The sequence below is a fragment of the Serratia sp. JKS000199 genome, from assembly GCF_900215455.1.
Taxonomy (GTDB): domain Bacteria; phylum Pseudomonadota; class Gammaproteobacteria; order Enterobacterales; family Enterobacteriaceae; genus Serratia; species Serratia ureilytica.
On sequence record NZ_LT907843.1, the window covers coordinates 5008796 to 5124138 of the forward strand.

101 protein-coding genes, 3 tRNA genes, 1 riboswitch and 1 other annotated feature (2 of these 106 running past the window's edge) are annotated in these 115343 nt (G+C 60.9%); of the genes, 61 read left to right on the forward strand and 43 right to left on the reverse strand.

Annotated features, from left to right (window positions below):
- Positions 1–1188, reverse strand: the 5' portion of a protein-coding gene (locus CPH57_RS23710; protein WP_096242795.1) for an MFS transporter. The gene continues 15 nt to the left of window position 1, outside the view; the window shows 1188 of its 1203 coding nt (coding positions 1–1188); its start codon is at positions 1186–1188; the stop codon falls past the left edge of the window.
- Between the two features lie 108 nt (positions 1189–1296).
- On the opposite strand from CPH57_RS23710, the gene CPH57_RS23715 reads away from it, so the two are divergent.
- Positions 1297–2208: a LysR family transcriptional regulator gene (locus tag CPH57_RS23715; RefSeq protein ID WP_033651358.1), complete on the forward strand. Its 912-nt coding sequence runs from the start codon at positions 1297–1299 to the stop codon at positions 2206–2208.
- A gap of 10 nt (positions 2209–2218) precedes the next feature.
- On the opposite strand, the gene CPH57_RS23720 is transcribed toward CPH57_RS23715, so the two are convergent.
- The gene (locus CPH57_RS23720; protein ID WP_096242796.1) at positions 2219–3415 is read right to left on the reverse strand and encodes an MFS transporter; all 1197 of its coding nucleotides are present in this window, start codon (positions 3413–3415) and stop codon (positions 2219–2221) included.
- 136 nt (positions 3416–3551) lie between these two features.
- On the opposite strand from CPH57_RS23720, the gene CPH57_RS23725 reads away from it, so the two are divergent.
- Entirely contained in the window at positions 3552–4148 is a 597-nt protein-coding gene (locus CPH57_RS23725) for a TetR/AcrR family transcriptional regulator (RefSeq protein WP_096242797.1), read from the forward strand.
- A 45-nt stretch (positions 4149–4193) separates the two neighbouring features.
- Here the strand turns inward: CPH57_RS23725 and CPH57_RS23730 are convergent, their stop codons facing one another.
- Positions 4194–5273 (reverse strand): GGDEF domain-containing protein, encoded by a 1080-nt coding sequence (locus tag CPH57_RS23730; RefSeq protein WP_033641782.1) that lies wholly within the window; start codon positions 5271–5273, stop codon positions 4194–4196.
- A gap of 260 nt (positions 5274–5533) precedes the next feature.
- Here CPH57_RS23730 and CPH57_RS23735 point away from each other — a divergent pair, with 260 nt between their 5' ends.
- A complete protein-coding gene (locus tag CPH57_RS23735; RefSeq protein ID WP_033641783.1) occupies positions 5534–5818 on the forward strand; it encodes a DUF1435 domain-containing protein in 285 nt (94 codons plus the stop codon).
- An 89-nt stretch (positions 5819–5907) separates the two neighbouring features.
- Here the strand turns inward: CPH57_RS23735 and CPH57_RS23740 are convergent.
- The 4 genes from CPH57_RS23740 to CPH57_RS23755 form a co-directional block, all read right to left on the reverse strand.
- Positions 5908–5994: transfer RNA gene (locus CPH57_RS23740), tRNA-Leu, on the reverse strand.
- A 42-nt stretch (positions 5995–6036) separates the two neighbouring features.
- Positions 6037–6123, reverse strand: a tRNA-Leu gene (locus CPH57_RS23745).
- A 36-nt stretch (positions 6124–6159) separates the two neighbouring features.
- Positions 6160–6246, reverse strand: a tRNA-Leu gene (locus tag CPH57_RS23750).
- Positions 6247–6318: 72 nt separating this feature from the next.
- Positions 6319–7263: a LysR family transcriptional regulator gene (locus tag CPH57_RS23755; protein WP_089195449.1), complete on the reverse strand. Its 945-nt coding sequence runs from the start codon at positions 7261–7263 to the stop codon at positions 6319–6321.
- A gap of 118 nt (positions 7264–7381) precedes the next feature.
- On the opposite strand from CPH57_RS23755, the gene CPH57_RS23760 reads away from it, so the two are divergent.
- Positions 7382–8374, forward strand: coding sequence for an aldo/keto reductase (locus tag CPH57_RS23760; RefSeq protein WP_047025178.1), 993 nt, complete (start codon positions 7382–7384; stop codon positions 8372–8374).
- A 51-nt stretch (positions 8375–8425) separates the two neighbouring features.
- Here CPH57_RS23760 and rsmC read toward each other — a convergent pair whose 3' ends face one another.
- Complete coding sequence (gene rsmC, locus CPH57_RS23765; protein ID WP_033641786.1) at positions 8426–9466, reverse strand: 16S rRNA (guanine(1207)-N(2))-methyltransferase RsmC; 1041 nt, start codon at positions 9464–9466, stop codon at positions 8426–8428.
- A gap of 146 nt (positions 9467–9612) precedes the next feature.
- On the opposite strand from rsmC, the gene CPH57_RS23770 reads away from it, so the two are divergent.
- The 13 genes from CPH57_RS23770 (at position 9613) to deoD (ending at position 22113) form a co-directional block, all read left to right on the forward strand.
- On the forward strand, positions 9613–10050 hold the full coding sequence (locus tag CPH57_RS23770) for a DNA polymerase III subunit psi (RefSeq protein WP_033641787.1): 438 nt from the start codon (positions 9613–9615) through the stop codon (positions 10048–10050).
- Positions 9995–10438 carry a ribosomal protein S18-alanine N-acetyltransferase gene (gene rimI, locus CPH57_RS23775; RefSeq protein ID WP_096242798.1) on the forward strand — a complete coding sequence of 148 codons (444 nt, stop codon included), beginning with the start codon at positions 9995–9997 and terminating at the stop codon, positions 10436–10438. The genes CPH57_RS23770 and rimI overlap by 56 nt, the downstream gene beginning before the upstream one ends.
- Positions 10439–10589: 151 nt before the next feature.
- Complete coding sequence (gene prfC, locus CPH57_RS23780; protein ID WP_033641789.1) at positions 10590–12179, forward strand: peptide chain release factor 3; 1590 nt, start codon at positions 10590–10592, stop codon at positions 12177–12179.
- 516 nt (positions 12180–12695) lie between these two features.
- A complete protein-coding gene (gene osmY / locus CPH57_RS23785) occupies positions 12696–13310 on the forward strand; it encodes a molecular chaperone OsmY (RefSeq protein WP_033641790.1) in 615 nt (204 codons plus the stop codon).
- 161 nt (positions 13311–13471) lie between these two features.
- On the forward strand, positions 13472–13633 hold the full coding sequence (locus CPH57_RS23790; RefSeq protein ID WP_004933089.1) for a DUF1328 domain-containing protein: 162 nt from the start codon (positions 13472–13474) through the stop codon (positions 13631–13633).
- Between the two features lie 68 nt (positions 13634–13701).
- Entirely contained in the window at positions 13702–13887 is a 186-nt protein-coding gene (locus CPH57_RS23795; protein WP_004933086.1) for a hypothetical protein, read from the forward strand.
- A 10-nt stretch (positions 13888–13897) separates the two neighbouring features.
- On the forward strand, positions 13898–15016 hold the full coding sequence (locus tag CPH57_RS23800; protein WP_033651706.1) for a patatin family protein: 1119 nt from the start codon (positions 13898–13900) through the stop codon (positions 15014–15016).
- A complete protein-coding gene (locus CPH57_RS23805; RefSeq protein WP_089195452.1) occupies positions 15013–15795 on the forward strand; it encodes a TatD family hydrolase in 783 nt (260 codons plus the stop codon). The genes CPH57_RS23800 and CPH57_RS23805 overlap by 4 nt, the downstream gene beginning before the upstream one ends.
- A gap of 184 nt (positions 15796–15979) precedes the next feature.
- Positions 15980–17257, forward strand: coding sequence for a NupC/NupG family nucleoside CNT transporter (locus tag CPH57_RS23810; protein WP_004933076.1), 1278 nt, complete (start codon positions 15980–15982; stop codon positions 17255–17257).
- A 370-nt stretch (positions 17258–17627) separates the two neighbouring features.
- Positions 17628–18407 carry a deoxyribose-phosphate aldolase gene (gene deoC, locus CPH57_RS23815; RefSeq protein WP_033641793.1) on the forward strand — a complete coding sequence of 260 codons (780 nt, stop codon included), beginning with the start codon at positions 17628–17630 and terminating at the stop codon, positions 18405–18407.
- Between the two features lie 66 nt (positions 18408–18473).
- A complete protein-coding gene (gene deoA, locus CPH57_RS23820) occupies positions 18474–19799 on the forward strand; it encodes a thymidine phosphorylase (RefSeq protein ID WP_033641794.1) in 1326 nt (441 codons plus the stop codon).
- Between the two features lie 193 nt (positions 19800–19992).
- Positions 19993–21216 (forward strand): phosphopentomutase, encoded by a 1224-nt coding sequence (deoB, locus tag CPH57_RS23825; protein WP_033641795.1) that lies wholly within the window; start codon positions 19993–19995, stop codon positions 21214–21216.
- Positions 21217–21381: 165 nt separating this feature from the next.
- Entirely contained in the window at positions 21382–22113 is a 732-nt protein-coding gene (gene deoD / locus CPH57_RS23830) for a purine-nucleoside phosphorylase (protein ID WP_004933059.1), read from the forward strand.
- 169 nt (positions 22114–22282) lie between these two features.
- Here the strand turns inward: deoD and CPH57_RS23835 are convergent, their stop codons facing one another.
- Positions 22283–22966 (reverse strand): YtjB family periplasmic protein, encoded by a 684-nt coding sequence (locus CPH57_RS23835; protein ID WP_033641796.1) that lies wholly within the window; start codon positions 22964–22966, stop codon positions 22283–22285.
- 110 nt (positions 22967–23076) lie between these two features.
- On the opposite strand from CPH57_RS23835, the gene serB reads away from it, so the two are divergent.
- The 4 genes from serB to CPH57_RS23855 all read left to right on the forward strand — a co-directional run bounded on the left by serB (position 23077) and on the right by CPH57_RS23855 (position 28359).
- The gene (serB, locus tag CPH57_RS23840) at positions 23077–24054 is read left to right on the forward strand and encodes a phosphoserine phosphatase (protein WP_042783658.1); all 978 of its coding nucleotides are present in this window, start codon (positions 23077–23079) and stop codon (positions 24052–24054) included.
- 19 nt (positions 24055–24073) lie between these two features.
- Complete coding sequence (gene radA, locus CPH57_RS23845) at positions 24074–25459, forward strand: DNA repair protein RadA (RefSeq protein WP_004933048.1); 1386 nt, start codon at positions 24074–24076, stop codon at positions 25457–25459.
- Between the two features lie 58 nt (positions 25460–25517).
- Positions 25518–26792, forward strand: a complete 1275-nt coding sequence (gene nadR, locus CPH57_RS23850; protein ID WP_033641798.1) for a multifunctional transcriptional regulator/nicotinamide-nucleotide adenylyltransferase/ribosylnicotinamide kinase NadR — start codon at positions 25518–25520, stop codon at positions 26790–26792.
- A gap of 133 nt (positions 26793–26925) precedes the next feature.
- Positions 26926–28359, forward strand: a complete 1434-nt coding sequence (locus CPH57_RS23855; protein WP_033641799.1) for a glycosyltransferase family 39 protein — start codon at positions 26926–26928, stop codon at positions 28357–28359.
- A gap of 31 nt (positions 28360–28390) precedes the next feature.
- On the opposite strand, the gene CPH57_RS23860 is transcribed toward CPH57_RS23855, so the two are convergent.
- Positions 28391–29392 carry a zinc-binding alcohol dehydrogenase family protein gene (locus tag CPH57_RS23860; RefSeq protein ID WP_096242799.1) on the reverse strand — a complete coding sequence of 334 codons (1002 nt, stop codon included), beginning with the start codon at positions 29390–29392 and terminating at the stop codon, positions 28391–28393.
- Between the two features lie 97 nt (positions 29393–29489).
- Between CPH57_RS23860 and CPH57_RS23865 the strand changes: the two genes are divergently transcribed.
- On the forward strand, positions 29490–30401 hold the full coding sequence (locus CPH57_RS23865) for a LysR family transcriptional regulator (protein ID WP_096242800.1): 912 nt from the start codon (positions 29490–29492) through the stop codon (positions 30399–30401).
- Between the two features lie 107 nt (positions 30402–30508).
- Positions 30509–31414 (forward strand): AraC family transcriptional regulator, encoded by a 906-nt coding sequence (locus tag CPH57_RS23870; protein ID WP_033651700.1) that lies wholly within the window; start codon positions 30509–30511, stop codon positions 31412–31414.
- Positions 31415–31444: 30 nt separating this feature from the next.
- On the opposite strand, the gene ettA is transcribed toward CPH57_RS23870, so the two are convergent.
- From ettA to CPH57_RS23890, 4 genes are all read right to left on the reverse strand, one after another.
- Entirely contained in the window at positions 31445–33112 is a 1668-nt protein-coding gene (gene ettA, locus CPH57_RS23875; RefSeq protein WP_025159620.1) for an energy-dependent translational throttle protein EttA, read from the reverse strand.
- A gap of 142 nt (positions 33113–33254) precedes the next feature.
- Positions 33255–33752 carry an OmpA family protein gene (locus tag CPH57_RS23880; RefSeq protein ID WP_033641803.1) on the reverse strand — a complete coding sequence of 166 codons (498 nt, stop codon included), beginning with the start codon at positions 33750–33752 and terminating at the stop codon, positions 33255–33257.
- A gap of 38 nt (positions 33753–33790) precedes the next feature.
- Positions 33791–35038, reverse strand: a complete 1248-nt coding sequence (locus CPH57_RS23885; RefSeq protein WP_033641804.1) for a diguanylate cyclase domain-containing protein — start codon at positions 35036–35038, stop codon at positions 33791–33793.
- A complete protein-coding gene (locus tag CPH57_RS23890) occupies positions 35035–35646 on the reverse strand; it encodes a YfiR family protein (RefSeq protein ID WP_033651698.1) in 612 nt (203 codons plus the stop codon). Before CPH57_RS23890 ends, CPH57_RS23885 begins: the two co-directional genes overlap by 4 nt.
- A 632-nt stretch (positions 35647–36278) precedes the next feature.
- On the opposite strand from CPH57_RS23890, the gene sltY reads away from it, so the two are divergent.
- Both sltY and trpR read left to right on the forward strand, forming a co-directional pair.
- Positions 36279–38207: a murein transglycosylase gene (gene sltY, locus CPH57_RS23895; RefSeq protein ID WP_033641806.1), complete on the forward strand. Its 1929-nt coding sequence runs from the start codon at positions 36279–36281 to the stop codon at positions 38205–38207.
- A 54-nt stretch (positions 38208–38261) separates the two neighbouring features.
- Entirely contained in the window at positions 38262–38591 is a 330-nt protein-coding gene (gene trpR / locus CPH57_RS23900) for a trp operon repressor (protein WP_016929152.1), read from the forward strand.
- An 11-nt stretch (positions 38592–38602) separates the two neighbouring features.
- Here the strand turns inward: trpR and yjjX are convergent, their stop codons facing one another.
- Positions 38603–39121: an inosine/xanthosine triphosphatase gene (gene yjjX, locus CPH57_RS23905; RefSeq protein ID WP_033641807.1), complete on the reverse strand. Its 519-nt coding sequence runs from the start codon at positions 39119–39121 to the stop codon at positions 38603–38605.
- A 101-nt stretch (positions 39122–39222) separates the two neighbouring features.
- Here yjjX and gpmB point away from each other — a divergent pair, with 101 nt between their 5' ends.
- Positions 39223–39870 (forward strand): 2,3-diphosphoglycerate-dependent phosphoglycerate mutase GpmB, encoded by a 648-nt coding sequence (gene gpmB / locus CPH57_RS23910; protein ID WP_025305227.1) that lies wholly within the window; start codon positions 39223–39225, stop codon positions 39868–39870.
- Here the strand turns inward: gpmB and robA are convergent.
- Positions 39867–40736 (reverse strand): MDR efflux pump AcrAB transcriptional activator RobA, encoded by an 870-nt coding sequence (gene robA / locus CPH57_RS23915; protein WP_033641808.1) that lies wholly within the window; start codon positions 40734–40736, stop codon positions 39867–39869. The two genes, gpmB and robA, sit on opposite strands and share 4 nt — an antisense overlap.
- Before the next feature lie 342 nt (positions 40737–41078).
- Between robA and creA the strand changes: the two genes are divergently transcribed.
- Positions 41079–41558 (forward strand): protein CreA, encoded by a 480-nt coding sequence (gene creA / locus CPH57_RS23920; RefSeq protein WP_033641809.1) that lies wholly within the window; start codon positions 41079–41081, stop codon positions 41556–41558.
- 51 nt (positions 41559–41609) lie between these two features.
- Here the strand turns inward: creA and arcA are convergent, their stop codons facing one another.
- A complete protein-coding gene (arcA, locus tag CPH57_RS23925; protein WP_004933003.1) occupies positions 41610–42326 on the reverse strand; it encodes a two-component system response regulator ArcA in 717 nt (238 codons plus the stop codon).
- A 629-nt stretch (positions 42327–42955) separates the two neighbouring features.
- On the opposite strand from arcA, the gene CPH57_RS23930 reads away from it, so the two are divergent.
- The 5 genes from CPH57_RS23930 to thrC all read left to right on the forward strand — a co-directional run bounded on the left by CPH57_RS23930 (position 42956) and on the right by thrC (position 48690).
- Positions 42956–43645 carry a tRNA/rRNA methyltransferase gene (locus tag CPH57_RS23930; protein WP_033641810.1) on the forward strand — a complete coding sequence of 230 codons (690 nt, stop codon included), beginning with the start codon at positions 42956–42958 and terminating at the stop codon, positions 43643–43645.
- A 212-nt stretch (positions 43646–43857) separates the two neighbouring features.
- On the forward strand, positions 43858–43926 hold the full coding sequence (gene thrL / locus CPH57_RS23935; protein WP_099785730.1) for a thr operon leader peptide: 69 nt from the start codon (positions 43858–43860) through the stop codon (positions 43924–43926).
- Positions 43865–43982: a sequence feature (Thr leader region), on the forward strand. (Overlaps the previous gene by 62 nt.)
- Before the next feature lie 24 nt (positions 43983–44006).
- A complete protein-coding gene (gene thrA / locus CPH57_RS23940; RefSeq protein ID WP_033641811.1) occupies positions 44007–46466 on the forward strand; it encodes a bifunctional aspartate kinase/homoserine dehydrogenase I in 2460 nt (819 codons plus the stop codon).
- 1 nt (position 46467) lies between these two features.
- Positions 46468–47397 (forward strand): homoserine kinase, encoded by a 930-nt coding sequence (gene thrB, locus CPH57_RS23945; protein WP_004932993.1) that lies wholly within the window; start codon positions 46468–46470, stop codon positions 47395–47397.
- Positions 47398–47400: 3 nt separating this feature from the next.
- The gene (thrC, locus tag CPH57_RS23950) at positions 47401–48690 is read left to right on the forward strand and encodes a threonine synthase (RefSeq protein WP_096242801.1); all 1290 of its coding nucleotides are present in this window, start codon (positions 47401–47403) and stop codon (positions 48688–48690) included.
- A 47-nt stretch (positions 48691–48737) separates the two neighbouring features.
- Here thrC and yaaA read toward each other — a convergent pair whose 3' ends face one another.
- Entirely contained in the window at positions 48738–49514 is a 777-nt protein-coding gene (gene yaaA / locus CPH57_RS23955) for a peroxide stress protein YaaA (protein WP_033641813.1), read from the reverse strand.
- Positions 49515–49619: 105 nt separating this feature from the next.
- Complete coding sequence (locus tag CPH57_RS23960; protein ID WP_096242802.1) at positions 49620–51056, reverse strand: sodium:alanine symporter family protein; 1437 nt, start codon at positions 51054–51056, stop codon at positions 49620–49622.
- Positions 51057–51440: 384 nt separating this feature from the next.
- Here CPH57_RS23960 and tal point away from each other — a divergent pair, with 384 nt between their 5' ends.
- From tal to CPH57_RS23975, 3 genes are all read left to right on the forward strand, one after another.
- Entirely contained in the window at positions 51441–52394 is a 954-nt protein-coding gene (gene tal / locus CPH57_RS23965; protein ID WP_004932982.1) for a transaldolase, read from the forward strand.
- 151 nt (positions 52395–52545) lie between these two features.
- The gene (gene mog / locus CPH57_RS23970; protein ID WP_004932980.1) at positions 52546–53133 is read left to right on the forward strand and encodes a molybdopterin adenylyltransferase; all 588 of its coding nucleotides are present in this window, start codon (positions 52546–52548) and stop codon (positions 53131–53133) included.
- 124 nt (positions 53134–53257) lie between these two features.
- Positions 53258–54565, forward strand: coding sequence for an MFS transporter (locus tag CPH57_RS23975; RefSeq protein ID WP_033641814.1), 1308 nt, complete (start codon positions 53258–53260; stop codon positions 54563–54565).
- A gap of 43 nt (positions 54566–54608) precedes the next feature.
- Here CPH57_RS23975 and satP read toward each other — a convergent pair whose 3' ends face one another.
- Positions 54609–55208: an acetate uptake transporter gene (gene satP / locus CPH57_RS23980; RefSeq protein ID WP_033644189.1), complete on the reverse strand. Its 600-nt coding sequence runs from the start codon at positions 55206–55208 to the stop codon at positions 54609–54611.
- Positions 55209–55533: 325 nt separating this feature from the next.
- On the opposite strand from satP, the gene dnaK reads away from it, so the two are divergent.
- From dnaK to nhaR, 4 genes are all read left to right on the forward strand, one after another.
- Positions 55534–57447, forward strand: coding sequence for a molecular chaperone DnaK (dnaK, locus tag CPH57_RS23985; protein WP_033641815.1), 1914 nt, complete (start codon positions 55534–55536; stop codon positions 57445–57447).
- A 106-nt stretch (positions 57448–57553) separates the two neighbouring features.
- Positions 57554–58678: a molecular chaperone DnaJ gene (gene dnaJ / locus CPH57_RS23990; protein ID WP_004932969.1), complete on the forward strand. Its 1125-nt coding sequence runs from the start codon at positions 57554–57556 to the stop codon at positions 58676–58678.
- A 235-nt stretch (positions 58679–58913) separates the two neighbouring features.
- The gene (nhaA, locus tag CPH57_RS23995; protein WP_033651695.1) at positions 58914–60080 is read left to right on the forward strand and encodes a Na+/H+ antiporter NhaA; all 1167 of its coding nucleotides are present in this window, start codon (positions 58914–58916) and stop codon (positions 60078–60080) included.
- A gap of 192 nt (positions 60081–60272) precedes the next feature.
- Positions 60273–61172: a transcriptional activator NhaR gene (gene nhaR / locus CPH57_RS24000; protein ID WP_004932962.1), complete on the forward strand. Its 900-nt coding sequence runs from the start codon at positions 60273–60275 to the stop codon at positions 61170–61172.
- Between the two features lie 71 nt (positions 61173–61243).
- On the opposite strand, the gene rpsT is transcribed toward nhaR, so the two are convergent.
- On the reverse strand, positions 61244–61507 hold the full coding sequence (rpsT, locus tag CPH57_RS24005; protein ID WP_004932960.1) for a 30S ribosomal protein S20: 264 nt from the start codon (positions 61505–61507) through the stop codon (positions 61244–61246).
- A 390-nt stretch (positions 61508–61897) separates the two neighbouring features.
- On the opposite strand from rpsT, the gene ribF reads away from it, so the two are divergent.
- The 5 genes from ribF (at position 61898) to ispH (ending at position 67738) form a co-directional block, all read left to right on the forward strand.
- Positions 61898–62836, forward strand: a complete 939-nt coding sequence (gene ribF, locus CPH57_RS24010) for a bifunctional riboflavin kinase/FAD synthetase (RefSeq protein ID WP_033641817.1) — start codon at positions 61898–61900, stop codon at positions 62834–62836.
- 156 nt (positions 62837–62992) lie between these two features.
- Positions 62993–65809 carry an isoleucine--tRNA ligase gene (gene ileS / locus CPH57_RS24015; protein WP_096242803.1) on the forward strand — a complete coding sequence of 939 codons (2817 nt, stop codon included), beginning with the start codon at positions 62993–62995 and terminating at the stop codon, positions 65807–65809.
- Positions 65810–65822: 13 nt separating this feature from the next.
- A complete protein-coding gene (gene lspA, locus CPH57_RS24020) occupies positions 65823–66332 on the forward strand; it encodes a signal peptidase II (protein WP_025301524.1) in 510 nt (169 codons plus the stop codon).
- A 1-nt stretch (position 66333) separates the two neighbouring features.
- A complete protein-coding gene (gene fkpB / locus CPH57_RS24025) occupies positions 66334–66804 on the forward strand; it encodes an FKBP-type peptidyl-prolyl cis-trans isomerase (RefSeq protein WP_016929135.1) in 471 nt (156 codons plus the stop codon).
- Complete coding sequence (ispH, locus tag CPH57_RS24030) at positions 66785–67738, forward strand: 4-hydroxy-3-methylbut-2-enyl diphosphate reductase (RefSeq protein WP_033641819.1); 954 nt, start codon at positions 66785–66787, stop codon at positions 67736–67738. Before fkpB ends, ispH begins: the two co-directional genes overlap by 20 nt.
- Before the next feature lie 272 nt (positions 67739–68010).
- Here ispH and CPH57_RS24035 read toward each other — a convergent pair whose 3' ends face one another.
- Entirely contained in the window at positions 68011–68937 is a 927-nt protein-coding gene (locus tag CPH57_RS24035) for a LysR family transcriptional regulator (RefSeq protein WP_033641820.1), read from the reverse strand.
- A 191-nt stretch (positions 68938–69128) separates the two neighbouring features.
- Between CPH57_RS24035 and pvcA the strand changes: the two genes are divergently transcribed.
- The 8 genes from pvcA (at position 69129) to kefC (ending at position 80860) form a co-directional block, all read left to right on the forward strand.
- Positions 69129–70097 carry an L-tyrosine isonitrile synthase gene (gene pvcA / locus CPH57_RS24040; RefSeq protein WP_033641821.1) on the forward strand — a complete coding sequence of 323 codons (969 nt, stop codon included), beginning with the start codon at positions 69129–69131 and terminating at the stop codon, positions 70095–70097.
- Between the two features lie 95 nt (positions 70098–70192).
- Entirely contained in the window at positions 70193–71056 is an 864-nt protein-coding gene (locus CPH57_RS24045) for a TauD/TfdA family dioxygenase (RefSeq protein WP_096242804.1), read from the forward strand.
- Positions 71057–71081: 25 nt separating this feature from the next.
- Complete coding sequence (locus CPH57_RS24050; RefSeq protein ID WP_047025186.1) at positions 71082–72341, forward strand: glycosyltransferase; 1260 nt, start codon at positions 71082–71084, stop codon at positions 72339–72341.
- A 263-nt stretch (positions 72342–72604) separates the two neighbouring features.
- Positions 72605–73426: a 4-hydroxy-tetrahydrodipicolinate reductase gene (gene dapB, locus CPH57_RS24055; protein ID WP_042783670.1), complete on the forward strand. Its 822-nt coding sequence runs from the start codon at positions 72605–72607 to the stop codon at positions 73424–73426.
- A 470-nt stretch (positions 73427–73896) separates the two neighbouring features.
- On the forward strand, positions 73897–75045 hold the full coding sequence (carA, locus tag CPH57_RS24060; RefSeq protein WP_071883584.1) for a glutamine-hydrolyzing carbamoyl-phosphate synthase small subunit: 1149 nt from the start codon (positions 73897–73899) through the stop codon (positions 75043–75045).
- 16 nt (positions 75046–75061) lie between these two features.
- A complete protein-coding gene (carB, locus tag CPH57_RS24065) occupies positions 75062–78286 on the forward strand; it encodes a carbamoyl-phosphate synthase large subunit (protein WP_025301533.1) in 3225 nt (1074 codons plus the stop codon).
- A gap of 170 nt (positions 78287–78456) precedes the next feature.
- The gene (gene kefF, locus CPH57_RS24070; RefSeq protein WP_033641826.1) at positions 78457–79014 is read left to right on the forward strand and encodes a glutathione-regulated potassium-efflux system oxidoreductase KefF; all 558 of its coding nucleotides are present in this window, start codon (positions 78457–78459) and stop codon (positions 79012–79014) included.
- On the forward strand, positions 79007–80860 hold the full coding sequence (kefC, locus tag CPH57_RS24075) for a glutathione-regulated potassium-efflux system protein KefC (protein WP_096242805.1): 1854 nt from the start codon (positions 79007–79009) through the stop codon (positions 80858–80860). The genes kefF and kefC overlap by 8 nt, the downstream gene beginning before the upstream one ends.
- Positions 80861–80895: 35 nt before the next feature.
- Here the strand turns inward: kefC and CPH57_RS24080 are convergent, their stop codons facing one another.
- Positions 80896–81510 carry a LysE family translocator gene (locus tag CPH57_RS24080; protein ID WP_033641828.1) on the reverse strand — a complete coding sequence of 205 codons (615 nt, stop codon included), beginning with the start codon at positions 81508–81510 and terminating at the stop codon, positions 80896–80898.
- A 128-nt stretch (positions 81511–81638) separates the two neighbouring features.
- Here CPH57_RS24080 and CPH57_RS24085 point away from each other — a divergent pair, with 128 nt between their 5' ends.
- From CPH57_RS24085 to CPH57_RS24100, 4 genes are all read left to right on the forward strand, one after another.
- On the forward strand, positions 81639–82439 hold the full coding sequence (locus CPH57_RS24085; RefSeq protein WP_033641829.1) for a threonine/serine exporter ThrE family protein: 801 nt from the start codon (positions 81639–81641) through the stop codon (positions 82437–82439).
- The gene (locus tag CPH57_RS24090; protein ID WP_033651687.1) at positions 82436–82900 is read left to right on the forward strand and encodes a threonine/serine exporter; all 465 of its coding nucleotides are present in this window, start codon (positions 82436–82438) and stop codon (positions 82898–82900) included. The genes CPH57_RS24085 and CPH57_RS24090 overlap by 4 nt, the downstream gene beginning before the upstream one ends.
- Before the next feature lie 143 nt (positions 82901–83043).
- Complete coding sequence (folA, locus tag CPH57_RS24095) at positions 83044–83526, forward strand: type 3 dihydrofolate reductase (RefSeq protein WP_033637073.1); 483 nt, start codon at positions 83044–83046, stop codon at positions 83524–83526.
- 180 nt (positions 83527–83706) lie between these two features.
- A complete protein-coding gene (locus tag CPH57_RS24100; RefSeq protein WP_096242806.1) occupies positions 83707–85596 on the forward strand; it encodes a PhoX family phosphatase in 1890 nt (629 codons plus the stop codon).
- Between the two features lie 46 nt (positions 85597–85642).
- Here the strand turns inward: CPH57_RS24100 and apaH are convergent, their stop codons facing one another.
- From apaH to lptD, 6 genes are all read right to left on the reverse strand, one after another.
- Positions 85643–86494 (reverse strand): bis(5'-nucleosyl)-tetraphosphatase (symmetrical) ApaH, encoded by an 852-nt coding sequence (gene apaH, locus CPH57_RS24105; protein WP_033641832.1) that lies wholly within the window; start codon positions 86492–86494, stop codon positions 85643–85645.
- A 2-nt stretch (positions 86495–86496) separates the two neighbouring features.
- Positions 86497–86874: a Co2+/Mg2+ efflux protein ApaG gene (gene apaG, locus CPH57_RS24110; protein ID WP_015376624.1), complete on the reverse strand. Its 378-nt coding sequence runs from the start codon at positions 86872–86874 to the stop codon at positions 86497–86499.
- Positions 86875–86886: 12 nt separating this feature from the next.
- Complete coding sequence (gene rsmA / locus CPH57_RS24115) at positions 86887–87705, reverse strand: 16S rRNA (adenine(1518)-N(6)/adenine(1519)-N(6))-dimethyltransferase RsmA (protein ID WP_033641833.1); 819 nt, start codon at positions 87703–87705, stop codon at positions 86887–86889.
- A complete protein-coding gene (gene pdxA, locus CPH57_RS24120) occupies positions 87698–88699 on the reverse strand; it encodes a 4-hydroxythreonine-4-phosphate dehydrogenase PdxA (RefSeq protein ID WP_369825800.1) in 1002 nt (333 codons plus the stop codon). Before pdxA ends, rsmA begins: the two co-directional genes overlap by 8 nt.
- Complete coding sequence (gene surA, locus CPH57_RS24125; RefSeq protein ID WP_033641834.1) at positions 88677–89978, reverse strand: peptidylprolyl isomerase SurA; 1302 nt, start codon at positions 89976–89978, stop codon at positions 88677–88679. The genes pdxA and surA overlap by 23 nt, the downstream gene beginning before the upstream one ends.
- A 65-nt stretch (positions 89979–90043) precedes the next feature.
- Entirely contained in the window at positions 90044–92404 is a 2361-nt protein-coding gene (gene lptD / locus CPH57_RS24130; protein ID WP_021505352.1) for an LPS assembly protein LptD, read from the reverse strand.
- 228 nt (positions 92405–92632) lie between these two features.
- On the opposite strand from lptD, the gene djlA reads away from it, so the two are divergent.
- Positions 92633–93454, forward strand: coding sequence for a co-chaperone DjlA (gene djlA / locus CPH57_RS24135; RefSeq protein WP_025301546.1), 822 nt, complete (start codon positions 92633–92635; stop codon positions 93452–93454).
- 45 nt (positions 93455–93499) lie between these two features.
- Here djlA and rluA read toward each other — a convergent pair whose 3' ends face one another.
- The 3 genes from rluA to CPH57_RS24150 all read right to left on the reverse strand — a co-directional run bounded on the left by rluA (position 93500) and on the right by CPH57_RS24150 (position 99728).
- Positions 93500–94150 carry a bifunctional tRNA pseudouridine(32) synthase/23S rRNA pseudouridine(746) synthase RluA gene (gene rluA / locus CPH57_RS24140; protein WP_033641835.1) on the reverse strand — a complete coding sequence of 217 codons (651 nt, stop codon included), beginning with the start codon at positions 94148–94150 and terminating at the stop codon, positions 93500–93502.
- 57 nt (positions 94151–94207) lie between these two features.
- The gene (rapA, locus tag CPH57_RS24145) at positions 94208–97114 is read right to left on the reverse strand and encodes an RNA polymerase-associated protein RapA (protein ID WP_047025192.1); all 2907 of its coding nucleotides are present in this window, start codon (positions 97112–97114) and stop codon (positions 94208–94210) included.
- A 247-nt stretch (positions 97115–97361) separates the two neighbouring features.
- Positions 97362–99728, reverse strand: a complete 2367-nt coding sequence (locus CPH57_RS24150; protein ID WP_096242807.1) for a DNA polymerase II — start codon at positions 99726–99728, stop codon at positions 97362–97364.
- A 215-nt stretch (positions 99729–99943) separates the two neighbouring features.
- Here CPH57_RS24150 and CPH57_RS24155 point away from each other — a divergent pair, with 215 nt between their 5' ends.
- Positions 99944–100714, forward strand: a complete 771-nt coding sequence (locus tag CPH57_RS24155; protein ID WP_096242808.1) for a DedA family protein — start codon at positions 99944–99946, stop codon at positions 100712–100714.
- Between the two features lie 27 nt (positions 100715–100741).
- Here the strand turns inward: CPH57_RS24155 and ilvN are convergent, their stop codons facing one another.
- The 7 genes from ilvN to sgrR form a co-directional block, all read right to left on the reverse strand.
- Complete coding sequence (gene ilvN, locus CPH57_RS24160) at positions 100742–101035, reverse strand: acetolactate synthase small subunit (RefSeq protein ID WP_033641839.1); 294 nt, start codon at positions 101033–101035, stop codon at positions 100742–100744.
- 3 nt (positions 101036–101038) lie between these two features.
- The gene (ilvB, locus tag CPH57_RS24165) at positions 101039–102733 is read right to left on the reverse strand and encodes an acetolactate synthase large subunit (protein ID WP_042783677.1); all 1695 of its coding nucleotides are present in this window, start codon (positions 102731–102733) and stop codon (positions 101039–101041) included.
- Between the two features lie 111 nt (positions 102734–102844).
- Positions 102845–102958, reverse strand: a complete 114-nt coding sequence (ivbL, locus tag CPH57_RS24505; protein ID WP_154747116.1) for an ilvB operon leader peptide IvbL — start codon at positions 102956–102958, stop codon at positions 102845–102847.
- 88 nt (positions 102959–103046) lie between these two features.
- Positions 103047–103751: a thiamine ABC transporter ATP-binding protein ThiQ gene (gene thiQ / locus CPH57_RS24170; protein ID WP_042783678.1), complete on the reverse strand. Its 705-nt coding sequence runs from the start codon at positions 103749–103751 to the stop codon at positions 103047–103049.
- Complete coding sequence (thiP, locus tag CPH57_RS24175; RefSeq protein WP_096242809.1) at positions 103738–105345, reverse strand: thiamine/thiamine pyrophosphate ABC transporter permease ThiP; 1608 nt, start codon at positions 105343–105345, stop codon at positions 103738–103740. The genes thiQ and thiP overlap by 14 nt, the downstream gene beginning before the upstream one ends.
- Positions 105321–106307 (reverse strand): thiamine ABC transporter substrate binding subunit, encoded by a 987-nt coding sequence (gene thiB / locus CPH57_RS24180; protein ID WP_042783680.1) that lies wholly within the window; start codon positions 106305–106307, stop codon positions 105321–105323. The genes thiP and thiB overlap by 25 nt, the downstream gene beginning before the upstream one ends.
- Positions 106308–106364: 57 nt before the next feature.
- A riboswitch (TPP riboswitch) is annotated at positions 106365–106483 on the reverse strand.
- A 37-nt stretch (positions 106484–106520) separates the two neighbouring features.
- Positions 106521–108182 (reverse strand): HTH-type transcriptional regulator SgrR, encoded by a 1662-nt coding sequence (gene sgrR / locus CPH57_RS24185; protein WP_047025197.1) that lies wholly within the window; start codon positions 108180–108182, stop codon positions 106521–106523.
- 90 nt (positions 108183–108272) lie between these two features.
- Between sgrR and sgrT the strand changes: the two genes are divergently transcribed.
- The 3 genes from sgrT (at position 108273) to CPH57_RS24200 (ending at position 111416) form a co-directional block, all read left to right on the forward strand.
- On the forward strand, positions 108273–108446 hold the full coding sequence (sgrT, locus tag CPH57_RS24190) for a glucose uptake inhibitor SgrT (protein ID WP_071883530.1): 174 nt from the start codon (positions 108273–108275) through the stop codon (positions 108444–108446).
- Positions 108447–108602: 156 nt separating this feature from the next.
- Positions 108603–109799 carry a sugar efflux transporter gene (locus CPH57_RS24195; protein ID WP_033641845.1) on the forward strand — a complete coding sequence of 399 codons (1197 nt, stop codon included), beginning with the start codon at positions 108603–108605 and terminating at the stop codon, positions 109797–109799.
- A 144-nt stretch (positions 109800–109943) separates the two neighbouring features.
- Positions 109944–111416, forward strand: a complete 1473-nt coding sequence (locus CPH57_RS24200) for a DASS family sodium-coupled anion symporter (protein ID WP_047572680.1) — start codon at positions 109944–109946, stop codon at positions 111414–111416.
- 37 nt (positions 111417–111453) lie between these two features.
- On the opposite strand, the gene leuD is transcribed toward CPH57_RS24200, so the two are convergent.
- The 4 genes from leuD to leuA all read right to left on the reverse strand — a co-directional run.
- The gene (gene leuD, locus CPH57_RS24205; RefSeq protein ID WP_096242810.1) at positions 111454–112056 is read right to left on the reverse strand and encodes a 3-isopropylmalate dehydratase small subunit; all 603 of its coding nucleotides are present in this window, start codon (positions 112054–112056) and stop codon (positions 111454–111456) included.
- A gap of 9 nt (positions 112057–112065) precedes the next feature.
- Positions 112066–113466 (reverse strand): 3-isopropylmalate dehydratase large subunit, encoded by a 1401-nt coding sequence (gene leuC, locus CPH57_RS24210; protein ID WP_033651676.1) that lies wholly within the window; start codon positions 113464–113466, stop codon positions 112066–112068.
- A gap of 1 nt (position 113467) precedes the next feature.
- Positions 113468–114559, reverse strand: a complete 1092-nt coding sequence (leuB, locus tag CPH57_RS24215) for a 3-isopropylmalate dehydrogenase (RefSeq protein ID WP_025159635.1) — start codon at positions 114557–114559, stop codon at positions 113468–113470.
- A 2-nt stretch (positions 114560–114561) separates the two neighbouring features.
- Positions 114562–115343, reverse strand: part of the annotated coding region (leuA, locus tag CPH57_RS24225) for a 2-isopropylmalate synthase (protein WP_096242811.1) (this coding region is incomplete at its 5' end). The annotated region continues 715 nt past the right edge of the window; 782 of its 1497 annotated nt are in view.

A 115343-nucleotide genomic window follows, 5' to 3' on the forward strand; every position in this document is an offset into this window, starting at 1 on the left:
ATCGGCCTTCGCCGCCGTTGTCAGCGCCTGCGGGCGGGTTCGCATCAGGATCGCCAACGCCAGCAGCAGCACCATGCCGGACAGCACGCCGTTTATCGTCAAGCCTCCGGCATCCACCACCAGTCCGCCCGCCAGTGAACCGCAGGAAATCGCCAGATTAAACAGCGCGATATACAGCGAAGAGGCGACCTCGACCGCGTCGGGGGCCGCCTTGAGCATCCATGCCATCAGCGCAACGGAAACGCCGCCGTAGGCGATGCCCCACAGCAGGAGGAAGGCACTGCCGTTCAGCGGCGCGTGGCCCAGCAGCGGCAGCAGCAGGACGGCGAGCGCCAGCCCGAGGGCGATCAGCGCCAGGGTGCGGCGCAGTCGTTTGGCGGCGGCCTGGCCGGCGATAAAATTCCCGACGAGGCCGGCGATGCCGTAGGCGAACAGCAGCGGCCCCACCCAGCGGCTCTCGATGCCGGAGACCGTCTGCAGCAGCGGACGGACAAAGGTGTAAGCCATAAAGTGACCGGCGACCAGCAGAAACGTCAGCAGCAGCCCGGTCAGCAGCCGGCGATTCGTGCGTTGCGCGGTGAACGACCGCCAGCCGATCGCCTGCGTGACCGGCAGCGGCGGCAGCACGCACACCAGCAGGAGCAGGGGCAGCGCCGCCAGAACGGCGACCGCCAGAAACGCCATGCGCCAGCCCAGCGCTTCGCCGAGGAATACCCCGAGCGGCACCCCGAACACCGAGGCCGCCGCTACGCCGCCGAAGATGATGGACAGCGCCAATCCGACGGAGGCCGGCGGCACCAGGCGTTCCGCCAGCCCGCCGGCGATGGCCCAGATACCGCCGATGCAAAAACCCAGCAGGATGCGCGCAGCGAACAGCAGCGCCAGGGAGGTGGCGGCGGCGGCCAGCAGGTTAGCGGCGATCAGCAGCAGCAGAAAGCCCGCCAGCAGGTTGCGGCGGTCCGTGCGCCGGGCGCCCAGCACCACCAGCGGGGCGAACAGCGCGGCGAACAGGGCCGGCAGGGAAATCAGCAGCCCGGCGCGGCCGATCGATGCGTTCAGGGTGCTGACGATCGGGGTCAGCAGCCCGACGGGCAGCATTTCTGCGGTGACGACGGTAAAGGTGGACAGGCCGACCGCGAAGGTCGCCAGCCACGCTTTTGCGCCGCCGTCGGCGTGTAAGGCACTCATAATGACTCTCCCAACAGATGAAGAACCTCAGTGTATCCGCGCCAAAATGGCTGATAAACTGGCCTGAATGCGCAACATTGGGGACAAATCGTGGCTAATATACCGTCTATGCCGTTGGATAACCTGACCGACCTGCTGGTATTCATTCGCGTCGCCGACGCCTGCAGCTTCACGCTGGCGGCCGAGAGACTGGGCATCTCCCGATCGGCGGCGGGCAAATGCGTGAACCGATTGGAGGCGCGATTGGCGACCCGGCTGCTGCAACGCACCACGCGCAGCGTCAGCCTGACCGAAGACGGCGCGGTGTTTTACGAATATGCGCAGCGCATCCTGTCGCAGGCCGAAGAGGCGGAAACGGCGCTCAATACGCGGCGGCAAACCCCGCGCGGGCGGCTGCGGCTGGATGTGCCTGTCTCGTTGGGGCGGTTGCATATTTTGCCGATTCTGCGGGAATTTTTGGCGCAGTGGCCGGAGGTGGACGCCGACGTCAGCTTCTCCGACGATTACAGCGATTTGGTGCGCGACGGTATCGACGTGGCGATCCGCGTCGGCGGCAGCGACGACAGTCGGCTGGTGCGGCGGGTGCTCGCGCCGCACCGCCTGATCACCTGCGCGGCGCCGGACTATCTGGCGCGCTACGGCACGCCTGCGACACCGGAGGCGCTGGGCGATCACGAGACGCTGGTCTTCAGCCACCAGGGATTGCCGGCGCCCTGGCGCTATCGGGTTAACGGCCAACTGCACGAACAGCCGGTGCGCGGCCGGATGCGTTTCAACAACGTCGAGGCATTGCGGGATGCAGCCGTCGCCGGGGCCGGTCTGTGTCAGGTAGGGGCGTTTCTGGTCGGTGAACAGATGGCGGCCGGCACGCTGGTGCCGGTGCTGGAACGCTATTGTCGCCCGGGGCCGCCGATCTGCGCCGTCTATCCCAGCCGACGCCATCTCTCCCCCAAAGTGAAACTGTTTCTGGCGGCGATCGAACGGCGCTGGCAGGGCAAGGCGATTTGGGAAACCGTTTAGCGCAGGCGGTTTACGCCGCTTTCAAGGCCAGCGTTCGCCGCATTAGGCGATAGCCGCCGGCCGCCACCAGCAGTACGACCAGGCCGGCCGTGAGCGTGACGCCAAAGCCGGCCGTTATCCCCGCAGCGTCGATCGCCAGGCCCGCCAGGGCTGCGCCGAACGCCACGCCTATCCCCAGACCGGTGACCATCCAGGTCAATCCCTCCGTCAGCCTGGCGGGGGGCACGATGTTTTCAACCAGCCCCATGGCAATGATCATGGTCGGCGCGAAAAACAGTCCGGCGACAAACATCGCCGCCGCCAGCGTCAAGACATTGTGCACCCACAGCAGCGGCAGGGTAGTGAATGCGGTGGCGAACGCCGCGTATAAGAACAGGCGGGGCAAGGGGACGGGGATCTTCATTGCGCCGAAAATCAGCCCGGCGAGGCAGGAGCCAAACGCGTAAACCGACAGCACGATGCTGGCGGCGGCCGGCTGGCCTTGCTGCTCGGCGAAGGCCACGCTGATGACGTCCACGGTGCCGACAATGGTGCCCAGGGCGATCAGCGCCAGCACCAGAATTTGCATTGACGGCATAGCCAGGATGGCGCGCTGCCGCTCGCTGTTGTGGGTGTAAACCGGGGGCTGTGTGCTTTTTTGCAAGGCGAATGCCGTGACGCCCGCCACCAGAAGCAGCGCGGCCACCAGAGGACCGGCTTCTGGGAAAAGTGAAACGCTGAGCCCCACGGCGATCGGCGGGCCGATGATAAAGGCGACTTCGTCCAACACCGACTCGAATGAAAATGCCGTGTGCAGCTGCGGCGTGCCGCGATAAATTTCGCTCCAGCGAGCTCTGACCATCGCGGAGATGCTGGGCATGCCGCCCGCGAGCGCGGCGAAGACGAACAGCGCCCAATCCGGTGCCTGGTAGCGAGTGCAAATCAGCAGCAGCAAGAGGGCGATCGCGCTGGTCCCGGTGGCATACGGCAGCACTCGGCGTTGGCCGAAGCGATCCGCTGCGCGCGCGATCTGCGGCGCGAGCAGCGCCATGGAAAAGGCGAACGTCGCCGCCACCGCGCCCGCTAACCAATAGGAGCCGCGTACCTGCGAGAGCATGGTAATGATGCCGATGCCGGTCATCGAGACCGGCAGGCGCGCGATTAGCCCGGCAGAGGAAAACGCCTTGCTGCCCGGGGCGGTGAACAGTTTGAAATAAGGATTTGCCATAAAATGGGCTCCGGAATGTTGCGGCTCGGTATTCGCTCAATGTCCATCATTGACATACGCCACGTATGTTACGTTAATTGACGTACATGGCGTATGTCAATTATAACGTCATCAATAACGAGGCGGGAGTGAACCCATGGCACGTAAAGCGCGTACCGAAATGATTGAAGAAACCCGACAAAAGCTGGTGGCGGCGGCCCGTCTGCAATTCGGCAACGTGGGGTATGCCGAAACGGTGATGGATGATCTCACCGCCCAGGCCGGCCTGACGCGCGGCGCGCTCTATCACCATTTTGGCGATAAAAAGGGGCTGTTCCTGGCGGTGGTGCAGTCGATAGATGCGGAGATGGATGCGCATCTGGCTGAGATAACCGCGAGTACTGCGGATGACTGGGAGGCTTTTGCGGCGCGTTGCCGCAGTTATCTGATCATGATGACGGAGCCGCAAGCGCAACGCATTCTGTTGCGTGATTCACCTTCGGTGCTGGGAGCTGAATATCTGCGGGCCAGCAAGCTGGCGTGCATCAGCTGGATGACGGGCGCATTGGAGGTATTGATGGCGCAGCGGCGTATCGCTATCGCCGAGCCGGAAGCGCTGGCGCATTTAATCAACGGCGGCCTGATGGATGCCGCGCTGTGGGTCGCCCATCATCCGGAAAAAGACGTGGGGCTGGAACAAGCCTTGGCCAGTTTGAACCTGTTGCTGAACGGGCTGCGTTCCACCGCCGTATAGCCGTATAAGTGTTGATGTCAGCCGCCGCGCCGTTACCACGGCGGCTTAAGAGTGAACGGCAGCGGGCTCGACGTTTTGCGCCAGCTGAATATTGTTGCGGCCGCTGTGCTTCGCCAGATAGAGCGCGGCGTCGGCCGCGCCTATCGCCGATTCGATGTCCAGTTTTTCCAACGCGGAGATGCCGGCGCTGAGCGTCAGCGTGCCGCTGTGCTGCGGACTGGCGCCGTGCGGGATGTTCAGCTCCGCCACCCGCTGGCGCACCCGTTCGGCCAGCTGCGCCGCGTAGCCTTCGTGCACGTTGGTCAGCAGCACCAAAAATTCTTCCCCGCCGTAACGCACCACGATGTCGCGCGAACGCACCGCATCGCGGATGGCGACCGCCACCTGCACCAACGCCCGATCGCCCATGGCGTGGCCGTAGCTGTCGTTATAGACCTTGAAGTGGTCGATATCCAGCAACAGCACGTAATGATGGCCGGTTTGCGGTTCCAGCAGCATCGTGATCTTATTCTCCAGCCCGCGCCGGTTATAAAGGCCGGTCAGAGGATCGATCATGCTCAAATTATTGAATTTATCCCGCTCGTTATACAGGTTGGCCACCAGCGCGTGAGTAAAGATTTCACTGCGTTTCAACATCAGGTGGTGGATGGAGAAAGCGATAATAGGTAATAGCGTGGTGAATAATATCCGCAGGGTATTATGCATGCCGTCTAAAGCCAGGATCACCATTGCGGAAGGCACGGCGTGTAAACAAAAGGCGGTAAAGTTGTCCGTCAGGGAAATAGCGCTGATAAAAAAGATGCTAAACAAACTAATTAATAAAAAATCTTGGTTATTCGGTAGGCAATATTGACTTTTAACGTAAATATGTGCGGCCCAGAGCAGGCCGAGCACGCCGGCGAACAGGTTGAGTTTGCACAAGTATTTGCGTGGCGTTTGCAGGGACAATAGCGCCGCTACCAGACAAAATAGCGGTATACATAATAAAGGTAGGGTAAATGCGGGCGTATCCCTAAAAGGGAACAATAATGTAAATACGGAAGAGGCGGCATTCATTATCAGAAAAAGAAATAATGCCAGGCGCTGCTTGCTGTTCAGTAATTCCTGATAAGAACGGGCGTTCATACGGAGGTCACTCTTTGCAAAGTCGTTCTGTCGAATAATTAAGGTTGAGAAGCATTCCTTTGGCGCGAATATCCACTTGAATTGCATGGTTGAGGATTGTGATTATTATCATGCAAACAGGACTAGGAATTTTCTTATGTCAAATTATCATTTTTTCATGCTGGTGTCATCTGGGTTTGGTCAGCGCAGTGAAAATGATGCGGCGGCCAAAAAAGTGTTATATGATATTGGTTATCATTATCACTTGAAGGGGGGTTGTCATGCTCACCGCCATGATTGCCGCGTGCGGGCTGTGGGGCGTCAGTTGGTGCCTCGGGGATCGCCTGGCCAGCGCCTGGGGCGTTTTGCTGCCTTGTGCGCTGATGCCGCTGCTGGCCTTGATCGACCTGGATATGGTGCAGTTGCGCACCCTGATCGTGATAGCGATGTTGGCCACGCTGGTGATGCTGTTCAACAGCCGGCTGCGCCACTATCTGCTGCTGCCTTCCTGTATGGCGCTGGCGGGCGGCCTGGCGGCTGTCAGTCTGAACTTCAGCTTCGGGTGAAACGCCGGAAACGGCAAAACCACGCTTAAGCGTGTGATTCATCAATGCGTTGGGATTTTTTCGAGGATACTGCCGGGGAGATCATCAATTGGTGCGAAGAGAGGGACTTGAACCCTCACGTCCGTAAGGACACTAACACCTGAAGCTAGCGCGTCTACCAATTCCGCCACCTTCGCACAGTCGATGTTGTTGCTTTGATTTATATTACGTCGCCAGCGTGGTGCGAAGAGAGGGACTTGAACCCTCACGTCCGTAAGAACACTAACACCTGAAGCTAGCGCGTCTACCAATTCCGCCACCTTCGCATCGATGCTGAGTGCAATATAAATCATGTGGTTATTTGGTGCGAAGAGAGGGACTTGAACCCTCACGTCCGTAAGGACACTAACACCTGAAGCTAGCGCGTCTACCAATTCCGCCACCTTCGCGTACCAGAAACATTACCGGAGTAACGTTACCACGGAGGCGAATTCTAGAGATTTTGGCGGACACGTCAACAGTTATTTCCCCGCTTTGCGGGCGTTTGCTGGAAAAACAGCCATATCGCCGCTTTTCTGCTGGTCAAACAGCCAAATCAGCCAATCAATCAACACTCTGACCCGCGGCGCCAGGAAACGGCCGGGCGGATACATGATGTAAATCGGCATCGGCGGAGGCGGCGTTTCCGCCAGCACTTCCACCAGTTCGCCCTGTTCCAGCCAAGGGGCAAGCGAATAGCGCGCCGCCTGTATCAATCCCATGCCGGCACGCGCGCCGGCGATATAGGCGTCGGCGCCGCTGACGCTCAGCCGGGCGGGCAGTTCGCGCAGTTCCAGCTTGCCGCCGCGGCAAAACTCCAGCGGGTAATCGCGGTTGCTGGCCAGCGAAAAATACCCCACCGCGCGGTGCGGCGCCAGGCTATCGATGTCGAGCGGCGTACCTTGGGCCTGCAGGTAAGCGGGGGAAGCGCAGGTGACCTGCGGCAGCTGGGCGATCCGCCGCGCCACCAGGCTGTCGTCTTCGGTTTCCCAGGCGCGCAGCACGCAGTCCACGCCTTCGCGCAGCAGATCGACGTGGGTGTCGTTGGCGCCCAGCGCCAGCGTGATGTCGGGATAGCGCCGGTAGAAGTCGTCCAGCGCCGGAATGACGACTTCGCGCGCCAGCGAATGGGGCATATCGATGCGCACTTTGCCGGACGGCTGCAGCTTATGGTGGCTGAACAGCGTGTCCGCCTCCTCCAGCGCGCCCAGCAACTGCACGCAGCGTTGATAGTAGAGACTGCCTTCGCTGGTCACCTGCACCTGGCGGGTGGTGCGGATCAGCAGGCGTACGCCCAGCCGCTGTTCCAGCCGTTTCAGCGCGTTGCTGACCGTGGCGCGCGGCAGCTGCAGGCGTTCGGCCGCCCGGCTGAAGCTGCCCAGTTCGACGATGCGGGTAAAAATGCGCATGGCTTGAACCTGATCCATGTCCACTCCGTATTGTTGGTGATTTTTGAACAGTGATGTGCAATCTGCATTATTTATCTTTGTCGCGTAAACAACCAGACTTTGCTGCGTTATCCATTCACCGCATGAGGGCAGCACAATGCAACAACGTAAACTCGGTTCCCACGGTCCCGTCGTCTCCGCCCTGGGGTTGGGATGCATGGGCATGAGCGACTTCTACTCCACCGGCGCCGATCGGCAGGAAGCCATCGCCACGCTGCACCGGGCGCTGGAGCTGGGCGTCACGCTGCTCGACACCGCCGACATGTATGGCCCGCACACCAACGAAGAGCTGGTGGGGGAAGCGATCAAAGGCAAGCGGCAACAGGTGTTCCTGGCCACCAAGTTCGGCATTCTGCGCGATCCGGCGGATCCTTCGGCGCGCGGCGTCAGCAGCCGGCCCGAGTATATCCGGCGCTCTGTCGAGGGCAGCCTGCGGCGCTTGGGCGTGGAGGAGATCGATCTTTATTATCAGCACCGGGTCGATCCGCAGGTGCCGATCGAGGACGTCGTGGGCACGATGGCGGATCTGATCCGGGAAGGCAAGATCCGCCACATCGGCCTGAGCGAGGCGTCGGTCGCCACGCTGGAGCGGGCGCACAAGGTGCATCCGATCACCGCGCTGCAGACCGAATATTCGCTGTGGACCCGCGACGCCGAGCAGGGCGTGCTGGCGGCCTGCGAGCGCCTGGGCATCGGCTTTGTGCCCTACAGCCCGTTAGGGCGCGGTTTCCTCACCGGCGCTATCCAGCGGCCGGAGGATCTGGCCGAGGACGACTTCCGCCGCAGCAACCCGCGCTTCCAGGGGGAAAACTTCAGCCGCAATCTGGCGCTGGTGGAGAAGGTGAGCGAGCTGGCGGCGCAGAAGGGCGTTAAACCTTCGCAGCTGGCGCTGGCCTGGGTGTTGGCGCAGGGGGAACACATCGTGCCGATCCCCGGCACCAAACGCCGTCGTTACCTGGAAGAGAACGTCGCGGCGGCGGAGATAACGCTGAGCGCGGCTGAGCTGGCGGCGATTGAAGCGGTGTTCCCGCTGAGCGCGGCGGCCGGCGATCGCTACGGCGCGGAGTCGATGACCTACATCAACGGTTAAAAAAAAGCGCGGCCTGCAGGCCGCGCTCTGTCGTTTTCCGCCAACGGCGAATTATTTCTTCTTCGGCGCGCGCGGCGGACGGCCGACGGTCGCCTGGTACACCTTGAAGCGGCCGTTCTGCGCCAGCACTTCGTGGCTGCCGAAGGTGGCGTCCAGAATGTCCGGGTATGGCAGGAAGGCGTTGGCGACAATGCGCAGTTGGCCACCGATCGGCAGGTGCTTCACCGCGCCGCGGATCAGAGTTTCGGCGGCGGTCAGGCTGGTCTGCAGCCCGTCGTGGAACGGCGGGTTGGAGATGATCATGTCGAAACGGCCGGTGATGTCGGAGTAAACGTTGCTGACGATCACTTCCCCTTCGATGCCGTTGGCGGCCAGCGTCGCGCGGCTGGATTCCACCGCGGCGGCGTTGACGTCGCTGAGGGTCAATTTGACTTTCGGCGACAGCTTGGACATTACCGAGGCCATGACGCCGGCGCCGCAGCCGATGTCCAGCACCTTGCCTTTCATGTGTTTTTCCAGCGTCGACAGCAGCAGCGAGCTGCCGACGTCCAGACCGTCGCGGCTGAACACGCCCGGCAGCGTTTTCACTTCCAGATCGTGCAGCTGATAGCTGTCCCACCAGTCGTTCAGGTCGAACTCGGTCTGCGCGTCCAGGCGGCCGTGATACAGGCCACAGCGGCGCGCGCTGTCGATTTTCACCAGCGTGACGTGGCCTTCCAGCGTTGGCTCGGCGCTGCGCACGCCGCTGCGGTTTTCACCGACCACGAACACGTCCGCGCCCACCGGCAGCAGCGCCAGGATGTTGCACAGCTGGAATTGCGCTTCCTGCTTGCTCTTCGGCCAGTAGTAAACCAGCGTGTCGCAGTCGGCGACGAAAGCGGGATCGACGGTCAAACCGAACTGCACGTTATCGCCCATCGTCCGGTTCAGTAACTGCCAGTGATGGTATTGCTGAGTGTGGACGCGCACGTCCGCGGCCTCGAATTGGGCCGGCAGGCTGTCCTGCAGGTCGCCGGCAAACAGCACGCGGCGTTCGATAAATTCATCACTGTGGCGCAGCATGACTTCACTGGCGGGGGTTAATGCAGACATCAGATATTGGCTCCTGGAAATGAGACCGGGGATTATAGAGCTTTGTGGCGATATGTTCGACGGGTTTGTTGGCGCGGGCTGCGCGGGTTTGTTAGCATAGCGCGGCGCATGGCAGGCATGGCGCACCACAACGGGTAGGAATCGGCATGGCATCAAAACGCGACTGGCTGTTACAACAACTGGGTATTACGCAGTGGACATTGCGCCGCCCGGGCGTGTTGCAGGGCGAAGTGGCGGTCAGTCTGCCGCCCGAGACGCGCCTGCTGGTGGTGGCGCAGACGCAGCCGGCGCCCGACGATCCGCTGTTTTGCGACGTGCTGCGCAGCCTGGGGCTGACGCCGGCGCAAACCTACAGCCTGACGCCGGAACAGGTGGCGATGCTGCCTGAAGAGACCGCATGCAACAGTTGGCGGCTGGGCGTGACGGAACCGCTCGCGGTCGCCGGCGCGCAGCTACACAGCCCGGCGCTGGCCGAGCTTTCCCAAGACGCGGGGGCCAAACGCGCCCTCTGGCAGCAGATTTGTCATCATGAACACGATTTCTACCCTGACGGCGGCCGACCTGGCCACGGCCTTCAACATTGAGCAAGCCAGCCACGCTTTCCCCTGGACGGAAACCACCTTTGCCAGCAATCAGGGCGATCGCTACCTTAACCTGAAGCTGAGCGCCGATGGGGAGATGGCGGGGTTCGCCATCACGCAGATCGTGCTGGACGAAGCCACGCTGTTCAACATCGCCATTCATCCGCAGCACCAGCGCCGGGGCTTTGGCCGCCTGCTGCTCAACGCGTTGATCGAACAGCTGGAGAGCCGCGGCGTGGTTACGCTGTGGCTGGAAGTCCGTGCCTCCAACCAGGCGGCGCTCGCGCTGTATGAAGATCTCGGTTTCAACGAAGTCACCGTGCGCCGCAATTATTACCCGAGCGCCCACGGCCGCGAAGACGCGATCGTGATGGCGCTGCCGCTGGGGTAATCAGCCCGGCCGGAAAAAGCATTGATTGTCACCGGTTGGCAAATCGGCGAAAATGCCCGGCTGTTATCTTTTATTCACCGCTTTGCCCGGCGCCGCGATCGGCGCGTTCTGATGATGTCGCAGGGCGGACTAACCGTAGAACCTGAAAACCATGTCTCCTAGTGAATTTGCCCGCGAAGTCTCCAAAAGAAGAACTTTCGCCATCATCTCGCACCCCGATGCCGGTAAAACCACCATTACCGAAAAAGTGCTGCTGTTCGGACAGGCGATCCAGACCGCCGGTACGGTAAAAGGCCGCGGCTCCAGCCAGCACGCCAAATCCGACTGGATGGAAATGGAAAAGCAGCGTGGGATCTCGATCACCACCTCGGTGATGCAGTTCCCGTATCGCGACAGCCTGGTCAACCTGCTGGATACCCCGGGGCACGAGGACTTCTCCGAAGATACGTATCGCACCCTGACCGCCGTGGACTGCTGTCTGATGGTGATCGACGCCGCCAAGGGCGTTGAGGATCGCACCCGCAAGCTGATGGAAGTCACCCGTCTGCGCGACACGCCGATCCTGACCTTCATGAACAAGCTGGACCGCGACATCCGCGATCCGATGGAAGTGATGGACGAAGTCGAGCGCGAACTGAAAATCGCCTGTTCGCCTATCACCTGGCCGATCGGCTGCGGCAAGCTGTTTAAAGGCGTTTATCACCTGTACAAGGATGAAACCTACCTGTACCAGACCGGTAAAGGCCACACCATTCAGGAAGTGCGCATCGTCAAGGGCCTGAACAACCCGGAGCTGGATGTCGCCGTAGGCGAAGATCTGGCGGCGCAGCTGCGCGATGAGCTGGAGCTGGTGCAGGGCGCTTCCCACGAGTTCGATCAGGCGGCGTTCCTGAGCGGCGAGCTGACCCCGGTGTTCTTCGGTACCGCACTCGGTAACTTCGGCGTGGATCATATGCTGGACGGTCTGGTGGCCTGGGCGCCGGCGCCGATGCCGCGCAAAACCGACACCCGTGAAGTGACGGCGGCGGAAGAGAAATTCACCGGCTTTGTGTTCAAGATCCAGGCCAACATGGATCCGAAGCACCGCGACCGCGTGGCCTTTATGCGCGTGGTGTCCGGCCGTTACGAGAAGGGCATGAAGCTGCGCCAGGTGCGCACCGGCAAAGACGTGGTGATCTCCGACGCGCTGACCTTTATGGCCGGCGACCGTTCGCACGTGGAAGAAGCCTATCCGGGCGACATCATCGGTCTGCACAACCATGGCACCATTCAGATCGGCGATACCTTCACCCAAGGTGAAGACATGAAGTTCACCGGCATCCCGAACTTCGCGCCGGAACTGTTCCGCCGCATTCGCCTGCGCGATCCGCTGAAGCAGAAACAGTTGCTGAAGGGGCTGGTGCAGCTGTCCGAAGAGGGCGCGGTACAGGTGTTCCGTCCGATCGCCAACAACGATCTGATCGTCGGCGCGGTCGGTGTGCTGCAGTTCGACGTGGTGGTGGCGCGTTTGAAGAGCGAGTACAACGTGGAAGCGCTGTACGAATCGGTCAACGTGTCGACCGCGCGCTGGGTCGAGTGCGACGACGTGAAGAAGTTCGAAGAGTTCAAGCGCAAGAACGAGATCAACCTGGCGCTGGACGGCGGGGACAACCTGTCCTACATCGCGCCGACCATGGTGAACCTCAACCTGACGCAGGAACGCTATCCTGACGTGACCTTCCGCAAGACCCGCGAACACTGATACATCGGCAGGGCGCCCGGTGCGCCCTGCCAATTCCCCGTATTCTCACTCCGCTAATTAATAAATCTTCCTCATATTTTATCCTGCGAATCGATGTCGCCCAGGCGAGACGCGATTGGCCTGCGTTTTCCGCCGCATGGTCTATCTTTAACGAGATGTCCGCACATTGCTTGAGAGTAAATCACTGTAATACGCTTATTGTTTGGTGAGTTATTCTGATGTGTTGCCGATAGGAGACAGTCTGTTTCCTTAAATATCAATGAGATGACTGTTTTACCGTTTCGTGTCACTTAGTCTGTCGTCAATAGGCGACAGTTTTTTGATTAAAAATCCGACTCAACGCTTTTTTTGTTTGATTTTTAAGGCGTTTATGGAGTTGGCACGGCGGTTGCAATATTCCTGTCGTGAACGCTTAATCGTATAGCGATGATGAAGTATTTACCGAGAGGCCGCGTGAAGGCGGCTGAAGGGTTCCGGCGCTCTGGCGCTGGGGCCCCCAACAAAAGGAAGAGATCGATGAAAAAGACCAAATTTGCACACTCGCTGATGGCTGTTGTTTTGGGTTCTGCTTTGGTGAGCGGCACTGCGCTGGCCGAAGACAGTCTGCTCAACAAGGCGTCTAACGCCGCGGACAGTGCCGGTGCCAAAATCGATAGCTCCATGAAAAAAGTTGACGGTTACATGGATGACAGCGCGATAACGGCTAAAGTTAAAAGTGCATTGGTGGACGATAAGAGCATCAAAAGCACTGACATTTCGGTGAAAACCGAAAAAGGCACCGTGATCCTGAGCGGGTTTGTCGGCAGCCAGGCGCAGGCAGAGCATGCGGTTGCGGTTGCCGGCAAGGTGGAAGGCGTCAAAACCGTCAGCGACAAGCTGCACGTGAAAGATGAAGCCAACCAGTCGATCAAATCGTATGCCGGCGACACCGCCACCACCAGCGAGCTGAAAGCCAAGCTGCTGGCCGATGACATCGTGCCGTCGCGCAATGTGAAAGTGGAAACCACCGATGGCGTGGTGCAGCTTTCCGGTGAAGTGAAAACGCAGGCGCAGTCTGAGCGTGCCGAAAGCATCGCCAAGGCTATCGACGGCGTGAAAAGCGTGAAAAACGACCTGGTGGTCAAGCAGTAATCCCGCCAGGCGCCCGTAACAAGTAACAACAAGCCGCATCTGTCGGGCCGTCAAGGCGGCCCGACGTGTACCACCAAAAAAAGAAACTGATTTGCCGTCGATGTCCCGTTGTCGGGGCGGTAGACGGCAGCGAATTTTTTCACAATGGTAAGGAGAAGCTTATGTTTCGTTGGGGCATTATCTTTTTAGTCATCGCGCTTATCGCTGCGGCACTGGGGTTCGGTTCGCTGGCGGGCACCGCCGCCTGGGCCGCCAAAGTCGTGTTCGTTGTCGGCATCATCCTGTTCCTGGTCAGTCTGTTCACCGGCCGTCGGCGCCCTTAGCCGGCCGGCATTTTCCTGCAAACTGTAACAAAGCTTAATTCCTTTTCTCACGTCGGGGAGGGCCGGCCATGAACAGCGACATCATCGTCGGGCGCTGGAAACAGCTGAAAGGTCAGGTATGGCAGGCTTGGGCCGAATGGTCCGGCAGCGATGGTGCCTGGTTGGCCGGCAGCAATGATTTCCTCGTCGGCGTGCTGCAAGAGGATTACGGAAGAGAGCGAGACGCGGTATCCTCGGAGAAAACGTCTCACTGAGGATGCCAAGTTGGGATACAGAATACCCATCACGCTCGGCAATATAGAACCGCTGGCGTCTAAACCTTTTCGACCAGGAAAAATGGCGTTGGTCTGCGAAGGCGGCGGCCAGCGCGGCATTTTCACCGCCGGCGTGCTGGACGAGTTTCAGCGCGCGGGCTTTAACCCTTTCGATCTGCTGATCGGCACATCGGCCGGCGCTCAGAATCTGTCTGCCTATATCTGCGGGCAGATGGGCTACGCGCGCCGGGTGATCACCCGTTACACCACTTCGGCACAGTTCTTCAATCCGCTGCGCTTCGTGCGCGGCGGGCATCTGATCGATCTCGATTGGCTGGTTGATACGGCGGCGGCGCAGATGCCGCTGGCGATGGACGTGGCGGAACAGCATTTTACCGACGGGCGCGAATTCCTGCTGTGCGCCTGCCGCAGCGACGATTTCGAGCCGACCTATCTGCCGGCGCAGCGCGAACGCTGGCTGCCGGCCATCAAGGCGTCCAGCGCCATTCCCGGCTTCTACCGTCAGGGCGTGGAGTTGGACGGCGTCAGCTATCAGGACGGCGGCATCAGCGATGCGATCCCGGTGGAAGAGGCCTATCGTCGCGGCGCCGACACCATCGTGGTGATCCGCACCGTGCCTTCGCAAATGTACTACACCCCGCAGTGGATGAAGCGCATGGAGCATTGGCTGAGCGACAGCAGCCTGCAACAGATGGTGCGCATCCTGCAGCATCACGAGCAAAGCTATCACCGCATCCAGCGCTTTATCGAAAAGCCGCCGGGCAAGCTGCGCATCTTCGAGATCTTCCCGCCGAAGCCGCTGGCCAGCAATGCGCTGGGCAGCCGATTGGGGGCGCTCAATCAGGATTATCACCTGGGGCGCCGCTGCGGCCGCTACTTTCTGGCCACCGTCGGCCAGTGGATGGCGCAGCAGGAGCCCGACGGCATGAAGGTGCGAAAAGCGTTGTCGCGCCGCCTGATCCAGCCGGAGAACGTCAGAATGCCTTCGCCGATCGTGACCGACATCGCCATGCCCACCGAGCGGGCGGCGCAGCCGGAGGCCGCGGTGGCGGCGCCGAAAATCATCCTGCCGGGCGATCTGCCGCCGGGTGAAGGGGGGGCGCTGTGAGTTACGCCTTTACCGACACCCACTGCCATTTCGATTTCCCGCCCTTTACCGGGCATGAGGCCGAGAGCCTGGCGCGGGCGGCAAGCGCCGGCGTAAAGCGCATCATCATCCCGACCGTCACCGCCGATCGCTTCGCGCGGGTGTTGCGGCTGGCGCAGGAGCATGCGCCGCTGTTCGCCGCACTGGGGCTGCACCCGCTGTATATCGCGCAGCATCATGAGCCGCAGTTGGAACAGTTGGCGGCGCTGCTGGCCGAACGGCCGCACAAGCTGGTGGCGGTGGGGGAGATCGGGCTCGATCTGTATATGGATAACCCACAGTTCGAGCGGCAGCAAAGCGTGCTGCTGGCCCAACTGAAGCTGGCGAAACAGCATGACCTGCCGGTGATCCTGCATTCGCGCCGCACCCACGACCAGCTGGCCGCCGCGCTGCGGCGCATGCAGCTGCCGCGCCGCGGCGTGGTGCACGGCTTTGCCGGCAGCCTGTCGCAGGCGCAGGCGTTTATCCGCCTCGGCTATTACATCGGCGTGGGCGGCACCATCACCTATGAGCGGGCGCAGAAAACGCGCGCCGTGATGGCGCAGCTGCCGCTTGAGGCGCTGCTGCTGGAGACCGATGCGCCGGACATGCCGCTGGCTGGCTATCAGGGGCAGCCGAACCGCCCCGAGCGCGCCGCCGAGGTGTTTCACGCGCTGTGCGAACTGCGGCCGGAACCGGCCGATGAGATAGCCGCCCACCTGCAACGCAATACCCAAGCGCTGTTCGCCATGCCGAATTGAGGTCTGCATAACGTGACTTGTGTCACGTTATAAGATTTTCATTTGCGTCTCGTTGTATACATTTGTGACATAAATCGGTGCGAGGGTGACCTCGCTCAGTATAATCCCCCCCGAAACACTCCAATAGCAGACCTCTCTTCATGAGCAGGGATGTATTTTATTTTTTGCAACAGGGAAACTTTGCATGCAACTCATCATGAGTCTGGTCGGGATGGCGGTGCTGATCGCCATTGCGGTGCTGCTCTCCAGCAACCGTCGGGCCATCAAACTGCGCACCGTGGTGTGGGCGTTCATCATTCAGGTCGGTATCGGCGCGCTGGTGCTGTACGTGCCGCTGGGCCGCAGCATCCTCGGCAGTATGTCTAACGGCGTGGCAAACGTTATCGCTTACGGCAATCAGGGCATTTCGTTCATCTTCGGCGGGCTGGTGTCCGACAAGATGTTCGAAGTGTTCGGCGGCGGCGGCTTCGTGTTCGCGCTGCGCGTCCTGCCGGTGATCGTGTTCTTCTCCTCGCTGATTGCGGTGCTGTACTACCTCGGCATCATGCAGTTGGTGATCCGCGTGCTGGGCGGCGGCCTGCACAAGTTGCTGGGCACCTCGCGCACCGAATCGCTGTCGGCGACCGCCAACATTTTCGTCGGCCAGACCGAAGCGCCGCTGGTGGTGCGTCCGTATATCGCCACCATGAGCCAGTCAGAACTGTTCGCCGTGATGTGCGGCGGCCTGGCTTCGGTGGCCGGTTCGGTGCTGGCGGGATACGCGCAGATGGGCGTGCCGCTGGAATACCTGATCGCCGCGTCCTTCATGGCCGCGCCGGGCGGGCTGCTGTTCGCCAAGCTGATGGTGCCGGAAACCGAGCAGACCCACGATAAAGACGATGCGATGAAACTGATCGCCGAAGAGGATCGTCCTGCCAACGTGATCGATGCGGCGGCTTCTGGCGCGGCTTCCGGCATGCAGCTGGCGCTGAACGTCGGCGCGATGCTGCTGGCGTTTATCGCGCTGATCGCCTTGCTCAACGGCATTCTCGGCGGCATCGGCGGCTGGTTCGATTACCCGCAGCTGTCGCTCGAGCTGATCCTCGGCTGGGTGTTCTCGCCGATCGCCTTCCTGATTGGCGTGCCGTGGAGTGAAGCGATGACCGCCGGTTCGTTTATCGGCCAGAAGATCATCGTCAATGAGTTTGTCGCCTATATGAACTTCGGCGCCTATCTGCGTCCGGACGATGTGGTGGCGGCGGAAGGCCTGCAGGTGCTGTCAACGCACACCAAGGCGATCATCTCCTTTGCGCTGTGCGGTTTTGCCAACCTCTCCTCGGTGGCGATCCTGCTGGGCGGTTTGGGCAGCATGGCACCCAACCGTCGCCATGACATCGCGCGTTTCGGTCTGAAGGCCGTGGCGGCGGGCACGCTGTCCAACCTGATGAGTGCCACCATCGCCGGCTTCTTCCTGGCGCTGTAAGCCCTCGCTGAGCCCGCGTCGGCGCGACCGATCGCGGGACTCCGCCTATACTCTAAGCAACGCGGGTGCTTGCCGCATCCGCGATCTTCAGCCGCTTCTTTAGCGAATTTGTGAACGATATCGCGTTATTTTGTGATGTTCTTCACATATAATTCCGGTCTGTTACAGTGCTATTTCATATAGTGTGACGATGAACGCGAATCGCCCCCGGCATTCGTGTTCAAATAGCTATTACTGGCCGGCCGCAAGGCGGGTGGCCATGTGCGGTGAGAAGGATCTCAGTTGCCGCCGCGGGAACGCCGTTCCCCTGCGCTATCTTCATGGAACCAAGTCCGCTCGCCAACACCCAGGTACTCAGTTGGAGAGTTTTATGACCGAATTAACCGCAGCAGCGCAACGTGCGCTGAACTTGATGGATTTAACCACGCTGAACGATGATGACACCGACGAGAAAGTGATCGCCCTCTGTCGTCAGGCCAACAGCCCGGCCGGCCACACGGCGGCCATCTGCATCTACCCGCGTTTTATCCCGGTGGCGCGTAAGGCGCTGCGCGAGCAAGGCACGCCGGACATCCGTATCGCCACCGTGACCAACTTCCCGCATGGCAACGACGATATCGACATCGCGCTGGCGGAAACCCGCGCGGCCATCGCCTATGGGGCGGATGAAGTGGACGTGGTGTTCCCTTACCGCGCGCTGATCGCCGGCAACGAACAGGTCGGTTTCGAGCTGGTGAAACAGTGCAAACAGGCTTGCCAGGCGGCCAACGTGCTGCTGAAAGTGATCATCGAAACCGGTGAGCTGAAGCAGGCCGATCTGATCCGCAAGGCGTCCGAGATCGCCATCAAGGCCGGCGCCGACTTTATCAAGACCTCCACCGGCAAGGTGCCGGTCAACGCCACCCTGGAGAGCGCCGAGCTGATGATGTCAGTGATCCGCGATATGGGCGTGGCGAAGACGGTGGGCTTCAAGCCGGCCGGCGGCGTGCGCACCGCGGAAGACGCGCTGCATTATCTGCAACTTGCCGATCGTATTCTGGGCGAAGGGTGGGCCGACGCGCGGCATTTCCGCTTTGGCGCTTCCAGCCTGCTGGCCAGCTTGCTGGCCGCGCTGGGCCACCAAACCCAGACCGCCGGCGGCGGCTACTGATCGATATCGTTGGCGGGCGCCAGGCGCGCCCGTCTGCACCGACTCTCGGCGACACAGGGGGATGCCTTGTTCCTGGCTCAAGAAATTATTCGTAAAAAACGCGACGGCCAGCCGTTAAGCGAAGCGGAAATCCGCTTTTTCATCAACGGCATTCGCGACAATGTGGTGTCGGAAGGGCAGATCGCCGCGCTGGCGATGACCATTTATTTCCATGACATGAGCATGCCGGAGCGCGTGGCGCTCACCATGGCGATGCGCGATTCCGGCACCGTGCTGGACTGGAAGAGTTTGGCGCTGAACGGCCCGATCGTCGACAAGCACTCGACCGGCGGCGTGGGCGACGTGACTTCGCTGATGCTCGGTCCGATGGTGGCGGCCTGCGGCGGCTATGTGCCGATGATCTCCGGCCGCGGCCTGGGGCATACCGGCGGCACGCTGGACAAACTGGAAGCCATTCCGGGCTTCAATATTTTCCCGGACGATAACGCCTTCCGCAAAATCATTCAGGACGTCGGCGTGGCGATCATCGGCCAGACCAGCTCGCTGGCGCCGGCGGACAAGCGTTTTTACGCCACCCGCGATATCACCGCCACCGTGGATTCTATCCCGCTGATCACCGCCTCCATTCTGGCCAAGAAGCTGGCGGAAGGGTTGGATGCGCTGGTGATGGACGTGAAGGTCGGCTCCGGCGCCTTTATGCCGACCTATGCCCTGTCGCAAGATTTGGCGCAGGCGATCGTCGGCGTGGCCAACGGCGCGGGCTGCAAGACCACCGCGCTGCTGACCGACATGAATCAGGTGCTGGCTTCCAGCGCCGGCAACGCGGTGGAAGTGCGCGAAGCGGTGCGCTTCCTGACCGGCGAATACCGCAACCCGCGCCTGCTGGAAGTGACGCTGGCGCTGAGCGTAGAGATGCTGTTGTCCGGCGGCCTGGCGCAAGATGAGGCCGACGCGCGCGCCAAGCTGCAGGCGGTGCTGGATAACGGCAAGGCGGCGGAGGTGTTTGGCCGCATGGTGGCGGCGCAGCAGGGTCCGATAGACTTCGTCGAACGCTACGATAGCTATCTGCCGGCGGCAACGCTGAGCAAGCCGGTGTATGCTGAAAAGCCGGGCATCATCAGCGCCATGGATACCCGTGCGCTGGGCATGGCGGTGGTGTCGTTGGGCGGCGGCCGCCGTCGGGCGAGCGACGCCATCGATTACAGCGTCGGCCTGACCGAGATGGCGCGCCTGGGCGATACGGCGGATTCCCAGCAGCCGCTGGCGATGATCCACGCCAACGATGAAGAGAGCTGGCAGCAGGCGGCCGATGCGGTGCGCAGCGCAATGACGCTGAGCGACAAGGCGCCGGAGGCGACGCCAGTGGTGTATAAGCGCATCACTCAAGCGTGATGACCCTCGTCTTTCAAGCCGTAGCGTTGTTGGCTGCACGCGTGCACCCCAGTCACTTACTTGAGTAAGCTCCTGGGGATACACGCGCTAGCCGCCTAGCTACAACTTGAAATCCATTGGGTATAAATTTAGAGAATAAGGGCGATTGCAGTTTTGCGGTCGCAATAGCGTGAGAACACGCAGGAGAGCACAGATGAAACGCACATTTATTATGGTATTGGACTCCTTCGGCATCGGCGCCAGCGAAGACGCCGAACGTTTTGGCGATCAGGGTTCCGACACCCTGGGCCACATCGCCGAGGTTTGCGCGCGCGGTGAGGCCAACGTGGGCCGTCAGGGCCCGCTGACGCTGCCTAACCTGAGCCGTCTGGGCCTCGGCAAAGCGGCGGAAGAGTCGACCGGCAACTTCCCGCAGGGGCTGGATCGCAACGCCGACATCATCGGCGCCTACGGCTACGCCAGCGAGCTCTCTTCCGGTAAAGACACGCCGTCTGGCCACTGGGAAATCGCCGGCGTGCCGGTGCTGTTCGACTGGGGCTACTTCAAGGACGAGCACAACAGCTTCCCGCAGGCGCTGCTGGATAAGCTGGTGGAGCGCGCTAATCTGCCGGGCTACCTGGGCAACTGCCACTCATCCGGCACCGTGATCCTCGATCAGTTGGGTGAAGAGCACATGAAAACCGGCAAGCCGATTTTCTACACCTCCGCCGACTCGGTATTCCAGATCGCCTGTCACGAAGAGACCTTCGGCCTGGAGCGCCTGTATGAGCTGTGCGAAATCGCGCGTGAAGAGCTGACCGAAGGCGGTTACAACATCGGCCGCGTGATCGCGCGTCCGTTTGTCGGCGACAAGCCGGGCCACTTCCAGCGCACCGGCAATCGCCACGATCTGGCGGTAGAGCCGCCGGCGCCGACCGTGCTGAAAAAGCTGGTGGACGAGAAGGGCGGCGAAGTGGTGTCGATCGGTAAAATCGCCGACATCTATGCCAACGTCGGCATCACCAAGAAGGTGAAGGCGACCGGCATCGACGCGCTGTTCGACGCGACCCTGATCGAAATGGAAAAGGCCGGCGACAACACCATCGTGTTCACCAACTTCGTGGACTTCGACTCCTCCTACGGTCACCGTCGCGACGTGGCGGGCTACGCCGCCGCGCTGGAGCTGTTCGACCGCCGCCTGCCGGAACTGCTGAAGCTGGTGAAAGACGAAGACATCATCATCTTCACCGCTGACCACGGCTGCGATCCGACCTGGAGCGGCACCGACCACACCCGCGAGCACATTCCGGTGCTGGTTTACGGCCCGAAAGTGAAACCGGGTTCGCTGGGCCACCGCGAGACCTTCGCCGACATCGGCCAGACCGTCGCCAATTACTTTGGCCTGTCGCCGATGGATTACGGTAAGACCCTGTTCTAAGCCCTGTCTTTCAAGCCGCAGCGTTGTTAGCTTCACGCGTGAACCCCAGTCGCTTACTCAAGTAAGCTCCTGGGGATTCCCCGCCAGCTGCCTGGCTGCAACTCGAAATTCAAGGCTTGGATGTTTGACGTTTTTATTAAATAAGATTTCTAAAGGAAGAAAATTATGGCTACGCCGCACATTAATGCTGAGATGGGTGATTTCGCTGACGTAGTACTGATGCCGGGCGACCCGCTGCGCGCAAAATACATCGCCGAAACCTTCCTGGAAGGCGCGGTGGAAGTGAACAACGTGCGCGGCATGTTGGGTTTCACCGGCACCTACAAAGGCCGCCGCATCTCCGTAATGGGCCACGGCATGGGCATTCCGTCCTGCTCCATCTACGCGCGCGAGCTGATCGCCGAATTCGGCGTGAAGAAGATCATTCGCGTGGGGTCCTGCGGCGCGGTGCGTGACGATATCAAACTGCGCGACGTGGTGATCGGCATGGGCGCGTGCACCGACTCCAAGGTGAACCGTCTGCGCTTCAAGGACAACGACTACGCGGCGATCGCCGACTTCGACATGGTGCGCAACGCGGTCGACGCGGCGGCGGCGCAGGGCATCCCGGCGCGCGTGGGCAACATCTTCTCCGCCGATCTGTTCTACACCCCGGATCCGGATATGTTCCAGGTGATGAAGAAGTACGGCATCCTGGGTGTGGAAATGGAAGCGGCCGGCATCTACGGCGTGGCGGCGGAGCTGTACGAAGAGTTCGGCTGTAAGGCGCTGACCATCTGCACCGTGTCCGACCACATCCTGCGTCACGAAGCGACCACGGCGGCGGAACGCCAGACCACCTTTAACGAAATGATCGTTATCGCGCTGGAATCCGTGCTGCTGGGCGACAAAGCGTAATACCGCGGCGGGCGTCGTCATGGCGCCCGCCCGTCAATCTATTCATTCCGCATGGCCGTTTTTGGCTAACGCTTTACCTTTCAATTGGATGTGGATCCCGTTGTTACGGACAATCTATTCACCGAAAGGACAAGAAAACGGCACGAACGCATTCAACGCCTGGCCTGAATTACCCCTGCTTAGGCGCTTCCTGTTTTTTCTCCGGCGCATCGTCTTCATCGTCTTCCACCGTATTGCCTTCTTCCAGTGGTGTGTTGGCGGTCAACAGGTAGGGCGACTGCTGCCAGCGGCTGCGGCGGTGTTGCAGCAGGGTACGCGCCAGAATGATGCCGATCGCCAGCGCCAGCAGGATCATCAGGCGCAGCAGGTTGGTGGTGTTGTCCACCTGCTTGGATTCGGTCGCCAGCACGTGGGTGTCGAGGGTGATGCGGATAAAGCCGATCGGGCCGTCTTTGCCCTGAATGGATTCGACCAACTGGTGGTTGAAGTAGCTGCCGGCGCGTTTGCCGTCGAGCGACAGGCGATCGCGTATACTTATCTGTTCCCCGGCGTGGGAGACCAGCGTGCCGTCCAACTGATACACGCTGACGTCGAGAATGCGGCTGTGATCGGTGAGCTGCTTGAGGATGGCGTCGATGCGCGGATTGTTGCCGTCGTCGTCCAGCAGCGGCGCCAGGCTGTAGGCGACCTGTTTGGTCAGCGTCTGCGCCAGCTCTTCCACCTGCTCGGATCGCGCCATTTGGTGACTCAGGCTAAAATAAGAGGCGCCCTGCATCAGCAGCACCAGCAAAGCCAGGCAAATCAGGATAATAGCGGTGCGGTGCAGGCGAAATTTCAGTTTAGCGCGAGCCATGCAGGTTCCTTGGGCATCGGGGACACTTTATGTTGCCAGAACCGCTGGCGATAGGATAGCTTGATGCGTCGTTTTATCATGCAGCGTTTTTGTCCATTCAGGAGTCAATGATGTCAAACAGTCTGACCTATTGCGATCTTCCGGCGGAGATCTCTCAATGGCCGGGTCTTCCCCTTTCGCTCAGCGGCGACGAAGTGATGCCGCTGGACTACCGGGCGGGCAATACCGGGTGGCTGTTATATGGCAGGGCGCTGGACAAGGCGCGCATTACCCAATTCCAACGCAAGCTGGGCGCGGCGATGGTGATCGTCACCGCCTGGGGCGTGGACGACTATCAGGTGGTGCGGCTGGCGGGCACCTTGACGCCGCGCGCCAAGCTGCTGGCGGCAGAGAGCGGGCTGGATGTGGCGCCGCTCGGCAAAATCCCGCACCTGCGCACGCCGGGGCTGCTGGTGATGGACATGGATTCAACGGCGATCGAGATCGAGTGCATCGATGAGATCGCCAAGCTGGCGGGCGTCGGCGAGCAGGTGGCGGAAGTGACCGAACGCGCGATGCGCGGCGAGCTGGACTTTACCGCCAGCCTGCGCCAGCGCGTCGGCACGCTGAAAGGGGCCGACGCCAACATCCTTAAGCAGGTGCGCGACGAGCTGCCGCTGATGCCGGGGCTGACCAGCCTGGTGGGCAAGCTGCAGGCGATGGGCTGGCATGTGGCGATCGCCTCCGGCGGCTTCACCTACTACGCCGAATACCTGCGCAACCGGCTGCGGCTGGTGGCGGCGGCGGCCAACGAGCTGGAGATCCGCGACGGCAAGCTGACCGGCGAAGTGCTGGGGCCGGTGGTGGACGCGCAGTTCAAAGCCGATACGCTGCTGCGGCTGGCGGAGAAGCTGGAGATCCCGCTGGCGCAGACCGTGGCCATCGGCGACGGCGCCAACGATTTGAAAATGATGCAGGCGGCGGGGCTGGGCATCGCCTACCACGCCAAACCGAAAGTGTATGAAAAAGCGCAGGTGGCGATCCGGCATGCGGATTTGATGGGCGTGCTGTGTATTCTTACCGGCAGCCTGAAACACGAAGTGCGATAACGAAAGATTGAGGTAAGACGTGGCAAAAGCGGCAAAACGGGCATTTGTGTGCAATGAGTGCGGGGCGGACTATCCGCGTTGGCAGGGGCAGTGCAGCGCCTGCCATGCCTGGAACACCATCACGGAAGTGCGTTTGGCCGCGTCGCCCGCTGCGGCGCGCAACGATCGCCTCAGCGGCTATGCCGGCGACGCCGGCGTCAGCAAAGTGCAGAAGCTGTCGGAAATCAGCCTTGAGGCGCTGCCGCGCTTCACCACCGGCTTTCTCGAGTTCGATCGCGTGCTGGGCGGCGGCGTGGTGCCCGGCAGCGCGATTCTGATCGGCGGCAACCCCGGCGCCGGCAAGAGCACCCTGTTGCTGCAGGTGCTGTGCAAACTGTCCGAACAGATGAAAACCCTGTACGTCACCGGCGAGGAATCGCTGCAGCAGGTGGCGATGCGCGCCCACCGTCTGGGGCTGCCGACCGGCGGCCTGAACATGCTGTCGGAAACCAGCATCGAGCAGATCTGCCTGATCGCCGAGCAGGAACAGCCGAAGCTGATGGTGATCGACTCGATTCAGGTGATGCACATGGCGGACATTCAGTCTTCGCCGGGCAGCGTGGCGCAGGTGCGGGAAACCGCCGCCTATCTGACGCGCTTCGCCAAGACGCGCGGCGTGGCGATCGTGATGGTCGGCCACGTCACCAAAGACGGCTCGCTGGCCGGGCCGAAAGTGCTGGAACACTGCATCGACTGTTCGGTGCTGCTGGACGGCGACGCCGATTCCCGCTTCCGCACCCTGCGCAGCCACAAGAACCGCTTCGGCGCGGTCAACGAGCTGGGGGTGTTCGCCATGACCGAACAGGGGCTGCGCGAAGTGAGCAACCCTTCGGCTATCTTCCTCAGCCGCGGCGACGAAGTGACCTCCGGCAGTTCGGTGATGGTGGTGTGGGAAGGCACCCGGCCGCTGCTGGTGGAGATCCAGGCGCTGGTGGATCATTCGATGATGTCCAACCCGCGCCGCGTGGCGGTGGGGCTGGAGCAGAACCGGTTGGCGATCCTGCTGGCGGTGCTGCACCGGCACGGCGGGCTGCAGATGTCGGATCAGGACGTGTTCGTCAACGTGGTCGGCGGGGTGAAGGTCAGCGAGACCAGCGCCGATCTGGCGCTGCTGATGTCGCTGGTCTCAAGCCTGCGCGATCGGCCGCTGCCGAACGATTTGGTGGTGTTCGGCGAAGTGGGGTTGGCGGGTGAGATCCGTCCGGTGCCGAGCGGCCAGGAGCGGATCGCCGAAGCGGCCAAGCACGGTTTCAAACGCGCCATCGTGCCGCACGGCAATATGCCGAAAAAGCCGCCGGCCAATATGCAGGTGTTCGGGGTCAAGAAGCTGGCGGACGCGCTGGACGTGCTGGAAGGGTTTTATTAATGTCGCCGACGGCGAGAAAGATATGCTATTTTGTTTAGCATACTAAACGGAGGTGGCCATGCCGCAATTTGATTACCTGAAGACGTCCATCAAGCAAAAGGGCTGCACGTTGCAGCAGGTGGCGGATGCCAGCGGCATGACCAAAGGCTATCTCAGCCAGCTGTTGAACGACAAGATCAAAAGCCCGAGCGCGCAAAAGCTCGAGGCGCTGCACCGTTTTCTCGGGCTGGAGTTCCCGCGCAAAGAGGTCAAAGTCGGCGTGGTGTTTGGTAAATTTTACCCGCTGCATACCGGCCACATCTATCTGATCCAGCGCGCCTGCAGCCAGGTGGATGAGCTGCACGTTATCTTGTGCCACGACGAGCCGCGCGACCGTGAGCTGTTCGAGAACAGTTCGATGTCGCAACAGCCGACGGTCAGCGATCGCCTGCGCTGGCTGCTGCAGACCTTCAAGTACCAGAAAAACATCCATATCCACTCGTTCGACGAGCAGGGCATCGAACCGTACCCGCACGGCTGGAACGTGTGGAGCGACGGCATGAAGGCCTTTATGGAACAGAAAGGCATCGTGCCGAGCTTCATCTATTCCAGCGAAGCGCAGGATGCGCCGCGCTACCGCGAGCATCTGGGCATCGAAACCATTTTGGTCGACCCCGAACGCTCGTTCATGAACATCAGCGGCAATCAGATCCGCCAGGATCCGTTCCGCTATTGGGATTACATCCCGACCGAGGTGAAACCGTTCTTCGTGCGCACCGTGGCGATCCTCGGCGGCGAGTCGAGCGGCAAATCGACGCTGGTCAACAAGCTGGCCAACATCTTCAACACCACCAGCGCCTGGGAATATGGCCGCGATTACGTGTTCTCGCACCTGGGCGGCGACGAGATGGCGCTGCAGTACTCCGACTACGACAAAATTGCCCTCGGACAGGCGCAATACGTGGATTTCGCGGTCAAGTACGCCAACAAGGTGGCGTTTATCGATACCGATTTCGTCACCACCCAGGCGTTTTGCAAAAAGTACGAAGGGCGTGAGCATCCCTTCGTGCAGGCGCTGATCGACGAATACCGCTTCGATCTGGTGATCCTGCTGGAAAACAACACGCCGTGGGTGGCGGACGGCCTGCGCAGTCTTGGCAGCACCGCCGATCGCCTGGCGTTCCAGCGCCTGCTGGAGGAGATGCTGCGCGCCAACAACATCGAGTACGTGCACGTTGAGTCTAGCGATTACGAAGAGCGCTTCCTGCGCTGTGTCGAGCTGGTGCAACAGCTGCTGGCGGCGGACGCCGGCCGGCTGGCGAATGCGCCCGCCCAGCGCCACGCCGCAGGCTGAGAAAAATTAGCGTAATGTGCGATCGCGCGGCAGAAACGGCCGCACGGACGCACATTTAAAGGCCTGTTTAAACATGGTTCATTCGGTAGCGACTACGTTAAGGTTTTCTTTACAATAACGCTCAGAAGAAGACATGTCTTATCGCTTACTCGCTCTCTGGTTGATCTGCTATGCCGCAGCCTGGACGCTGCTGACCGTTCATCTCGATCCTACCCTGCCTTACGACGCCGTCGAGGCGCTCAATTGGGGCCTCAACGGCGAGTGGGGCTCACCGAAAAATCCTTGGTTGGTCGGTGCGGCGATGCAGCCGGCGATCTGGCTGTCGTGGCTGCCGCTGAACGTTTACTGGTACGGCGGGCACTTCATCGCCATCGCCATCGGCATGTTGGGCGTCTGGCTGTTGGCGCGACGCCTGAGCGGCAGCACTTCGCTGGCCTGGATGGCGCTGCTGACGCTCAACCTGTCCGGCATCATCAATTTCGACATCATTCCCTACAACGACAACTACCTGTTGGTGATGCTGTGGCCGTGGATGGCGCTGTTCTTCCACATGGCGATTTCCCGTTCGGCCAACTGGTGGCCGGCCTTCGCGTTGGCCGCCGGTCTGGCGATGATGGCGAAGTATTCGACCTTCGCCTTCGTCTATTTCGCGGCGCTGTCGACGCTGTTCGTGCCGCAGATCCGTCGCTGCTATCGCCAACCGCAGTTCTATCTGGCGGTGGCGATCTGGCTGGCACTGGTGTTGCCGAACGTATTCTGGCTGTGGAACCACGACTTCGCCGCCTTTAAGTGGGTGGATTCGCAGATCAAGATGCAGCTCAATCTCGACATGCTGCAGTCGCTGCTGCTGGTGTTCTATCCGTCGCTGGTGCTGTGGTGGATCCTGCGCCGCAGCGGGGCGGTGCTGGCCTGGCCGAAAGCCTTGCCGATGCGGGTGCTGCTGTGGATCTACCTGCTGCCGCTCGGCATCATTACCTTTTGGTTCTCCTTCAACGTCGGCGGCCGCTTGACCGAGTGGCTGCAGCCGTTCTTCATGCTGGCGCCCGCGCTGCTGGTCGGCTGCGTGCGTCAGCCGCCGGTGCGTTCGCTGCGGGCGGCGACTATTGGGCTGATGTGCGCGGCGCTGGCGGTCTATCTGGGGTATGCCGCGGTGATGCTGGGCAACGTGCGCAATGCCGGTCAGAAAATGGTGGGCATCAAGGCGTTCAGCGCTGGAGTGGAGCAGCTGTGGCAGGAGCGGTATGGCGTCAGTCTGCGTTACGTCGGCGGCGAATACCTGTCGCAGTGGATGACGGTGTATGCCGGTTCCCGGCCGCAAACCATTACGCGCTGGTCCAATCATACGCGGCCGAACATCTACAACGTCAACATCAGCTATCCGCAGATTGCGCAGCATGGCGTCGCCCTGTTCGGTCGGTTGGGTGAAGACTGCGCGCACAGCGACTTCGGCGGCGAACTGGCCCACTGGCCGAAGATGCGCCTCGACTGGCAGCAGACGCTGACCTTCCGCGCCGATCCGCAGAGCGACGAGCAGGTGCTGTGCGTTGGCTTTGTTCGCCCGCAGTAACGGCGGCGCAGAGCACCGCCGCGATGCGAACTCAGTAAGCGATAACCAGCTTGCCTTGCATATGGCCGCCGAGCAGCTGTTGGTGCGCGGCGGTCAGCGTGTCTACCGACAGCCCGTGCAGGGTTTCGCTCAGCGTGGTGCTCAGTTTGCCGTCGTCCAGCAGTTGCGCCACCTGCTGCAGGATCCGGCCTTGCTGCGCGATGTCCGGGGTGGTGAACATGCTGCGGGTGAACATGAATTCCCAGTGCAGCGCGGCGCTTTTCAGCTTCAGCGCGTTTTGATCCAACGGCAGCGCGTTCTCGACGATGGTGCAGATATGGCCGAGCGGCGCGATCAGTTCGGCCATCGCCGGCCAGTGGCCGTCGGTATCGTTCAGACAGAGGATGTAATCCACCTGCTCGATGCCGTGTTGCGCCAGGTTGCCCTTCAAATCGCGGTAGTCCACCACCAGGTCGGCGCCCCGCTCGCGGCACCAGGCGGCGGATTCCGGCCTGGACGCGGTGGCGATCACTTTCACCTTGCTGCGCAGCGCGGCCAGCGGAATGGCCAGCGAGCCGACCCCGCCGGCGCCGCCGATGATCAGCAGCGTCTTGTGCTCCGGCGCATCCTGAATGTTCAGGTGCTCGAACAGCGCCTCCCAGGCGGTGAGGGCGGTGAGCGGCATGGCGGCGGACTCCGCCCAGTTCAGGCTGCGCGGTTTGTGCGCGGCGATGCGAGAGTCGATCAGTTGGTGGCTGCTGTTGCTGCCGGGCCGGGTGATATCGCCGGCGTACCACACTTCATCGCCGGGCTTGAAGCCGCTGACACCGCTGCCCACGTCCAGCACGACGCCGCTGGCGTCCCAGCCGAGGACGCGCGGCTGCTGCAGGCCGCTTTTCTGCAGACCGGCGTGCACTTTGGTATCCACCGGGTTGACCGAGGCCGCTTTCACTTCCACCAGCAGATCGTACTGGCCGGGCACCGGCATCTCCGGTGAGATTTCGATGAAACCGGCGGGGTTCTGCGGGTCTACGGCAATGGCTTTTATCGACATGATTGTGCTCCTTTCAAATGATGTCCCCAGTGTAGACCCGCGGCAGTGGGGTGATAAGATGGACAATATCTAACTGAGTGTTCGTCAGAGGTGAACAATGGAGTTCAAACAGCTGCAGGACATGGCGCTGTTCGCGCTGGTGGCGGAGTGCGGCAGCTTCACCGCCGCCGCGCAGCGTGTCGGGTTGCCGAAGTCCAGCGTCAGTCAGCGCATCAGCCAGCTCGAACAGACGCTGGGGCTGCGTTTGCTCAACCGCACCACGCGCCAGCTGAACCTGACCTTCGCCGGCGAGCGCTATCTGGAACACTGCCAGGCGATGATGTCCGCCGCCGAGCGGGCCGATCTGGCGCTGCAGCGGCTGCGCGACAACCCGAGCGGCCGCCTGCGCATCTCGACGCCGGCCGGGTTGGGGGCAACCCTGGTGGCGCGGCTGGCGGCGGATTTTCAGCGCCAGTACCCGGACGTATCGCTGGAGGTGTCGGTATCCGACGCCATGGTGGATCTGGTGCAGGAAGGCTTCGACGCCGCGCTGCGCACCGGCAAGCCGCAGGATTCTTCGCTGATCGGCCGCCGCCTCGGGTATGCGCCGCGCTATCTGCTGGCTGCGCCGTCCTATCTGGCGCAGCACTCGCCGATCGAGCACCCGCAGCAGCTGCAGCAGCATCGCTGCATTGCCCACCGCGCCTGGACGGCCTGGAACCTGCGCTGCGGCGACGATTATTACCGCTGGCAGCTGCCGCTGGCGCACACCACCGACAATCTGCTGTATGCGCGCGAATGCGCTATCGCCGGCGCGGGGATCACGCTGCTGCCGGCGTTTCTCAGCCGCGAGGTGGTGGCGCAGAAGCTGTTGGTGGAGGTGTTGCCGGCCTGGCGCGCAGAAGGGAATGAACTGTATCTGGTTTACCCGAGCCGCAAGCTGAATTCCCCGGCGCTGGCCTGTTTCATCGATGTGGTATTGCAGCACTCGGCGTTTGACGACTACGCGCGCGAGCTGACGCGGGAGTAGGCCTGGCAGATGACGCCGACGCCTAATTTCTGTCGCCATCGTCCTAAAACCTTTGGCTGGAGCATGGCGCGGGCTATGCTCATGAAAGGGGCTTAGGGGGAGAGGGTATGGATCCGTTATCGGAAGTGCTTGCGCCATTGAACAGCCAGAATGCGTTTTTCGGCGGCCTGAAGGCCGGCGGCGACTGGGCCGTTCATTTTCCTGCGCCGCAGAGCGGGAAATTCAACGCGGTGGTGCGCGGCGGCTGTTGGCTGGCGGCGGAAGGGTTGGCCGAACCGCTGCGGCTGGCGGCCGGCGACTGCTTGCTGCTGACCCGCAGCCTGCCGGTCACTGTCGGCAGCGATCTGTCGCTGCCGGCGCTCGATGCTGACGTACTTTATCTGCAGGCGAAAAATGGCGTGGCGAGTTGCGGCGAGGCGGAGGATTGCCTGTTTATCGGCGGGAGTTTTACCTTCGGTGAGGAAGTGGAGCGGTTGTTGGGGAGTTTGCCGGCGTTGATGGTGATCCGAGGCGGCACCGAAGAGGCCGCCGTGTTGCAATGGGCGTTGCAGCGGCTGGCGGACGAGCTGTTAAAGCCTTCGCCGGGTAGCGCGCTGATGACGCATCATCTGGGGCAGATCATGCTGACCCAGGCGCTGCGGATTTACCTGACGGGGGAGGAGGGCGCGGCCTCCGGCTGGCTGCCCGCCTTGTTCGATCCGCGCATCGGCGCCGCGATGCAGGCAGTACACGCCGATCCTGCCCGTCGCTGGACGGTGGCGTCATTGGCCGATGCGGCGAGCGTTTCCCGTTCGACGTTGGCGCTGCGCTTCAAGCAGAAGGCGGGAATGGCGCCGCTTGAGTATGTGTCGCGTTGGCGCATGTTGCTGGCTGCGCGGGCGCTGCGTACCGGCGTTGAACCGGTATCCATCATCGCGCAACGTTTGGGGTACGATTCCGACAGCGCGTTCAGCCATGCTTTCAAGCGCGTGATGGCGTGCTCACCGCGCGATTATCGCCGGACGCGGGCATAAAAAAAGGCGCCGCATGCGGCGCCTTGGGGATTACTTGGCGATCTTTTTGTACTTGATGCGGTGCGGCTCGAGCGCATCGGCGCCCAGCGTACGCTTCTTGTACTCTTCGTACTCGGTGAAGTTGCCTTCGAAGAATTCCACCTTGCCCTCGTCCTGGTAGTCCAGGATGTGGGTGGCGATACGGTCGAGGAACCAACGGTCGTGCGAGATCACCATGGCGCAGCCTGGGAATTCCAGCAGGGCGTTTTCCAGCGCGCGCAGGGTTTCGATATCCAGGTCGTTGGTCGGTTCATCGAGCAGCAGCACGTTGCCGCCAACCTGCAGCAGCTTGGCCAGGTGCAGACGGCCACGCTCACCGCCGGACAGCTCGCCTACGCGTTTGCCCTGATCGACGCCCTTGAAGTTGAAGCGGCCGACATAGGCGCGGCTCGGCATCTCGGTGTTGCCGATGCGCATGATGTCCTGCCCGCCGGAGACTTCTTCCCACACGGTTTTCGAACCGTCCATGCTGTCGCGGAACTGATCGACGGACGCCAGCTTGACGGTATCGCCCAGCACGATGCTGCCGGAATCAGGTTGCTCCTGACCGGACATCATGCGGAACAGCGTGGATTTACCCGCGCCGTTCGGGCCGATGATGCCGACGATCGCCCCTTTCGGCACCGAGAACGACAGGTCGTCGATCAGTAGGCGGTCGCCGTAAGACTTGCGCAGGTTGCTGACTTCGACCACTTTATCGCCCAGGCGCGCGCCAGGTGGAATGAACAGTTCGTTGGTTTCGTTACGTTTTTGGTATTCGGTGTTGTTCAGCTCTTCAAAGCGGGCCAGACGGGCCTTGCCTTTGGACTGGCGGCCTTTGGCGCCCTGGCGCACCCACTCCAGCTCTTTCTCGATCGACTTGCGACGAGCGGCTTCGGCGGACGCTTCCTGCGCCAGACGCGCGTCTTTCTGCTCCAGCCAGGACGAGTAGTTGCCTTCCCACGGAATGCCTTCGCCGCGGTCCAGTTCAAGGATCCAGCCGGCCACGTTATCCAGGAAGTAGCGGTCGTGGGTGATCGCCACGACGGTGCCTTCGAAGTCGTGCAGGAAGCGTTCCAGCCAGGCCACGGACTCGGCGTCCAGGTGGTTGGTCGGTTCGTCCAGCAGCAGCATGTCCGGCTTTTCGAGCAGCAGGCGGCACAGCGCGACGCGGCGGCGTTCACCCCCGGACAGATGGGCGATTTTGGCGTCCCAGTCCGGCAGGCGCAGCGCATCGGCAGCGCGTTCCAGCTGCGCGTTGAGGTTGTGACCGTCGTGCGCCTGAATGATCTCTTCCAGGCGGCCCTGTTCGGCGGCCAGCTTGTCGAAGTCTGCGCCTTCTTCCGCGTACAGCGCGTACACTTCGTCCAGGCGTTTCAGCGCGCCGACCACTTCCGCCAGCGCTTCTTCCACCGACTCACGCACGGTGTGTTCGAGGTTAAGCTGCGGCTCCTGCGGCAGATAACCGATCTTGATGCCCGGCTGCGGGCGCGCTTCCCCTTCGATATCGGTATCGATGCCGGCCATGATGCGCAGCAGGGTGGACTTACCGGCGCCGTTCAGGCCCAGTACGCCGATTTTTGCCCCAGGGAAGAAGCTCAGGGAGATGTTTTTCAAAATATGACGCTTCGGCGGTACCACTTTGCCGACGCGGTGCATGGTATAGACGTATTGAGCCACGTTGCTCTAAGCCTCTCTATATCAGTATTTATAGGATGTCTGGCGGCATGAGTGTAGCCCGTTTCGATCTTGGATCCCAGACATCGCTCAGCGATCGCTAAGTATAACCGTTTATGCGCCGATAAAGGCGCATATTGGTGGCTTATGGCGTGACGACGATCGCGACGCGGCGGTTTTCCGCGCGGCCGCTGGAGGTGCGGTTGTCGGCGACGGGATCGCGCTTGCCCATGCCGCGGGTTTCGATGTTGGCGCGCGGAATACCGACGCTGGCCAGCAGATCGGCGACCGCATCGGCGCGGCGCAGGGAGAGCTGATCGTTATAGCTGTCTTCGCCGTAGTTGTCGGTATGGCCGTCCAGACGGAACTTGGTGATACCGACGCTCAGCAGCGCGCGGCCCATCTTCTGCACCGTCTCGGTGCTTTCCGGGTTCAGCTTGCCGATGTTGTTGCCGAACAGCACTTTATCCGACAGGCCGAATTCCCAACCGTTGTCGGTCAGTTTGAAGCCCTGCGATTGCAGCAGCGCAACCTGCTCGGGCGTCAGGCCTTGCGGCTTGCTCTGGCAACCGGCGAGCGCCAGCAGGGCGACGAACGCCATCGTCAGCAGTGAAAAACGACCTTTAAACAGTTGCTGTATCATAGTCAAAATCCCTAGTTCAAGTGTTATAGCCGGGGCTCTTATTTATGTATAGCCAGCCGCCAGCCTCCGTTATAACGATGCTTTGCCTGATACATCGCATCGTCAGCTTCGTGCAAAAGACCCTGAGGCGTCGACGCGTGATCAGGGTACAGCGCAATGCCGATACTCAGAGAGGTAATGATTGTCTCGTCGTTCGGTAAAATAACCGGTTGCGTCATGCAATCGATGATGTTGTCGGCGATCTGCAAGACATCTTCCGTGCTGTGCACCGGCGCCAGCAGCACGGCGAATTCATCTCCTCCCAGGCGTGCGACCAGATCGGTTTCGCGCAGCTGCGCGCGAATGCGTCCGGCAATGGTGGTCAGCACCGCATCGCCCGCGGCGTGACCGTAACTGTCGTTCACTTCCTTGAAGCGATCGCCGTCGATAAACAGCACCGCCAATTTCGCCGGCGGCGCGATATCGCCCAGGGCGCGGCTCAGCCGGCCTTCGAAGAAGGCGCGGTTCGGCAAGCCGGTCAGGCTGTCGTGCGTCGCCCGGTGGGCCAGCGAGTCGTTTTCCTGCTTCAGATGGGCCTGCCAGGCCTCCAGTTCATCGAGCAAGCCATTGAAATCATTGCTGAGCTCATGCAGCTCGGCGATCGGCGCCGAGGGCACCCGCAGGCCGAAGGTGCGATCTCGCCGCACCGCATGCGCCACGTTGGCGATGTCGTCCAACGAACTGACGATGCCGACCAGCATGCGGCGCGACAACACCAGGGCGCACAGGGTACTGAGCACCATGCAGGCGATCATGCCGACCAGCCCGCGCAACAGGAAACGCAACAGGCTGCCGCCGTTGCCGCTCAGCCAGACCTGGCCGACCTGTTTGCCCTCGTGGGAGATAGGCAGGATGACCGGCTCGGGCAGCGCCCAGTGGGCGATAACCTGCTCCATGCCGTGCAGCGGGCCATCTTTGGGACGATGCCAACTGACCAGCACGTCACCGGCGTTGTTCAGAATTTTGGCCTCCGACACCTCTTCTTTGGCGGCGATCAGCACCATCGCCTCGCGAATGTAGGGGCGATCGCCAAACACCACTGCCGCTTCAACCGTATAGCTGATGGAGCGCGCGATCAGGTGCAGGTTGTGGTTGGCATAGGCGCGCAGCGCGAACAGCGCCACCAGCGTCAGAAAGATGCCGGCGGTGCCGACGGCGATCAACGCCAGCCCAAGATGCACCCGCTGCAGCACTCGGCCCAACGTCGGGCGCGCATTGCCGGAACGGTTTCTACGCAATAGCCTCATAGCGGCGGCGCCTGTTTGCGCGCCAGCTGCAGCACGTTGGGGTGAACGCGCACGCCGCTGCGCGCCAGGGCGTCCAGGTTGACCTTGAAGCCGGCCTGGTCGCCGTTGATCTGCAGGCAAAATGCGCTGCCGGCGGAGCATTCGCTATCGTTCTCGCTGATGCTGAGAATGGAGTTGCCGGAAATGCGCTGCATGAAATTTTGTCTCTGCGCGGCGTTGATGTTCCCTAAATAGATGACATCGCAGCCGGTACTCAGCGTCGGGCTGTCGAACGGCACGCGTTCGGTTTTAATCGGACGCGGCGCGCTGAGCAGGATCGGATCGAACAGCCCCTCGGCATACTGGGTGGGTGCGGTCACGCACAACCGGATCGGATTGGGTTCACGTGACCAGCGGGCGTAGCTGATGATGCCTACCACCACGGTCGTCACGGCGTGCGTGCGCTGTTGATAGGGATCATCGGCGGCGCGCGCAGGCCCGGGCAACGTCAGCAGCGCCAACAAAACGATCAGCAACAGGCGGCCGATATTCAGGCGTGCGGCAAGGAAGCCCGGCACGGGGCTTTTTGCGCAACGCATCGTTATCGCGGTATTACTCGCCATCTTCACCCGCCATTCCGGCCTGATCCACCGCCCGCAGGCCGTGGCCCGACAAGTAAAAATCCGGCCCGCTTGAAGGGACAATCGTTTTGCTGAAAGCTGTCAGTCGCACTGCCTAATGAACACTATCTACCCATAATTGGCGCGGATTGTATTATAAGATGTCTTCGTTGGGCGCTTTATGTGCTGTTTTCTCGGAATTATCCTACTTATTTTTGATAGTATAAAAATGCCCTCTCGGGTTTGCCACCGCTTTTCTGCAAAGTTGGCGCGTTTGGCCAGCTGTCAGGCGATTTGCGCAACGTCGGCGTTATCTCTTAAATGCAATAATGTGATAACTAATAATTAGAAAGTATTTTACTTTTCCAATAAATGCCGTTGCGGCTAATAAAAATCCGGCCGGCGATAATATCCCGCCGCCCTGATTTGTCAGCCAAAGTAAACGTTTTTTACCTGGCTCCGATCATGGCGATACACTTCTTCTTCTACAGTATTGAATGGATGAGCGATTGCGCTGTCTATGGTAGATATCTGCGTCCGGGCCGTGCGCCCGGTTTTATTTTGTTCTGCGGCGCCGTGGCGCGGCGGTTACCGGGGAGCTGGGCGGCTCCCGCGGCACAATCAGTGAGGAAAGAGCGAGGATGGTCAAGGTGGACAAGCGACGGCTGTTGGCGATGGGGCTGTGCCTGACGGCGTTTTCCGGCGCGGCGCTGGCGGATTCTCTGGATGCGCAACGTCAGCGCTACCAGCAGATCAAGCAGGCGTGGGACGGCAATCAGATGGACGTGGTGGCGCAGCTGATGCCGACGCTGCGCGATTACCCGCTTTATCCTTATCTGGAATACCGCGAGCTGACTCAGGATCTGAGTCAGGCGGGGTTCTCCGAAGTGAACGACTTTATCAAACGCAACCCGACGCTGCCGCCGGCGAAATCGCTGGCGCCGCGCTTCGTCAATGAACTGGCGCGGCGCGAAGATTGGCGCACCCTGCTGGCCTTCAGCCCACAGCCGCCCAAACCGGTGGCGGCGCGCTGCAACTATTACTACGCCAAATGGGCTACCGGCGACCAGCAGGCGGCCTGGAGCGGCGCCGACGAGCTGTGGCTGAACGGCAAAACGCTGCCGAGCGCCTGCGATCGGCTGTTCAGCGTCTGGCGCGGCGCAGGCAAGCAAACGCCGCTCGATATTCTGGCGCGCATGAAGCTGGCGCTGAAAGAGGGCAACAGCTCGCTGGTCAGCAACCTCTACAGCCAACTGCCGGCCGACTATCAAACCATGGGCAACGCTCTGGTGCGCTTGCAAAACGATCCGACCACCGTGGAAGCCTTCGCCCGCAGCGTAGGGCCGACCGACTTTACCCGTGCCGCCACCGGCATCGCCTTTGAGCGCCTGGCGCGGCAGGATGTGGAAAACGCGCGGGCGATGATCCCGACGCTCGCGCGGCTGCAGAAAATGAGCGACGAGGAGCGGCTGGGGCTGGAAGAGGCGGTGGCCTGGCGCCTGATGGGCAGCGACGCTACCTATGAACAGGCGCAGTGGCGCGATCAGGTGATTCTGCGCAGCCGTTCGCCTTCGCTGCTGGAGCGTCGGGTGCGCATGGCGCTGGGCAACGGCGATCGGCAGGGCGTCGCGACCTGGCTGGCTCGCTTGCCGGAAGAGTCGCGCAACAAGGATGAGTGGCGCTACTGGCGCGCCAGTCAGCTGATGGACGAAGGCAAACGCGCCGAAGGCGAGGAGATGTTGCGCAACCTGATGACCGAACGCGGCTTCTATCCGATGGTGGCGGCGCAGAAGCTGAACGCAACCTATCCGGTGATGGTGGCGGTGGCGGCCAAGCCGCGCGCGTCGCTGACCGACGGGCCGGAAGTGGCCCGAGTGCGCGAGCTGATGTACTGGAATATGGACAACCTGGCCCGCAGCGAGTGGGGTTCCTATGTCGCCAGCCGCAGCCGGCCTGAACAAGAGGCGCTGGCGCGTTACGCCTTTGAGCAAAAATGGGCCGATCTGAGCGTGCAGGCGACCATCGTCGGCAAGCTGTGGGATCATCTGGAAGAGCGTTTCCCGGTCGCCTGGCCGCAGGAGTTCCGCCGCGCCACCGATGACAAGGGGATCACCAGCAGCTATGCGATGGCGATCGCGCGTCAGGAGAGCGCCTGGAATCCGAAGGCGCAGTCGCCGGTCGGCGCCTCCGGCCTGATGCAGGTCATGCCGCGCACCGCGCAGCATACGGTGCAGATGTACAATATTCCCGGCTATGTCGGGCCGAGCCAATTGTTCGATCCGCAGACCAACATCACCATTGGCACCAGCTATCTGGAGTCGGTCTATCAGCAGTTCGGCCGCAACCGCATTCTGTCGAGCGCCGCTTATAACGCCGGCCCGTCGCGAGTGAACACCTGGCTGGGCAACAGCGCGGGGCGGATCGATCCGGTAGCGTTCATCGAAAGCATTCCGTTCTCGGAAACCCGCGGCTACGTCAAGAACGTGCTGGCTTACGATGCGTTTTACCGCTATCTGACGCACCGGCCAGCCAAGGTGCTGACCGACGCCGAGTGGCAGAGACGTTATTGATTTTGACGGCCCTATGGTATGCTGCTGTACTAGTTAAATAGTATGGTGGCTGCCATGACGCAATTATCGTTAAACGACCCCGCTCTTTCAGAACAAGGCAATGAGGATTGGCTGCGCTTCGTCGCGCTGCTGCAGAATTCGTTTGCGCAAGAACTGCATCAACCGCTGTTGCAATTGATGCTGACGCCGGACGAGCGCACCGCGCTGGGCACCCGGGTGCGGATCATTCAGGAACTGATGCGCGGCGAGATGAGCCAGCGCGAGCTGAAAAATGAACTGGGCGCGGGGATCGCCACCATCACCCGCGGTTCTAACAGCCTGAAAGCGGCTTCACCCGCGCTGAAACAGTGGCTTGAGCAGCAGTTGCTGCACGACGCGCCCTAGCAGACTCTGCGTTATTGCTGATAGATGGCGTTGTGAAACGGCACCAGCGCCAGCAGCAGCGCCTGATGATAAACGCTGGTGCGGCTCAGCCGGCCGTCGGTGAAGACGCCGATGGCGCCGCCCTGGCGCTTCACCTCGGCGTTGCCGGTGATCGTCGCCATTTCGCTGCCCAATTCGCGGCCTTCGCGAATACCTTGTAAGATGACTTCCGGCAGCATCAGGCTCGCCGAGCGGGATTCGCCGCGGATGGACGGGTTCTCGATGGTCATCCAGGCGAAGGTCATATTCTCCTCAATCCCGGCTTCCACGCCGACCCAAAAATCGGCCTCGGGCCTGACCTGGCGCGCTTCCATCACGCGTTGACGCGCACCGGTGCGCGTTTCGTGATTGCCTATCGGCTGCAGCGAAACGCCGCTGGCGACGTCGACGGGTTCAATGCGGTATTGGCCTGCGCCGAAGACGTCATCGAAGGCCAATTGAATAGCCTTGATCTTTGCCGGGTTGGTAGTTGCAGCGACAACATGGTACATAACGGGTTTGATATCCTTCTGGCCGATACGCCGGGCAGCGGCAAAAGCGCCGCCGGGCCGGGGATAAACGCAAATTTCACGCAGTATAACGGAAAACAAAAATGTTACAGGTATACCTCGTTCGCCACGGCGAAACGGAATGGAACGCGGCTCGCCGCATCCAGGGTCAGTCCGACAGCCCGTTAACCGCCATGGGGGAACACCAGGCCCGTCTGGTCGCCAGGCGCGTCAGCAAAGAAGGCATTACGCATATCATTACCAGCGACCTGGGGCGCACGCGCCGCACCGCGCAGATCATCGCCGAAGCCTGTGGCTGCGAAGTGATTGGCGATCCGCGTTTGCGTGAGCTGCACATGGGGGTTCTGGAAGAACGCCTGATCGACAGTTTGACGCCGCAGGAAGAACAGTGGCGCAAACAGATGGTCGATGGTACTCCTGACGGCCGTATCCCTCAAGGCGAATCCATGGAGGAGCTGGGCGAGCGCATGCGCGCTGCGCTGGAGAGCTGCCTGATGCTGCCGGAGGGCAGCAAGCCGCTGCTCGTCAGCCATGGCATCGCGTTGGGGTGTTTGATCAGTACGGTGCTCGGGCTGCCGGCCTATGCGGAACGTCGCCTGCGCTTGCGCAACTGCTCACTGTCGCGCGTCGATCACCAGCAGAGCCCGTGGCTGGCTTCCGGCTGGATCGTCGAAACGGCGGGCGATGTCACGCATCTGGACATGCCCGCGTTGGACGAACTGCAGCGTTAACGTCGAATCGGGATCAGGTAATCGCACTTGATCTCGGTAGGCGCCTGATGCGGACGGCGCTCGCCTTTCGGGTAGAAGCGCTCGATGTCGTGCCCTTTGCGGCGCGTCAGTTTGAGCTCCGGCAGGCAAGTGCCGTAGACCGTCAGGATAAAGTCCTGCAGGCCTCCGATGGGCCCTTCATAGCTGAACATTGCAAATTCGCCGCCCGGCAGCACCAGCGGTTGAACTTCCTGCACTTTATCAGGCACCTGATCCGGCTCCAGCGCCGTGGTGTACAGCACTTCCTGTTCGTCGTCCTTCTCCTGGCTCGGACGCGAGTGGTGCAACCCGTACAGCACCGGCGGCAAGGTTTCGACTTCGCCGAGGAACTGGCGCCAGAACTGCGAGCGCAGCTCGGTGCGCACGGTGGTGATCTGTTCCAGCGTGCAGGAGTAGCTTTGGGTCAGGCCGACCAGATGCTTATCCGGCAACGAGAGGAACTCGGGCTGCGGCAGAGTGAAGGCCCCCAGACGGATCGGCGGGCAGATGCCGAACGCGTTCCAGTCTTCGGCGCGGCGGTACAGCGCCGGCGTTTGCGCAAACTGTTTCTTGAAGGCGCGCGTGAAGGTCTGCTGCGAGTCGAAGCGATATTGCAGAGCGATATCCAAAATCGGCCGGCTGGTCAGGCGCAGCGCGACGGCGGCCTTGGACAGCCTTCTTGCCCGGATGTAAGCACCGATGGCATTACCGGTAATATCTTTGAACATCCGTTGCAGGTGCCATTTGGAGTAGCCAGCCTTGGCCGCCACGTTATCCAGCGACAAGGGTTGGTCCAAATGGCTTTCCAGCCAGCTAAGCAGATCACGAATGATACCGGCTTGATCCATAGAACTTCCTCGTAAAGCTTGGGGGTAGGAACCCGAACTGTTGATTCGTCACGCTGGTGCTGCGCTATCAGACCGATCCATGAGCCATTATGGGTTGCACTCTTTGCCTCTGCTGCGCATGCCGCGCCAGAGTTGGATTGGGGTACACCGTAGTGGGCGCAAAGAAATAACGACGCCGCATCATAGCAATTTTTTTCCTCCGCGACTCTCAAAGATTTTTGTCACGCTCTGTGCTAAAACGGACGGTGCGGACCCGTAAAAACCCAATTCCGTGAGCTTAGACATAAATAATGGTGATCGCCGAGCCCATTTTCGCGGCAAGGTTATATCGGAGTTAAGTAAATGAAAAAAAGCTGGATATTTTTATTCGGTTTGGTTTGCGCAACCGTGGGAAGCGCACAGGCGGAGCAAGTGGGTTCCGTTGATACGGTGTTTAAATTGTTGGGGCCGGACCACAAAATCGTGGTCGAAGCGTTCGACGATCCGGATGTTAAAAATGTAACTTGTTATATCAGCCGCGCCAAAACCGGCGGCATCAAAGGCGGGCTGGGCCTGGCGGAAGATACCGCCGACGCGGCCATTTCCTGCCAGCAGGTCGGGCCTATCGAGCTGAGTGACAAGATCAAAAACGGCAAGGCGGAAGGCGATGTGGTGTTCCAGAAACGCACGTCGCTGGTGTTCAAGAAGCTGCAGGTGGTGCGCTTCTACGACGCCAAACGCAATTCGCTGATCTACCTGAGCTACTCCGACAAGGTGATCGACGGCTCGCCGAAGAATGCGCTGAGCGCGGTGCCGATCATGCCGTGGGCTGAGGCAAAATAAAAAAACGGGGTTCAGCATGCTGAACCCCGTTTTCATGACGGCAGGCTGGAATTACTCTTCCAGATCGCCGCAGAAGCGGTAGCCTTCGCCGTGGATGGTGGCGATGATTTCTGGCGTGTCCGGCGTCGATTCGAAGTGCTTGCGAATGCGACGGATGGTGACGTCCACGGTGCGGTCATGCGGTTTCAGCTCGCGGCCGGTCATCTTCTTCAGCAGTTCGCCGCGGGACTGGATCTTGCCCGGGTTTTCGCAGAAGTGCAGCATGGCGCGGAATTCGCTGCGCGGCAGCTTGTACTGTTCGCCGGCCGGGCTGATCAAAGAGCGGCTGTTGATGTCCAGCTCCCACCCGTTGAACTTGTAGCTCTCGACCAGGCGGCGCTCTTCGCCGAGGCTGCCCAGATTCATGGTGCGCGACAGCAGGTTGCGCGCGCGGATGGTCAGCTCACGCGGGTTGAACGGTTTGGTGATGTAATCGTCGGCGCCGATTTCCAGGCCGAGGATTTTATCCACCTCGTTATCGCGGCCGGTCAGGAACATCAAGGCGACGCTGGCCTGTTCACGCAGTTCGCGCGCCAACAGCAGGCCGTTTTTGCCTGGCAGATTGATGTCCATGATGACCAGATTGATATCATTTTCAGACAGGATATTGTGCATCTCTGCACCATCATTGGCTTCATGAACAATGTAGCCTTCCGCCTCGAAAATGCTCTTCAGGGTGTTACGAGTGACTAACTCGTCTTCGACAATCAGAATGTGCGGGGTCTGCATATTTGCTACCTAAAATTGCCAACAAAATAGAAAATAGGAAGTACAGAAGTCTCTGTTTTCTTAGAGGAGGGCAGAGATAGCGCCACGTTCCCTCTCAGCAAATGACTAAAGTACGTAAACTCGTTCTTGATGCACTTTCCATCTCATGTCAACAAGATCGCTAGCCTGGTGGGGATGCCGTTCCCTACAACCCCTTGGGTGCCAAAACGGCGCATATCCTAACCCCATTAACAGCAATATAACAGCGCGTGCCGAATTCATCACCCAACAAAACTACGCTTTGTTGACATATATCAAATTCAATTGTAGCACGTTAACAGATTTGTGAAAAACACTTACAGAAATGCCAGTTTAAGTCACAGAACCTCAAATTCTGTGAACGATTCAGCATTATCCGGCCCGATAGGATACAATTATTCGCTTATTGATCATTGCGTTGTTTTAACTCATTGATAAATAAATGCAGTAAAACATAAGCATGAATAATGACTATTACGACAGGTTTATTAGCTCAACGAGCCGTTTAATCTTGTTTGTTGCTATTAACGCGTTTATTGTTACGCAATTGTAAATACATGCGGGCGCTGCGCTATCGTCAAAAACGCAGGCCCGCCTTCGGTGGAAGAGTGATGCAGCTTCATATTGTTCTAGTGGCTCCGGCGCGGCCGGAAAACGTCGGCGCGGCGGCGCGCGCGATGAAAACCATGGGTTTCGCTTCGTTGCGCATCGTCGACAGCGAGGCGCATCTGCAGCCGGCGGCGCGCTGGGTGGCACATGGGGCCGGCGAGATCCTCGACGGCGTGCAAACGTTCGCCACGCTGGAACAGGCGCTGGCGGATGTGGATTTCACCGTCGCCACCACCGCCCGCAGTCGCGCGCGTTTTCACTACTACTGCACGCCGCCTGAGCTGCTGGAACAGCTGAGTGAGCGTAAGCAGTGGGTCGGCCAGGCCGCGCTGGTATTCGGCCGCGAAGATTCCGGCCTGACCAACGAAGAGCTGGCGCTGGCGGATTTGCTGACCGGCGTGCCGATGCAGGCGGACTATCCGTCGCTCAACCTGGGCCAGGCGGTGATGGTGTACTGCTACCAGTTGGCGAGCCTGATGGGCGTCAACGCCGCGCCGCAGGAGGCTGCGGCGCCTGAAGGGCAACTCAGGGCGTTGCGCCGCCGCGCCGATGCTTTGTTGGATGCCCTGGAGGTCGGCGATGACCAAAAATTGCGCGACTGGCTGCACCAGCGCCTCGGTGCGTTGCCGCAGCGAGATACGGCGATGCTGCATACGCTGCTGCACGACATCGAAAAAAAACTCGCCAAGTGATAGCGGCTCCAGCAGGCGGTTACTCAGTGTGATCCACTATTAAACCGGCTTTAGGTTGTTTTTTTGTTCTGTCATTTCGCTTTTTACCTGTTGCATCGCGCATTACCGCCGCTGAACGGAAAATAAGCAAAAAAAAGAAATCGTTTGACTTGGGATAGCGATTGCTTTAACCAATAGAGGGGACAGAGTATTTCATGAGACAGACAGACAACATGCGCAATATCAGCCTGACTACCACAATTATTACCACCACCGATACCACAGGTAACGGGGCGGGCTGACGCGCACAGGAAACACAGAAAAAAGCCCGCACCTAATCAGTGCGGGCTTTTTTTTCGGCTTAAATTCGGAGAGATCACAAATGCGAGTGCTGAAATTTGGCGGAACCTCGGTAGCGAATGCGGAACGTTTTCTGCGCGTCGCCGACATCATGGAGAGTAACGCGCGTCAGGGACAGGTAGCCACGGTCTTGTCCGCCCCCGCAAAGATCACCAACCATCTGGTGGCGATGATCGACAAAACGGTGGCGGGCCAGGACATTCTGCCGAATATGAGCGACGCCGAGCGGATCTTTGCCGACCTGCTGAGCGGGCTGGCGCAGGCGCTGCCGGGCTTTGAATACGATCGTTTGAAAGGCGTGGTCGATCAGGAATTCGCGCAGCTCAAACAGGTGCTGCATGGCGTCTCGCTGCTGGGGCAGTGCCCGGACAGCGTGAACGCGGCGATCATCTGCCGTGGCGAAAAGCTCTCCATCGCCATCATGGAAGGGGTGTTCCGCGCCAAGGGTTATCCGGTCACGGTGATCAACCCGGTGGAGAAACTGCTGGCGCAGGGCCACTACCTGGAGTCCACCGTGGACATCGCCGAGTCTACGCTGCGCATCGCCGCCGCGGCGATCCCGGCCGATCACATCGTGCTGATGGCCGGTTTCACCGCCGGTAATGACAAGGGCGAGCTGGTGGTGCTGGGCCGCAACGGTTCCGACTATTCCGCCGCGGTGCTGGCCGCCTGCCTGCGCGCCGACTGTTGCGAGATCTGGACCGACGTCGACGGCGTTTATACCTGCGATCCGCGCACCGTGCCGGACGCCAGGTTACTGAAATCGATGTCGTATCAGGAAGCGATGGAGCTTTCCTATTTCGGCGCCAAAGTGCTACATCCCCGCACCATCACTCCGATTGCTCAGTTCCAAATCCCTTGCCTGATTAAAAACACCTCCAACCCGCAGGCCCCCGGCACGCTGATCGGCAAAGACAGCACCGATGCCGATATGCCGGTGAAGGGCATCACCAACCTGAACAACATGGCGATGATCAACGTCTCCGGCCCGGGCATGAAAGGCATGGTCGGCATGGCCGCACGGGTCTTCGCCGTGATGTCGCGCGCCGGCATTTCGGTGGTGCTGATCACCCAATCCTCTTCCGAATACAGCATCAGCTTCTGCGTGCCGCAGGGTGAACTGCAGCGCGCTCGTCGCGCGCTGGAAGAGGAGTTCTATCTGGAGCTGAAAGACGGCGTGCTGGATCCGCTGGACGTGATGGAACGCCTGGCGATCATCTCGGTGGTCGGCGACGGCATGCGCACCCTGCGCGGCATTTCCGCACGCTTCTTCTCCGCGCTGGCGCGCGCCAACATCAATATCGTCGCCATCGCCCAAGGGTCTTCCGAACGTTCCATTTCGGTGGTGGTCAGCAATGATTCCGCCACCACCGGCGTGCGCGTCAGCCACCAGATGCTGTTCAACACCGATCAGGTGATCGAAGTGTTCGTCATCGGCGTCGGCGGCGTCGGCGGGGCGTTGATCGAGCAGATCTATCGCCAGCAGCCGTGGCTGAAGCAAAAACATATCGATCTGCGGGTGTGCGGCATCGCCAACTCGCGCGTGATGCTGACCAATGTGCACGGCATCGCGCTGGACAGCTGGCGCGACGCGCTGGCCGGCGCGCAGGAGCCGTTCAATCTCGGTCGTCTGATCCGGCTGGTGAAGGAATATCACCTGCTGAACCCGGTGATCGTCGACTGTACCTCCAGCCAGGCGGTGGCCGATCAGTACGTGGACTTCCTGGCGGACGGCTTCCATGTGGTGACGCCGAACAAAAAGGCCAACACCTCGTCGATGAACTATTATCAGCAGCTGCGCGCGGCCGCCGCCGGTTCGCACCGCAAGTTCCTGTACGACACCAACGTCGGCGCCGGTCTGCCGGTGATTGAGAACCTGCAAAACCTGCTGAACGCCGGCGATGAACTGGTGCGTTTCTCCGGCATCCTGTCCGGCTCGCTGTCCTTTATCTTCGGCAAGCTGGACGAAGGGCTGTCGCTGTCGGCGGCGACCCTGCAGGCCCGGGCCAACGGCTACACCGAGCCGGATCCGCGCGACGATCTGTCCGGGATGGATGTGGCGCGTAAGCTGCTGATCCTGGCGCGCGAGGCCGGTTATAAACTGGAACTGAGCGATATCGAGGTCGAGCCGGTGCTGCCGCCGTCCTTTGACGCGTCGGGCGACGTGGACACCTTCCTGGCGCGGTTGCCGGAGCTGGATAAAGAGTTCGCGCGCAACGTGGCCAACGCCGCCGAGCAAGGCAAGGTGCTGCGCTATGTCGGCCTGATCGACGAAGGGCGCTGCAAGGTGCGCATTGAGGCGGTGGACGGCAACGATCCGTTGTATAAAGTGAAGAACGGCGAGAACGCGCTGGCCTTCTACAGCCGCTACTATCAGCCGTTGCCGCTGGTGCTGCGCGGCTACGGCGCCGGTAACGATGTGACTGCAGCGGGCGTATTCGCCGATCTGCTGCGCACACTGTCATGGAAGTTGGGAGTTTAATATGGTTAAGGTGTATGCACCGGCCTCGATCGGCAACGTCAGCGTCGGTTTCGACGTGCTGGGCGCGGCGGTTTCGCCGATCGACGGCACGCTGCTGGGCGACTGTGTCAGCGTCGAAGCCGCCGAGACGTTCAGTTTGCAGAATGCCGGGCGCTTCGTCAGCAAGCTGCCGGCCGAGCCGAAAGAGAACATCGTTTATCAATGCTGGGAGCGCTTCTGCCAGGAGATCGGCCGCGAAGTGCCGGTGGCGATGCGTTTGGAAAAGAACATGCCGATCGGATCGGGGCTGGGTTCCAGCGCCTGTTCGGTGGTCGCCGGGCTGATGGCGATGAACGAATTCTGCGATCGTCCGTTGGATAAGACGACGCTGCTCGGCCTGATGGGCGAGCTGGAAGGGCGCATTTCCGGCAGCGTGCATTATGACAACGTGGCGCCTTGCTATTTGGGCGGCCTGCAGCTGATGCTGGAAGAAGAAGGCATTATCAGCCAGGAGGTGCCGTGCTTTGACGATTGGCTGTGGGTTATGGCCTATCCGGGCATCAAAGTGTCCACCGCCGAAGCGCGCGCCATTTTACCCGCGCAATACCGTCGTCAGGATTGCATCAGCCATGGCCGCTATCTGGCCGGCTTTATTCACGCCTGCCATACCCGGCAGCCGCAGCTGGCCGCCAAATTGATGCAGGACGTGATCGCCGAACCGTACCGCACCCGGCTGCTGCCGGGCTTCGCCGAAGCGCGCAAGGCGGCGCAGGAGATCGGCGCGTTGGCCTGCGGCATCTCCGGCTCTGGCCCGACGCTGTTCGCCGTCTGCAACGACGGCGCCACCGCGCAACGCATGGCCGCCTGGCTGCAACAACACTATCTGCAAAACGACGAAGGTTTTGTTCATATTTGCCGTCTGGATACCGCAGGCGCTCGACTACTGGGATAACGCATGAAACTGTACAACCTTAAGGATCACAACGAGCAGGTCAGCTTCGCGCAGGCGATCAAACAAGGCCTGGGCAAGCAACAGGGGCTGTTCTTCCCGCTGGAGCTGCCGGAGTTCGAACTGACCGAAATCGACAACCTGCTGGAGCAGGATTTTGTCACCCGCAGCAGCCGCATTCTGTCGGCCTTTATCGGCGAAGAGGTGCCGGAAGCGGCGCTGAAGAAACGCGTGCAGGCCGCCTTTGAGTTCCCGGCGCCGGTGGCGAAAGTGACCGATGACGTCTCCTGCCTGGAGCTGTTCCACGGCCCGACGCTGGCGTTCAAAGACTTCGGCGGCCGCTTTATGGCGCAGATGCTGGCGGAAGTGGCCGGCGAGCAGCCGGTGACCATTCTGACCGCCACCTCCGGCGACACCGGCGCCGCCGTGGCGCACGCCTTCTACGGCCTGAAAAATGTGCGGGTGGTGATCCTGTATCCGCAGGGCAAAATCAGCCCGCTGCAGGAAAAGCTGTTCTGCACCCTGGGCGGCAACATTCACACCGTGGCGATCGACGGTGACTTCGATGCTTGTCAGGCGCTGGTGAAGCAGGCGTTCGACGATCAGGAATTGAAAGACGCGCTGCACCTGAACTCGGCCAACTCGATTAACATCAGCCGTTTGCTGGCGCAGATTTGCTACTACTTCGAAGCGGTGGCGCAGCTGCCGCAGGAAGCGCGCAATCAGCTGGTGATTTCGGTGCCGAGCGGCAACTTCGGCGATCTGACCGCCGGGCTGCTGGCCAAATCGCTGGGCCTGCCGGTGAAGCGCTTCATCGCCGCCACCAACGCCAACGACACCGTGCCGCGCTTCCTGACCAGCGGCCAGTGGCAGCCGCACGCTACGGTCGCGACGCTGTCCAACGCCATGGACGTCAGCCAGCCGAACAACTGGCCGCGCGTGGAAGAGCTGTTCCGTCGCAAGGTCTGGCAGTTGAAGGAGCTGGGTCACGCGGCGGTCAGCGACGAGACCACCAAAGACACGATGCGTGAGCTGGCCGAGCTGGGCTATATCTCCGAACCGCACGCGGCCATTGCCTACCGCGCGCTGCGTGACCAATTGCAGGAAGGGGAGTTCGGCCTGTTCCTCGGCACCGCGCATCCGGCCAAGTTTAAAGAGAGTGTGGAAGCGATACTCGGCCAGGAACTGCCGTTGCCGAAAGCGCTGGCGCTGCGGGCTGAGCTGCCGCTGCTGTCGCACACGCTGCCGGCCAACTTCGGCGAACTGCGCAAGTTCCTGATGGGGCTGCCTGCCTGAAGTTCGGCAGGCTAAAATGCGAAAAGCCGTCTTGCGACGGCTTTTTTTTATGCCTGCTCCGGGCGTTTGAACACCAGTTCATTGCCTTGCGAGGCGGCTTCGTCGAAGGCGTAGCCTTCCAGGTTGAAGTCCGCCAGCTGCTCGCTGCGCGTCAGGCGGTTTTTGATGATAAAGCGGCTCATCAACCCGCGCGCTTTCTTGGCGTAGAAGCTGATGACCTTGAACTTGCCGTTCTTCTCGTCGAGGAACACCGGTTTGATCAGCGAGCCGTGCAGCTTGGCCGGCTTCACCGCTTTGAAATACTCGTCTGACGCCAGGTTGACCACCACGTCGTCGCCCTGTTGCTCCAGCGCTTCGTTGAGCTTTTTGGTGATCTGATCGCCCCAGAAGCTGTACAGATCTTTGCCCTTCGGGTTTTCCAGCTTGATGCCCATCTCCAGCCGGTACGGCATCATCAGATCGAGCGGGCGCAGTACGCCATACAGGCCGGACAGCATGCGCAGATGCTGCTGGGCGAAGTCGAAATCGGCTTCGTTGAAGTCCTGCGCCTGCAGGCCGGTATATACGTCGCCCTTGAACGCCAGCAACGCCTGACGGGCGTTGTCCGGGGTAAATGTCGGTTGCCATTCGCTAAAGCGCGCGGCGTTCAGCCCGGCCAGCTTGTCGCTGATGCTCATCAGGCTGGCGATTTGCGCCGGCGTCAGCTCGCGGCAAATGTTGATAAGCTGCTTAGACTTGTTCAGCAGTTCGGGCTGCGTGAAGCGTTTTGTCGCCAGCGGGCTGTCGTAATCGAGCGTTTTTGCAGGTGAAATAATAACGAGCATGGCCAGATCCTGTTTATCCAAGTGCGCATACTGTAGCAAAAAGCGCGGGAAAAAGGGGCTATCGGTCCAATAGGCGGGGCGCGCATCGCACGCGCCCCGGAATACTCAGCGCGGCGGCTGCTTGTCGTCCCACACGCCCGGCTCCAGCTGCGATTTCAGCTCCGGGTAACGGTTGGCGTCGAAGGTCGGCAGCTTGCCCAGGCGGCGCTGGCGATGGTAGTCGTCGGCCAGCTTCAGCGCGACCCGCGACAGCAGCAAGATAGCCGTCAGGTTGGTGATCGCCATCAGCGCCATGGAGGTATCCGCCATTTTCCACACCAGCGGCAGCTCCGCCAGCGCGCCGAACATCACCATGCCCAGCGCCACGCAGCGGAAAATCAACAGGCCGCCTGGGTGGTTGTGCTCGAGGAACACCAGGTTGCTCTCGGCATAGGCGTAGTTGGCGATGATCGACGTAAAGGCGAAGAAGAAGATGGCGATGGCGACGAACGGAGTCCCCCAACTGCCGACGGCGGTCGACAGCGCGCGCTGGGTCAGATCGATGCCGCTGATGCTGTCGGTCGGCTGATCGAGAATGCCGGAAGAGAGGATGATCGCCGCGGTGGCGCTGCAGATGACGATGGTGTCGATAAATACCCCGAGCATCTGCACGTAGCCCTGTGAAGCGGGATGCGGCGGATAAGGCGAGGCGGACGCCGCCGCGTTGGGCGCCGATCCCATGCCGGCTTCATTGGAGAACAGGCCGCGCTGCACGCCCTGGGTCATCGCCTGGGAGATACCGTAACCGACGGCGCCGGCCGCGGCTTCCTGCAGGCCGAAGGCGCTTTTGAAGATCAGCGTCAGGATCGCCGGCATGTGCTCGATGTTATGGCCAATCACCCAGAGAGCCAGCAGCAGGTAGGCGCCGGCCATCAGCGGCACCACCAGCTCGGCCACTTTGGCGATGGAGCGGATGCCGCCGAAGATCACCACGCCGCTCAGCAGCACCAGGCCAATACCGACGTGCAGCGGCTGTAAATGGAAGGCGACGGCGGAGGCCTGCGCGATGGAGTTGGCCTGTACGGCGTTGAATACCAGGCCGAAAGCGATGATCAGGAAAATGGAGAACAGCACGCCCATCCAGCGCATGCCGAGTCCTTTTTCCATGTAATAGGCCGGGCCGCCGCGGTAGTTGCCGTTGTCGTCTTTGGTTTTGTAGAGCTGAGCCAGCGAGCTTTCCACAAATGACGTGGCCATGCCGATAAACGCCACCACCCACATCCAGAAGATGGCGCCGGGGCCGCCGGCGGTGAGGGCAATGGCGACGCCGGTCAGGTTGCCGGTGCCGACGCGCGCCGCCAGCGTGGTACACAGCGCCTGGAAAGAGGAGATGCCGGCGCTGTCGCTTTTATTGCTGTTTTTCAACACCGAGAACATGTGGCTGAAGTGGCGGATCTGGATAAAACGGGTGCGCAGCGTGAAGTAAATGCCGGTGCCGAGCAGCAGATAAATCAGCACCGACCCCCACAAAATGTTGTTTATAAAATTCATCAGGTCCGTCAAGGGATCCCTCCTCCTTATCGTAATGTCATGCGCACCTGGCAGCATCCACCGCAGGTGAGAAATATTGGCCTATTTTTTACAAGAGCTTAGCTGGAATCGGTCCGGCGTCAGGCGATTGAGATTTTTCGCAGATTAGCGGACGAATTGCATCAATTTTTTCGAATTTAACATAATTTATTCGGGCGATAGCACGTTATTGCCTTTCCATCCGCTCGGTAATGGCGAAAGATATCGGCGTAAACGGTTGCTCGCCCAAGGATAAAACAGATGCTTGCGCGCCGCGGTTTTCCAGCCTTGCGCCGGGCTTGGCGCATGTTATTATCAGGGCAGGGCATGGTTGAACAATGCCAAAAGTTCATGCACAAACGATGAGATAATGCCAACATGACCGACAAATTAACTTCCCTGCGCCAGCTGACTACAGTGGTTGCAGATACGGGTGATATCGCGGCAATGAAGCTGTATCAACCGCAGGACGCCACAACCAACCCTTCGCTGATCCTCAATGCAGCCCAAATTCCTGAATACCGCAAACTGATTGACGAAGCCATCGCCTGGGCGCGCGGCCAGAGCAGCGATCGCGAGCAGCAGATCGCCGACGCCGCCGACAAGCTGGCGGTCAACATCGGTCTGGAGATCCTCAAACTGGTTCCGGGCCGCATCTCCACCGAGGTTGACGCGCGTCTGTCTTACGACACCGTCGCCAGCGTGGCCAAGGCCAAGCGCCTGATCAAGCTGTACAACGAAGCCGGCATCAGCAACGATCGCATTCTGATCAAACTGGCCTCGACCTGGCAGGGCATCCGCGCGGCGGAGCAGCTGGAGAAAGAAGGCATCAACTGTAACCTGACGCTGCTGTTCTCCTTCGCTCAGGCTCGCGCCTGCGCCGAAGCCGGCGTTTACCTGATTTCGCCGTTCGTCGGCCGTATCCTCGACTGGTACAAAGCCAACGGCGACAAGAAAGAGTTCGCCCCGCACGAAGATCCGGGCGTGATCTCCGTGACCGAAATTTACCAGTACTACAAACAGCACGGTTACAACACCGTGGTGATGGGCGCCAGCTTCCGTAACGTCGGCGAAATCATCGAACTGGCCGGCTGTGACCGCCTGACCATCGCCCCTGCGCTGCTGAAAGAGCTGGCGGAGAGCGAAGGCGCGCTGGAGCGCAAACTGTCTTACACCGGTGAAGTGAAGGCGCGTCCTGCCGCACTGACCGAACCTGAGTTCTACTGGCAGCACAACCAGGATCCGATGGCGGTTGAGAAACTGACCGACGGTATCCGCAAGTTCGCCGTAGACCAGGGCAAACTGGAAAAAATGATCGCCGACCTGCTGTAATTCCCGCAGATCGCGCAGTAAAAAGGTGGCTCAGGCCACCTTTTTTTATGCCTGATGCACCCGCCGGCGGGGGAAGCCCTTATACTCTCGGCAATGACAACAGAACGGGAGACGAACCCGTTCGGACCCCATCAGGCTGTAGAGGTTACGCATGGATATTTTACGTATTGGTTTGGTTTCCGTTTCCGACCGCGCTTCCGGCGGTGTTTATCAGGATAAAGGCATCCCGGCGCTGGAAGAGTGGCTGAGCGGCGCGCTGGCGACGCCGTTCAAGCTGGAAACCCGGCTGATCCCCGATGAGCAGACGCAAATTGAACAGACGCTGTGCGAACTGGTGGACGAAATGGGCTGCCATTTGGTGCTGACCACCGGCGGCACCGGGCCGGCGCGCCGCGACGTCACTCCCGACGCCACGCTGGCGATCGCCGATCGCGTGATGCCCGGCTTCGGCGAGCAAATGCGTCAGATCAGCCTACACTATGTGCCAACGGCAATTCTTTCTCGCCAGGTGGGGGCGATCCGCAAACAGGCGCTGATCATCAACCTGCCCGGCCAACCGAAGTCGATCAAGGAAACGCTGGAAGGGGTAAAGGATGAGCAGGGCAATGCGGTGGTACACGGCATCTTCGCCAGCGTGCCTTATTGCATTCAACTGCTCGACGGGCCTTACGTCGAAACGCACGCCGCGGTGGTAGCAGCATTTCGGCCAAAGAGCGCGCGTCGCGAGATAAACCTCTAAATTTCAGCATTCTGCGAGATCGGCTTCAGCCCGTCTGGTGTGAAAATAATTTGCCGCTATAGTAAGGATTCTTTTACAGAAAGCCTGCGGCTTTTATTTTTACAGCCTTTACCGACGGTGCCCTATGCCTCACGACACTAATCGCCGGCTGAACCGGCAAGACTACAAAACGCTGACGTTGGCCGCGTTGGGCGGCGCGTTGGAGTTTTACGACTTCATTATCTTCGTATTCTTCGCCGCCGTGGTCGGCGACCTGTTCTTCCCGGCGGACATGCCGGAATGGCTGCGGCTGGTGCAAACCTTCGGCATTTTCGCCGCCGGCTATCTGGCCCGCCCGCTGGGCGGCATCGTGATGGCGCACTTCGGCGATCTGGTCGGCCGCAAAAAGATGTTTACCCTGAGCATTCTGCTGATGGCGTTGCCGACGCTGGCGATGGGCCTGCTGCCGACCTACGCCAGCATCGGCATCGCCGCGCCGCTGTTGCTGCTGCTGATGCGCGTGCTGCAGGGGGCGGCGATCGGCGGTGAGGTGCCGGGCGCCTGGGTCTTCGTCGCCGAACACGTGCCGCGCCGGCGCATCGGTTTCGCCTGCGGCACGCTGACCGCCGGGCTGACGGTGGGTATCCTGCTGGGATCGGTGGTGGCGACGGTGATCAACACCACGCTTAGCCCGCAGAGCATTGCCGGCGGCGGCTGGCGCATTCCATTCCTGCTGGGCGGCATGTTCGGCCTGGTGGCGATGTACCTGCGCCGCTGGCTGCAGGAAACGCCGATCTTCATCGAGATGCAGGCGCGCAAAGCGCTGGCCGAGGAGCTGCCGCTGAAATCGGTGGTGCTCAACCACAAACGGGAAGTGGCGGTGTCGATGCTGCTGACCTGGCTGCTCTCCGCCGGTATCGTGGTGGTGATCCTGATGACCCCGACCTATCTGCAAAAACAGTTCGGCATTGCGCCGGCCCTGACGCTGCAGGCCAACAGCATCGCCACCATCATGCTGATCGCCGGCTGCATCGTCGCCGGTTTGTCGGCCGATCGCTTCGGCGCCAGCAAAACGCTGGTGGTCGGCAGTTTGCTGCTGGCCGGCTGCAGCTGGCTGTTCTATCAGACGGTGGGCGTGCGCCCGGAAATGCTGTTCGCCTGCTATGCGCTGGTGGGTTTCAGCGTAGGCGTGGTGGGGGCCGTGCCGTACGTGATGGTGCGGGCTTTCCCGGCGGAAGTGCGGTTTACCGGCATCTCGTTCTCATATAACGTCTCGTACGCTATTTTTGGCGGTTTAACCCCTATTTTTGTGACGCTGATCATGAAATTAACCCCGTTAGCGCCCGCTTACTATGTGCTGGCGCTGTCGCTTATCGGGCTGCTGCTCGGTGTCTACCTGCATCGCGACCTGAACAGCGAAGCCGGCGAGCGGCGAGCCGGTTCCTACAGCTAAAAAAAGCCCTGCATTGCAGGGCTTTTTCGTCAGGGGCGGGCGATTACGCCGTGACCGGCGATGCCGCGACGCGGGCCGAGGCCGGTTCGCCAATCGGCAGCACGGTGCGGCCGTATTGCTCGTTGAGCACTTCGGCCATCGCCAGGTAGATGGCGCTGGCGCCGCAGATGATGCCCTCATAACCGGCGAAGGTCAGCAGCGCGTGGTTGCCGGTGATGTTGCCGACGGCCAGCAGGGCGAACAGCAGCGTCAGGCTGGCGAACACGAACTGCAGCACGCGGTTGGCGCCCAGGGTGCCGAAGAACATGAACAGGGTGAAGACGCCCCACAGCGCCAGATAGATGCCCAGCACGTGCGCCTCGGTGGCTTCCGCCAGGCCCAAACGCGGCAGCAGCAGCAGGCCGACCAGGCTCAGCCAGAAGCTGCCGTAGGCGGTGAATGCGGTCATGCCGAAGGTGTTGCCCTTCTTGTACTCCAGCAGACCGGCCAGGATCTGGGCCAGGCCACCGAAGAAAATCCCCATGCTGATGATGGCGGAGTTCAGTGGGAAAAAGCCCGCGTTGTGCAGGTTCAGCAAGACGGTGGTCATCCCGAAGCCCATCAGGCCGAGAGGGCCGGGATTCGCCAACTTGTTGGTGTGCATAAGTCCTCTGCGATAACAGAAAATTAACGGAAACAGCGAAGTAAAATCATAAATGGTCTGAATGGCCAAAAAATCGAAGTTTTCCATCAGAGCGCGCGCATCATAATGATCCCCGCAGCCGGAAACAATGATCTGAATGACGATAAAAAAAGAAATTTTTTTTGCCTTGCCCCTTGATGCCGAGCTGGATGGCCCCATCTTATTTGCAACCGCAGCTGCTAACCGCGGGTCGCACTGAGATATCGGGCAGTTGAAAAGCAAAAAATCGCCCGCATATAGGTTAGCAACCTGACTGACTTATGAATTTTTTAGTGGAGACGTTTAGATGGGCAAAATTATTGGTATCGACCTGGGTACTACCAACTCTTGCGTAGCAATTATGGATGGTGCCAAGGCACGCGTGCTGGAAAACGCCGAGGGCGACCGCACCACTCCTTCTATTATCGCATATACCCAGGACGGTGAAACTCTGGTTGGCCAGCCGGCTAAGCGTCAGGCAGTGACCAACCCTGAAAACACCCTGTTCGCCATCAAGCGCCTGATCGGCCGCCGCTTCCAGGATGAAGAAGCGCAGCGCGACAAAGCGATCATGCCTTACAAAATCATCGAAGCCGACAACGGCGACGCCTGGCTGGAAGTGAAAGGCCAGAAAATGGCTCCGCCGCAGATCTCTGCGGAAGTGCTGAAGAAAATGAAGAAAACGGCGGAAGATTACCTGGGCGAACCGGTAACTGAAGCGGTTATCACCGTACCGGCTTACTTCAACGACGCCCAGCGTCAGGCGACTAAAGACGCCGGCCGCATCGCGGGTCTGGAAGTCAAGCGCATCATCAACGAACCGACCGCGGCGGCTCTGGCCTACGGCCTGGACAAAGAAGTCGGCAACCGCACCATCGCGGTTTATGACCTGGGCGGCGGTACTTTCGATATCTCCATCATCGAAATCGACGACGTTGACGGCGAAAAAACCTTCGAAGTGCTGGCGACCAACGGTGACACCCACCTGGGCGGCGAAGACTTCGACAGCCGTCTGATCAACTACCTGGTGGAAGAGTTCAAGAAAGATCAGGGCATCGATCTGCGCAACGATCCGCTGGCGATGCAGCGTCTGAAAGAAGCCGCCGAGAAAGCGAAGATCGAACTGTCTTCCGCTCAGCAGACCGACGTTAACCTGCCGTACATCACGGCAGATGCGACCGGTCCAAAACACATGAACATCAAGGTGACTCGCGCCAAACTCGAGTCGCTGGTTGAAGATTTGGTGGCGCGCTCCATCGAGCCGCTGAAAGTGGCGCTGAAAGACGCAGGCCTGTCGGTTTCCGACATCCAGGACGTGATCCTGGTGGGCGGCCAGACCCGTATGCCAATGGTGCAGAAGAAAGTCGCAGACTTCTTCGGCAAAGAGCCGCGTAAAGACGTGAACCCGGACGAAGCGGTTGCCGTGGGCGCTGCGGTACAGGGCGGCGTGTTGGCCGGTGATGTGAAAGACGTTCTGCTGCTGGACGTTACCCCGCTGTCGCTGGGTATCGAAACCATGGGCAGCGTGATGACGCCGCTGATCACCAAAAACACCACGATCCCGACCAAGCACAGCCAGGTGTTCTCTACTGCGGAAGACAACCAGTCTGCGGTCACCATCCACGTGCTGCAGGGTGAGCGTAAGCGCGCCAGCGATAACAAATCTCTGGGCCAGTTCAACCTGGACGGCATCCAGGCGGCACCGCGCGGCATGGCGCAGATCGAAGTCACCTTCGACATCGATGCCGACGGCATTCTGCACGTGTCTGCCAAAGACAAGAACACCGGTCGTGAGCAGAAGATCACCATCAAGGCGTCTTCTGGCCTGAACGAGGACGAAATCCAGAAAATGGTGCGCGACGCCGAGCTGAACGCTGAAGCTGACCGCAAGTTCGAAGAGCTGGTACAGACTCGCAACCAGGCGGATCACCTGATCCACGGCACGCGCAAACAGCTGGAAGAAGCGGGCGACAAACTGCCGGCGGAAGACAAAACGGCGATCGAAGCGGCGCTGAAAGATCTGGAAGCGGCGGTGAAAGGCGAAGATAAAGCCGAGATCGAAGCGAAGACCCAGGCGTTGGTGCAGGTTTCCGGCAAGCTGCTGGAAATGGCTCAGGCGCAGCAGGCTCAGCAGGGTGCTGACGCCGGCGCGGACAACGCGGCGCAGAAAGAAGACGACGTGGTTGACGCCGAGTTCGAAGAAGTTAAAGACAAAAAATAATCGCCCTTAAGCGGGCACGGGGCGGCCGAGATGCCGCTCCCGGAAACCAGCACGGGCGTCGAGGCAACTCTGCGCCCGTGCACGCATGTTAAGGGTAAGCGAAAGAATGGCGAAGAAAGACTATTACGAGATTCTCGGCGTCAGCAAGACGGCGGATGAACGTGAGATCAAAAAGGCGTACAAACGCCTGGCGATGAAATACCATCCTGACCGCAACCAGGAACAAGACGCCGAAACCAAGTTTAAAGAAGTTAAAGAAGCTTACGAAGTCCTGACCGACGACCAGAAACGCGCGGCTTACGATCAGTACGGGCACGCGGCCTTTGAACAGGGCGGCATGGGCGGCGGCGGCTTTGGCGGCGGCGCCGACTTCAGCGATATCTTTGGCGACGTGTTTGGCGACATCTTTGGCGGAGGCCGCCGTCAGCGCGCCAGCCGCGGTTCCGATCTGCGCTATAACATGGAGCTGACCCTCGAGGAAGCGGTACGTGGCGTCACCAAAGAGATCCGCATCCCGACGCTGGAAGAGTGCGACGTCTGCCACGGCAGCGGCGCCAAGCCGGGCAGTTCGCCGGTCACCTGCCCAACCTGTCATGGTCAGGGCCAGGTGCAGATGCGTCAGGGCTTCTTCACCGTGCAGCAGGCGTGTCCGCATTGCCATGGCCGCGGTCAGATCATCAAAGATCCGTGCAACAAATGCCATGGCCACGGCCGGGTTGAAAAATCCAAAACGCTGTCGGTGAAAATTCCGGCCGGCGTGGATACCGGTGATCGCATCCGCCTGGCGGGTGAAGGCGAAGCCGGCGAGCACGGCGCACCGGCGGGCGATCTGTACGTTCAGGTGCAGGTGAAGGCGCACCCGATCTTCGAGCGTGAAGGCAACAACCTGTACTGCGAAGTGCCGATCAACTTTGCCATGGCGGCGCTGGGCGGCGAGATTGAAGTGCCGACGCTGGATGGCCGGGTGAAACTGAAGGTGCCTTCGGAGACCCAAACCGGCAAGCTGTTCCGCATGCGCGGCAAGGGTGTGAAATCGGTGCGCGGCGGCAGCCAGGGCGACCTGCTGTGTCGCGTGGTGGTGGAAACCCCGGTCAATCTGAACGACAAGCAGAAGCAGCTGTTGCGTGAGCTGGAAGAGAGCCTGGGCGGCCCGTCCGGCGACAAGAACAGCCCGCGTTCGAAGAGCTTCTTCGACGGGGTGAAAAAGTTCTTTGACGATCTGACTCGCTAACCTTCTGTTTCTGTTAGCTTATGCGCGAACCCCGGGCTTCTGTCCCGGGGTTTTTATTTGCGCGCCAAACCGCTAATCCCTTATATAAATGTGACTTATTCGTGCTTTTAATCGGTTTTTTCGAGCTGTTTAGCATTTATAAACTTATTTTTTCGAATTAAAACGCCCTCTATACTCACTTCATGACTGTGCTTCGCAGGGCGCTACGCCTTGCTCAGATTTGGAGAGACGTATTGTGACCAACATCATTCGTCAATTTTTACGTCAGGAAGCCGCGGGCGGCATCATCCTGATCGCGGCGGCGATCGTCGCCCTGATCATGGCCAACAGCCCGGCGCAGGGGATCTACCAGGCATTCCTTAACCTGCCGGTGATGGTGAAGGTAGCTTCGCTGGAGATCGCCAAGCCGCTGCTGCTGTGGATCAACGACGGGCTGATGGCCATCTTCTTCCTGGTGGTGGGGCTCGAGGTCAAGCGCGAGCTGATGCAAGGCTCACTGTCCGGGCGTGACAAGGCGGTGTTTCCGGCGATCGCCGCACTGGGCGGCATGCTGGCGCCGGCGCTGATTTACCTGTTGTTCAACGGCGCGGATGAAGTTACCCGCCAGGGTTGGGCGATCCCGGCCGCGACCGATATCGCCTTCGCGTTGGGCGTGATGGCGTTGCTGGGCAACCGCGTGCCGACCAGCCTGAAAGTGTTCCTGTTGGCGCTGGCGATCATCGACGACCTGGGCGTGATCATCATCATCGCGCTGTTCTACACCCACGAAGTGTCGATGATCGCGCTGGGGGTGGCGGCCGCGGCGACGGTGCTGCTGGCGGTGATGAACTGGCGTGGCGTGGGCAAAACTTCGCTGTACATGATGGTCGGCCTGGTGTTGTGGGTGGCGATCCTCAAGTCTGGGGTGCACGCGACGCTGGCCGGGGTGATCGTCGGCTTTATGATCCCGCTGAACGTCAAGAAGGGGCCATCGCCGTCGGAAACGCTGGAGCATGAGCTGCACCCGTGGGTGGCGTTCATGATCCTGCCGCTGTTCGCTTTCGCCAACGCCGGGGTCTCTCTGCAGGGCGTATCGCTGGAGGGATTGACCTCGCTGCTGCCGGTTGGGATTGCGGCCGGTCTGTTTATCGGCAAGCCGCTGGGGATTTTCCTCTTCAGCCTGCTGGCGGTGAAAATGGGCATTGCCCGCTTGCCTGAGGGGATCGGCTTCAAACAGGTGTTTGCCGTTTCGGTGCTCTGTGGTATTGGTTTTACCATGTCGATTTTCATCGCCTCGCTGGCGTTCGGCGAGGCCGATGCGGCGCTCAGCACCTATTCCCGTCTGGGGATCCTGTTGGGCTCCACCGCCGCGGCGGTGGCGGGGTACGGATTACTGCGTCTGGCGTTGCCGCGCGTGCGTTAATCCTGTCAGTGCCCGGCAGGGGCGCACAATAAAATGGCTGGTCGGAGCTGTGCGGTATAAAATATGTGCAGCTTCGGCCGTTCTTCGTTGGGACTAATGGGGCTATACGTTGTCTGAAGCAGGGAAAGGAAGTTTGTCGCTCGTCACGGCACACCGTTTGCCGCTGCGAAACGTTGTTAAGGAGAGCCGCTCGTGAGGATGTCGCATATCAACTTTAATCACCTTTACTATTTCTGGCAGGTCTGCAAGGCCGGTTCCGTGGTCGGCGCCGCTGAAGCGTTGTTCCTGACGCCGCAGACCATCACCGGCCAGATCAAAGCGCTGGAAGAGCGGTTGGACGGCAAGCTGTTCAAGCGCCAGGGGCGCGGGTTGGTGCCTTCGGAGCTGGGGCAGCTGGTGTTCCGCTATGCCGACAAGATGTTCATGCTCAGCCAGGAAATGCTGGATATCGTCAACTACCGCAAAGAGTCCAACCTGTTGTTCGACGTCGGCGTGGCGGATGCGCTGTCGAAGCGGCTGGTCAGCCAGGTATTGGAAACGGCGGTGGTGGTGGACAACGAGCAGATCCACCTGCGTTGTTTTGAATCGACGCACGAGATGCTGCTGGAGCAGCTCAGCCAGCACAAGCTGGATATGATCCTGTCGGATTGCCCGGTGGACTCCAGCCAGCAGGAAGGGCTGTTCTCGCTGAAGCTGGGCGAGTGCGGCATCAGCTTCTTCTGCCGCCAGCCGGCGCCGGAGTTGCCGTTCCCGGCCTGCCTGGAGCAGCGTAAGTTGCTGATCCCCGGCCGCCGCTCGATGCTGGGGCGCAAGCTGCTTAACTGGTTCAATACGCAGGGCATTCAGGTGGAGATCCTGGGCGAGTTCGACGATGCGGCGCTGATGAAGGCCTTCGGCATGTACCACAACGCGATTTTCGTGGCGCCGACGCTGTATGCGCAGGATACCTACAACGATGACAACGTGGTGGAGATTGGGCGCATCGACAGCGTGCAGGAGGAGTATTACATTATCTTCGCCGAGCGCATGATCCAGCATCCGGCGGTGCAACGCGTGTGCAACAAAGACTTCTCGGCGCTGTTTTCCTGTTAGCGTTTCACTGAACGCAGGGCGTAAAAAAACCGGCCTGAGCCGGTTTTTTTATCAAGCAGATAACGAAATGCTTATTGCATTGCGTTGATGCGTGCAGTCAGGTTTGACTTATGACGCGCTGCTTTGTTTTTGTGGATCAGGCCTTTAGCTGCCTGACGGTCCACCAGTGGCTGCATTACCAGGAATGCATTTTGTGCTGCTTCTTTGTCGCCAGCTGCGATAGCTGCGTCTACCTTCTTGATGAAGGTACGCACCATTGAGCGACGGCTTGCGTTATGCTTGCGGCGTTTCTCAGACTGTACGGCGCGTTTCTTAGCTGATTTGATATTAGCCAAGGTCCAACTCCCAAATATATTCTATTGAGGACAATTCAAAGGCCGAGGAATATGCCCTTTTAGCCTTCGTTTGTCAATGGATTTGTGCAAATAAGCGCCGTTTGTACAGGCGGCACTCGCTACGTTGTGATGGCGCAGGATTTTACCAGCTTCGCTCTTGGGAATACAGTGTTTCGCGAGAAAATTCGCCAATGATTTGCCGCGGCGGGCGCAAGCCGTTGGCCGCGGTCGAGAATCGGCCCGGCGGCGCGGGATAAACTGCGGTGAAGCCGTTTCACGCGCAGATTATCTCCGGTATGGTATGTCTATTACATAAAGGCACCAATCGCGGGTTAACCTTACCGGCTGTACAAGGTATAATCCGCCGATTTCCACTGTTTTGAGCCAGCTATGGAGCTAATTCGCGGCATTCACAATATCCGGGCGCGCCACCATGGTTGCGTGCTCACCATCGGCAACTTTGACGGCGTACACCGCGGTCATCAGGCGCTGCTGGAGCAGTTGAAGCAACAAGGGCAACGCCTCGGGCTGCCGGTGATGGTCATGATCTTTGAGCCGCAGCCGCTGGAGATGTTCGCCGCAGACAAGGCGCCGGCCCGTTTGACGCGCCTGCGCGACAAGGCCAACTATCTGGCGCAGGCGGGCGTTGATTACCTGCTGTGCGTCAAGTTCGATCCGCGTTTTGCCGCCAACACCGCGCAGGCGTTCGTCGCCGAGCTGCTGGTGGAGAAGCTCGGCGTCAAATTCCTGATGGTGGGGGATGATTTTCGCTTTGGCGCCGGGCGTCAGGGCGATTTTCCGCTATTGCAGCAGGCCGGAAAAGAGTACGGCTTCGACGTGGTCAGCACCCCGACCTTCCGCGAAGGCGACCGGCGCATCAGCAGTACGGCGATCCGCACTGCGCTGAGCGAGGACGATCTGCCGCTGGCGGAGACCCTGTTGGGCCACCCGTACAGCATCTCCGGGCGCGTGGTGCACGGCGATGAGCTGGGCCGCACCATCGGCTTCCCGACCGCCAACCTGCCGCTCAAGCGCCTGGTGGCGCCGGTGAAAGGGGTGTATGCGGTGGAGGTGTACGGCCTGGGGCCGCAGCCGCTGCCGGGCGTGGCCAACATCGGCACGCGCCCGACCGTCGCCGGCGTGCGCCAGCAGCTGGAAGTGCATCTGCTGGATGTCACAATGGATCTTTACGGGCGCCATATTGAGGTGGTGCTCCGCGCAAAATTGCGCAATGAACAACGGTTTGCTTCGCTCGATGCCCTGAAGCAGCAAATCGCCAATGATGTGGTGACGGCCCGGAAGTTCTTCGGGTTAAAAACACTGGTTTAATCGTTTACCCTAAACAATTCGAGTTGCATCGCGGCGGCAACCGCGCGAACCCCGATGAGCTTGCACAGGCAAGTGATTCGGGTGAGAAAGGGCGGCCGACAAAGATGCAGCTTGAAGTGTGACGGGTAAATAGCCGAAAACGGAAACGAGAATCTCATGAGTGACTACAAGAATACCCTGAACTTGCCGGAAACAGGGTTCCCGATGCGCGGCGATCTCGCCAAGCGCGAGCCTGGCATGCTGCAACGTTGGTATGAACAGGATCTGTACGGGATTATTCGTACTGCCAAAAAGGGCAAAAAAACCTTCATTTTGCATGACGGCCCTCCGTATGCGAACGGCAGCATTCACATTGGTCACTCGGTTAACAAGATTCTCAAAGACATTATCATCAAGTCGAAAGGGATGGCCGGCTTCGACTCGCCTTATGTGCCGGGTTGGGATTGCCACGGCCTGCCTATCGAACTGAAGGTTGAGCAGCTGTACGGCAAACCGGGCGAGAAGCTGACGGCGGCCGAGTTCCGCCAGAAGTGCCGCGAATACGCGGCCGAGCAGGTTGAAGGCCAGAAGAAGGACTTCATCCGCCTGGGCGTGCTGGGCGACTGGGAGCGTCCATACCTGACCATGGACTTCAAAACCGAAGCCAACATCATCCGCGCGCTGGGCAAGATCATCAGCAACGGCCACCTGCTGAAAGGCGCCAAGCCGGTTCACTGGTGCACCGACTGCGGCTCGTCGCTGGCGGAAGCGGAAGTGGAGTATTACGACAAGACTTCGCCGTCGATCGACGTGTCCTTCCATGCGGCCGACGCGGCTGCCGTGGCGGCCAAGTTCGGCGTGAGCCACTTCAACGGCGCCATTTCGCTGGTTATCTGGACCACCACGCCGTGGACCTTGCCGGCTAACCGCGCGATCTCTCTGCACCCGGACTTCACCTATCAACTGGTGCAGGTTGACGGCCAGTGCCTGATCCTGGCGGCCGAACTGGTGGAAAGCGTGATGAAACGCGCCGGCATCACCGAGTGGACGGTGCTGGGCAGCTGCAAAGGCGCCGATCTGGAGCTGCTGCGCTTCAAACACCCGTTCATGGACTTCGACGTGCCGGCAATCCTCGGCGAGCATGTGACCCTGGACGCCGGTACCGGTGCGGTGCACACAGCGCCGGGTCACGGCCCGGACGACTTCGTGATCGGCCAGAAATACGGCCTGGAAGTGGCCAACCCGGTAGGGCCGAACGGCTGCTACCTGACCGGCACCTACCCGCTGCTGGACGGCAAGTTCGTCTTCAAGGCCAACGATCTGATCGTCGATCTGCTGCGCGAGAAAGGCGCGCTGCTGCACGTCGAGAAGTTCCTGCACAGCTATCCGTGCTGCTGGCGCCACAAGACGCCAATCATCTTCCGCGCCACGCCGCAATGGTTCATCAGCATGGATCAGAAAGGCCTGCGTCAGCAGTCTCTGGAAGAGATCAAGGGCGTGCAGTGGATCCCGGATTGGGGCCAAGCGCGCATCGAAATGATGGTGGCCAACCGCCCGGACTGGTGCATCTCGCGTCAGCGTACCTGGGGCGTGCCGATGTCGCTGTTCGTGCACAAAGAGACCGAGCAGCTGCACCCGCGCACCGTTGAGCTGATGGAAGAAGTGGCCAAGCGCGTTGAGCAAGACGGCATTCAGGCCTGGTGGGATCTGGACGCGGCCGACATACTCGGCGCGGAAGCCGCTGACTACGTGAAAGTGCCGGATACGCTGGACGTGTGGTTCGATTCCGGTTCTACCCACGCCTCCGTTGTCGACGTGCGTCCTGAATTCAACGGCCACGGCGCCGACATGTATCTGGAAGGCTCCGACCAACACCGCGGCTGGTTCATGTCATCGCTGATGATTTCCACCGCGATGAAGGGCAAGGCGCCGTACAAGGAAGTGCTGACCCACGGCTTCACCGTCGACGGCCAGGGCCGCAAGATGTCCAAGTCGATCGGCAACACCGTCAGCCCGCAGGACGTGATGAACAAGCTGGGCGGCGACATTCTGCGTCTGTGGGTGGCGTCGACCGATTACACCGGCGAGATCGCGGTGTCCGACGAGATCCTCAAGCGTTCCGCCGACTCTTACCGCCGCATCCGCAACACCGCGCGCTTCCTGCTGGCCAACCTGAACGGGTTCGAGCCAAGCACCGATTGCGTGGCGCCGGAAGACATGGTGGTGCTGGATCGCTGGGCGGTCGGCCGCGCGCTGGCGGCGCAGCAGGATATCGAGCAGGCTTATGCCAACTATGATTTCCACGAAGTGGTGCAGCGCCTGATGCAGTTCTGTTCGGTCGAGATGGGCTCCTTCTACCTGGATATCATCAAGGATCGTCAGTACACCGCCAAGAGCGACAGCGTCGCCCGCCGCAGCTGCCAGACCGCGCTGTATCACATCGTCGAAGCGCTGGTGCGCTGGATGGCGCCGATCATGTCGTTCACCGCAGACGAGATCTGGGGCTTCATGCCGGGCAAACGCGCGCAGTACGTGTTCACCGAAGAGTGGTACGACGGCCTGTTCGGGCTGGCGGAAGGCGAGCCGATGAACGACGCTTTCTGGGCTGAGCTGCTGAAAGTGCGCGGCGAAGTGAACAAGGTGCTGGAGCAGGCGCGTGCGGACAAACGCCTCGGCGGTTCGCTGGAAGCGGCGGTGACGCTGTATGCCGACAGCGAGTTGGCGGCGCGTCTGAACAGCCTGCAGGATGAGCTGCGCTTTGTGCTGCTGACCTCTGCGGCAAGCGTTGCGCCATTGGCGGAGGCGCCGGCCGACGCGCAGGCCTCCGAGCTGCTGAAAGGGCTGAAGATCGCCTTCAGCACGGCGCCAGGTGAGAAGTGCCCGCGCTGCTGGCATTACACCACCGATATCGGCCTGGTGGCGGAGCATGCAGACATCTGCGGCCGCTGTGTGAGCAACGTCGCCGGTGACGGCGAGAAGCGTAACTTTGCCTGAGAACTTGCGCCTGATGAGTAAACCAATTTGTTCGACCGGCCTGCGTTGGCTGTGGGTTGTAGTGGCGGTGCTGGCGCTGGATTTCGGCAGCAAACAGTGGATCCTCGCTAACTTTACGCTGGGCCAGTCCCAGCCGTTGATCCCGTCGTTCAACCTGTTTTACGCGCGCAACTACGGCGCCGCGTTCAGCTTCCTGGCCGATCATGGCGGTTGGCAACGCTGGTTCTTCGCCGGCATCGCCATCGCCATCGTCGCGGTGCTGCTGGTGATGATGTACCGCAGCGCGGCGCAGCAGAAGCTGAACAACATCGCCTACGCCTTTATCATCGGCGGGGCGTTGGGCAACCTGTTCGATCGCCTGTGGCACGGTTTCGTGGTCGATTTCATCGACTTTTACGTCGGTGACTGGCACTACCCGACCTTCAATCTGGCGGACAGCTTTATCTGCGTGGGCGCGGCGATGATCGTGCTGGAAGGTTTCCTGTCGCCGGCGAACAAAGGCGCAAAGAGCAAAGGTGAGTAATATGACGGCTCAGGTTATCAGTGACAGCGCGGTGCTGGTTCACTTTACGCTGAAACTGGAAGACGGTTCGACCGCCGAATCCACCCGCAGCAGCGGCAAACCGGCGCTGTTCCGCCTGGGTGACGGCAGCCTGTCGGCGCCGCTGGAAGAGCAGCTGCTCGGCCTGCGCGCGGGCGACAAGCGCGCCTTTACCCTGCAGCCGGAAGCGGCGTTCGGCGCGGAGAACCCGGATCTGGTCCAGTTCTTCTCGCGCCGCGACTTCGCGGAAACCGGCGTGCCGGACGTGGGCACCATCATGCTGTTTACCGCGATTGACGGCAGCGAAATGCCGGGCGTGGTGCGCGCGGTGGCGGAAGATTCGATCACCGTCGATTTCAACCATCCGCTGGCGGGCCATCCGGTGACCTTCGACATCGAAGTGCTGGAGATCGACCCGCAGCAGGAGGAGACGCATGCAAATATTGCTGGCTAACCCGCGCGGCTTCTGCGCCGGGGTTGATCGTGCGATCAGCATCGTGGAACGCGCGCTGGAGCTGTATGGCGCGCCGATCTACGTACGGCATGAAGTGGTGCACAACCGCTACGTGGTCGACAGCCTGCGTGAGCGTGGCGCCGTGTTTATCGAAGAGATCGCCGAAGTGCCGGACGGCTCTATCCTGATCTTCTCGGCGCACGGCGTGTCTCAAGCCGTGCGCGCCGAAGCCAAGGCGCGCGATCTGACCATGCTGTTCGACGCCACTTGTCCGCTGGTGACCAAGGTGCATATGGAAGTGGCGCGCGCCAGCCGCCGCGGCACCGAAGCGATTCTGATCGGCCATGCCGGGCACCCGGAGGTGGAAGGCACCATGGGCCAGTACAGCAACCCGCAGGGCGGCATGTACCTGGTCGAATCGCCGGAAGACGTGTGGAAGCTGCAGGTGAAAGACGAAAACAACCTGTGCTTCATGACGCAGACCACGCTGTCGGTTGATGATACCTCGGACGTGATCGATGCGCTGCGTCAGCGCTTCCCGAGCATTATCGGTCCGCGCAAGGATGACATTTGCTACGCCACCACCAACCGTCAGGAAGCGGTGCGTAACCTGGCCGGCGATGCGGACGTGGTGCTGGTGGTGGGGTCGAAGAACTCTTCCAACTCTAACCGTCTGGCCGAACTGGCGCAGCGCGTGGGCAAACCGGCTTATCTGATCGATTCGGCGGCGGATATTCAGGAAAGTTGGCTGAGCGAAGCGCGCAACATCGGCGTCACCGCCGGCGCTTCGGCGCCGGACGTGCTGGTGCAGGAGGTGATCTCTCGCCTGAAAGCGCTGGGCGGTGTCGACGTGCATGAAATCAGCGGGCGTGAAGAGAACATCGTGTTCGAAGTGCCGAAAGAGCTGCGCGTGGACGTCCGGCAGATTGACTGAGGTGCGTGAGTGAATGACAACGGGGAGCTTAGGCTTCCCGTTTTTTTTGGGAATGCCAACGGCATTAAAAATAAAATGCTGAGCATATTCAAATTTTCTGCTAACTAAAGCCAAATTTATTCTGAGTATTTGAAATAGCGGTGGCGTCATTAATTATATAGGCTGAATGAAGTCATTAAATAGAATATCATTAGGCTGCAATCTAAATAGGGCCTGGTGTCGTCAACGTGATTACAATAATTACAATAGTAGTCTTGCAGATGTTTCTTATTTTATTCTTGTCGAATCTGTTCTAGGTCGTTTAATCCTTTCTCCTTTAAATAGAGCTTCATATGCTCCAGCAATCGCCGGACTTTTAATGGCTGGATCTCCCGTCGCGGCATAATGGCATAGCAATTAATTTCCGGTAATCGCCAGTCGGGCAATATTTCAATCAGCTCGCCGCTGCGCAACTCTCGCTCGACGTTGGCGAAGAAATTGCGAATGATGCCTTTGCCGGTCAGCGCCAGCTCCTTCATCGCCATGCCGCTGTTGGTGAACAGTCGCCCGGTCATGCGCATGCGGTGCTCGCCGCCGTCGCGATGGATCAGGCGAACAAACTGCGGATTGCCGAGCGGCGTAAAGGTGACCCAGTGATGTTGCGTCAGCGCCTGTGGCGAATCCGGCACCCCGTAGTTCGCCAGGTAGGCCGGGGAGGCGCACAGCACTTCGCGGCAGCGCGCCAGCCGCGTGGAGACGTAGCTGGAGTCAGCCAGCGCGCCGCCGCGTATCGCCAGATCGATGCGTTGCGCGATGAGGTCTATTCTCTCATCGTGGATTTCCAACCGCAGCGTGATGCGCGGGTGTTCGTCGAGGAAGCTCTGCAGCGCCGGCACCAGATAATGGGTGGCGAATTCGGTCGAGGTGGCGACGCGCAGTTCACCGACCAGCTCGCCGCGCAGCGCGGCGATCCGCTGTTGCCCGCGCTCGGCGGCGTGGATCATCAGCAGACAATCTTCATAAAAGCACAATCCGGCTTCGGTCAGGCTCAATGAGCGCGTCGATCGCAACAGTAATTGAATACCCAGATGTTCCTCCAGCTGGCGAATATGCTGGCTGACGGCCGATGTCGTCATGCCCAATTCTTTTGCCGCCATGCTGAATGCGCCACAATCGACCACTTTTGAGAAAATGGCCATGCGTTTTAAAATATTGCTCATAGTTTGTTAAGCACAACTTAACCTAGATTGTGAGTTATACGGGCTAATAATATAGCACCATCTTTCCTATATTGCCTGAAGCATATAAACGCCGGGCTGATTATTATTTTGCATGCGCTTTATCTCTTTTTGATAAATCTTATTGCGCTTGCCAATAATACACCCGCGCCACATCGCAACAGGAGCTCATTGTGGATAGCGCACAGAAAAAAGAAGAGATAGCATTAAAAATCCTACGTGAATTATTGCAATATCGACGTCGCCTCATCGCCGACGATGCTTCTCTGGCTGAAGAGGAGCGGCAGGTCACTCAGGTGCAATTGCCGCGCATTCGGGCATTCATTGAAAACGACCAGCGCATCGAATTCGTGCTGCCGGCTTTTCCGACCAAGTCACCCAACGCCAATAAAGTGATAGGCGCGGTGCCGGACATGGCGGAGCGGCTGTCGCTGATCTTCCTCAACTCGCTGTGCCAGCGCATTCAACTCTATTACCCGCCGGGCGCGCATATCGTTATCTGTTCCGACGGCCACGTGTTCGGCGATCTGATCCGCGTCAGCGACGAAGCGATCAACCATTATCAACGAGAGATTGAAAACCTGCTGCATGAAGTGGGCGCAACTCACCTGAGCGTGTTCAACCTTGGCGATGTCAAAGGCCTGGCGGAGCATACCGATGACTACGATCTGCTGCGCCGGCTGTTGGTGGACGGTTATGCCGAATCGGAAGAGGCGATCAAGCGCCAGCTGATGCAGGACGAGCAGGGATTAATGCTGTATCGCGCCATCACGCGTTTCTTGTATGAAGACAGCCTCCTGCCGGGCTACAGCGGTTCCAACGCCGCGCTGCAAAAAGACGCCAAACGGCGCGCCTGCGGCGTTATCCAGCGCAGCTGGGCCTGGGGCAACCTGCTGGCCCAGCATTTCCCGGCGGCGATCCGCCTGTCGATTCACCCGCAGCCGGCCGACAGCCTGAAGATAGGCATCCACATGATGCCGACCAAAGACGACTGGCTGACGCCGTGGCATGGCGTGGCGGCCAACGTGAACGGCCAGTTCGTGCTGATGAAGCGTAAAGACGCGCAGAGCCTGGACGGCGAGTTGGTTGAGATCCGCGGCACGCCGAGCCATTACCTGATCGAACAACCGCAGATGGCCTGAGGCCGCTGCATGCTTTTGCGCCCGAAATCCTGACGGGCGCCTTTTTGACGGCACGTTGCCGTGTGAGCAGCACATTCGATGCAAGGAGAATCACTATGAACAACCAACCGCTTAATTGCCACATTCAACCGAACACCCCGTTCGGCGCGATCCTGACGCCGCAGCATCCGGGGCAAAAGGTCAGCGAGCTGCCGGTGGCGGCGCTGCGAGCGCTGGCGCAGGAGCACCACTTGCTGGTGCTGCGCGGATTCGACTCCGGTTTCAGCGAGCCGGAAGTCCTGACTCGCTATGCCGAACAGTGGGGCGAGATCATGATGTGGCCGTTCGGTGCGGTGCTGGACGTGAAGGAACATCCGGACGCCAAGGATCATATCTTCGACAGCAGCTACGTCCCGCTGCATTGGGATGGCATGTATAAGCCGACCATCCCCGAGTTCCAGTTATTCCACTGCGTGGCGGCGCCGTCGCCGGACGAAGGCGGATGTACCACCTTCGTCGACACCACGCGCTTGCTGGCCAATGCGGACGAAGCGTTGCTGGAGCAGTGGCTGTCGGTGTCTATCACCTACCGCATCAAGCAGGTGGTGCATTACGGCGGCGAAGTCTGTTCGCCGCTGGTGGTGCAGCACCCGAACGGCAGAGGATTGATCATGCGCTACAATGAACCGCCGACGGAGGGAAAAAAATTCCTCAACCAGCATGCGCTGGAATATCACGGCGTGCCGGCGCAGCAGCAGGAACAGTTCCACCGTACTCTGCAGCAGCACCTGTACGATCCGCGTCACTATTATGCCCACCAGTGGCAACAGGGTGACGTGGTGGTCGCGGACAACTTCTCGCTGCTGCACGGCCGCGAGGGCTTTACCGCCCGTTCCGCGCGTCATTTGCAGCGCGTGCATATTCAAAGCAGTCCGGTGTGCGCCAATCTGGCGCTGAAGCCGGCCAACGCAGAAGCTTAAAAGGAGCATTATGGCAAGGATACTGATGGCGGCGGTCGCCACTCCGGGGCACGTCTACCCGATGTTAGCCATCGCTCGCCACCTGATCGCCCAAGGGCATCAGGTGCGGGTGATGACCGGCGCGCTGTTCCGCGAACGCGCCGAAGCGGCTGGGGCGAGCTTCGTGCCGTTCGACGCGCAGGTGGACTTCGACTATCGCCACCTGGAGGCGCATTTCCCCGAGCGCGCCGCGCTGCCGCCGGGCAATGCGCAGATGGCGCTGGCGCTGAAAGATTTCTTCGCCGCGCCGATCCCACTGTTGGATCGTCAGCTGCGTGCGGCCATCGCCGCCGAAAAGACCGATCTGCTGATGGTGGAGAACTGCTTCTACGGCGTGCTGCCGCTGCTGCAGTCCGCCGAACGGCCGCCGGTCTTCGGGATCGGCGTCACGCCGCTGTCGTATTCTTCGCGCGACGCCATTTTCTATGGCCCGCGCATCCCGCCGGCGCTGCTGCCGCGGGCGCTGACCCGCGAGCAATTGGTGGATGAAGCGACGCGGGTGTTGCTTGATGAGGTGCAGCAAAGCTTTGATACCGCGCTGGTGCAAGCGGGCGGGCGGCCGCTGAATCGCCCGTTTACCGATACGCTGATCGGCGGCTGCGAGCGTTTCCTGCAGTTGGCCACCACGGCGCTGGAATATGAGCGCGACGACCTGCCGAGCGGCGTGCGCTTCGTCGGGCCGCTGCGCAGCGGTGGTCAACCGGCCGCGGAAGAGGCGCTGTGGGAGGAGGACGATCGTCGGCCGCTGGTGATCGTGTCTCAGGGCACGTTGGCCAATGTCGATCTGCATCAGCTGATCGTGCCGACGCTGCAGGCGCTGGCGCATCTGCCGGTGCGGGTGTTGGCTACTACCGGCGGGCGGGCGACCGAAGGGCTGATGGACGCGTTGCCGGACAACGCCCGAGTGCGGGCGTTCATCTCCTTCGAACACTGGTTGCCGCAGGCGGCGCTGCTGATCACCAACGGCGGTTACGGCTCGATCAACTATGCGCTGGATAGCGGTGTGCCGCTGATTGTCGCCGGCACCGGTGAGGACAAGCTGGAGGCGGCCGCGCGCGTGGTGGCCGCCGGTTGCGGCATCAGCCTGCATACCAGCACGCCAAGCGCGGAACAAATACTGGCGGCAGCGACGCGCATTCTGCAACAGCCGATCTATCGCCGGCGCGCGGCGCTGGTGCAGGAGGACTATGCTCGCCACGATGCGCTGACGGCGATAGCCAACGAAGTGGCCGCCATTACCGCTTGACCCCGCCGCACTCCGTTCCTCAGGCGCCGTTTTCGGCGCCTTTTTTCTGCATTTTTTTGCAATGAAAACTGCATGATTATGTACAATCGTCGCAGGCCGCCAAATCGGTTGAATGTTAATCTCACGACAGCGCCGCTGATGAAAGAAGCGCAATATCATAATTTTCTAATTATGAAATGAATCCTCTGGCGGCGCCGCAGCGGGGCAGTTACCCTGAATCGATAGGTTAATGGGATACGCGTTACATCAAGAAGAGAGCAAGCATGAAAGATTCACAAATCCGCATTGCGATTGCGGGCGCCGGCGGCCGGATGGGCCGTCAATTGATCCAGGCGGTGCAGCAGGCGGAAGGCGTGGTGTTGGGGGCGGCGCTGTCGCGCCCGGGATCGAGCCTGGTCGGCGTTGATGCCGGCGAGCTGGCGGGCATCGGCGCGCTGGGCGTCAAGGTGAGTGACAGTCTGGATAAAGTGGCGAGCGAGTTCGATATTTTGATCGACTTCACCCGCCCTGAAAGCACCCTGGGCTACCTGGAATTTTGCGTGGCGCACCATAAGGCGATGGTGATCGGCACCACTGGCTTCGATGACGCCGGCAAACAGGCGATCCGCGACGCGGCGCAGCATATCGGCATCGTGTTTGCTGCCAACTTCAGCGTCGGCGTCAATCTGGTGCTGAAACTGCTGGAGAAGGCCGCGCAGGTCATGGGCGACTATACCGATATCGAAATCGTTGAGGCGCACCACCGGCACAAAGTGGATGCGCCGTCGGGCACGGCGTTGGCCATGGGCGAAGCGATCGCCGGCGCGCTGGGGCGCGATCTGAAAAGCTGCGCGGTCTATGCGCGCGAAGGCCATACCGGCGAGCGCGATCCGAAGAGCATCGGCTTCGCCACCATTCGCGCCGGCGACATCGTCGGCGAGCACACCGCGATGTTCGCTGACATCGGCGAGCGGGTGGAAATCACCCACAAGGCCTCCAGCCGCATGACTTTCGCCAGCGGCGCGGTGCGCGCGGCTTCCTGGCTGCGGAGTCGGGATAAAGGTCTATTTGATATGCGTGACGTGCTGAGTTTGGACCGGATATAACTAAACTTAATACCATCGTGATGTGGTTGTGTTGATCATAATGCTATGATAATAGGGCAATAATTTTATTGTCCTTTTTTTTAACATGATAAATATCTTCTTGAGGTTGTTTCATTGCCAAAACTGGTATTTGTTTATGTTTACCTTGCTAATTATCTGCTTTTTTTCCACCGTCGGCTTTTTTAGCGTCTTTTTTGGTCCATTCCGACGCCGTTTTCCGTCATTCCTCCCCGCAACCGTTTTCCAGCCCCGGTTTTCTGTGTTTTTATGGCAGCTCAAGCCGCTTGGGCATCGAGAACTGCAAAAATAAAACAAAAAATGGCGGTTTGGGTAGACAAGCGGAACACTCATCATTAAAATGCGCCCAATTTGCCAAAAATTGGCCTCGCGGACGGTTTTTGCATTGATTTAGATCGCGATATCTGAATTAATATGCAAATATTGTGATTGATTATTCCTCGGAGGATGTTTTGATAAAGTCAGCGCTATTGGTTCTGGAAGACGGAACCCAATTCCACGGTCGGGCCATCGGGGCAGAGGGAACGGCAGTGGGGGAAGTGGTCTTCAATACGTCGATGACCGGTTATCAAGAAATCCTCACTGATCCTTCCTATTCCCGCCAGATCGTTACTCTTACTTATCCTCATATCGGCAATGTCGGCACCAATGCTTCCGACGAAGAATCCTCCGCAGTACACGCCCAAGGCCTCGTCATTCGTGACCTCCCGCTGATCGCCAGCAACTACCGCAGTGAAGAAAGCCTGTCCGACTACCTCAAGCGTCACAACATCGTGGCGATCGCCGATATCGATACCCGTAAGTTGACTCGCCTGCTGCGCGAGAAGGGCGCCCAGAACGGCTGCATCGTCGCCGCCGATTCGCCGGATGCCGCGCTGGCTCTGGCCAAGGCGCAAGGTTTCCCGGGGTTGAAGGGCATGGATTTGGCGAAAGAGGTCACCACTCAAGAGGCCTACAGCTGGCAGCAAGGCAGCTGGACGCTTGAAGGCGACCTGCCGGAAGCCAAAACCGCCGCGGAACTGCCGTTCCACGTGGTGGCTTACGACTACGGCGCCAAGCGCAACATCCTGCGCATGCTGGTGGATCGCGGTTGCCGCCTGACCGTGGTGCCGGCGCAGACCCCGGCCGACGAGGTGCTGAAAATGAATCCGGACGGCATCTTCCTGTCCAACGGCCCGGGCGACCCGGAGCCGTGCGACTACGCCATCGCCGCCATCAAGCAGTTCCTGGAAACCGACATTCCGGTGTTCGGCATCTGTCTGGGTCACCAGCTGCTGGCGCTGGCCAGCGGGGCGAAAACCATGAAGATGAAGCTCGGCCACCACGGCGGCAACCACCCGGTGAAGGATCTGGACAACAACACGGTGATGATCACCGCGCAGAACCACGGCTTCGCCGTCGATGAAAACGACCTGCCGGCGAATCTGCGCGTGACGCACAAATCGCTGTTCGACCACACGGTGCAGGGCATTCACCGCACCGACAAGGCGGCGTTCAGCTTCCAGGGGCACCCGGAAGCCAGCCCAGGCCCGCACGACGCCGCGCCGCTGTTCGATCACTTTATCGAACTGATTGAGACTTACCGTTCTAACGCCAAATAATCAGGAGCAGTAAAAAATGCCAAAACGTACAGACATAAAAAGCATCCTGATCCTCGGCGCTGGCCCGATTGTTATCGGCCAGGCGTGTGAGTTCGACTACTCGGGCGCCCAGGCGTGTAAAGCGCTGCGCGAAGAGGGCTACCGCGTCATTCTGGTCAACTCCAACCCGGCGACCATCATGACCGACCCGGAAATGGCCGATGCGACCTACATTGAGCCGATCCACTGGGAAGTGGTGCGCAAGATCATCGAAAAAGAGCGTCCGGATGCGGTTCTGCCGACCATGGGCGGCCAGACGGCGCTGAACTGCGCGCTGGAGCTGGAGCGTCAGGGCGTGCTGGCCGAGTTCGGCGTCACCATGATCGGCGCAACTGCCGATGCCATCGACAAGGCCGAAGACCGCCGCCGTTTCGACGTGGCGATGAAGAAAATCGGTTTGGATACCGCGCGTTCCGGCATCGCGCACACCATGGAAGAAGCGCTGGCGGTAGCCGCTGACGTCGGCTTCCCGTGCATCATCCGTCCTTCCTTTACCATGGGCGGCACCGGCGGCGGCATCGCCTACAACCGCGAAGAGTTCGAAGAGATCTGCGAACGCGGTCTGGACCTGTCGCCGACCAACGAGCTGCTGATCGACGAATCGCTGATCGGTTGGAAAGAATACGAGATGGAAGTGGTGCGTGATAAGAACGACAACTGCATCATCGTTTGCTCCATCGAAAACTTCGACGCCATGGGCATCCACACCGGCGACTCGATCACCGTTGCGCCGGCCCAGACCCTGACCGATAAGGAATACCAAATCATGCGCAACGCCTCGATGGCGGTGCTGCGTGAGATCGGCGTTGAAACCGGCGGCTCCAACGTGCAGTTCTCGGTTAACCCGAAAACCGGCCGCCTGATTGTCATCGAGATGAACCCGCGCGTGTCGCGCTCTTCGGCGCTGGCGTCGAAAGCCACCGGCTTCCCGATCGCCAAGATCGCCGCCAAACTGGCGGTGGGCTATACCCTCGATGAGCTGATGAACGACATCACCGGCGGCCGCACCCCGGCGTCGTTCGAGCCGTCCATCGACTACGTCGTGACCAAGATCCCGCGCTTCAACTTCGAGAAGTTCGCCGGCGCCAACGATCGCCTGACTACCCAGATGAAGTCGGTCGGCGAAGTGATGGCCATCGGCCGCACTCAGCAAGAGTCGCTGCAGAAAGCGCTGCGCGGTCTGGAAGTGGGCGCCACCGGCTTCGATCCGAAAGTGAGCCTGGACGATCCGGAAGCGCTGACCAAAATCCGCCGCGAGCTGAAAGACGCCGGTTCCGACCGCATCTGGTACATCGCCGACGCCTTCCGCGCCGGTCTGTCGGTCGACGGCGTCTTCAACCTGACCAACGTCGATCGCTGGTTCCTGGTGCAGATTGAAGAGCTGGTGCGCCTGGAAGAGCAGGTAGCCGAAGCGGGCATCAACGGCCTGGACAAAGACTTCCTGCGCACGTTGAAGCGCAAGGGCTTCGCCGATGCGCGTCTGGCCAAGCTGGCCGGCGTCGCCGAGAGCGAAATTCGCAAGCTGCGCCACAGCCACGGCCTGCACCCGGTGTACAAGCGCGTGGATACCTGCGCGGCGGAATTCGCTACCGACACCGCCTACATGTACTCCACCTATGAAGAAGAGTGCGAGTCCAACCCGACCAACGACCGCCCGAAAGTGATGGTGCTGGGCGGCGGGCCTAACCGTATCGGCCAGGGCATCGAGTTCGACTACTGCTGCGTGCACGCTTCGCTGGCGCTGCGTGAAGACGGTTACGAGACCATCATGGTCAACTGCAACCCGGAAACCGTCTCCACCGACTACGACACCTCGGACCGCCTGTACTTTGAGCCGGTGACCCTGGAAGACGTGCTGGAAATCGTGCGCATCGAGAAACCGAAAGGCGTAATCGTGCAGTACGGCGGCCAGACCCCGCTGAAGCTGGCGCGCGAGCTGGAAGCCGCAGGCGTGCCGATCATCGGCACCAGCCCGGACGCCATCGACCGTGCCGAAGACCGCGAACGCTTCCAGCAGGCGGTCAACCGCCTGGGCCTGAAGCAGCCGGCCAACGCCACCGTCACCGCCATCGAGCAGGCGGTCGAGAAGGCGGCGGGCATCGGTTATCCGCTGGTGGTGCGTCCTTCCTACGTGCTGGGCGGCCGGGCGATGGAAATCGTCTATGACGAAACCGACCTGCGCCGCTACTTCCAGACCGCGGTCAGCGTGTCTAACGATGCGCCGGTGTTGCTGGACCGCTTCCTGGACGATGCGGTGGAAGTGGACGTCGATGCTATCTGCGACGGCGAGCGCGTGCTGATTGGCGGCATCATGGAGCACATCGAGCAGGCGGGCGTGCACTCCGGCGACTCCGCGTGTTCGCTGCCGGCGTACACCCTGAGCCAGGAAATTCAGGACGTGATGCGTCGCCAGGTGGAAAAACTGGCGTTCGAGCTGCAGGTGCGCGGCCTGATGAACGTGCAGTTCGCGGTGAAGGACAACGAAGTTTACCTGATTGAAGTCAACCCGCGCGCCGCGCGTACCGTGCCGTTCGTGTCCAAAGCGACCGGCGTGCCGCTGGCCAAAGTGGCCGCGCGCGTGATGGCGGGCAAAACGCTGGTTGAACAGGGCGTGACCGAAGAGATCATCCCGCCGTACTACTCGGTGAAAGAAGTGGTGCTGCCGTTCAACAAATTCCCGGGCGTCGACCCGATTTTGGGGCCGGAAATGCGCTCTACCGGGGAAGTGATGGGTGTGGGCCGCACCTTCGCGGAAGCTTTCTCCAAAGCGATGCTGGGCAGCAACTCGGGCATGAAGAAACAGGGCCGCGCGCTGCTGTCGGTGCGCGAAGGCGACAAGGCTCGCGTGGTCGATTTGGCCGCCAGCCTGCTGAAGCAGGGCTTTGAGCTGGACGCGACCCACGGCACCGCGGTGGTGCTGGGCGAAGCGGGCATCAACCCGCGCCTGGTCAACAAGGTGCACGAAGGGCGTCCGCACATTCAGGACCGTATCAAGAACGGCGAGTACACCTACATCGTCAACACCACGGCAGGCCGTCAGGCGATTGAGGACTCCAAGCTGATTCGCCGCAGCGCCCTGCAGTACAAGGTGCACTACGACACCACGCTGAACGGCGGCTTCGCCACCGCGATGGCGCTGAAAGCGGATCCGACCGAGCAGGTGACATCGGTGCAGGAAATGCACGCGCGTATTGGTAAGTAACCGCGCGCGAACGCTACGCCAGGGCGCTGCAGATGCAGCGCCCTTTTTTATTCAGTGAATTTGTAGGCTGGCGTTAAAAATTTCCGCTATCAATCAGTGGGCAAACTGTCACTCTGTGTGATTGGTATATGCTTGGTGTATTGGCAAGGAACGAAGGAACGACGATAACAATGATTCTGATAATTTATGCTCACCCGTATCCCCGGCATTCGCATGCCAATCACCGCCTGCTGCAGGCGGTGAGGGATCTTCCCGAGGTGGAGGTGCGCTCGCTGTATGAGCTGTACCCCGATTTCAATATCGATATCAACGCCGAGCAACAGGCGCTGGAGCGCGCCGACATGGTGGTGCTGCAGCATCCGATGCAGTGGTACAGCTTCCCGCCGCTGTTGAAGCTGTGGATCGACAAAGTGCTGGAGCACGGCTGGGCCTATGGCCACGACGGCAACGCGCTGGTGGGCAAAGACTGCCTGTGGGCGGTGACCAGCGGCGGTGACGAGCACCATTTCGAACTGGGCGATTTTCCCAACTTCGCCGCGCTGGCGCAGCCGCTGCAGGCCACGGCGATTTATTGCGGCATGAACTGGCAGCCGTACTTCGCCCTGCACAACACCTTTACCTGCAACGAACCGGCGCTGATCGCCGCCGGCGAAGCCTACCGGCAGCGGTTGGTCGACTATCTGATGGAACATGCCGAAGCGGAAACCCGGGAGGCCAGCCATGGATAACCACCACATGATGATCGAGGGGCTGATCTATCTCGGTTCCGCCGCGCTGTTCGTGCCGATTGCGGTGCGCCTGGGGCTGGGTTCGGTGCTCGGTTACCTGATCGCCGGCTGCATTATCGGCCCCTGGGGGCTGAAGCTGGTGTCGGATGCCGAGTCTATCCTGACCTTCGCCGAGATCGGCGTGGTGCTGATGCTGTTTATCATCGGCCTGGAGCTGGATCCCAAACGGCTGTGGACGCTGCGCGCCTCGGTGTTCGGCGGCGGCAGCATTCAGATGGTGGGCTGCGGCCTGGCGCTGAGCGCCTTCTGCTACTTCCTCGGCCTCAACTGGAAGGTGGCGCTGCTGATCGGTTTGACGCTGGCGCTCTCATCGACCGCCATCGCCATGCAGGCGATGAGCGAACGCAATTTGACGCCGTCGCCGATCGGCCGCAGCGCGTTTGCGGTGTTGCTGTTCCAGGATATCGCGGCGATCCCGCTGGTGGCGATGATTCCGCTGCTGGCCAGCAGCGGCGCCACCACGACGCTGGGCGCTTTCGTACTGTCGGCGGCCAAAGTGGTGGGCGCGTTGACGATGGTGGTGCTGCTTGGCCGCTACGTCACCCGCCCGCTGCTGCACTTCGTCGCCCGTTCGGGTATGCGCGAGGTGTTCAGCGCCGTGGCGCTGTTCCTGGTGTTCGGCTTTGGCATCCTGCTGGAGATGGCCGGGTTGTCGATGGCGATGGGGGCGTTCCTCGCCGGGGTGCTGTTGGCGAGCTCGGAATATCGCCACGCGCTGGAGAGCGATATTCAGCCGTTCAAAGGGTTGCTGCTGGGGCTGTTTTTCATCGGCGTCGGCATGTCGATCGACTTCGGCACGCTGTTCCATCATCCGTTGCTGATCGCCTCGTTGCTGCTGGGCTTTATGCTTATCAAGGCGGCGTTGCTGTGGCTGATCGGCCCGCTGCTCAGGGTGCCGAAGCGCCAGCGCGGCCTGTTCGCCATTCTGCTGGGGCAGGGCAGTGAGTTCGCCTTCGTGATCTTCAGCGCCGCGCAGCTGGCCGGCGTCTTGCCGGTTGAATGGGCCAAGTCGCTGACGCTGGCGGTGGCGCTGTCGATGGCGGCCACCCCGCTGCTGTTGGTGATCGCCGCGCAGCTGGAAAAAAATGCGCCGAAAGAGGATCGCCCGGCTGACGTCATTGATGACGAGAACGCCAGCGTGATCATCGCCGGCTTCGGCCGTTTCGGCCAGATCGCCGGTCGTTTACTGTTGGCCAACGGCGTGCACACCGTGGTACTGGATCACGATCCGGACCATATCGAAACGCTGCGTAAATTCGACACCAAGGTGTTCTACGGCGACGCCACGCGCGCCGATCTGCTGGAGGCGGCCGGCGCCGCTCACGCCAAGGTGCTGATCAACGCCATCGACGATGTGGAGGACAGCCTGGCGTTAACCGAGCTGGCCAGGCAGCACTTCCCGCATCTGAAAGTGGTGGCGCGGGCGCGCGACGTCGATCATTGGTATCAGTTGCGGCAGTTGGGGGTGGAAAAACCGGAGCGCGAAACCTTCGAAAGCTCGCTGCGCGTCGGCCGTGAAACGCTGGAGCTGCTGGGGCTGGACGCCTATGAGGCGCGCGAGAAAGCGGACACTTTCCGTCGCTATAACCTGAAGATGCTGGAAGATACGCTGGATAATTACCAGGATACTGAATTCCGTATCGCCAGCCTGCAGCGGGCCAAGGAGATGCTCAGCGCGGCCATCGAGCAGGATCAGAATCGGCTGGCGCGGGTGCAGCAGACCGGCTGGCGCGGCAGTATCGACGGCAAGGCGCCGGAAGACGAAGTGGTGGAAGCCAAAGGATAAGGGGAGGGGCGCCAGATCGGCGCCCCTTTTTTTGCTTAGCTCAGTGCGACCTTGATGCCCAAGGCGATCAGCATACCGCCCAGCAGCTTGTCGACGATCTTCTGGGTCTTTTCCAACCCGCGGCGCACCGGACCGCTTTGGATCAGGAACACCAGTAGCGGCCACCAGATGACCGACAGGCCGAGAATAATCCCCGCGTACCACAGCTTGTCGCCCAGGCCGGAATCGATCTGCAACACCTGGGTGAAGACCGCCAGGAAGAACAGGGTGGCTTTCGGGTTCAGCAGGTTGCACAGGTAGCCTTGCGCAAAGGCGCTCTTCAGGCTGACCTGTAGCTGCGGCAGATTGCTGACGTTCATTTTGCCGCCGCCGCGCGACAGCAGCGCCTGGATGCCGATCCACACCAGATAGACCGCCCCGGCGTATTTCAGCAGGTTGAACAGCCACGGCGTGGTGGTGATCACCACCGCCAGCCCGGCGACGCAGTAGGACATGTGGGTGGCGACGCCGCAGATCACGCCGAAGGCGGTCATCATGGCGGCCAGACGCGGGTAGCGGGCGGCGTTTTTGATCACCAGGAAAAAATCCGGGCCGGGGGAAAGCATGCCGAGGGCGGCAATGCCGGCGACGAACAGTGAAGTTTCAAGCATGGGAGGCGTCTCGCGCAAAAGGCAGCATGTTGGCGATAATAACGCCGCTTCCTCTGATGCGCATCAACCCAATGAGGTATTGTTAGGCTCTATGATAATAATTCATCTATCGCCAGCAACGGAGCACCATGCAGCAGACTACCGCCACAGACAGGCCGGAACCGCACCGGCAACAGCGTGAAATCACCCGCTTGTGCATTCAATGCGCGCTGCTGCTGTTGCAGCACGGCGCCGAGAGCACGGTGGTGGAGCAGTTGTCCACCCGCCTGGGGTTGGCGCTGGGGATGGACAGCGTGGAAAGTTCAATCTCCGCCAATGCGGTGGTGTTGACCACCCTCAGCCACGGCGCCTGCCTGACCACGACCCGCAAGAATGTCGATCGCGGCATCAATATGCAGGTGGTGACGGAAGTGCAGCATATCGTGATCCTCGCCGAGCATCATCTGGCGGATACGCACGACGTGGCGCGGCGCTTCGAAAAGATCCGGCCGCTGCGCTATCCGCGCTGGCTGGTGGTGCTGATGGTGGGGTTGTCCTGCGGGTGTTTCAGCATGCTCAACGGCGGCGGCGGCGACGCCTTCCTGGTGACTTTTATCGCCAGCGGCGCGGCGATGCTGGTGCGCCAGATCCTCACCGCCCGCCATATGAATCCGCTGATCAATTTTTGCCTGACGGCGTTTGTCGCTACGTCGATATCCGGGCTGCTGCTGCGCCTGCCGGTGTTTAAAGAGACTTCGAGCGTGGCGATGGCCGCCAGCGTGCTGCTGCTGGTGCCGGGCTTCCCGCTGATCAACGCGGTGGCCGACATGTTCAAGGGGCACGTCAACACCGGGCTGGCGCGCTGGGCGATGGCCAGCCTGTTGACGCTGGCGACCTGTATCGGCGTGGTGATGGCGATGTCGCTGTGGGATCTGCGGGGGTGGTCATGAGTCTGCTGTGGGCATTGTTGCAGGAGATGCTGTTGGCGGCGGTGCCGGCGCTGGGCTTCGCCATGGTGTTCAACGTGCCGCTGCGCGCGCTGCGCTATTGCGCGTTGCTCGGGGCAATCGGGCGCGGCTCGCGCATGCTGATGATGCACGTGGGCATGAACATCGAGTGGGCGTCGCTGCTGGCGGCGATCCTGATCGGCATCATCGGTATCTATTGGTCGCGCTGGCTGTTGGCGCACCCGAAGGTGTTCACCGTGGCGGCGGTGATCCCGATGTTCCCCGGCATTTCCGCCTATACCGCGATGATAACTGTGGTAGAGATCTCGCATCTGGGCTACAGCGAGGCTTTGATGGAGACCATGATCACCAACTTCCTCAAGGCCAGTTTCATCGTCGGCGCGTTGTCGATCGGCCTGTCGTTACCGGGCCTGTGGTTGTACCGCAAACGCCCCGGCGTGTGAAATTCCCCGGCAAAAGAACGTTGGTTATTAGATATGCTGATAAGAGCTATCTTATATATTCATCTTGCTTGATTAGCCTATCGACGGCACTCAGGCCTTTACGTATAGTGTCACCAATTTTGCTGCCTACACAGGGTTAAACAATGATTATCAGCCTGATCGCTGCCTTGGCGGCGGATCGCGTTATTGGCATGGAAAACGCCATGCCGTGGCACCTGCCGGCGGACCTTGCGTGGTTTAAACGCAACACGTTGAATAAGCCGGTTATTATGGGCCGCAAGACCTTCGAATCCATCGGCCGCCCGCTGCCGGGCCGCCACAATATCGTTTTGAGCAGCCGCCCGGGCAATGCCGCCGGGGTGACCTGGGTGACCTCGCTGGATGAGGCGCTGGCCGCCGCGGGTGAGGTGGAAGAAGTGATGGTGATCGGCGGTGGGCGCATCTATACCCAGTTGCTGCCGCGCGCCGATCGCCTGTACCTGACACACATCGACGCCGAAGTCGGCGGCGATACTCACTTCCCGGATTACGAGCCGGACGAGTGGGAAACCACGTTCAGCGAATTCCACGACGCCGACGATCTGAACTCGCACAGCTACTGCTTCGAAATCCTGCAGCGCCGCTGATCTCAGCGCGTTAGCCAGTCATCCCCGGGGGCGCAAGCAATTGCGCCCCCGGTCTTTTTGCGCCGGTCATTCGTAACCTTTCCGTCACATTACCTGATTAGTATGAAGCCCAACTCCGAGCGTCACGGCAACTCTGGTGAATCTTGACCGCGGCGCCATAACTAAAAAGGTAACCACGTTATGACCAAGCAAATTGAGCAATTAGACGCCGACCGCCTGATCGATCCCACTCGCCGCAAGCTGCTGCTTGGCAGCGCCGGCGCCGTCGGCCTGGCCGGTTTTCTCGGCGGCGGCATCTGGTCGGTCTCCACCGAGGCGTTAGCCGAGGATCTGCCGCCGAACACGCTGCTGGGCTTCCGGGGCATCGCCGCGTCTACCGCCGATGAAGTGACGATAGCGCCGGGCTACCGCGCCGAGGTACTGATCTCCTGGGGCGAGCCGCTGGTGGACGGCGCGCCGGCCTTCGATCCGCAGGGCAACAACAGCGCCGCCGATCAGGAAAAACAGTTTGGCGACAACAACGATGGCATGAGCTTCTTCCCTATCGATGACAATCACGGCGTGATGGCCATCAATAACGAATACGTTAACGAGCAGTACCTGTTCGCCCACGGCGGCGCCAAGGCCACCAGCCTGGAAGAGGTGCGCAAATCGCAGGCGGCGCACGGCGTCTCCATTGTCGCGGTCAAGCGGCTCGGCGACGGCCAGCGCTGGGAGGTGGAGCGCCCGTCGCGCTATAACCGCCGCATCACCGCCAACAGCGAGATGCAATTCAGCGGCCCGGCCGCCGGACATCCGTTGTTGCAGACCGCCGCCGATCCGAGCGGCCGCAAGGTGCTGGGCACCTTCGGCAACTGCGCCAACGGCAAGACGCCGTGGGGCACCTACCTGACCTGCGAGGAAAACTTCGACACCTATTTCGGCACCCGTCAGGCCGATTATCGAACCACGCCGGAACAGAAGCGCTACACGCTGAAGGTCAGCGAACCGGAACGCAACTGGCCGGACTATGACGAGCGTTTTGATGTGGCGAAGAATCCCAACGAATTCAACCGTCACGGCTGGATTGTCGAGATCGATCCGTTGAATCCGACCTCGACGCCCATCAAGCACACCGCGCTCGGCCGTTTCAAACATGAAAACGCGGCGGTGACCGTGGCCAAAGACGGCCGTCTGGTGGTGTATATGGGCGACGACGAGCGCGGCGAACATATCTATAAGTACGTCTCCAAAGGCGTGGTCGACGCCGCCAATCCGGCCAACAATCGTACGCTGCTGGATGAGGGGACGCTGTACGTGGCGCAGTTCGACGGCGATGAAGCCGGCACGCCGCTGAAGGGCAAAGGGCGCTGGATTGCGCTTGAGTTCGGCAAGAACGGCCTGACGCCGGAGAACGGTTTCCGCGATGAGGCCGAAGTGCTGATCTTCGCCCGCAAGGCGGCGCAGCAGGTCGGCGCCACCAAAATGGATCGCCCGGAGTGGATCGCGGTGAACCCGCATGACGGACGCGCGTACTGCACGCTGACTAACAACAGCAAGCGCGGCGAGGAAGGGATGCCGTTGAACGCCGCCAACCCGCGACCGAACAATATCTACGGCCAAATCATTCGCTGGGACGAGGGCGGCGACGCCACCGTCGACGTCTTCGCCTGGGACATCTATGCGCTGTGCGGCAACCCGATTGCCCACCCCGAAGGCGTCAACCGCGGCACGCCGAACATCACGGCGGAAAATACCTTCAACAGCCCGGACGGGCTGGGTTTCGATCGCGCCGGCCGTCTGTGGATCCTCACCGACGGCAAGTACAGCAACAAGGGCGATTACGTCGGGCAGGGCAACAACCAGATGCTGGTGGGCGATCCGGTCAGTGGCGAGATCCGCCGTTTCATGGTGGGGCCGAAGTCCTGCGAACTGACCGGCATCACCTTCACCCCGGACTACAAGACGATGTTCGTCAACGTACAGCATCCCGGAGAAGAAGGCGATTCGCACTTCCCGAACAACAGCCCGCGCCCGCGTTCATCGGTGTTGATGATCACGCGTGAAGATGGCGGAGTGATTGGGGCGTAAGGTGGCAATACAGAACAAAGGCGGCCACCGGGCCGCCTTTATCGTTTCAGGATGCGGCTAATCTGCCGGCGTGGTCAGGCGCTTCGCCGCGATTGGCGGGCTGCGTGAAGTAACGGCGGTCTTCCCAGCGCAGCATCGTCAGATCGCCGCCCCAGCAGCAGCCGGTATCCAGCCCGATCACGCCCTCCGGCGTACCCTTGCCTTCCAGCGAGGCCCAGTGGCCGAAGATGATGGTGTATTCCGGGTCCACCAGGCGCGGCAGCTCGAACCACGGCTTCAGCGGCGCCGGCGCGCTGCCCGGCGCATCTTTGCAGATCATGTCAAGCTGGCCGTTGGGGAAGCAGTAGCGCATGCGCGTCAGCGCATTGGTGCTGAAACGCAGACGCGCCAGGCCGCTCAGCTCCGGCGCCCAGTTGTTCGGCATGTCGCCGTACATGGCGTCGAGGAACAGCGGATAGCTGTCGCTGCTCAATACCGCCTCCACTTCGCGCGCGCACATTTTCGCGGTGTCGATGTCCCACTGCGGGGTGATGCCGGCGTGGGCCATCACCAGTTTTTGCTCATCATCCACCTGCAGCACCGGTTGGCGGCGCAGCCAGTTGATCAGCTCGTCGGCGTCCGGCGCTTCCAGCAGTGGCGTGATGCGATCTTTGGGTTTGTTGCGGCTGATGCCGGCGTAAACCGCCAGCAGGTGCAGATCGTGGTTGCCCAGCACCATGCGCACCGCCGGGCCGAGCGAGCGCACATAGCGCAGCACGTCCAGCGAGGCGGGGCCGCGCGCCACCAGATCGCCGGTCAGCCACAGTTGATCGCGCTCGGGATCGAACGCAACCTGAGCCAGCAGCGACTTCAGTTCATCGAAACAGCCGTGAACGTCGCCGATAAGGTATGTCGACATAATTAATGGATCAGCGTTGGAATGGCTAAGCGGAACACGGGAATAGCGGTGCGGAACGGCTGACCCTGATGGTCAACCATTTCGTAATGGCCTTCCATGGTGCCCAGCGGCGTTTCCAGAATGGCGCCGCTGGTGTACTGAAACTCTCCACCGGGCGGAATGACGGGCTGTTCGCCGATCACGCCTTCGCCCTGGACTTCGGTTTGGCGGCCGTTGCTGTTGGTGATCAGCCAGTAACGGCCCAGCAGTTGCACGTTGGTCCGCCCCAGATTGCGGATGGTAATGGTATAGGCGAAGACATAACGCTCTTCTTCAGGGATCGACTGTGATTCCACATAGATGCTCTGAACCTGAATACACACGCGGGGCGAATCAATCATGACAACAACTCCTTATTGCTGCGGCGCCGGATTGGCTGACAGCCAGTTCGCCAGCTTGCAGTACTGCGCCACAGAAATATTCTCTGCTCTGAGCGACGGATCGACGCCCAGCTCCGTCAGCTGCTCCGGCGTGAACAGATCGCCCAGGCTATTGCGGATGGTTTTCCGCCGCTGATTGAACGCCTGCGTGGTGATGCGGCTCAGCATGCGCACGTCGCCCACCGGGTTCGGCAGCTCGGTGTGCGGGACCAGGCGCACCACGGCGGAATCGACCTTCGGCGGCGGCGCGAACGCGGTCGGCGGCACTTCCAGCACCGGGATGACGTTGCAGTAGTACTGCGCCATCACGGTCAAACGCCCGTAGGCCTTGCTGTTAGGGCCGGCCACCAGACGGTTGACCACCTCTTTCTGCAACATAAAGTGCATGTCGCGGATTGCCTGAGTATAGCTGAAAAGGTGGAACATCAGCGGCGTCGAAATATTGTACGGCAGGTTACCAAATACGCGCAGCGGTTGGCCAGCCTCCTCGGCCAGTTCGGCGAAATTCACCGTCATGGCGTCCTGCTGGCGGATGGTCAGCTTGTCTTTCAGCTGCGGGTGATTCTCCAGCCGAGTGGCCAGATCGCGGTCCAGTTCGATCACCGTCATGCGGTCCATGCGCGCGCCGACCGGTTCGGTCAAAGCGCCGAGGCCGGGGCCGATCTCGACCACCGCTTCGCCCGGCTGCGGGTGAATGGCGGAGACAATGCTATCGATGACAAACTGATCGGTTAAAAAGTTTTGTCCAAAGCGTTTGCGGGCAAAGTGCCCTTGGTGGACTCTGTTATTCATTACAATTAATTATCATTTTAATGGCGAGATTCAGGGCCGTTTGGAAACTGCCGACATCGGCGGTGCCGGTGCCGGCCAGTTCCAGAGCGGTACCGTGGTCGACCGAGGTGCGTATGAAAGGCAAACCGAGGGTGATATTCACCGCGCGGCCGAACCCTTGGTATTTTAGCACCGGCAGTCCCTGATCGTGATACATCGCCAGCACCGCATCGGCATCTTGCAGATATTTGGGCTGGAACAGGGTGTCCGCCGGCAGCGGGCCGACAAGATGGATACCGTCAGCGCGCAGCGCGTCGAGCGCCGGGATGATGGTGTCTATCTCTTCGCGCCCCATATGGCCGCCTTCCCCGGCGTGGGGATTCAGACCGCAGACGTAAATGTGCGGCTGGGCGATGCCAAATTTGGTTTTCAGATCGTGGTCGAGGATGCGAATGACTTCGAACAGGCTCTGCTGCGTGATGGCGCCCGGCACCGCCAGCAGCGGCAGGTGGGTGGTCGCCAGCGCCACGCGCAGCTCTTCGGTCGCGAGCATCATCACCACGCGATCGCAGCGGCTGCGATCGGCAAAGAATTCGGTATGGCCGATAAACGGCACGCCGGCGTCGTTGATCACGCCCTTGTTCACCGGGCCGGTGATCAAGGCGGCAAACTCGCCGTTCAGGCAGCCGTCACAGGCGCGCGCCAGGGTTTCCACCACGTAGGCACTGTTGCCGACGTTCAGTTCACCGGCGGTGACCGGCTGAGCGAGCGACACCGGCAGCACGGTCAGTGTGCCGGCGCGTTGCGCCTCGGCCGGCTGCTGCGGCTGGTAGTCGCGCAGCGTCAGCGGCAGGCCCAAACATTGGGCGCGTTCAAGCAACAGGGCCGGATCGGCGCACACCACCAGCTCAACAGGCCAATCCTGTTGCGCCAGGGCGGCTACCAAATCCGGCCCCACCCCGGCGGGTTCGCCGGGGGTAATGACGACGCGTTTATTGCTGTGCATCGCTGCCATCGAGGATCTTCACGTAAGCCTGGGCGCGCTGTTCCTGCATCCAGGTCTGCGCCTCTTCGGCGAACTTACGGTTGAACAGCATGCGGTAAGCGCGATCTTTCTGCGCGGCGTCGGTCTTATCCACCTGACGGGTATCCAGCAGCTGAATCAGGTGCCAACCGAAGGAAGAGTGCACCGGCGCGCTGATCTCACCTTTGCTCAGCTTGAGCAACGCATCGCGGAAGGCGGGATCGTAGATGTCCGGGGAAGCCCAGCCCAGATCGCCGCCCTGCATGGCGGAACCCGGATCCTGCGACAGCTGTTTGGCTTCGTCGGCGAATTTGGCGCGGCCGCTCTTGATCGCTTCCGCCACGGATTGCAGTTTGGCGCGCGCCTGGTCGTCGGTCAGCACCACCGAAGGTTTCAGCAGGATGTGACGGGCGTGCACTTCGGTGACCGACACCGACTGGCTGGCGCCGCGGATGTCGTTGACTTTCAGGATGTGGAAGCCGACGCCGGAACGGATTGGGCCGACGACGTCACCTTTCTTGGCGCTGACCAGGCGTTCAGCGAACAGGGTCGGGATCTCTTGCAGCTTGCCCCAGCCCATGTTGCCGCCTTTCAGCGCCTGAGAGTCGGCGGAGTAAGTGATCGCCAGCTTGCCGAAGTCGGCGCCGCTGTTGATCTCGCCCACCAGGCGTTTGGCCAGCTCTTCGGCTTTGTCGACCTGCTGCTGCGACGGGTTCTCCGGCAGCGGGATCAGGATGTGGCTGATGTTCATTTCGGTGTCGCTGCCGTTCTGCGCGCCCACCTGTTTGGCCAGCGCGTCCACTTCCTGCGGCAGGATGGTGACGCGGCGGCGCACTTCGTTGTTGCGCACTTCGGAGATCAGCATCTCTTTGCGGATCTGCGCGCGGTAGGTGTTGTAGTTCAGCCCTTCGTACGACAGGCGGCTGCGCAGCTGATCGACGCTCATGCGGTTCTGCGCGGCGATGTTGGCGATCGCTTTGTCCAGATCGGCGTCGGAGACGGTGATGCCCATTTTCTTGGCCATCTGCAGCTGGATGTTATCCATGATCAGGCGTTCGATGATCTGATGGCGCAGCGTCTTGTCGTCCGGCAGTTGCTGACCAGCCTGCTGGGCGTTGAGCTTCACCGACTGCAACAGTCCGTTGACGTCGCTTTCGAGTACCACGCCGTTATCCACGACGGCGGCGACTTTATCCACTTCTTGGGGTGCTGCGAACGCGGCATTGGCGCAAACCACCAATCCGAGAATAAGCGTTCTCCAGTTCTTCATACATTTCCCATTATGTAATCCGCAAATGCGGGTGAAAGTTCTCGTTTTCAAAGTGTTGCAAAGCGTCAGAATGCGCGCTGATACGGCAGAATGCCGGAGCGCAGCATTTCTGCGGAGCCGAGACTATGATCGCTGCTCAGGCCGCGCAGTTCGACGTTGAACGAAACTCTGTTGTCGTAAACGCTGGTATTGTTGCTGTTGTTCCAGTCGGTGATCTTGCGCTCATAGCCCAGCGTCACCGCCCAGCAGCAGGTGTTGTACTTCAGCCCCACCAGCTGATCGGCGGATTGTTTGGCGCGGGTGTCGTAGTAGTACGCCCCGACCACCGCCCAACGATCGGCGATCGGCCAGCTGCCGGTGATGCCCACCTGCGAGATGCCGTCCTGGAAGGCCGGAACCGTTTTGGTGTTCAACGCCGTCTGGATATATTCCGGCGTGGCGTAACGGTAGTTCAGCTGCACTACGCGCTCGGCATCCTGGCGGTATTCCACCACGCCGTTGCCCAGCGAGACGCTGTTCAGGCGGGTGTCGTACTGCAGGCCGCCGCGCAGGCCCCAACGATCGTCGATTTTCCAATAGGTATCGCCGGCCCAGGCCACGCTGCCGGTATCGTCGTTGTTGTCGTACCCGGTTACCCGATCGCCGGTGCGCGAACGGCTGAAGTAGTAGATTTGACCCACGGAAGCGTTAAAACGTTCAACCAGCGCGTCATCATAAATGCGCGTGGTCAAACCGGTAGACACGCGGTTCTGCGAAGCGATGCGATCCAGGCCGCTGTAGGTGCGATCGCGGAACAGGCCGGAGTAGTCGGTCTGCAGCAGCGTGGTGTCGTAGGTGTAGATGTTGCTCTGGTCGCGGTACGGCACGTACAGGTACTGCACGCGCGGCTCCAGCGTCTGGGTGGCGCCTTCGGCCCAGATCATCGGCCGCTCGAACACCAGCTTGCCGTCGACTTTGAACTGCGGCAGTACGCGGTTGACCGAATCATCGAGCTCCGGCGCGGCAGCGTTTTTGCGGCTCTGGTAGTTGGCGGCGAAACCGTCAGGAATATCCTGCTGGTAATGGGTCGCCATCACCTTGGCTTCGGTGTTCAGGCTGGCCCAGCCGTTGGTGAGCGGCAGACTCAGCGTCGGTTCCATATGCAGACGGGTGGCGTCCGGGCTGTATGGGTTGACGCTGGTGAACTTGGCCGCCTGGCCGTAAATATGGAAATCGAACGGGCCGAGGTCGTTCTTGTAGTAGTTCAGATCCAACTGCGGCTGGACTTTATACGAGTCCGACTGTGAGCGATCGGTATCGTCGTAAATCTGGAACTGCTTGGAGCTCAGCGTGGCGTTCCAGTTCTCGTTGGCGTAGCCGAGGCTGAATTTCTGCGTGGCGTAGCCGTCGGTGGTGGAGCCGTATTTGGAGTCCAGATCGGTGAAGTACTTGGAATCGCTGACCTTGGTGTAATCGACGTTGAAGCGCCACACCTGATCCATAACGCCGTTGTGGTTCCAGTAGAACAGCCAGCGTTTGTTGTCGTCATGATCTTTGCCGTATTCCTTATCGTCCGGCAACCAGTCGAACTCCATCAGGCCGAGGCCCGGCTGCACCAGATAACGGAACTCGGTCTGCCACTGCAGGCCGCGCTTGGACATATAGTGCGGGGTAATGGTGGCGTCGTAGTTCGGCGCGATGTTCCAGTAATACGGCAACATGAACTCGAAGCCGTTGTTGCTGCCGTACTTGGCGTTCGGGATCAGGAAGCCGGAACGGCGCTTGTCGCCGACCGGCAGCTGCAAGTACGGGCTGTAGAACACCGGCACGCCACCGATGCGGAAGCGGGCGTTCCATATTTCCGCCACCTGCTCTTCGCGATCGTGGATCACTTCGGAACCGACCACGCTCCAGCTGTCGTCGCCCGGCAGACAGGAGGTAAAGGTGCCGTTTTCCAGGATGGTGTAACGGTTGGCGCCGCGCATTTTCATCTTGTCGGCGTCGCCACGCCCCTGACGGCCTACCATCTGGTAGTCGCCTTCATAGACGTCGGTATCTTTGGTATTCAGGTTAGACCAGGCCTTCGGGCCTTTCAGTTTGATCTGATTGTCGCTGTAGTGCACGTCGCCGGTGGCGGTGACGGTACGCACCGGTTCCGTCTGGCCGGGGTTTTGCGTCTGATTCAGCTCAACTTCTTTGGCGGTCAGGGTGCTGTTGCCCTGCTCGATATGCACGTTGCCGCTGAACAGGGCGCTTTTCGGGTAGTCGGCGCGCGAGTCATCGGCATTGATGGTCACCGGCTGGCTGTTCGGATCGCCGCTGACCAAAGGCTTGTCGTAAACAGGAACGCCAAGCATGCATTGCTCGGCCAGATCAGCCAGCGCATGCTGACTGTAGAGTGCCGTCCAAATCATCGTGGCCAGCAGTGTTGGGAAACTTTTTTTCATACGCGGTTTTGGTGTTCCGTCATCAGAGGCGTCGTGTCCGGCAAACGGTCAGAGACTATATTACTCATCTGCGTTGCGCTAGTGCTAAATCCAGCCGTTTACTTGCGTCGTCGTTAGGCGCAAAGATAAATGACAGGTATGATAATCCAAATTCTAGGAAAAATCGCCTGCGCCCTTTCCTGAAACGGAGGAGAGCGGGCGGCTTTCGGCATGATAATTGAGGAGTATATGCAGTATTGGGGAAAACTGCTCGGCGTCATCGTCGCCATCTGGTCTGGCGCGGGATTCTGGGGTGTAGTTCTGGGGCTGATTATCGGTCATATGATCGATACGGCGCGCAGCAACAAGCGCAGCCGGGGGTTTTTCACCGACCAGCAAACGCGGCAAACGCTGTTTTTCCGCACCACTTTTCAGGTTATGGGCCACCTGACCAAATCCAAAGGACGCGTCACCGAGGCGGATATCCAGATCGCCAGCCTGTTCATGGATCGCCTGCAGCTGCACGGCGAAGCCCGCACTGCGGCGCAGCAGGCGTTCCGCGAGGGCAAACAGAGCCAGTTCCCGCTGCGTGAGACGCTGCAGCAGTTCCGCAGCATCTGTTTCGGCCGCTTCGATCTGATTCGGATGTTTCTGGAAATTCAGATTCAGGCGGCGTTCGCCGACGGCTCGCTGCACCCGAACGAACGTCAGGTGCTGTATGTCATCGCCGAAGAGCTGGGCATTTCGCGCGCGCAGTTCGATCAGTTCCTCAGCATGATGGAGGGCGGGCGTCAGTTCGGCGGTGGTCAGCAGGGCGGGTATTCGCAGGGCGGCTATCAGCAGGCTCAGCGCGGCCCGACGCTCGACGATGCGTGCAAGGTGCTCGGCGTGCGCAGCAGCGACGATGCCGCCACCATCAAACGCGCCTACCGCAAGCTGATGAGCGAACATCATCCGGATAAGCTGGTGGCGAAAGGCTTGCCGCCGGAGATGATGGAAATGGCCAAGCAGAAAGCGCAGGAGATCCAGGCGGCGTACGACCTGATCAAACGCGAGAAAGGTTTTAAATAAGCGATGAAAGCGGGCCCGGCATGCCGGGCCCGTTTAATATGTGGTTCAGAAATCCGGCTCGGCGCGAAAGTGCATCGGCGTCTGGAAGGCGGGGTGGGTGATGCGCAGCTCTTGCGCATGCAGCTGCAGCCGCGGCGCCATCGCTTTGGCCTCCGGCGGGGCGTAGAAACCGTCGCCGAGGATCGGGTGTCCCAGCGCCAGCATGTGCACCCGCAGCTGATGCGAGCGGCCGGTGATCGGCGTCAGCTTCACGCGGGTGCTGCCGTCGGCGTCGCGCGACAGCACCAGATATTCCGTCTGCGCCGCTTTGCCGGTGTCAAAACACACCTTTTGCAGCGGCCGGTTCGGCCAGTCGCAGATCAGCGGCAAATCCACCAACCCTTCGTCATGCGCCATATGCCCCCAAACGCGGGCGATATAGGATTTCTTCGGTTCGCGTTCGCGAAACTGACGCTTCAGCTCACGCTCGGCGGCCTTGTTGAGCGCCACCACGATCACCCCGCTGGTGGCCATATCCAGCCGGTGCACCGATTCGGCGGCCGGATGATCGGCCTGAATGCGGGTCATCAGGCTGTCTTTGTTTTCCGGCGCGCGGCCGGGCACCGACAGCAAGCCGCTGGGCTTGTTGACCACCATGATGTGTTCATCCTGATACAGGATGTGCAGCGGGTCCTGCGGGGGATTGTAGGGTTCCATCTTGGCTCCGCGAAAAGGGCCGAACGGGGAGGCAACCACCTCCCCGCGTCGCGCCGGTTACTGGTGGGTGACCACCACCAGACGAATGGCGTCGAGACGCCAGCCGGCTTCATTGAGGTTGGCCAGCACCTGACGGCGATTGAACTCCAGCGTCTCGACTTCGTCGTCGCGGATGTTCGGGTTGACCGCCTTCAGCGCTTCCAGACGTGCCAGCTCGGCGCTCAGCTTGTCGTCCGCCTCTTGCTTCGCCTGTTCGATAAGCGTGCGAGCCTGCGCTTCCACCAGGCTTTCCGCCTGCTGCAGCATGGCGTGCACGTCTTGCTGCACGGCGTTGACCAGCTTGCTGGAGGTGTGGCGGTTGACCGCGTTCAACTGGCGGTTGAAGCTTTCGAACTCGACCTGCGCCGCCAGGTTGGTGCCCTTGCGGTCCATCAGCATGCGGATCGGCGTCGGCGGCAGGAAGCGGGTCAGCTGCAGGTGCTTCGGCGCCTGGGCTTCCACCACGTACACCAGCTCAACCAGCAAGGTGCCGACCGGCAACGCTTTGTTTTTCAACAGGGACACCGCACAACTGCCGGTATCGCCGGACAGGATAAGATCCAGACCGTTGCGGATGATCGGGTGTTCCCAGCTGACGAACTGCGCGTCTTCGCGCGACAGCGCCTGATCGCGATCGAAGGTGACGGTGCAGCCGTCCTGCGGCAGGCCCGGGAAGTCCGGCACCAGCATATGGTCGGACGGCGTGAGCACGATCAGGTTGTCGCTGCGATCTTCCTGATTGATGCCGACGATGTCGAACAGGTTGAGCGCGAAGCCCACCAGGTTAACGTCGTTATCTTGCTCGGCGATGGCGGCGGCCAGCGCCTGGGCTTTGTCGCCGCCGTTGGAGTGCATCTCCAGCAGGCGGTCGCGGCCTTGTTCCAGCTGCGCTTTCAACTGGTCATGCTGTTGGCGGCAGGCGTGGATGAATTCGTCCAGGCCCTCCTGCTCGGTCGGCGCGGCCAGATAGCCGATCAACTGCTCGTAGCAGCTGTCGTAGATGGTGCGGCCGGTCGGGCAGGTGTGTTCGAAGGCGTCGAGCCCTTCGTGGAACCAGCGGCCCAGCACCGCCTGTGCGGTGTGCTCCAGGTAAGGCACCATGATTTGGATATCGTGCATCTGGCCGATACGGTCCAGACGGCCGATGCGCTGTTCCAGCAGATCCGGATTGAACGGCAGATCGAACATCACCAGTTGGCTGGCGAACTGGAAGTTGCGGCCTTCGGAGCCGATCTCGGAACACAGCAGCACCTGCGCGCCTTCCTCTTCGGAGGCGAAGTAGGCGGCGGCGCGGTCGCGCTCTATGATCGACAGCCCTTCGTGGAACACCGCGGCGCGGATCGCTTCACGCTCGCGCAGCACCTGCTCCAGCTGCAGCGCGGTATCGGCTTTAGCGCAGATCACCAGCACTTTTTCGTTGCGGTTGGCCAGCAGGTAATCCAGCAACCATTCGACGCGCGGGTCGAAGTTCCACCAGGTGGCGTTCTCGCCTTCGAATTCCTGGTAGATCTGCTCCGGATACAGCATGTCGCGCGCGCGCGCTTCGACGGATTTCTTGGCGCCCATGATGCCGGACACTTTGATCGCGGTCTGATACTGGGTCGGCAACGGCAGCTTGATCTGGTGCAGGTTGCGGTGCGGGAAGCCCTTCACGCCGTTGCGGGTGTTGCGGAACAGCACGCGGCTGGTGCCGTGGCGATCCATCAGCATGGCCACCAGCTCCTGGCGCGCCTGCTCGGCGTTGTCGCCTTCGCTGTTGGCCGCTTTGAGCAGCGGTTCGATGTCCTGCTCGTCGATCAGCTCGCCCAGCAGGTTCAGCTTGTCGTCGGCCAGGCGTTCACCGCTCAGCAGCAGGGTGACGGCGTCGGCCACCGGACGGTATTTCTGCTGTTCGGCGACGAACTCGCCGTAGTCGTGGAAACGGTTCGGATCGAGCAGGCGCAGGCGCGCAAAGTGGCTCTGTTGGCCCAGCTGTTCCGGGGTGGCGGTCAGCAGCAGCACGCCGGGGATATGCTCGGCCAGCTGTTCGATCACCTGATATTCGCGGCTCGGCGCTTCTTCGCTCCAGGCCAGGTGGTGCGCTTCATCGACCACCAGCAGATCCCACTGGGCGTCCGCCAGCTCTTCCAGGCGCTGCTTGTTGCGGCGCACGAAGTCCAGCGAGCAGATCACCAGCTGTTCGGTCTCGAACGGGTTGCTGCTGTCGAGCTTGGCTTCGGCGTAGCGGCTGTCGTCGAACAGCGAGAAGTAGAGGTTGAAGCGGCGCATCATCTCCACCAGCCACTGGTGCTGCAGCGTTTCCGGCACCACGATCAGCACGCGCTCGGCGCGGCCCGCCAGCAGTTGCTGGTGGATGATCATGCCGGCTTCGATGGTTTTGCCGAGGCCGACTTCGTCCGCCAACAGAACGCGCGGCGCATGGCGCTGGCCGACTTCATGAGCGATGTGCAGCTGGTGCGGGATCAGGCTGGCGCGCATGCCGCGCAGGCCGGCGAACGGCAGGCGATACTGCTCGCTCTGGTATTTGCGGGCGCGAAAACGCAGCGCGAAACGGTCCATGCGGTCGATTTGGCCGGCGAACAGGCGATCCTGCGGCTTGCTGAAGGTCAGTTTGCTGTCCAGCAGCACTTCGCGCATCGCCACGCCGCTTTCCTGGGTGTCCAGGCGGGTGCCGATATAGGTCAACAGACCGTTTTCCTCTTTCACCTCTTCCACCTGCAGCTGCCATCCCTCGTGGCTGCTGACGGTATCGCCCGGGTTGAACATCACGCGGGTGATCGGCGAATCGTTTCTGGCATAGAGGCGGTTTTCACCGGTGGCGGGGAAAAGCAGGGTAATCATGCGCGCATCCAGCGCCACGACGGTGCCCAGTCCTAATTCGCTTTCCGTGTCGCTGATCCAGCGTTGACCAAGAGTAAAAGGCATATATTGTCGGCTCGATTCTTTGTAAGTAAGTCTTGTTACCGGGCGGGAAGGGCCGCGGCACCTGTACTGAACATCGGTTAATCCCGGTTTGTTTTAAATTTGACGGGCAATAGCCGTTCACGCCATGCAGACGTCGCGAGACGGCAGGGCTAAGCGTGGTTCAGTTTTGGGAAGGGCGCTATGGTAATGGAAGGCGGCGCGTTCGTCACCTGCAAAACCGGATGATTTTTCTTAACCTGGCGCAATCTCAAAACAGCCCCATCTGCCCGGTGACCAGCGTGGTGAAGTCGTCGTGCAAGAAAGGGAGTATAGCGTCTGCCACCGGTTGCAGCTGACGTTCGAGGTAGTGCTGATAATCGATGGGCGAATGGCGGGTTTCCAGCGGTTCCGGCCCGGCGACGGTCATCACGTAGCTGATCCAGCCGCCGTTCTGATACTGCAGCGGCCGCCCCTGACTGCGGTTGTAGTCGTCGGCGATGCGCGCGGCGCGGGCGTGCGGCGGCACATTGCGCTGATAGTCGTCGAGCTTTCTGCGCAGCCGTTTGCGGTACACCAATTGATCGTCGAAGTCGCCGTTCAGGGTTTTGCCGACGTAGTCGCGCACATAGTCCTGGTAGGGCTGTTGTTTGAAGATGCGCTGATAGAGCTGCTGCTGGAACTGCTGCGCCAGCGGCGTCCAGTCGGTGCGCACCGTTTCCAGGCCTTTGTACACCATCTCTTCCTGGCCGTCGGCGCGCGCGATCAGGCCAGCGTAGCGTTTCTTGCTGCCCTGCTCGGCGCCGCGAATGGTCGGCATCAGGAAGCGGGAATAGTGGGTTTCGAACTCCAGCTCCAACGCGTTCTCCAGCCCGAACTGCTGCTGCAGATGCTGTTGCCACCAGGCGTTGACCCGTTGCACCAGCGCCCGGCCGATCTGCGCCGCCTGTTGCTCGTCATGCGGCTGTTTCAGCCAGACGAAGGTGGAGTCGGTGTCGCCGTAAATCACCTGATAGCCTTCGGCTTCGATCAGCTCGCGGGTTTGGCGCATGATCTCGTGGCCGCGCAGGGTGATCGACGACGCCAGCCGCGGATCGAAGAAGCGGCAGCCGCTCGATCCCAGCACGCCGTAAAGCGCGTTCATGATGATCTTCAGCGCCTGCGACAGGGGCTTGTTGTGCTGGCGTTTGGCGGCCTCGCGCCCCTGCCAGATCTGTTCGACGATCGCCGGCAGGCAGTGTTTGCTGCGGGAGAAGCGGGCGTTGCGAAAGCCGGGCACCGAGTCGGCGTCGTTTGGGTGGCGCATGCCTTCCACCAACCCGACCGGATCGATCAAGAAGGTGCGGATGATCGACGGGTACAGACTTTTATAGTCCAGCACCAGCACCGAGTCGTACAGGCCGGGCCGGGAATCCATCACAAAGCCGCCGGGGCTGTGTTCCTCCGGCTGTTCGCCGAGGTTGGGGGCGACAAAGCCCAGGCGATGCATGCGCGGCATATAGAGGTGGCTGAAGGCCGCCACCGATCCGCCGCTGCGATCGGCCGCCAGCCCGGTGACGGTGGCGCGCTCCAGCAGGAAGTTGAGCAGATCGGCCTTGGCGAAAATCCGCGTCACCAGCTCGCAGTCTTTCAGGTTGTAGCGGGCCAGCGCCGGCTTGTCTTCGGCGAAGCGCCGGTCGATCTCCGCCATGCGCTGATAAGGGTTGTCGATCGCCTTGCCTTCGCCCAGCAGTTCCTGCGAAACGTATTCCAGGCTGAAGGAGGGAAAATTCCAGGTGGCGGATTTCAGCGCCTCGATGCCGTCGATGATCAGGCGGCCGGCGGCGGCGGCGAAAAAGTGATTCTGCTTGAAACCATGCTCGCGCCATTCCAGCAGGTTGCCGCCGCGCCCCAGCCGCAGCGGGATTTGGTAGCGCTCGGCGTGCTTTTGCAGCACCCGCAGATCGAACTGCACCAGGTTCCAGCCGATGATGGCGTCGGGATCGTGACGCTCCAGCCACGCGTTCAGTCGTTCCAGCAGTTGAGGGCGGCTGGCGCAGTATTCCAGATCGAAATCCAGTGGCTCATCGCCGCCGTTGGCCGGCCCCAGCATGTAGACCTGCCGCTGGCCGCAGCCTTCCAGCGCGATGGAGTAAAGCTCGCCGTGGGCGGTGGTTTCGATATCCAGCGACACCAGTTTTAGCGTTGGGCGGTACTCCGGCGCCGGCTTCATTTGGCCGCCGAGCAACGGCCCATTGCCGTCGCCCTGGCCGTTGAACCATACCGGCGCGGTAATGAAGCGTTCCATCAGGTAGCGCTCGGGCGGGCGAATGTCGGCCTCGTAGACCGCAACGCCGCCTTCCCGCAGCAGTTTTTCCAGCTTGATGAGCTGACGGTGCTGGCGGCAGTACAGCCCCAGCATCGGCCGGTGATGAAAATCCGTTAGCGCCAGCGGTTTCAGTTCGACTTGCCGCTCTTCTCGCAGCAGCAGTTCCGCGCGCTGCCTTTGTTCGGCGGGGATAAACGCCACCGAGGTTTGCGGCGGCAGACGCAGCTGGCGCGGGCCCGCGTCGGTCGCCAGCCAAAATTCGACCTCGGTGCCGGCGGGCGTGTCGCGCCAGTGGCGAGTGAGCAGGAACCCCTGTTGCAGTGCTGTCATAACCCCTTCGTTTTTCGCCGGGCGGCGTGTGCGACGTTCAGCGTGATGTCGGTTTTGGCGCTAATATAGATAAATTACAGTATGGGTTTTTATACAGTGATTGTCCATTGCCGCGCGGCGTTGCCAAATACGCATACAATTCATCGATTGACTCGCCAGCGGCGGCGCTGGAAAATCCTCGGCCCCGTTTGGCCCGAATAATCCACAGAGGTGTAATGGAAGCCTATTTACAAGATTTGATCACCCAGTCACTGGCTTTCACTCTGATGGTCGTTCTGCTGGTCGCTTTTCTGGAGTCGTTGGCGCTGGTGGGGCTGCTGTTGCCTGGCACGGTGATGATGGCCAGCATCGGCGCGCTGATCGGCAGCGGCAAGGTGGATTTTTACTACGCCTGGGCGACGGGCATCGTCGGCTGCCTGCTCGGCGATTGGATCTCCTATTTCGTCGGTCGCGCCTTTAAGGGGCCTTTGCACCGCTGGTCGTTCCTGAAGAAGAACAAAGCGCTGCTCGACAAAACCGAACATGCCTTGCACCAGCACAGCATGGCGACCATTTTGATCGGCCGCTTCGTTGGCCCGACGCGCCCGCTGGTGCCGATGGTGGCCGGCATGCTCGATTTGCCGCCGTACAAGTTTGCGTTGCCGAACATCATCGGTTGCCTGACCTGGCCGCCGGTCTATTTCTTCCCCGGCATTCTGGCGGGGGTGGCGATCGATATCCCCGCCGACGCCAACAGCGCGACGTTCAAGTGGCTGTTGCTCGCGGCGGCGCTGCTGGTCTGGCTGGCGGTGTGGCTGAGCTGGCGCTGGTGGCGCGAGGGCAAGCGCAACGCCGATCGGCTGAGCCGTTGGCTGACGCCGCTGCGGCTGCGCGTGGTGTGCGGATTGAGTTGGCTGGCGGCGTTGGCGGTCGGCTATTTGCTGAGCCAACAGCCGCTGATGCCGGTGTACCGGCATCTGTTGTGGCAGGTGCTGTCCGGGCAATGATTGCGGGGGCATTAGCCCCCGTTCGCCTTACTGGAAGAACGCTTCCAGCTGTTCAAATACCCGCACGTCTTCGCTGTGGCGCTTCACCCGCAGCACGTCTTCCAGCTTTTCCACCTGGCTTATCATTTGTTCCAGCCGCTGATCGTCGGCGACCAATAGCCAAATGCGGCTCTGTTGGCCGTCTTTCAACGGCAGACACAGAATGCCTTCGACGTTGAACGCGCGGCGGGCGAACAGCCCGCAAACGTGCGACATCACGCCGGGATGGTTGCGCACCGCCAGCTCCAGGATCACCTGTGGTTTATCTTGTGGTTGCAGCATGGCTTATTCTCCAATCATGTCGATGTTGGCGGCGCCCGGCGGCACCATCGGGAACACTTTTTCGTTGATATCGATCAGCGCGTGGATCAGGCAGGGACCCGGGCGCTGGATCGCCTCAGCCAGTGCCGCCTGAGGATCTTCCGCGGCGTTCAGATCGCAGGTATCCAGCCCGAATCCGGCGGCGATTTTCAGGAAGTCGGTACGCTTCGGATAGGCGGCGGCGAAGATGCGCTGTTGGTAGAACAGGGTTTGCTGTTGGTGCACCAGCCCCAGCGCCTGGTTGTTCATCAAAATGATTTTCACGTCCAGATCGTGCTCGACCGCGGTGGCCATTTCCTGAATGTTCATCATCAGGCTGCCGTCGCCGGAGAAGCACAGCACTTTACGTTCGGGCTCCGCCAACGCCGCGCCGATCGCCGCCGGCAGACCGAAGCCCATGGTGCCCAGGCCGCCCGACGTCAGCCACTGGCGCGGCCGGCTCAGCGGATAGGCCTGCGCTACCCACATCTGATGCTGACCCACGTCGGTGGTGATGATGGCGCTGTCGTCCACGCAGCGCGCGGCGGCCAGCACCAGGCCGTAATGGCTCAGCGGATCGTCGGCGTTCGGCATGTTGAACGGGAATTCGCGCTTCAGATCGTTGACGGTGTTCAGCCACGCGCTGCGCGGCTGCGTGTCGATCTGCGGCAGCAGCTGTTGCAGCACCTGGCCGACGTCGGCATGGATCGCCACGTTGGCCTGTTTGACCTTGCCCAGCTCGGCGCGGTCGATATCCACATGAATGATGGCGGCGTTAGGGCAGAACTGCTCGGTTTTGCCGATCGCCCGATCGTCGAAGCGCGCGCCCAGCACGATCAGCAGATCGGCCTCCTGCAGAATGAAGTTGGTGCTGCGCGCGGCGTGCATGCCCAGCATGCCCAGCGACAGCGGGTGTTCCACCGGCATCGCGCCCAGCGCCATCAGCGTCATGGTGGTGGGCAGACCGGCGCGCTCGGCCAGTTCCAGCGCCTGCCGGTGAGCGTCGGCGCAGATGATGCCGCCGCCCAGGTAGAGGATGGGGCGTTTCGCCTGATTGATCATCGCGGCGGCCTGCGAAACCAGCGCCGGATCGAAGCTCGGGGCGGCGTCCGGCACGGCGATTGGCGGCAACTCTTCCAGGGTGATGGTGGCGGTCTGCACGTCTTTCGGCACATCGATCCAGACCGGGCCGGGGCGGCCGGACTCGGCGATGCGGAACGCGTCGCCAATCACCTGCGGCAGCTCGCGGATATCGCGCACCAGATGGTTGTGCTTGGTGATCGGGATGGAAATGCCGTAGGTGTCCACTTCCTGGAAGGCGTCGGTGCCGATCATCGAGGAAGGCACCTGCCCGGTGATGCACACCAGCGGAATGGAGTCGAGCTTGGCGTCGGCGATGGCGGTGACCAGGTTGGTGGCGCCCGGCCCGCTGGAGGCGATGCACACCGCCGCTTTGCCGTTGGCGCGCGCCATGCCTTGCGCCATAAAGCCCGCGCCCTGTTCGTGGCGCGCCAGCACGTGGTGAATGCGGGTGCTTTGGCTCAGCGCGTCATACAGCGGCAGCGCGGCGCCGCCGGGAATGCCGGCGACGGTGGTGATGCCCTGACGCTCCAGCAGATGAACGATCAATTGTGCGCCGGTGAAGCGGGTACTCGGTTGAGGCGTGCCCGAAGTTGCCATGTTCCTGTCCTTTCTCAAGGCCGGTGAGCTTTTCTGGGCAGGGTGCTAAAACAAGAAACCCCGCCCGGTTTGCGCCGGCGGGGTTTGGGAATCGATGCGTTGATTCGGACCCTACGGCGCATTGCCGACGACCACCACCACACGCACGACGACCACCGCGGCTGGTAGCGCGGTAACTAGTAGGGTCGAAGTCAGCGAGGATGCGATCACAGGGAACCTTATCATCAGTAAAAAAAGTCAGGTTTTTATAAAAACACAGGCGCAAAATTCGCACAACAGGTTTATTGGCGCAGCATAAAAAACGCGCGTCAGATCACGCTTTACCCGAAATGCCCAGCACGCGCGCTTCCGGTGCGCTGCCGTCCAGCAGGGCCTGCGTCGGGCCGTCGTAGTAGATGCGGCCGTCGACCACCAGCAGCGTGCGCGGCGCGATGCGCGCTGCGTCGTCGAGGTTGTGCGACACCATCAGCAGCGTCAGGTCGCGCTGTTCGCACACCGTCTGCAGCAGTTGCAGCATCTCGTTGCGCAGCGCCGGATCGAGCGCCGAGAAGGGTTCGTCGAGCAACAGGATCGGCCGCCGGCGAATCAAACAGCGCGCCAGCGCGGCGCGCTGACGCTGGCCGCCGGAAAGCTGCGACGGTAGGCGATCCTGGTGTTCTTCCAGGCCGACCTGGCGGGCGATGTGTTCTCGCTGTTGGCGCTGCTGCGCAGTCAAGCGCAGACCGGGATCCAACCCCAACCCGATGTTCTGCGCCACCGTCAGGTGCGCGAACAGGTTGTTTTCCTGAAACAGCATCGACACCGGCCGTTTGGCCGGCGGCGTGGCGGTGTGGTCTTCGCCGTTCAGCAGCAGCCGGCCGCTGGCCGCCGGCAGAAAACCGGCGATCAGGCTCAGCAGGGTGCTTTTACCGGCGCCGCTGGGGCCGAGCACCGCGACGCGCTCGCCCGGCTGGATGCGCAGATCAAAGCGCATCGGCAGGTGTTCATACAGATAGGTCAGTTTTTCAAGCGTCAGCATGGCGGCCCGGTAAGCGTTCAATCAGGGTAAACAGCAGGAAGCACAGCAGCAGCAACAGCAGCGCGGTCACCGCCCCGTCCTGGCTGCGGTAGGCGCCAATCTGCTGATACAGGTAAAAAGGCAGGGTACGGAAATGCTCGTTGCCAAACAAGGCGACCACGCCGAAATCGCCGATCGACAGCACGCAGGCGAAGGCCAGCGCCTGCGCCAGCGGGCGGCGCAGGGCACGCAGTTCAATCAGCCGCAGCCGTCGCCAGCCGCGGATATCCAGCGACAGGCACAGCGGGTTGTAACGTTCGGCGAGGTCGCGCATCGGGTTCTCCAACACCTTCAGCGCATAGGGCACCGCCATCAGCGCATTGGTGAGGATCACCAGCGCATAGGGCGACTGCGGCAACCCGATCGTATCGTTCAGCAGCAGGAAGAACCCGGTGGCCAGCACGATGCCCGGCATCGCCAGGATCACCATGCCGCTCAGCTCCAGCGCTTGGCCGCCGCGCAGCTGCTGCCGCAGTTTCAGCTCGCGGCTGCTCCACAGCAGCATCATCGTGAGCGCCACGCACAGCGCTCCGGCGCCAAGGGCGATGCGCAGCGACGTGAACAGCGCCTGCCACAGCACCGGCTGGCGCAGCACGCTGATGATAGCCTGATTGGCGCCGTCGGCGATCACCGCCAGCAGAGGCGGCAGCAGCAGCAACAGCGCGGCGGCGATCAGCAGAAAATCGCTGATGCGCCGCCACAGGCTGTCTTCCGGGTTGCGCCAGCGCTGGGCGTGGGTATGCCCTACCGGCAATGCCTGGCTCAGGCGTTGGCTGATCAGCACCAGCCCCAGACAACAGCCCAGTTGGATCAGCGCCAGCAGGGCGGCGCGGCCCAGATCGTAGTCGTAACTCAGCGCCTGGTAGATCGCCAGCTCGATGGTGGTGGCCTGCGGCCCGCCGCCCAGTGACAGCACGGTGGCGAAGCTGGCGAAGCACAGCATGAAGATCAGCGCGCCGCTCGGCAGGATTTGGCGGCGCAGCGCCGGCCATTCGACGAAGCGGAACTGCTGCCAGCCGTTCATGCCCAGCTGGGCAGCCAGCTGGCGCTGTTCCACCGGAATATTCTCCAGCGCTTGCAACAACAGGCGGGTAGCCAGCGGCAGGTTAAAGAACAGGTGCGCCAGCAGAATGCCCTGCAGCCCGTAGGGCGAGAAATCATACTCGACGCCCAGCCAGCCGCACAGCGTCGCCAGCCAGCCCTGGCGCCCATAGACGCTGAGTAGGCCGAACACCGCCACCAGCACCGGCAGCACCAGCGTCATGGCGCACAGTCGCAGCAGCAACTGCCGGCCGGGGAAACGACGCCGGTAGAGCGCGCGCGCCAGCAGAATGGCGGGCAGCACCGAAATCAGCGCCGACAGCAGCGCCTGCAGGAAAGTGAAGCGCACCACGTGCCACAGGTAGCTGTCCTGCCACAGGTCGCGCCAGTCGCTGTCCGGCGCGTGACGCCACAGCGAGCCCATCGCCAGCGCGGCGACCAGCAGGATCATGCCGGCGGCCAGCAGCCCCGGCCAGAGCCAGCGGGGGATCAGCGGCTGACGGCGGTTTGCCATGCCCGGATCCAGCCGCCGCGTTGTGTGGCCACCTCTTCGGCGCTGTATTGCAGCGCGGTATGCGGCACGTTCATCTGTTCAAAGCCGACGGGCAGCGGGGTGTTGATCACCGGGTACATCCAGTTGCCGGTCGGGATGGTGTTCTGGAACGCCGGCGTCACCATGAACTGCATGAAACGCTCCGCCAGCTCAGGCTGTTTGGCGGCCTTCAGTTTGCCGGCCACTTCCACCTGCAGGTAGTGGCCTTCGCTGAACGTGGCGGCGGCGTAGCGGTCTTTTTTCTCGGCGATCAGATGATAGGCGGGGGAGGTGGTGTAGCTGAGCACCAGATCGCCTTCGCCTTTCAGGAACAGGCCGTAGGCTTCGCTCCAGCCTTTGGTGACGGTCACGGTCTTTTTCGCCAGCTGCTGCCAGGCGGCCGGCGCCTTGTCGCCATACACTTTTTGCATCCACAGCAGCAGGCCGAGGCCCGGCGTGCTGGTGCGCGGATCTTCGTAGATCACCTTCCAGTCACGATCGCTGCTGACCAGCTCCTGCAGGCTTTTCGGCGGGTTCTTCAGTTTTTCCTTGTCGTAGACGAAGGCGAAATACCCGTAGTCGTAAGGCACGAAAGTCGCGTCCTGCCAGCCGCCCGGCACCGTCAGTTTGGCGGTGTCCACGCCGCTCGGCGCGAACAGGCCGGTTTGCTGCGCCGCCTGCAGCAGGTTGTTGTCCAGCCCCAGCACCACGTCGGCGGCGCTGTTCTTGCCTTCCATGCGCAGGCGGTTCAGCAGTGAGACGCCGTCTTCCAGCGCCACGAACTTCAGCTCACAGTCGCACTCGGCTTCGAAGGCTTTTTTCACCGCCGGGCCTGGGCCCCAGTCGGCGGCGAAGGAATCGTAGGTGTAAACCGTCAGCGTCGGCTTGGCGAACACCGGTGCGGCGCACAGCAGCAATAAGCAGGGCAGATATTTTTTGACCACGTTGCACTCCTGAAAAATAAGGGGGCAAGGGCATCTGAGGGGGCGAGGCGGCGTCGCCGGTTCGCTGGGCTCAAATCCCTCCGCCGGTATTGACCGGATCAGGTTCGACGGGTGTGCTCTCAGCGGAAAATCGGGCTTATCACGCGGCCCGACTCTCCGCACCCCGTTGAGACGGCGCTATTGTAAAGATTAACCGACCCGGGCGAAAGGCGCTTATGCCTCCGGCGGGGCAAACCAGGCTGACTTGAAGTCGAACCAGCCGAGGGTGTTCATTCGCACGCCGCGCATGCTGCGCTGGCCGTGCAACTGCAGCCAGTGGTGGAACAGCGGATGCAGTTGGTGATTGCTGACCAGGCGCTGGCAGAACTCCGCCAGCGGCAGACGGTTGGCGCGCCACAGCGCCGCATCCTGCGCCAGGTCCTCGCTCATGCAATGCTGCATCAGCGGCAGCTCGTACAGCGTGGCGAACAGCGAAAACTCCAGCGGCAGATAGAAGTTGGCGCTGCCGAGCCACAGATCGCTGCGCGCGTCGCCCTGGTGCCAGGTCGCGTAATCCACGCTTTGCACGATCAGGCGGATGCCGTGCTGCGCCAGCAGCGGCTCGATCGCCTGGCGGATGGCGTGGAACTCCGAATGCTCATTGAAGTGAGTCAGCGTCAGTTCGGTCAGCCCCGCCGGTTTGGGCTGCTGCGCCAGCGCGCGGTTGTGGTGCCAGCGCGGCAGCAGGCCGTACGCCGGCGACCAATAGCGCTGGTAGAGCGGCCCGGCGTGGCTCAGCAGCGAAATGGGGTTGATCAATTCGCACAGCCAGCTGCGCATGGCGGGATCGGCCGCCAAGGGAGAGCGCTGATCGAACAGCAGGAAGTAGCAGCCTTCTTCCAGCCGGCTTTCCAGCTCGCTGTTGCCGGTTTCATCGCCCTGCAGCTGTACGCCGGAGTGCACCAGTTCTTCGGAGAACTCCGGCAGCACCCAGATGTTGACCTCATCGATCAGCGCCCGGTAGCCGAAATAGTCGTCGAAGGCGTGGATCTTCATCTGGCTGGGAAGGTTGCGCACCACGCGGTAGGGGCCGGTGCCGATCGGATGGCGGGTGAAGTCCGGCAGATCGCGCCATTCGCGCGGCAGGATCATGGCGTGCACGCTGCCCAGCAGCCAGGGCAGCCAGTGGTCGGGGCTGTGCAGATGCACGTCGACAACGAACGGCGTCGGCGAGGTGACGCTTTCGATATGCGAGAACAGCGGTTGCGAGGTCAGACGCGAAAGCGAGCTGATGACGTCCGCCATCTCCAGCTCGCGGCCATGATGAAAATGGATCGCCGGGCGCAGGTAAAACCGCCAGTGCAGCGGCGTCAGCGCCTGCCAATGGTGGGACAGATCGGATTCGAGTTCCCCGTTTTCCTCATTTATGCGCGTCAGGCCGTTGAAGATCTGACGCGCCAAATGGGTCTCGGAACGCCGCAGCGCCGAGCCGGGCAGCAGGTTGTACAACTGCCGATAGTAGAGCACCCGCAGGATATGTTTCCCCTGACGGAAGCTGCGCCCCAGCTGCGACAACAGCATTTGGCGCACCACGTTTTTGTCGCCCACCAGCTGCACCAACTGATCGATGCGATCCTGCTCCAGCAGCTCCTCGGCCCGCTGTTGCTGCAGCGCCAGGCCGGTGTAATGAAAGGTTAGCCGCGAACGCTTGCCGCGTCCCGACTCCGCCTGCCAGGTGAGCCAGCCCTCCCGCTGCATAGCGCTCAACAGGGAGCGTACGTGGCGCCGCGAGCAGCTCAGCGCCTCCGCCAGCGCCTGCAGCGTGGTGTCGGTGGTTTCACCGTGGCAGCGCTGCCACAGACGGATGAACTGCTGCTGCAATCTGGACGTGGACATAAAAGAGGAACACTCCTGTCTCAACTCGTCAATTTTTCTTTCCCTATATTACGCCGATAATTTTCATCAATGAAAGGGGAGGGCGTAATCATGAAAGCTTTCTTATCCAAATCGTTCTATCAGCGCTATTTCAGCGCGGTGCGTCGGCAGCACGCCGACTGGCTGAGCGTGGTGCCCGAGCAGGCGCGGCTGGCAATATTGGCGCACCTGACGCAATGGGATATCAAAGAGATGAGCGACAAGCAGTATCGCGAGCACCTGTAAGGCGCTGCGGCATAAAAGTTTCTGAGTAATGGTGCTGTTTCACCAGCCAGTGGGTCGCCCCACTGGTTTTTTTATTTGCGGTTAGGGCGATAGACTTGCATTTTCCTCGCCGTGGCCTAAGGTTTTTGCTTCTGCTTTGGGATCAGGGAAGAGGATATGGAACGCCTGAGACGGTTATCACTGCGCATCAACCCCATCTTTGCCGCCTTCCTGCTGATCGCTTTTCTCTCCGGCATCGCCGGCGCGTTGCTGACGCCGACGCTGAGCCTGTTTCTGACCACCGAAGTTAAGGTGCGGCCGCTGTGGGTCGGGTTGTTTTACACCGCCAACGCGGTGGCCGGCATCGTCGTCAGCTTCCTGCTGGCCAAACGTTCCGACACCCGCGGCGATCGGCGCAGGCTGATCCTGCTGTGCTGCCTGATGGCGGTCGGCAACTGCCTGCTGTTCGCTTTCAACCGCGACTACCTGACGCTGATCACCGCCGGGGTGTTGATGTCCGCCGTTGCCAACACCGCCATGCCGCAGATCTTCGCGCTGGCGCGGGAATACGCCGACAGCGAGGCGCGTGAAGTGGTGATGTTCAGTTCGGTGATGCGCGCCCAGCTTTCGCTGGCGTGGGTGATAGGCCCGCCGCTGTCGTTTGCGCTGGCGCTGAATTACGGCTTTACCGTGATGTTCCTGATCGCCGCCGCCACCTTCGCTATCTGCGTGCTGCTGGTCGGGTTCATGCTGCCTTCGGTGCCGCGCGCGGCGGACGGCGACGGGCTGCGGGACGGTGCTTCCGCGCCGATTGCGCCCGCCAGCGCCTGGCGCAATCGCGACGTGCGTCTGCTGTTTATCGCCTCGATGCTGATGTGGACCTGCAACACCATGTATATCATCGACATGCCGCTGTATATTACCGCCGATCTCGGCCTGCCTGAGGGGCTGGCCGGGGTGCTGATGGGCACCGCCGCCGGGCTGGAGATCCCGGCGATGCTGCTGGCCGGTTACTACGTCAAACGTTTCGGCAAGCGCAACATGATGCTGCTGGCGGTGGCGGCGGGCGTGCTGTTTTACCTCGGGCTGACGGTGCTGGCGACCAAGCCGACCCTGATCGCGTTGCAGCTGCTCAACGCGGTGTTTATCGGCATCGTCGCCGGTATCGGCATGCTCTATTTTCAAGATTTGATGCCGGGCCGACCGGGCGCCGCCACCACGCTGTTCACCAACAGCATCTCGACCGGGGTGATCCTGGCCGGGGTGCTGCAGGGCGCGCTGGTGGAGAACCTCGGTCATGGTTCGGTGTATTGGATGGCGGCGCTGCTGGCGCTGGCGGCGCTCTGGATGAGCGCCAAAGTGCGTGAAGTGTGAGGTCAAACGACGGCATTCTTGATGCAAGTCATTGAGAAGGCTGAAGCGGACGCCCAAGCTGAAGGCATATGGAGCGCGATCGTTGCGTCCACGCCCGTCTCGCTATTGAGATGCCGCCTTGTTGTTTAGAACAGTGGGAACGTTATGGATAAACTCACACCGCTCAAACCGCTTCCTTCCCTGTGCGCCCTTGCCGCCACGCTGATCATCTGGTTCCTCATTCCCGTGCCGGAGGGCGTTGCGCCCAACGCCTGGCAGCTGCTGGCGCTGTTTATCGGCACCATCATCGCCATCATCGGCAAGGCGATGCCGATCGGCGCGGTCTCGGTGATTGCCATCGCCCTGGTGGCGGTGACCGGCGTCACCAACCCCGGCAAGCCGGGCGCCGCGCTGGACGACGCGCTCAGCGGTTTTTCCAACCAGCTGATCTGGCTGATCGGCTTTTCTATCATGATCTCCCTCAGCCTGAACAAAACCGGGCTGGGCGCGCGCATCGGCTACTACTTTATCTCGCTGTTCGGTAAAAAAACGCTCGGCATCGCCTATGCATTGACGTTGGCGGAAACCACCCTGGCGCCGGTGACGCCGAGCAACACCGCGCGCGGCGGCGGCATCATTCACCCGATCATGAAATCGATCGCCGACAGCTTTGGTTCCAAACCCGAGCTCAATACCTCCGGCAAGATCGGCCGCTATCTGTCGCTGGTGAACTACAACATTAACCCGGTCACCTCGGCGATGTTTATCACCGCCACGGCGCCTAACCCGCTGATTGTCAGCCTGATCGCCAAAGGCACCCACGGCAGCTTCGAACTGTCCTGGTCGATGTGGGCGATTGCCGCCCTGGTGCCGGGGCTGTGTTCGCTGATCGTGATGCCGCTGGTCATTTATCTGCTGTACCCGCCGGAGGTGAAAAGCACCCCGGACGCGCCGCGTTTTGCCTGCGAAAAGCTGCAGGCGCTGGGGCCGGTGACGCTGCCGGAGAAAATTACTCTCGCGGTGTTCGCGCTGCTGTTGGTACTGTGGGCCGGCATTCCGGCGATGATTTTCGGCCCGGCGCTGGCGGTCAATCCTACCACCGCGGCGCTGATCGGCCTGGCGGTGCTGCTGGCTACCGGGGTGCTGAGCTGGGAGGATGTGCTGAAGCATAAAGGGGCCTGGGATACCGTCGTGTGGTTCTCGGCGCTGGTGATGATGGCCAGTTTCCTCGGCAAGCTGGGGCTGATCGGCTGGCTGTCGCAGACCGTCGGCAACGGCATCGACCATATGGGCATGAGTTGGGTGGGCGGCACGATCTTGCTGACCATCATTTATCTGTATTCTCACTATTTCTTCGCCAGCACCACTGCGCACGTAACGGCGATGTTCGCCGCCTTCTTCGCTGCCGGCATCGCGCTCGGCGCGCCGCCGGCGCTGCTGGGCCTGATCCTGGCGTTCTCTTCTTCGCTGATGATGTCGCTGACGCATTACGGGACCGGCACCGCGCCGATCATCTTTGGCTCCGGCTATGTGACGTTGGGGGAGTGGTGGAAAGCGGGATGGGTGATGAGCGTGGTTAACCTACTGATCTGGATAGTGATCGGCGGCGCATGGTGGAAGCTGCTGGGCTACTGGTGAGGAAAAAATTCACCCGCCGGGCGGCGGGTGAAGGGGATTAATTCAGAAACGCCGGCTGCTGCGCTTCGTAGCGGGAGATGTCCGCTTCATGCTGCAGCGTCAGGCCGATGCTGTCCAGCCCGTTGATCATGCAGTGGCGGCGGAAGCTGTCTATTTCGAACGGATAGCTTTTGCCACCGGCGTTGACCGTCTGGTTCTCCAGATCCACCACGAACTCCGTACCCTCGTTGGCGTCAACCAGTTTGAACAGCTCATCCACCTGCTGCTCGCTCAGCGTGACCGGCAACAGCTGGTTGTTAAACGAGTTGCCGTAGAAGATATCGGCGAAGCTCGGCGCGATCACCACTTTGAAACCGTAGTCGGTCAGCGCCCAAGGGGCGTGTTCGCGCGAGGAGCCGCAGCCGAAGTTCTCCCGCGCCAATAGGATGCTGGCGCCTTTATAGCGCGGTTTGTTCAGCACGAACTCCGGGTTGGGTTGCTGGCCGGCATCGTCGAGGAAGCGCCAGTCGTTGAACAGGTGCTGGCCGAAACCGGTACGGGTCACCTTCTGTAAAAACTGCTTGGGAATAATGGCGTCGGTGTCGACGTTGGCCGAATCCAAAGGCACCACTAAGCCGGTATGTTGAGTAAATTTAGCCACGTTAGCCCCTTAGTGAATATCACGGATGTCAGCGAAGTGACCGGCGACGGCGGCCGCGGCGGCCATTGCCGGGCTGACCAGGTGGGTGCGCCCACCGCGGCCCTGGCGCCCTTCGAAGTTACGGTTGCTGGTGGACGCGCAGCGCTCGCCCGGATTCAGACGGTCGTTGTTCATCGCCAGGCACATCGAGCAACCCGGCAAGCGCCATTCGAAACCGGCTTCAATAAAGATTTTGTCCAACCCTTCGGCTTCCGCCTGGGCCTTCACCGGGCCGGAGCCCGGCACCACGATGGCCTGCACGCCGTTGGCGACCTTGCGCCCCTTGGCGATCGCCGCCGCCGCACGCAGATCTTCGATGCGCGAGTTGGTGCAGGAACCGATGAACACTTTGTCGATCGGCACTTCGGTCAATTTGATGCCCGGCTTCAAATCCATGTAGGCCAGCGCTTTCTCGGCGGAGGCGCGCTCAACCGGATCGTTAAACGATTCCGGCGCCGGGATCGCCTGATTGACGGCGATCACCTGGCCAGGGTTGGTGCCCCAGGTGACCTGCGGCGCGATCTCTTCGGCGCGCAGCGTCACCACGGTATCGAACTGGGCGTCGGCGTCGGACTTCAGCGTGCGCCAGTAAGCGACCGCCTGCTCCCAGTTTTCACCGGTCGGCGCGAACTGACGCCCCTTCAGGTAGGCGAAGGTGGTGTCGTCCGGCGCGACCAACCCGGCTTTGGCGCCCATTTCGATCGCCATGTTGCACAGGGTCATGCGGCCTTCCATGCTCAATGCCTCGATCGCCTTGCCGCAGAACTCCACCACGTGGCCGGTGCCGCCGGCGCTGCCGGTTTTGCCGATCACCGCCAGCACGATGTCTTTGGCGGTAATGCCCTCGGCGGCATCGCCGGTGACCTCAATCTTCATGGTTTTGGCCCGGCCCTGCTTCAGGGTCTGGGTCGCCAGCACGTGCTCCACTTCGGAGGTGCCGATGCCGAACGCCAGCGAGCCGAAGGCGCCGTGGGTCGCGGTGTGTGAATCGCCGCAGACGATGGTCATGCCCGGCAGCGTCATGCCTTGCTCCGGCCCGATCACGTGCACGATGCCCTGGAACGGGTGGTTCAGGTCATACAGCGAAACGCCGAATTCCGCGCAGTTCTTGATCAGCTCCTGCATCTGGATGCGCGCCATCTCACCGCTGGCGTTGATGTCTTTGGTCTGGGTCGACACGTTGTGATCCATGGTGGCGAAGGTTTTGCCGGGCTGGCGCACCTTCCGGCCCATGGCGCGCAGGCCGTCGAACGCCTGCGGCGACGTGACTTCGTGCACCAGGTGACGGTCGATATACAGCAGCGGCGTCTCGTTCGGCGCTTCGTGCACCACGTGGGCATCATACAATTTCTGGTATAAGGTCTTGGCCATGTTATGCCCCCTGAGCTACAAAGCGAGCGATGATGTCGCCCATTTCATCGGTGCTGACGGCTTTGCCGTCACCGGCCAGATCGGCGGTGCGGTAGCCCTGTTCCAACGCCTGGTTGATGGCGCGCTCTACGGCGTCGGCCGCTTCATCGGCGCCCAGGCTATAACGCAGCAGCAGGGTGGCGGACAGGATCTGCGCAATCGGGTTGGCGATGCCTTTGCCGGCGATATCCGGCGCGGAACCGCCCGCAGGTTCGTACAGGCCGAAGCCTTGCTCGTTCAGGCTGGCGGACGGCAGCATGCCCATCGAGCCGGTGATCATCGCGCACTCGTCGGACAGGATGTCGCCGAACAGGTTGGAACACAGCAGCACGTCGAACTGGGACGGATCCTTGATCAGCTGCATGGTGGCGTTGTCGATATACATGTGCGACAGCGACACGTCCGGGTAATCCTTGGCGACCTGATTGACCACTTCACGCCACAAGATGGAGCTTTGCAGCACGTTGGCCTTGTCGATCGACGTCACCTTGTGGCGGCGCTTGCGGGCGGATTCGAAGGCGATGCGCGCGATGCGTTCAATCTCGAAACGGTGATACACCTCGGTGTCGAAGGCGCGCTCCTGCATGCCCTGGCCTTCGCGGCCCTTCGGCTGGCCGAAATAGATGCCGCCGGTCAGTTCGCGCACGCACAGAATGTCGAAGCCGCGGGCGGCGATATCGGCGCGCAGCGGGCAGAACGCCTCCAACCCTTGATACAGGCGGGCCGGGCGCAGGTTGCTGAACAGTTTGAAGTGCTTGCGCAGTGGCAACAGCGCGCCGCGTTCCGGCTGCTCGGCCGGCGGCAGGTGTTCCCATTTCGGGCCGCCCACCGAACCGAACAGGATGGCGTCGGCCTGCTCGCAGCCGGCGACGGTCGCCGCCGGCAACGGGCTGCCGTGGCGATCGATGGCGATGCCGCCGACGTCGTACTCGGCGGTGGTGATGCGAATGTCAAAGCGTTGACGCACCGCGTCCAACACTTTGCGCGCCTGAGCCATTACTTCCGGGCCGATACCGTCTCCGGGCAAGACGGCAATGTGATAAGTCTTCGTCATGTTCACACCGTTTCCTGATTATTTTGATGTTTGTTTTGCTGCAGACGCTGTTTTTCTTTTTCTACCTGCTGTGAGCGCCAAATATTGTTCAACACGTGCACCATCGCCTTGGCGGAGGATTCGACGATGTCGGTCGCCAGACCCACGCCATGGAAACGACGGCCGTTATAAGAGACGACGATATCCACCTGGCCCAGCGCATCGCGCCCATGGCCTTTGGCGGTCAACTGGTACTTCACCAGTTCGATCGGGTAATCGGTGATGCGATTGATCGCCTGATAGACCGCATCGACCGGGCCGTTGCCGGTGGCGGCTTCGGCTTTCTCTTCGCCGCCGCAGATCAGTTTCACCGAGGCGGTGGCCATGATGCTGCTGCCGGACTGCACGCTGAAGTAACCCAGGCTGAAGTGTTCCGGTTCTTCCTGTTGTTTGTTGATGAAGGCCAGCGCCTCCAGGTCATAGTCGAACACCTGGCCTTTTTTGTCGGCCAGCTTCAGGAAGGCGGCGTACAGGGTATCCAGGTTGTAGTCCTGCTCCTGGTAGCCCATCTCTTCCATGCGGTGTTTCACCGCCGCGCGGCCGGAGCGGGAGGTCAGGTTCAACTGCACGTCTTTCAGGCCGATCGACTGCGGGGTCATGATTTCGTAGTTTTCGCGGTTCTTCAGCACGCCGTCCTGGTGAATGCCGGAGGAGTGGGCGAAGGCGTTGGCGCCGACGATCGCCTTGTTGGCCGGGATCGGCATGTTGCACAGCTGGCTGACGATCTGGCTGGTGCGGAAGATTT

Bases quoted from the DNA above. Each gene is read 5' to 3' on its own strand.
- CPH57_RS23715 (WP_033651358.1), top strand. From the start codon at position 1,297: ATGCCGTTGGATAACCTGACCGACCTGCTGGTATTCATTCGCGTCGCC.
- CPH57_RS23720 (WP_096242796.1), bottom strand. From the start codon at position 3,415: ATGGCAAATCCTTATTTCAAACTGTTCACCGCCCCGGGCAGCAAGGCG.
- CPH57_RS23725 (WP_096242797.1), top strand. From the start codon at position 3,552: ATGGCACGTAAAGCGCGTACCGAAATGATTGAAGAAACCCGACAAAAG.
- CPH57_RS23730 (WP_033641782.1), bottom strand. From the start codon at position 5,273: ATGAACGCCCGTTCTTATCAGGAATTACTGAACAGCAAGCAGCGCCTG.
- CPH57_RS23735 (WP_033641783.1), top strand. From the start codon at position 5,534: ATGCTCACCGCCATGATTGCCGCGTGCGGGCTGTGGGGCGTCAGTTGG.
- CPH57_RS23755 (WP_089195449.1), bottom strand. From the start codon at position 7,263: ATGGATCAGGTTCAAGCCATGCGCATTTTTACCCGCATCGTCGAACTG.
- CPH57_RS23760 (WP_047025178.1), top strand. From the start codon at position 7,382: ATGCAACAACGTAAACTCGGTTCCCACGGTCCCGTCGTCTCCGCCCTG.
- rsmC (WP_033641786.1), bottom strand. From the start codon at position 9,466: ATGTCTGCATTAACCCCCGCCAGTGAAGTCATGCTGCGCCACAGTGAT.
- CPH57_RS23770 (WP_033641787.1), top strand. From the start codon at position 9,613: ATGGCATCAAAACGCGACTGGCTGTTACAACAACTGGGTATTACGCAG.
- rimI (WP_096242798.1), top strand. From the start codon at position 9,995: ATGAACACGATTTCTACCCTGACGGCGGCCGACCTGGCCACGGCCTTC.
- prfC (WP_033641789.1), top strand. From the start codon at position 10,590: ATGTCTCCTAGTGAATTTGCCCGCGAAGTCTCCAAAAGAAGAACTTTC.
- osmY (WP_033641790.1), top strand. From the start codon at position 12,696: ATGAAAAAGACCAAATTTGCACACTCGCTGATGGCTGTTGTTTTGGGT.
- CPH57_RS23790 (WP_004933089.1), top strand. From the start codon at position 13,472: ATGTTTCGTTGGGGCATTATCTTTTTAGTCATCGCGCTTATCGCTGCG.
- CPH57_RS23795 (WP_004933086.1), top strand. From the start codon at position 13,702: ATGAACAGCGACATCATCGTCGGGCGCTGGAAACAGCTGAAAGGTCAG.
- CPH57_RS23810 (WP_004933076.1), top strand. From the start codon at position 15,980: ATGCAACTCATCATGAGTCTGGTCGGGATGGCGGTGCTGATCGCCATT.
- deoC (WP_033641793.1), top strand. From the start codon at position 17,628: ATGACCGAATTAACCGCAGCAGCGCAACGTGCGCTGAACTTGATGGAT.
- deoB (WP_033641795.1), top strand. From the start codon at position 19,993: ATGAAACGCACATTTATTATGGTATTGGACTCCTTCGGCATCGGCGCC.
- deoD (WP_004933059.1), top strand. From the start codon at position 21,382: ATGGCTACGCCGCACATTAATGCTGAGATGGGTGATTTCGCTGACGTA.
- CPH57_RS23835 (WP_033641796.1), bottom strand. From the start codon at position 22,966: ATGGCTCGCGCTAAACTGAAATTTCGCCTGCACCGCACCGCTATTATC.
- serB (WP_042783658.1), top strand. From the start codon at position 23,077: ATGTCAAACAGTCTGACCTATTGCGATCTTCCGGCGGAGATCTCTCAA.
- nadR (WP_033641798.1), top strand. From the start codon at position 25,518: ATGCCGCAATTTGATTACCTGAAGACGTCCATCAAGCAAAAGGGCTGC.
- CPH57_RS23855 (WP_033641799.1), top strand. From the start codon at position 26,926: ATGTCTTATCGCTTACTCGCTCTCTGGTTGATCTGCTATGCCGCAGCC.
- CPH57_RS23860 (WP_096242799.1), bottom strand. From the start codon at position 29,392: ATGTCGATAAAAGCCATTGCCGTAGACCCGCAGAACCCCGCCGGTTTC.
- CPH57_RS23865 (WP_096242800.1), top strand. From the start codon at position 29,490: ATGGAGTTCAAACAGCTGCAGGACATGGCGCTGTTCGCGCTGGTGGCG.
- CPH57_RS23870 (WP_033651700.1), top strand. From the start codon at position 30,509: ATGGATCCGTTATCGGAAGTGCTTGCGCCATTGAACAGCCAGAATGCG.
- CPH57_RS23880 (WP_033641803.1), bottom strand. From the start codon at position 33,752: ATGATACAGCAACTGTTTAAAGGTCGTTTTTCACTGCTGACGATGGCG.
- CPH57_RS23885 (WP_033641804.1), bottom strand. From the start codon at position 35,038: ATGAGGCTATTGCGTAGAAACCGTTCCGGCAATGCGCGCCCGACGTTG.
- sltY (WP_033641806.1), top strand. From the start codon at position 36,279: ATGGTCAAGGTGGACAAGCGACGGCTGTTGGCGATGGGGCTGTGCCTG.
- trpR (WP_016929152.1), top strand. From the start codon at position 38,262: ATGACGCAATTATCGTTAAACGACCCCGCTCTTTCAGAACAAGGCAAT.
- yjjX (WP_033641807.1), bottom strand. From the start codon at position 39,121: ATGTACCATGTTGTCGCTGCAACTACCAACCCGGCAAAGATCAAGGCT.
- gpmB (WP_025305227.1), top strand. From the start codon at position 39,223: ATGTTACAGGTATACCTCGTTCGCCACGGCGAAACGGAATGGAACGCG.
- robA (WP_033641808.1), bottom strand. From the start codon at position 40,736: ATGGATCAAGCCGGTATCATTCGTGATCTGCTTAGCTGGCTGGAAAGC.
- creA (WP_033641809.1), top strand. From the start codon at position 41,079: ATGAAAAAAAGCTGGATATTTTTATTCGGTTTGGTTTGCGCAACCGTG.
- arcA (WP_004933003.1), bottom strand. From the start codon at position 42,326: ATGCAGACCCCGCACATTCTGATTGTCGAAGACGAGTTAGTCACTCGT.
- CPH57_RS23930 (WP_033641810.1), top strand. From the start codon at position 42,956: ATGCAGCTTCATATTGTTCTAGTGGCTCCGGCGCGGCCGGAAAACGTC.
- thrA (WP_033641811.1), top strand. From the start codon at position 44,007: ATGCGAGTGCTGAAATTTGGCGGAACCTCGGTAGCGAATGCGGAACGT.
- thrB (WP_004932993.1), top strand. From the start codon at position 46,468: ATGGTTAAGGTGTATGCACCGGCCTCGATCGGCAACGTCAGCGTCGGT.
- thrC (WP_096242801.1), top strand. From the start codon at position 47,401: ATGAAACTGTACAACCTTAAGGATCACAACGAGCAGGTCAGCTTCGCG.
- yaaA (WP_033641813.1), bottom strand. From the start codon at position 49,514: ATGCTCGTTATTATTTCACCTGCAAAAACGCTCGATTACGACAGCCCG.
- tal (WP_004932982.1), top strand. From the start codon at position 51,441: ATGACCGACAAATTAACTTCCCTGCGCCAGCTGACTACAGTGGTTGCA.
- mog (WP_004932980.1), top strand. From the start codon at position 52,546: ATGGATATTTTACGTATTGGTTTGGTTTCCGTTTCCGACCGCGCTTCC.
- CPH57_RS23975 (WP_033641814.1), top strand. From the start codon at position 53,258: ATGCCTCACGACACTAATCGCCGGCTGAACCGGCAAGACTACAAAACG.
- satP (WP_033644189.1), bottom strand. From the start codon at position 55,208: ATGCACACCAACAAGTTGGCGAATCCCGGCCCTCTCGGCCTGATGGGC.
- dnaK (WP_033641815.1), top strand. From the start codon at position 55,534: ATGGGCAAAATTATTGGTATCGACCTGGGTACTACCAACTCTTGCGTA.
- dnaJ (WP_004932969.1), top strand. From the start codon at position 57,554: ATGGCGAAGAAAGACTATTACGAGATTCTCGGCGTCAGCAAGACGGCG.
- ribF (WP_033641817.1), top strand. From the start codon at position 61,898: ATGGAGCTAATTCGCGGCATTCACAATATCCGGGCGCGCCACCATGGT.
- ileS (WP_096242803.1), top strand. From the start codon at position 62,993: ATGAGTGACTACAAGAATACCCTGAACTTGCCGGAAACAGGGTTCCCG.
- lspA (WP_025301524.1), top strand. From the start codon at position 65,823: ATGAGTAAACCAATTTGTTCGACCGGCCTGCGTTGGCTGTGGGTTGTA.
- fkpB (WP_016929135.1), top strand. From the start codon at position 66,334: ATGACGGCTCAGGTTATCAGTGACAGCGCGGTGCTGGTTCACTTTACG.
- ispH (WP_033641819.1), top strand. From the start codon at position 66,785: ATGCAAATATTGCTGGCTAACCCGCGCGGCTTCTGCGCCGGGGTTGAT.
- CPH57_RS24035 (WP_033641820.1), bottom strand. From the start codon at position 68,937: ATGAGCAATATTTTAAAACGCATGGCCATTTTCTCAAAAGTGGTCGAT.
- CPH57_RS24045 (WP_096242804.1), top strand. From the start codon at position 70,193: ATGAACAACCAACCGCTTAATTGCCACATTCAACCGAACACCCCGTTC.
- CPH57_RS24050 (WP_047025186.1), top strand. From the start codon at position 71,082: ATGGCGGCGGTCGCCACTCCGGGGCACGTCTACCCGATGTTAGCCATC.
- dapB (WP_042783670.1), top strand. From the start codon at position 72,605: ATGAAAGATTCACAAATCCGCATTGCGATTGCGGGCGCCGGCGGCCGG.
- carB (WP_025301533.1), top strand. From the start codon at position 75,062: ATGCCAAAACGTACAGACATAAAAAGCATCCTGATCCTCGGCGCTGGC.
- kefF (WP_033641826.1), top strand. From the start codon at position 78,457: ATGATTCTGATAATTTATGCTCACCCGTATCCCCGGCATTCGCATGCC.
- kefC (WP_096242805.1), top strand. From the start codon at position 79,007: ATGGATAACCACCACATGATGATCGAGGGGCTGATCTATCTCGGTTCC.
- CPH57_RS24080 (WP_033641828.1), bottom strand. From the start codon at position 81,510: ATGCTTGAAACTTCACTGTTCGTCGCCGGCATTGCCGCCCTCGGCATG.
- CPH57_RS24085 (WP_033641829.1), top strand. From the start codon at position 81,639: ATGCAGCAGACTACCGCCACAGACAGGCCGGAACCGCACCGGCAACAG.
- CPH57_RS24090 (WP_033651687.1), top strand. From the start codon at position 82,436: ATGAGTCTGCTGTGGGCATTGTTGCAGGAGATGCTGTTGGCGGCGGTG.
- folA (WP_033637073.1), top strand. From the start codon at position 83,044: ATGATTATCAGCCTGATCGCTGCCTTGGCGGCGGATCGCGTTATTGGC.
- CPH57_RS24100 (WP_096242806.1), top strand. From the start codon at position 83,707: ATGACCAAGCAAATTGAGCAATTAGACGCCGACCGCCTGATCGATCCC.
- apaH (WP_033641832.1), bottom strand. From the start codon at position 86,494: ATGTCGACATACCTTATCGGCGACGTTCACGGCTGTTTCGATGAACTG.
- apaG (WP_015376624.1), bottom strand. From the start codon at position 86,874: ATGATTGATTCGCCCCGCGTGTGTATTCAGGTTCAGAGCATCTATGTG.
- rsmA (WP_033641833.1), bottom strand. From the start codon at position 87,705: ATGAATAACAGAGTCCACCAAGGGCACTTTGCCCGCAAACGCTTTGGA.
- pdxA (WP_369825800.1), bottom strand. From the start codon at position 88,699: ATGGCAGCGATGCACAGCAATAAACGCGTCGTCATTACCCCCGGCGAA.
- surA (WP_033641834.1), bottom strand. From the start codon at position 89,978: ATGAAGAACTGGAGAACGCTTATTCTCGGATTGGTGGTTTGCGCCAAT.
- lptD (WP_021505352.1), bottom strand. From the start codon at position 92,404: ATGAAAAAAAGTTTCCCAACACTGCTGGCCACGATGATTTGGACGGCA.
- djlA (WP_025301546.1), top strand. From the start codon at position 92,633: ATGCAGTATTGGGGAAAACTGCTCGGCGTCATCGTCGCCATCTGGTCT.
- rluA (WP_033641835.1), bottom strand. From the start codon at position 94,150: ATGGAACCCTACAATCCCCCGCAGGACCCGCTGCACATCCTGTATCAG.
- rapA (WP_047025192.1), bottom strand. From the start codon at position 97,114: ATGCCTTTTACTCTTGGTCAACGCTGGATCAGCGACACGGAAAGCGAA.
- CPH57_RS24150 (WP_096242807.1), bottom strand. From the start codon at position 99,728: ATGACAGCACTGCAACAGGGGTTCCTGCTCACTCGCCACTGGCGCGAC.
- CPH57_RS24155 (WP_096242808.1), top strand. From the start codon at position 99,944: ATGGAAGCCTATTTACAAGATTTGATCACCCAGTCACTGGCTTTCACT.
- ilvN (WP_033641839.1), bottom strand. From the start codon at position 101,035: ATGCTGCAACCACAAGATAAACCACAGGTGATCCTGGAGCTGGCGGTG.
- ilvB (WP_042783677.1), bottom strand. From the start codon at position 102,733: ATGGCAACTTCGGGCACGCCTCAACCGAGTACCCGCTTCACCGGCGCA.
- ivbL (WP_154747116.1), bottom strand. From the start codon at position 102,958: ATGATAAGGTTCCCTGTGATCGCATCCTCGCTGACTTCGACCCTACTA.
- thiQ (WP_042783678.1), bottom strand. From the start codon at position 103,751: ATGCTGACGCTTGAAAAACTGACCTATCTGTATGAACACCTGCCGATG.
- thiP (WP_096242809.1), bottom strand. From the start codon at position 105,345: ATGGCAAACCGCCGTCAGCCGCTGATCCCCCGCTGGCTCTGGCCGGGG.
- sgrR (WP_047025197.1), bottom strand. From the start codon at position 108,182: ATGTCCACGTCCAGATTGCAGCAGCAGTTCATCCGTCTGTGGCAGCGC.
- sgrT (WP_071883530.1), top strand. From the start codon at position 108,273: ATGAAAGCTTTCTTATCCAAATCGTTCTATCAGCGCTATTTCAGCGCG.
- CPH57_RS24195 (WP_033641845.1), top strand. From the start codon at position 108,603: ATGGAACGCCTGAGACGGTTATCACTGCGCATCAACCCCATCTTTGCC.
- CPH57_RS24200 (WP_047572680.1), top strand. From the start codon at position 109,944: ATGGATAAACTCACACCGCTCAAACCGCTTCCTTCCCTGTGCGCCCTT.
- leuC (WP_033651676.1), bottom strand. From the start codon at position 113,466: ATGGCCAAGACCTTATACCAGAAATTGTATGATGCCCACGTGGTGCAC.
- leuB (WP_025159635.1), bottom strand. From the start codon at position 114,559: ATGACGAAGACTTATCACATTGCCGTCTTGCCCGGAGACGGTATCGGC.